Annotated in this window: 110 protein-coding genes, 1 tRNA gene, 1 other RNA gene and 1 pseudogene (1 of these 113 only partly in view); 77 read left to right on the top strand and 36 right to left on the bottom strand. The window is 71.4% G+C overall.

The genetic code is table 11. The features are described from left to right. From mtrA to hpf, 5 genes are all read left to right on the top strand, one after another. Positions 1 to 440, top strand: the 3' portion of a protein-coding gene (gene mtrA / locus ACLJN9_RS04100) for an MtrAB system response regulator MtrA (protein ID WP_030331519.1). The gene continues 250 nt to the left of window position 1, outside the view; 440 of the gene's 690 nt are visible here — the last part of the coding sequence; its start codon lies beyond the left edge, outside the window; the stop codon is at positions 438 to 440. 12 nt (positions 441 to 452) lie between these two features. Beyond that, positions 453 to 2,210, top strand: coding sequence for an MtrAB system histidine kinase MtrB (gene mtrB, locus ACLJN9_RS04095; RefSeq protein ID WP_410809656.1), 1,758 nt, complete (start codon positions 453 to 455; stop codon positions 2,208 to 2,210). After that, positions 2,207 to 4,018: an LpqB family beta-propeller domain-containing protein gene (locus ACLJN9_RS04090; protein ID WP_410809655.1), complete on the top strand. Its 1,812-nt coding sequence runs from the start codon at positions 2,207 to 2,209 to the stop codon at positions 4,016 to 4,018. The genes mtrB and ACLJN9_RS04090 overlap by 4 nt, the downstream gene beginning before the upstream one ends. Positions 4,019 to 4,022: 4 nt before the next feature. Beyond that, on the top strand, positions 4,023 to 4,718 hold the full coding sequence (locus ACLJN9_RS04085) for a ComF family protein (protein ID WP_410809654.1): 696 nt from the start codon (positions 4,023 to 4,025) through the stop codon (positions 4,716 to 4,718). 244 nt (positions 4,719 to 4,962) lie between these two features. Then, entirely contained in the window at positions 4,963 to 5,598 is a 636-nt protein-coding gene (gene hpf / locus ACLJN9_RS04080; RefSeq protein WP_410809653.1) for a ribosome hibernation-promoting factor, HPF/YfiA family, read from the top strand. Between the two features lie 82 nt (positions 5,599 to 5,680). Here the strand turns inward: hpf and ACLJN9_RS04075 are convergent, their stop codons facing one another. After that, entirely contained in the window at positions 5,681 to 6,811 is a 1,131-nt protein-coding gene (locus tag ACLJN9_RS04075; RefSeq protein WP_410809652.1) for a GNAT family N-acetyltransferase, read from the bottom strand. Then, positions 6,808 to 7,959, bottom strand: a complete 1,152-nt coding sequence (locus tag ACLJN9_RS04070; protein WP_410809651.1) for a GNAT family N-acetyltransferase — start codon at positions 7,957 to 7,959, stop codon at positions 6,808 to 6,810. The genes ACLJN9_RS04075 and ACLJN9_RS04070 overlap by 4 nt, the downstream gene beginning before the upstream one ends. A gap of 168 nt (positions 7,960 to 8,127) precedes the next feature. On the opposite strand from ACLJN9_RS04070, the gene secA reads away from it, so the two are divergent. Further along, a complete protein-coding gene (gene secA, locus ACLJN9_RS04065; protein ID WP_410809650.1) occupies positions 8,128 to 11,049 on the top strand; it encodes a preprotein translocase subunit SecA in 2,922 nt (973 codons plus the stop codon). 125 nt (positions 11,050 to 11,174) lie between these two features. On the opposite strand, the gene ACLJN9_RS04060 is transcribed toward secA, so the two are convergent. Both ACLJN9_RS04060 and ACLJN9_RS04055 read right to left on the bottom strand, forming a co-directional pair. Next, positions 11,175 to 11,765: an Rv3235 family protein gene (locus tag ACLJN9_RS04060; protein WP_410809649.1), complete on the bottom strand. Its 591-nt coding sequence runs from the start codon at positions 11,763 to 11,765 to the stop codon at positions 11,175 to 11,177. 107 nt (positions 11,766 to 11,872) lie between these two features. After that, on the bottom strand, positions 11,873 to 12,130 hold the full coding sequence (locus tag ACLJN9_RS04055) for a helix-turn-helix domain-containing protein (protein WP_410809648.1): 258 nt from the start codon (positions 12,128 to 12,130) through the stop codon (positions 11,873 to 11,875). A 200-nt stretch (positions 12,131 to 12,330) separates the two neighbouring features. Between ACLJN9_RS04055 and ACLJN9_RS04050 the strand changes: the two genes are divergently transcribed. Further along, entirely contained in the window at positions 12,331 to 12,840 is a 510-nt protein-coding gene (locus ACLJN9_RS04050; RefSeq protein WP_410809647.1) for a DUF6912 family protein, read from the top strand. A gap of 12 nt (positions 12,841 to 12,852) precedes the next feature. Here the strand turns inward: ACLJN9_RS04050 and ACLJN9_RS04045 are convergent, their stop codons facing one another. Next, on the bottom strand, positions 12,853 to 13,998 hold the full coding sequence (locus tag ACLJN9_RS04045) for a hypothetical protein (protein WP_410809646.1): 1,146 nt from the start codon (positions 13,996 to 13,998) through the stop codon (positions 12,853 to 12,855). A 350-nt stretch (positions 13,999 to 14,348) separates the two neighbouring features. Here ACLJN9_RS04045 and pruA point away from each other — a divergent pair, with 350 nt between their 5' ends. The 10 genes from pruA to ACLJN9_RS03995 all read left to right on the top strand — a co-directional run bounded on the left by pruA (position 14,349) and on the right by ACLJN9_RS03995 (position 23,006). Next, entirely contained in the window at positions 14,349 to 15,977 is a 1,629-nt protein-coding gene (gene pruA, locus ACLJN9_RS04040) for an L-glutamate gamma-semialdehyde dehydrogenase (protein ID WP_410809644.1), read from the top strand. A 175-nt stretch (positions 15,978 to 16,152) separates the two neighbouring features. Further along, complete coding sequence (locus ACLJN9_RS04035; protein WP_410809643.1) at positions 16,153 to 16,668, top strand: PadR family transcriptional regulator; 516 nt, start codon at positions 16,153 to 16,155, stop codon at positions 16,666 to 16,668. 70 nt (positions 16,669 to 16,738) lie between these two features. Continuing rightward, the gene (gene prfB / locus ACLJN9_RS04030) at positions 16,739 to 17,860 is read left to right on the top strand and encodes a peptide chain release factor 2 (protein WP_410809641.1); all 1,122 of its coding nucleotides are present in this window, start codon (positions 16,739 to 16,741) and stop codon (positions 17,858 to 17,860) included. A gap of 118 nt (positions 17,861 to 17,978) precedes the next feature. Further along, positions 17,979 to 18,659, top strand: a complete 681-nt coding sequence (gene ftsE, locus ACLJN9_RS04025) for a cell division ATP-binding protein FtsE (protein ID WP_030331491.1) — start codon at positions 17,979 to 17,981, stop codon at positions 18,657 to 18,659. A gap of 67 nt (positions 18,660 to 18,726) precedes the next feature. Then, positions 18,727 to 19,602, top strand: a complete 876-nt coding sequence (ftsX, locus tag ACLJN9_RS04020; protein WP_410809640.1) for a permease-like cell division protein FtsX — start codon at positions 18,727 to 18,729, stop codon at positions 19,600 to 19,602. Between the two features lie 151 nt (positions 19,603 to 19,753). Next, entirely contained in the window at positions 19,754 to 20,233 is a 480-nt protein-coding gene (gene smpB, locus ACLJN9_RS04015; RefSeq protein WP_410810186.1) for an SsrA-binding protein SmpB, read from the top strand. 104 nt (positions 20,234 to 20,337) lie between these two features. Next, positions 20,338 to 20,713, top strand: a transfer-messenger RNA (tmRNA) gene (gene ssrA, locus ACLJN9_RS04010). 101 nt (positions 20,714 to 20,814) lie between these two features. Beyond that, positions 20,815 to 21,498 carry a hypothetical protein gene (locus ACLJN9_RS04005; protein WP_410809639.1) on the top strand — a complete coding sequence of 228 codons (684 nt, stop codon included), beginning with the start codon at positions 20,815 to 20,817 and terminating at the stop codon, positions 21,496 to 21,498. 142 nt (positions 21,499 to 21,640) lie between these two features. Next, the gene (locus ACLJN9_RS04000; RefSeq protein WP_410809638.1) at positions 21,641 to 21,988 is read left to right on the top strand and encodes a hypothetical protein; all 348 of its coding nucleotides are present in this window, start codon (positions 21,641 to 21,643) and stop codon (positions 21,986 to 21,988) included. A gap of 61 nt (positions 21,989 to 22,049) precedes the next feature. Further along, on the top strand, positions 22,050 to 23,006 hold the full coding sequence (locus ACLJN9_RS03995) for a hypothetical protein (protein WP_410809637.1): 957 nt from the start codon (positions 22,050 to 22,052) through the stop codon (positions 23,004 to 23,006). A gap of 28 nt (positions 23,007 to 23,034) precedes the next feature. Here ACLJN9_RS03995 and mdlC read toward each other — a convergent pair whose 3' ends face one another. Together mdlC and ACLJN9_RS03985 are read right to left on the bottom strand one after the other, a co-directional pair. After that, positions 23,035 to 24,630: a benzoylformate decarboxylase gene (gene mdlC / locus ACLJN9_RS03990; protein ID WP_410809636.1), complete on the bottom strand. Its 1,596-nt coding sequence runs from the start codon at positions 24,628 to 24,630 to the stop codon at positions 23,035 to 23,037. 143 nt (positions 24,631 to 24,773) lie between these two features. Next, on the bottom strand, positions 24,774 to 25,574 hold the full coding sequence (locus ACLJN9_RS03985; RefSeq protein WP_410809635.1) for an S-methyl-5'-thioadenosine phosphorylase: 801 nt from the start codon (positions 25,572 to 25,574) through the stop codon (positions 24,774 to 24,776). A 172-nt stretch (positions 25,575 to 25,746) separates the two neighbouring features. On the opposite strand from ACLJN9_RS03985, the gene ACLJN9_RS03980 reads away from it, so the two are divergent. Beyond that, positions 25,747 to 26,337, top strand: a complete 591-nt coding sequence (locus ACLJN9_RS03980) for a YqgE/AlgH family protein (protein ID WP_410809634.1) — start codon at positions 25,747 to 25,749, stop codon at positions 26,335 to 26,337. Between the two features lie 87 nt (positions 26,338 to 26,424). Next, a tRNA-Ala gene (locus ACLJN9_RS03975) sits at positions 26,425 to 26,497 on the top strand. Between the two features lie 118 nt (positions 26,498 to 26,615). Here ACLJN9_RS03975 and ACLJN9_RS03970 read toward each other — a convergent pair. Both ACLJN9_RS03970 and ACLJN9_RS03965 read right to left on the bottom strand, forming a co-directional pair. Continuing rightward, a complete protein-coding gene (locus ACLJN9_RS03970) occupies positions 26,616 to 27,032 on the bottom strand; it encodes a hypothetical protein (RefSeq protein ID WP_410809633.1) in 417 nt (138 codons plus the stop codon). A gap of 319 nt (positions 27,033 to 27,351) precedes the next feature. Next, positions 27,352 to 28,266, bottom strand: a complete 915-nt coding sequence (locus tag ACLJN9_RS03965) for a DNA-processing protein DprA (RefSeq protein WP_410809632.1) — start codon at positions 28,264 to 28,266, stop codon at positions 27,352 to 27,354. A 290-nt stretch (positions 28,267 to 28,556) separates the two neighbouring features. Here ACLJN9_RS03965 and ACLJN9_RS03960 point away from each other — a divergent pair, with 290 nt between their 5' ends. From ACLJN9_RS03960 to ACLJN9_RS03940, 5 genes are all read left to right on the top strand, one after another. Continuing rightward, on the top strand, positions 28,557 to 29,054 hold the full coding sequence (locus tag ACLJN9_RS03960; protein ID WP_410809631.1) for a SigE family RNA polymerase sigma factor: 498 nt from the start codon (positions 28,557 to 28,559) through the stop codon (positions 29,052 to 29,054). After that, a complete protein-coding gene (locus tag ACLJN9_RS03955) occupies positions 29,051 to 30,100 on the top strand; it encodes a hypothetical protein (protein ID WP_410809630.1) in 1,050 nt (349 codons plus the stop codon). The genes ACLJN9_RS03960 and ACLJN9_RS03955 overlap by 4 nt, the downstream gene beginning before the upstream one ends. A 127-nt stretch (positions 30,101 to 30,227) precedes the next feature. Then, the gene (locus ACLJN9_RS03950) at positions 30,228 to 30,962 is read left to right on the top strand and encodes an SDR family oxidoreductase (protein ID WP_410809629.1); all 735 of its coding nucleotides are present in this window, start codon (positions 30,228 to 30,230) and stop codon (positions 30,960 to 30,962) included. Between the two features lie 48 nt (positions 30,963 to 31,010). Next, a complete protein-coding gene (locus ACLJN9_RS03945) occupies positions 31,011 to 31,907 on the top strand; it encodes a LysR family transcriptional regulator (RefSeq protein WP_410809628.1) in 897 nt (298 codons plus the stop codon). A 75-nt stretch (positions 31,908 to 31,982) separates the two neighbouring features. Further along, a complete protein-coding gene (locus tag ACLJN9_RS03940; RefSeq protein WP_410809627.1) occupies positions 31,983 to 32,909 on the top strand; it encodes a lytic polysaccharide monooxygenase in 927 nt (308 codons plus the stop codon). A 27-nt stretch (positions 32,910 to 32,936) separates the two neighbouring features. Here the strand turns inward: ACLJN9_RS03940 and mgrA are convergent, their stop codons facing one another. Continuing rightward, the gene (mgrA, locus tag ACLJN9_RS03935) at positions 32,937 to 33,932 is read right to left on the bottom strand and encodes an L-glyceraldehyde 3-phosphate reductase (protein ID WP_410809626.1); all 996 of its coding nucleotides are present in this window, start codon (positions 33,930 to 33,932) and stop codon (positions 32,937 to 32,939) included. 70 nt (positions 33,933 to 34,002) lie between these two features. Here mgrA and ACLJN9_RS03930 point away from each other — a divergent pair, with 70 nt between their 5' ends. From ACLJN9_RS03930 to ACLJN9_RS03895, 8 genes are all read left to right on the top strand, one after another. Next, positions 34,003 to 34,983 carry an aldo/keto reductase gene (locus ACLJN9_RS03930; protein WP_410809625.1) on the top strand — a complete coding sequence of 327 codons (981 nt, stop codon included), beginning with the start codon at positions 34,003 to 34,005 and terminating at the stop codon, positions 34,981 to 34,983. Positions 34,984 to 34,988: 5 nt separating this feature from the next. Next, positions 34,989 to 35,486: a hemerythrin domain-containing protein gene (locus tag ACLJN9_RS03925; protein ID WP_410809624.1), complete on the top strand. Its 498-nt coding sequence runs from the start codon at positions 34,989 to 34,991 to the stop codon at positions 35,484 to 35,486. Positions 35,487 to 35,541: 55 nt separating this feature from the next. Next, a complete protein-coding gene (locus ACLJN9_RS03920) occupies positions 35,542 to 36,783 on the top strand; it encodes a sensor histidine kinase (RefSeq protein ID WP_410809623.1) in 1,242 nt (413 codons plus the stop codon). Beyond that, positions 36,780 to 37,430, top strand: a complete 651-nt coding sequence (locus tag ACLJN9_RS03915; protein ID WP_410809622.1) for a response regulator transcription factor — start codon at positions 36,780 to 36,782, stop codon at positions 37,428 to 37,430. The genes ACLJN9_RS03920 and ACLJN9_RS03915 overlap by 4 nt, the downstream gene beginning before the upstream one ends. A gap of 72 nt (positions 37,431 to 37,502) precedes the next feature. After that, positions 37,503 to 38,579, top strand: a complete 1,077-nt coding sequence (locus tag ACLJN9_RS03910; RefSeq protein WP_410809621.1) for a hypothetical protein — start codon at positions 37,503 to 37,505, stop codon at positions 38,577 to 38,579. 59 nt (positions 38,580 to 38,638) lie between these two features. Continuing rightward, complete coding sequence (locus ACLJN9_RS03905; RefSeq protein ID WP_410809620.1) at positions 38,639 to 40,096, top strand: magnesium chelatase; 1,458 nt, start codon at positions 38,639 to 38,641, stop codon at positions 40,094 to 40,096. A 2-nt stretch (positions 40,097 to 40,098) separates the two neighbouring features. Next, positions 40,099 to 42,051 (top strand): VWA domain-containing protein, encoded by a 1,953-nt coding sequence (locus tag ACLJN9_RS03900; RefSeq protein ID WP_410809619.1) that lies wholly within the window; start codon positions 40,099 to 40,101, stop codon positions 42,049 to 42,051. Between the two features lie 81 nt (positions 42,052 to 42,132). Next, positions 42,133 to 42,594 (top strand): hypothetical protein, encoded by a 462-nt coding sequence (locus ACLJN9_RS03895; protein ID WP_410809618.1) that lies wholly within the window; start codon positions 42,133 to 42,135, stop codon positions 42,592 to 42,594. A gap of 178 nt (positions 42,595 to 42,772) precedes the next feature. Here the strand turns inward: ACLJN9_RS03895 and ACLJN9_RS03890 are convergent, their stop codons facing one another. Beyond that, positions 42,773 to 43,780, bottom strand: a complete 1,008-nt coding sequence (locus ACLJN9_RS03890; RefSeq protein WP_410809617.1) for a GlxA family transcriptional regulator — start codon at positions 43,778 to 43,780, stop codon at positions 42,773 to 42,775. Between the two features lie 54 nt (positions 43,781 to 43,834). Between ACLJN9_RS03890 and ACLJN9_RS03885 the strand changes: the two genes are divergently transcribed. After that, positions 43,835 to 45,139 (top strand): MFS transporter, encoded by a 1,305-nt coding sequence (locus tag ACLJN9_RS03885; protein ID WP_410809616.1) that lies wholly within the window; start codon positions 43,835 to 43,837, stop codon positions 45,137 to 45,139. 2 nt (positions 45,140 to 45,141) lie between these two features. Here the strand turns inward: ACLJN9_RS03885 and ACLJN9_RS03880 are convergent, their stop codons facing one another. From ACLJN9_RS03880 to ACLJN9_RS03870, 3 genes are all read right to left on the bottom strand, one after another. Continuing rightward, the gene (locus tag ACLJN9_RS03880; RefSeq protein ID WP_410809615.1) at positions 45,142 to 45,870 is read right to left on the bottom strand and encodes an RICIN domain-containing protein; all 729 of its coding nucleotides are present in this window, start codon (positions 45,868 to 45,870) and stop codon (positions 45,142 to 45,144) included. A 71-nt stretch (positions 45,871 to 45,941) separates the two neighbouring features. Beyond that, entirely contained in the window at positions 45,942 to 46,226 is a 285-nt protein-coding gene (locus tag ACLJN9_RS03875; protein ID WP_410809614.1) for a DUF427 domain-containing protein, read from the bottom strand. Between the two features lie 55 nt (positions 46,227 to 46,281). After that, positions 46,282 to 46,752: an aminoacyl-tRNA deacylase gene (locus ACLJN9_RS03870; RefSeq protein ID WP_410809613.1), complete on the bottom strand. Its 471-nt coding sequence runs from the start codon at positions 46,750 to 46,752 to the stop codon at positions 46,282 to 46,284. Between the two features lie 94 nt (positions 46,753 to 46,846). Between ACLJN9_RS03870 and ACLJN9_RS03865 the strand changes: the two genes are divergently transcribed. The 8 genes from ACLJN9_RS03865 to ACLJN9_RS03830 all read left to right on the top strand — a co-directional run bounded on the left by ACLJN9_RS03865 (position 46,847) and on the right by ACLJN9_RS03830 (position 55,932). After that, positions 46,847 to 48,244: an FAD-binding oxidoreductase gene (locus ACLJN9_RS03865; protein WP_410809612.1), complete on the top strand. Its 1,398-nt coding sequence runs from the start codon at positions 46,847 to 46,849 to the stop codon at positions 48,242 to 48,244. Next, a complete protein-coding gene (locus tag ACLJN9_RS03860; RefSeq protein ID WP_410809611.1) occupies positions 48,241 to 49,584 on the top strand; it encodes a class I SAM-dependent methyltransferase in 1,344 nt (447 codons plus the stop codon). Before ACLJN9_RS03865 ends, ACLJN9_RS03860 begins: the two co-directional genes overlap by 4 nt. 108 nt (positions 49,585 to 49,692) lie before the next feature. After that, positions 49,693 to 50,250: a helix-turn-helix domain-containing protein gene (locus ACLJN9_RS03855; RefSeq protein WP_410809610.1), complete on the top strand. Its 558-nt coding sequence runs from the start codon at positions 49,693 to 49,695 to the stop codon at positions 50,248 to 50,250. Then, on the top strand, positions 50,243 to 51,121 hold the full coding sequence (locus tag ACLJN9_RS03850) for an SRPBCC family protein (protein WP_410809609.1): 879 nt from the start codon (positions 50,243 to 50,245) through the stop codon (positions 51,119 to 51,121). The genes ACLJN9_RS03855 and ACLJN9_RS03850 overlap by 8 nt, the downstream gene beginning before the upstream one ends. 163 nt (positions 51,122 to 51,284) lie before the next feature. Continuing rightward, positions 51,285 to 51,518 (top strand): zinc-ribbon domain-containing protein, encoded by a 234-nt coding sequence (locus ACLJN9_RS03845; protein ID WP_410809607.1) that lies wholly within the window; start codon positions 51,285 to 51,287, stop codon positions 51,516 to 51,518. A 425-nt stretch (positions 51,519 to 51,943) separates the two neighbouring features. Next, positions 51,944 to 54,220 (top strand): putative bifunctional diguanylate cyclase/phosphodiesterase, encoded by a 2,277-nt coding sequence (locus tag ACLJN9_RS03840; protein WP_410809606.1) that lies wholly within the window; start codon positions 51,944 to 51,946, stop codon positions 54,218 to 54,220. Positions 54,221 to 54,294: 74 nt separating this feature from the next. Then, the gene (locus tag ACLJN9_RS03835; protein WP_410809605.1) at positions 54,295 to 55,053 is read left to right on the top strand and encodes a MerR family transcriptional regulator; all 759 of its coding nucleotides are present in this window, start codon (positions 54,295 to 54,297) and stop codon (positions 55,051 to 55,053) included. Between the two features lie 93 nt (positions 55,054 to 55,146). Beyond that, a complete protein-coding gene (locus tag ACLJN9_RS03830; protein WP_410809604.1) occupies positions 55,147 to 55,932 on the top strand; it encodes a hypothetical protein in 786 nt (261 codons plus the stop codon). Positions 55,933 to 55,939: 7 nt separating this feature from the next. Here the strand turns inward: ACLJN9_RS03830 and ACLJN9_RS03825 are convergent, their stop codons facing one another. Both ACLJN9_RS03825 and ACLJN9_RS03820 read right to left on the bottom strand, forming a co-directional pair. Then, positions 55,940 to 57,310, bottom strand: a complete 1,371-nt coding sequence (locus ACLJN9_RS03825; RefSeq protein WP_410809603.1) for a serine hydrolase — start codon at positions 57,308 to 57,310, stop codon at positions 55,940 to 55,942. Positions 57,311 to 57,394: 84 nt separating this feature from the next. Continuing rightward, complete coding sequence (locus ACLJN9_RS03820; RefSeq protein WP_410809602.1) at positions 57,395 to 58,945, bottom strand: gluconokinase; 1,551 nt, start codon at positions 58,943 to 58,945, stop codon at positions 57,395 to 57,397. Between the two features lie 233 nt (positions 58,946 to 59,178). On the opposite strand from ACLJN9_RS03820, the gene ACLJN9_RS03815 reads away from it, so the two are divergent. The 9 genes from ACLJN9_RS03815 (at position 59,179) to ACLJN9_RS03775 (ending at position 68,263) form a co-directional block, all read left to right on the top strand. Continuing rightward, positions 59,179 to 60,357, top strand: a complete 1,179-nt coding sequence (locus tag ACLJN9_RS03815) for a hypothetical protein (RefSeq protein WP_410809601.1) — start codon at positions 59,179 to 59,181, stop codon at positions 60,355 to 60,357. 47 nt (positions 60,358 to 60,404) lie between these two features. Beyond that, positions 60,405 to 60,950 (top strand): hypothetical protein, encoded by a 546-nt coding sequence (locus ACLJN9_RS03810; protein WP_410809600.1) that lies wholly within the window; start codon positions 60,405 to 60,407, stop codon positions 60,948 to 60,950. A 128-nt stretch (positions 60,951 to 61,078) separates the two neighbouring features. Continuing rightward, a complete protein-coding gene (locus ACLJN9_RS03805; RefSeq protein ID WP_410809599.1) occupies positions 61,079 to 62,254 on the top strand; it encodes an FUSC family protein in 1,176 nt (391 codons plus the stop codon). 82 nt (positions 62,255 to 62,336) lie between these two features. Then, on the top strand, positions 62,337 to 63,611 hold the full coding sequence (locus ACLJN9_RS03800; protein WP_410809598.1) for an RNA polymerase sigma factor: 1,275 nt from the start codon (positions 62,337 to 62,339) through the stop codon (positions 63,609 to 63,611). 126 nt (positions 63,612 to 63,737) lie between these two features. Continuing rightward, on the top strand, positions 63,738 to 64,406 hold the full coding sequence (locus tag ACLJN9_RS03795) for a DUF998 domain-containing protein (RefSeq protein ID WP_410809597.1): 669 nt from the start codon (positions 63,738 to 63,740) through the stop codon (positions 64,404 to 64,406). 32 nt (positions 64,407 to 64,438) lie between these two features. Continuing rightward, the gene (locus ACLJN9_RS03790) at positions 64,439 to 64,819 is read left to right on the top strand and encodes a YciI family protein (RefSeq protein ID WP_410809596.1); all 381 of its coding nucleotides are present in this window, start codon (positions 64,439 to 64,441) and stop codon (positions 64,817 to 64,819) included. Between the two features lie 80 nt (positions 64,820 to 64,899). After that, on the top strand, positions 64,900 to 65,634 hold the full coding sequence (locus ACLJN9_RS03785; protein ID WP_410809595.1) for an alpha/beta fold hydrolase: 735 nt from the start codon (positions 64,900 to 64,902) through the stop codon (positions 65,632 to 65,634). A 134-nt stretch (positions 65,635 to 65,768) separates the two neighbouring features. Further along, positions 65,769 to 66,890 (top strand): epoxide hydrolase family protein, encoded by a 1,122-nt coding sequence (locus tag ACLJN9_RS03780; RefSeq protein WP_410809594.1) that lies wholly within the window; start codon positions 65,769 to 65,771, stop codon positions 66,888 to 66,890. A gap of 146 nt (positions 66,891 to 67,036) precedes the next feature. Further along, positions 67,037 to 68,263 (top strand): hypothetical protein, encoded by a 1,227-nt coding sequence (locus tag ACLJN9_RS03775; protein ID WP_410809593.1) that lies wholly within the window; start codon positions 67,037 to 67,039, stop codon positions 68,261 to 68,263. 22 nt (positions 68,264 to 68,285) lie between these two features. Here the strand turns inward: ACLJN9_RS03775 and ACLJN9_RS03770 are convergent, their stop codons facing one another. Next, positions 68,286 to 68,723, bottom strand: a complete 438-nt coding sequence (locus ACLJN9_RS03770; RefSeq protein ID WP_410809592.1) for a VOC family protein — start codon at positions 68,721 to 68,723, stop codon at positions 68,286 to 68,288. 20 nt (positions 68,724 to 68,743) lie between these two features. Continuing rightward, positions 68,744 to 69,112, bottom strand: a complete 369-nt coding sequence (locus ACLJN9_RS03765; RefSeq protein ID WP_410809591.1) for a VOC family protein — start codon at positions 69,110 to 69,112, stop codon at positions 68,744 to 68,746. Between the two features lie 359 nt (positions 69,113 to 69,471). Here ACLJN9_RS03765 and ACLJN9_RS03760 point away from each other — a divergent pair, with 359 nt between their 5' ends. Then, positions 69,472 to 69,771, top strand: coding sequence for a helix-turn-helix domain-containing protein (locus tag ACLJN9_RS03760; protein WP_410809590.1), 300 nt, complete (start codon positions 69,472 to 69,474; stop codon positions 69,769 to 69,771). Positions 69,772 to 70,154: 383 nt separating this feature from the next. On the opposite strand, the gene ACLJN9_RS03755 is transcribed toward ACLJN9_RS03760, so the two are convergent. Beyond that, complete coding sequence (locus ACLJN9_RS03755) at positions 70,155 to 70,673, bottom strand: flavoprotein (RefSeq protein ID WP_410809589.1); 519 nt, start codon at positions 70,671 to 70,673, stop codon at positions 70,155 to 70,157. A 344-nt stretch (positions 70,674 to 71,017) separates the two neighbouring features. Between ACLJN9_RS03755 and ACLJN9_RS03750 the strand changes: the two genes are divergently transcribed. Beyond that, positions 71,018 to 71,551 carry a hypothetical protein gene (locus tag ACLJN9_RS03750; protein ID WP_410809588.1) on the top strand — a complete coding sequence of 178 codons (534 nt, stop codon included), beginning with the start codon at positions 71,018 to 71,020 and terminating at the stop codon, positions 71,549 to 71,551. 189 nt (positions 71,552 to 71,740) lie between these two features. Here ACLJN9_RS03750 and ACLJN9_RS03745 read toward each other — a convergent pair whose 3' ends face one another. Then, on the bottom strand, positions 71,741 to 73,363 hold the full coding sequence (locus ACLJN9_RS03745) for a glycoside hydrolase family 27 protein (protein WP_410809587.1): 1,623 nt from the start codon (positions 73,361 to 73,363) through the stop codon (positions 71,741 to 71,743). A gap of 304 nt (positions 73,364 to 73,667) precedes the next feature. On the opposite strand from ACLJN9_RS03745, the gene ACLJN9_RS03740 reads away from it, so the two are divergent. Beyond that, entirely contained in the window at positions 73,668 to 74,573 is a 906-nt protein-coding gene (locus ACLJN9_RS03740) for a hypothetical protein (protein WP_410809586.1), read from the top strand. Positions 74,574 to 74,767: 194 nt separating this feature from the next. Continuing rightward, positions 74,768 to 75,157 (top strand): annotated as a pseudogene (locus tag ACLJN9_RS03735) (hypothetical protein); the annotation flags it as partial. A 55-nt stretch (positions 75,158 to 75,212) separates the two neighbouring features. Here the strand turns inward: ACLJN9_RS03735 and ACLJN9_RS03730 are convergent. The 5 genes from ACLJN9_RS03730 to ACLJN9_RS03710 form a co-directional block, all read right to left on the bottom strand. Further along, positions 75,213 to 75,581, bottom strand: coding sequence for a DUF4180 domain-containing protein (locus tag ACLJN9_RS03730; RefSeq protein WP_410809585.1), 369 nt, complete (start codon positions 75,579 to 75,581; stop codon positions 75,213 to 75,215). Beyond that, positions 75,574 to 76,026: a helix-turn-helix domain-containing protein gene (locus ACLJN9_RS03725; protein WP_410809584.1), complete on the bottom strand. Its 453-nt coding sequence runs from the start codon at positions 76,024 to 76,026 to the stop codon at positions 75,574 to 75,576. Before ACLJN9_RS03725 ends, ACLJN9_RS03730 begins: the two co-directional genes overlap by 8 nt. Before the next feature lie 142 nt (positions 76,027 to 76,168). Beyond that, entirely contained in the window at positions 76,169 to 77,155 is a 987-nt protein-coding gene (locus ACLJN9_RS03720; RefSeq protein WP_410809583.1) for an aldo/keto reductase, read from the bottom strand. A gap of 198 nt (positions 77,156 to 77,353) precedes the next feature. Beyond that, complete coding sequence (locus ACLJN9_RS03715) at positions 77,354 to 78,205, bottom strand: aldo/keto reductase (RefSeq protein WP_410809582.1); 852 nt, start codon at positions 78,203 to 78,205, stop codon at positions 77,354 to 77,356. 100 nt (positions 78,206 to 78,305) lie between these two features. Further along, on the bottom strand, positions 78,306 to 79,271 hold the full coding sequence (locus tag ACLJN9_RS03710) for a LysR family transcriptional regulator (protein ID WP_410809581.1): 966 nt from the start codon (positions 79,269 to 79,271) through the stop codon (positions 78,306 to 78,308). Between the two features lie 51 nt (positions 79,272 to 79,322). Here ACLJN9_RS03710 and ACLJN9_RS03705 point away from each other — a divergent pair, with 51 nt between their 5' ends. After that, positions 79,323 to 80,252 carry a serine hydrolase gene (locus tag ACLJN9_RS03705; protein WP_410809580.1) on the top strand — a complete coding sequence of 310 codons (930 nt, stop codon included), beginning with the start codon at positions 79,323 to 79,325 and terminating at the stop codon, positions 80,250 to 80,252. Between the two features lie 153 nt (positions 80,253 to 80,405). Beyond that, a complete protein-coding gene (locus tag ACLJN9_RS03700) occupies positions 80,406 to 81,383 on the top strand; it encodes an MBL fold metallo-hydrolase (RefSeq protein WP_410809578.1) in 978 nt (325 codons plus the stop codon). A gap of 43 nt (positions 81,384 to 81,426) precedes the next feature. On the opposite strand, the gene ACLJN9_RS03695 is transcribed toward ACLJN9_RS03700, so the two are convergent. From ACLJN9_RS03695 to ACLJN9_RS03675, 5 genes are all read right to left on the bottom strand, one after another. Continuing rightward, positions 81,427 to 81,966: a DUF1697 domain-containing protein gene (locus ACLJN9_RS03695; protein WP_410809576.1), complete on the bottom strand. Its 540-nt coding sequence runs from the start codon at positions 81,964 to 81,966 to the stop codon at positions 81,427 to 81,429. A 63-nt stretch (positions 81,967 to 82,029) separates the two neighbouring features. Then, entirely contained in the window at positions 82,030 to 82,593 is a 564-nt protein-coding gene (locus ACLJN9_RS03690; protein ID WP_410809575.1) for an SOUL family heme-binding protein, read from the bottom strand. Positions 82,594 to 82,625: 32 nt separating this feature from the next. Next, positions 82,626 to 83,363: a hypothetical protein gene (locus ACLJN9_RS03685; RefSeq protein ID WP_410809574.1), complete on the bottom strand. Its 738-nt coding sequence runs from the start codon at positions 83,361 to 83,363 to the stop codon at positions 82,626 to 82,628. A gap of 2 nt (positions 83,364 to 83,365) precedes the next feature. Beyond that, positions 83,366 to 84,163: an ABC transporter permease gene (locus ACLJN9_RS03680; protein ID WP_410809573.1), complete on the bottom strand. Its 798-nt coding sequence runs from the start codon at positions 84,161 to 84,163 to the stop codon at positions 83,366 to 83,368. Continuing rightward, a complete protein-coding gene (locus ACLJN9_RS03675; protein WP_410809572.1) occupies positions 84,160 to 85,056 on the bottom strand; it encodes an ABC transporter ATP-binding protein in 897 nt (298 codons plus the stop codon). Before ACLJN9_RS03675 ends, ACLJN9_RS03680 begins: the two co-directional genes overlap by 4 nt. 133 nt (positions 85,057 to 85,189) lie before the next feature. Between ACLJN9_RS03675 and ACLJN9_RS03670 the strand changes: the two genes are divergently transcribed. From ACLJN9_RS03670 to ACLJN9_RS03660, 3 genes are all read left to right on the top strand, one after another. Continuing rightward, positions 85,190 to 86,437, top strand: a complete 1,248-nt coding sequence (locus tag ACLJN9_RS03670; protein ID WP_410809571.1) for a sensor histidine kinase — start codon at positions 85,190 to 85,192, stop codon at positions 86,435 to 86,437. Beyond that, the gene (locus ACLJN9_RS03665) at positions 86,416 to 87,174 is read left to right on the top strand and encodes a response regulator transcription factor (RefSeq protein WP_410810185.1); all 759 of its coding nucleotides are present in this window, start codon (positions 86,416 to 86,418) and stop codon (positions 87,172 to 87,174) included. The genes ACLJN9_RS03670 and ACLJN9_RS03665 overlap by 22 nt, the downstream gene beginning before the upstream one ends. 247 nt (positions 87,175 to 87,421) lie before the next feature. Beyond that, complete coding sequence (locus ACLJN9_RS03660) at positions 87,422 to 87,832, top strand: hypothetical protein (RefSeq protein ID WP_410809570.1); 411 nt, start codon at positions 87,422 to 87,424, stop codon at positions 87,830 to 87,832. Positions 87,833 to 87,930: 98 nt separating this feature from the next. On the opposite strand, the gene ACLJN9_RS03655 is transcribed toward ACLJN9_RS03660, so the two are convergent. Further along, on the bottom strand, positions 87,931 to 88,719 hold the full coding sequence (locus ACLJN9_RS03655; RefSeq protein ID WP_410809569.1) for a D-Ala-D-Ala carboxypeptidase family metallohydrolase: 789 nt from the start codon (positions 88,717 to 88,719) through the stop codon (positions 87,931 to 87,933). 304 nt (positions 88,720 to 89,023) lie between these two features. Between ACLJN9_RS03655 and ACLJN9_RS03650 the strand changes: the two genes are divergently transcribed. The 3 genes from ACLJN9_RS03650 to ACLJN9_RS03640 all read left to right on the top strand — a co-directional run bounded on the left by ACLJN9_RS03650 (position 89,024) and on the right by ACLJN9_RS03640 (position 91,293). Continuing rightward, the gene (locus tag ACLJN9_RS03650) at positions 89,024 to 89,662 is read left to right on the top strand and encodes a DUF6642 family protein (protein WP_410809568.1); all 639 of its coding nucleotides are present in this window, start codon (positions 89,024 to 89,026) and stop codon (positions 89,660 to 89,662) included. 28 nt (positions 89,663 to 89,690) lie between these two features. Beyond that, positions 89,691 to 90,155 (top strand): PPOX class F420-dependent oxidoreductase, encoded by a 465-nt coding sequence (locus ACLJN9_RS03645; protein ID WP_410809567.1) that lies wholly within the window; start codon positions 89,691 to 89,693, stop codon positions 90,153 to 90,155. Positions 90,156 to 90,237: 82 nt separating this feature from the next. After that, complete coding sequence (locus ACLJN9_RS03640) at positions 90,238 to 91,293, top strand: hypothetical protein (protein WP_410809566.1); 1,056 nt, start codon at positions 90,238 to 90,240, stop codon at positions 91,291 to 91,293. 50 nt (positions 91,294 to 91,343) lie between these two features. On the opposite strand, the gene ACLJN9_RS03635 is transcribed toward ACLJN9_RS03640, so the two are convergent. Next, a complete protein-coding gene (locus ACLJN9_RS03635) occupies positions 91,344 to 92,576 on the bottom strand; it encodes a serine hydrolase domain-containing protein (protein WP_410809565.1) in 1,233 nt (410 codons plus the stop codon). Positions 92,577 to 92,668: 92 nt separating this feature from the next. Between ACLJN9_RS03635 and ACLJN9_RS03630 the strand changes: the two genes are divergently transcribed. From ACLJN9_RS03630 to ACLJN9_RS03615, 4 genes are all read left to right on the top strand, one after another. Next, complete coding sequence (locus ACLJN9_RS03630) at positions 92,669 to 93,274, top strand: pentapeptide repeat-containing protein (protein WP_410809564.1); 606 nt, start codon at positions 92,669 to 92,671, stop codon at positions 93,272 to 93,274. A 145-nt stretch (positions 93,275 to 93,419) separates the two neighbouring features. Next, positions 93,420 to 94,298 carry a hypothetical protein gene (locus tag ACLJN9_RS03625; protein WP_410809563.1) on the top strand — a complete coding sequence of 293 codons (879 nt, stop codon included), beginning with the start codon at positions 93,420 to 93,422 and terminating at the stop codon, positions 94,296 to 94,298. 80 nt (positions 94,299 to 94,378) lie between these two features. Next, on the top strand, positions 94,379 to 94,816 hold the full coding sequence (locus ACLJN9_RS03620) for a nitroreductase family deazaflavin-dependent oxidoreductase (protein ID WP_410809562.1): 438 nt from the start codon (positions 94,379 to 94,381) through the stop codon (positions 94,814 to 94,816). A 116-nt stretch (positions 94,817 to 94,932) separates the two neighbouring features. Beyond that, positions 94,933 to 95,262 (top strand): hypothetical protein, encoded by a 330-nt coding sequence (locus ACLJN9_RS03615; protein ID WP_410809560.1) that lies wholly within the window; start codon positions 94,933 to 94,935, stop codon positions 95,260 to 95,262. A gap of 4 nt (positions 95,263 to 95,266) precedes the next feature. On the opposite strand, the gene ACLJN9_RS03610 is transcribed toward ACLJN9_RS03615, so the two are convergent. After that, positions 95,267 to 95,983: an MIP/aquaporin family protein gene (locus ACLJN9_RS03610; RefSeq protein ID WP_410809559.1), complete on the bottom strand. Its 717-nt coding sequence runs from the start codon at positions 95,981 to 95,983 to the stop codon at positions 95,267 to 95,269. Between the two features lie 298 nt (positions 95,984 to 96,281). On the opposite strand from ACLJN9_RS03610, the gene ACLJN9_RS03605 reads away from it, so the two are divergent. From ACLJN9_RS03605 to ACLJN9_RS03590, 4 genes are all read left to right on the top strand, one after another. Next, a complete protein-coding gene (locus tag ACLJN9_RS03605) occupies positions 96,282 to 96,560 on the top strand; it encodes an adhesin (protein ID WP_410809558.1) in 279 nt (92 codons plus the stop codon). A gap of 533 nt (positions 96,561 to 97,093) precedes the next feature. Next, positions 97,094 to 97,486 carry a cupin domain-containing protein gene (locus ACLJN9_RS03600; RefSeq protein ID WP_410809557.1) on the top strand — a complete coding sequence of 131 codons (393 nt, stop codon included), beginning with the start codon at positions 97,094 to 97,096 and terminating at the stop codon, positions 97,484 to 97,486. Between the two features lie 48 nt (positions 97,487 to 97,534). After that, positions 97,535 to 99,334 (top strand): glycoside hydrolase family 15 protein, encoded by a 1,800-nt coding sequence (locus ACLJN9_RS03595; RefSeq protein WP_410809556.1) that lies wholly within the window; start codon positions 97,535 to 97,537, stop codon positions 99,332 to 99,334. A gap of 302 nt (positions 99,335 to 99,636) precedes the next feature. Further along, the gene (locus ACLJN9_RS03590; protein WP_410809555.1) at positions 99,637 to 101,004 is read left to right on the top strand and encodes a pectate lyase; all 1,368 of its coding nucleotides are present in this window, start codon (positions 99,637 to 99,639) and stop codon (positions 101,002 to 101,004) included. Positions 101,005 to 101,058: 54 nt separating this feature from the next. On the opposite strand, the gene ACLJN9_RS03585 is transcribed toward ACLJN9_RS03590, so the two are convergent. Further along, positions 101,059 to 102,249 (bottom strand): threonine synthase, encoded by a 1,191-nt coding sequence (locus tag ACLJN9_RS03585; protein ID WP_410809554.1) that lies wholly within the window; start codon positions 102,247 to 102,249, stop codon positions 101,059 to 101,061. A gap of 14 nt (positions 102,250 to 102,263) precedes the next feature. Further along, a complete protein-coding gene (locus tag ACLJN9_RS03580; RefSeq protein ID WP_410809553.1) occupies positions 102,264 to 103,310 on the bottom strand; it encodes a DNA polymerase ligase N-terminal domain-containing protein in 1,047 nt (348 codons plus the stop codon). Between the two features lie 94 nt (positions 103,311 to 103,404). On the opposite strand from ACLJN9_RS03580, the gene ACLJN9_RS03575 reads away from it, so the two are divergent. From ACLJN9_RS03575 to ACLJN9_RS03555, 5 genes are all read left to right on the top strand, one after another. Further along, positions 103,405 to 104,190, top strand: a complete 786-nt coding sequence (locus ACLJN9_RS03575; protein WP_410809552.1) for an aldo/keto reductase — start codon at positions 103,405 to 103,407, stop codon at positions 104,188 to 104,190. A 123-nt stretch (positions 104,191 to 104,313) separates the two neighbouring features. After that, positions 104,314 to 104,466 carry a hypothetical protein gene (locus ACLJN9_RS03570; protein WP_410809551.1) on the top strand — a complete coding sequence of 51 codons (153 nt, stop codon included), beginning with the start codon at positions 104,314 to 104,316 and terminating at the stop codon, positions 104,464 to 104,466. Then, positions 104,466 to 105,431, top strand: coding sequence for an N-acetylmuramoyl-L-alanine amidase (locus ACLJN9_RS03565; protein WP_410809549.1), 966 nt, complete (start codon positions 104,466 to 104,468; stop codon positions 105,429 to 105,431). The genes ACLJN9_RS03570 and ACLJN9_RS03565 overlap by 1 nt, the downstream gene beginning before the upstream one ends. 53 nt (positions 105,432 to 105,484) lie before the next feature. Beyond that, positions 105,485 to 106,312 (top strand): peptidoglycan-binding domain-containing protein, encoded by an 828-nt coding sequence (locus ACLJN9_RS03560; RefSeq protein ID WP_410809548.1) that lies wholly within the window; start codon positions 105,485 to 105,487, stop codon positions 106,310 to 106,312. A 320-nt stretch (positions 106,313 to 106,632) separates the two neighbouring features. Then, positions 106,633 to 107,007, top strand: a complete 375-nt coding sequence (locus tag ACLJN9_RS03555) for a ribonuclease E inhibitor RraB (RefSeq protein WP_410809547.1) — start codon at positions 106,633 to 106,635, stop codon at positions 107,005 to 107,007. Positions 107,008 to 107,112: 105 nt separating this feature from the next. Here ACLJN9_RS03555 and ACLJN9_RS03550 read toward each other — a convergent pair whose 3' ends face one another. Continuing rightward, entirely contained in the window at positions 107,113 to 108,264 is a 1,152-nt protein-coding gene (locus ACLJN9_RS03550) for a GH12 family glycosyl hydrolase domain-containing protein (RefSeq protein ID WP_410809546.1), read from the bottom strand. A gap of 303 nt (positions 108,265 to 108,567) precedes the next feature. Between ACLJN9_RS03550 and ACLJN9_RS03545 the strand changes: the two genes are divergently transcribed. After that, positions 108,568 to 109,674 carry an FAD-dependent monooxygenase gene (locus ACLJN9_RS03545; RefSeq protein ID WP_410809545.1) on the top strand — a complete coding sequence of 369 codons (1,107 nt, stop codon included), beginning with the start codon at positions 108,568 to 108,570 and terminating at the stop codon, positions 109,672 to 109,674. Between the two features lie 117 nt (positions 109,675 to 109,791). Beyond that, positions 109,792 to 111,552: a cytochrome c oxidase subunit I gene (gene ctaD, locus ACLJN9_RS03540; RefSeq protein ID WP_410809544.1), complete on the top strand. Its 1,761-nt coding sequence runs from the start codon at positions 109,792 to 109,794 to the stop codon at positions 111,550 to 111,552. Positions 111,553 to 112,350: the final 798 nt, after the last annotated feature.

Here is a 112,350-nt window from a genome sequence, read left to right as displayed (position 1 = left end):
ACACCGTCGACGTGGTGCTCGGCCTCGAGTCCGGCGCCGACGACTACGTGGTCAAGCCGTTCAAGCCCAAGGAGTTGGTGGCCCGGATGCGGGCCCGGCTGCGTCGTGGCGAGGACGTGGCACCGGAGATGCTGACCATCGGGCCGCCCGACAACCAGATCACCATCGACGTGCCCGCGCACACGGTCAGCCGCAACGACGAGGAAGTGAAACTGACCCCGCTGGAGTTCGACCTGCTGGTCGCGCTCGCCCGTAAGCCGCGTCAGGTCTTCACTCGCGAGGTGCTGTTGGAGCAGGTCTGGGGCTATCGGCACGCGGCCGACACCCGGCTGGTCAACGTGCACGTGCAGCGGCTACGCGCCAAGATCGAGCCGGACCCGGAGCGGCCGGAAATCATCCTGACCGTGCGGGGCGTGGGCTACAAGGCGGGGACCGGATAGCCTGGTCACACTGTGTCGACCTTCCCGCCCCCACACCCCCCGACCACGGCGTCCCGCCGGCCCGGCGCCGGCTGGGAGCTGTGGCGTGCGCTGAGCGGGAGGGCCACCCGGACGGTGGCGCGGGTGCACCAGACCTGGCGCCGCTCGCTGCAGGTTCGGGTGGTGACCATCACGCTTGTCGCATCCAGCCTGCTGGTCGGCGGTTTCGCATACCTGATCGCTGACAAGATCACGACCATCCTGCTCGACAGCGCCCGCGCCGACGTCCGGCAGCGGGTGAACGGCGGCGCCAGCTACGCGGCCAAGCAGGTCTCCCTCTACGGCCAGCCGCAGGAGGCGCAGCTCCAGGAGACCATCGAGGGCACGGTCAACTATCTGGCCGGCGGCGACCCCCAGCAGACCAGTGGCGTGGTCGTGGCGATCACCGCCGACGGTTACCCCAACACCATCCAGACCCGCACGGCGCCCGCGGCGAACGTGCAGCCGTTGATCAGCCCGGAGCTGCGGGCCGCGGTCGCCGGCGGCAAGGTGGCCAGCCAGATCCGCACCGGGCGACTCACCGGGCAGTCCACCAAATACCTGGTCTACGGCTCGCCGGTGCCCACCCGCTTCGGCCAGATCGAGCTGTACTACCTGGTGCCGTTGACCAGGCAGGACGTCACCGCCGGCGACGCACGAGCCACCGTGGTGGCCACCGGGGTCGCTCTGGTCATCCTGCTCGGGCTGCTCGCGGCCCTCGTCACCCGGTTGGTGGTCAACCCGGTCCGGGTGGCCGCGCGCACCGCGCAGCGGCTCTCGGCCGGTCTGCTCGACCAGCGGATGGTGGTCAACGGCGAGGACGACCTCGCCCTGCTCGCCGCCTCGTTCAACCAGATGGCCACCAACCTGCAACGGCAGATCCTGCGCCTGGAGGAGATGTCCCGTTTGCAGCGCCGATTCACCTCCGACGTCTCCCACGAGCTGCGTACCCCGTTGACCACCGTCCGGATGGCCGCCGACCTGATCTTCGCCGAGCGCGACGAGTTCGATCCGGCGGTGGCCCGCAGCGCCGAGTTGCTCCAGGCCGAACTGGACCGGTTCGAGGAACTGCTCACCGACCTGTTGGAGATCAGCCGCTTCGACGCGGGTTTCGCCATGCTGGACGCCGAGCCGACCGATCTGGTGCCCGTGGTGCACCGGGTGGTCGACCGGTTGGCAGGCCTGGCCGAGCGGGTGGGTGTACCGATCGAACTCGACCTGCCGGGCACGCCGGTGATCGCCGAGGTCGACCCACGCCGGGTCGAGCGCGTGCTGCGTAACCTGGTCGGCAATGCCGTCGAGCACGGTGAGGCCCGTCCGGTGCTGATCACCCTCGGGATCGACGACACCGCCGTGGCGATCACCGTCCGGGACCACGGGGTGGGGCTCAAGGTGGGCGAGGAGAAGCTGGTGTTCAACCGGTTCTGGCGGGCGGACCCGTCCCGGGCCCGGCAGACCGGGGGCACCGGGCTGGGCCTGTCGATCAGCCTGGAGGACGCCCGCCTGCACGGCGGCTGGCTGGAGGCGTGGGGTGCGCCCGGGCAGGGCGCACAGTTCCGGCTCACCCTGCCGGCCCGCGCCGGTGACCGGTTGACCACCTCGCCGCTGCGTCTGGTGCCTGCCGACGCCGCGCTGCCGTTCGGCGGCCCACGCGACGGTGGTCCGCTGGCCATCGGGCCCGGCACCGACGGGGCGCTGGCGATCAGCCCGGCGGCCGCCGGGGACGGGCGGCGGGCGGAGGTGCGCTCGTGAGGGGTCAGCGTCTGCTCGGTGCGCTCGGCGTGGTGCTGCTGCTGGGTGCCGGGTGTGGCATCCCGGCGGCGTCCGACGTGCGGGTGGACGGCAAGGGTGGGACCGCGTCGGGGGCTGGCTCGGTCAACGGTCAGGGCAGCGAGCCGCCGACGCGTCCGGCCAGCGGCAGCGCCAACGACACCTTCGTGCGTAATTTCCTGTCCGCCGCCGCCGGCGAGCCGGACCGGGCCTACGAGCGTGTCAAGCAGTTCATCGCACCGGAGCACCGGTTCCAGTTGCAGGAGAAGAAGGGCAGCGAGATCGCGCTGACCGTGGTCCGTCTGCGAGAGGCGGTCTTCACCCTCAACAGCGACTCGACCACCACCGTGAAGATCACGGTGCAGCAGATCGGCGTTCTGCGGACCAACGGCACCCTGGCACCGCCGGTGGCGACCGAGACGGAGTACGAGTTCGGGCTGCGCAGCGGGGCGCTCGGGGGCAGCGGCAAGGACGAGCTCGCCGGCCTGTACGTCCTCGACCCACCGAACGTGCTGCTGCTCAGCGACGTCGCCCTGCAGCAGTACTACCGGGACGCGTCGATCTACTTCTGGAACTCCGACCGCAGTCGACTGGTGCCCGACCAGCGGTACCTGCCGGACGCGGTGCCGGAGGAACGCCGGGTCAACGAGGTGGTGAAGTGGCTGGTCGGCGGCCCGTCCGACTGGCTGCGCCCGGGTGTCGTGGGGCTGCCCGACCGCACCGAGCTGATCAACAATGCCACCGGTGCGAACAACCGGTGGGAGGTCAACCTGGACATGTCCGTTGACGACCAGACCCGGATCGACCAGCTGATCACGCAGCTCGCGTGGTCGCTGGGCAACCTGGCGGGCGAGTTGGAGTTGAAGATCCGCAACAACGCGCAGCCCGTGCAGGATCTCAACGAGCGCCGGTTGTCCAAGAAGCTCTACCCGATCACGGTCGGCCCGCAGCGGTTCGGCGTGTACGAGGGCGCGATCCGCCCGCTCGACTTTGCCGGCGAGCCCAGCGGCACCGTGCCGTTGGCGGCGGCGGTCAACCGCAACATCGTCTCGGCCGGTCTCGCACGCGACGACGACACGATCCTCGCCGCGATGGTGGTGAGCAGCGGCAAGGGTCGGGAGCGACTGGCCGTGGGCACCGGCCGTGCTCCGGTCAGCGTGCTCAACCGGAGCGCTTCCGAGTACGCCTCGATCAGCCGCCCGGTCTGGCTGCGCACCATGAACGCCCGCCCCGCCCGGGGCCTGGTGGTGGCCGACGGCCGGCTCTACCGCTTCGACGAGGCCGCCCGGATGTACCAGGTGCCACTCAACCTGCCCTCCGCCGAGGTCACCGCCGTGGCCGCCGCGCTGGACGGTCAGCGGGTCGCGTTGATCGCCGGCGGCCGCCTCTACGTGGCCGCGGTCGACCTGGACGGCGGCGGGGTCTCCATCGGCCCGCCCCGGCCGTTGGTCACGTCGCTGACCGGCCTCAGCGCGGTGGACTGGGGCAGCGAGGACAGGCTGATGGTGGCGGGGTCGGCCGGCCAGCCGGCGATCTACGAGATCAGCCTGGACGGCGCCCTGGAGACGCCGCTGCGGACCGACGTGGGCGCCAAGGTCAACCACCTGACGTCGTACCCGACCAATCGCACCGTGCCGCTGCCCACCGGGGCCTTCATGTACGAGGCGAACGGGGTGGCGTACCGCAACAGCCCTTTCGAACGGATCGGACCCGAGCGGGTGCGCGACATCGCCCCGCCCCCGGCAGGGGTCCGGGCCAGCAACCCGTCGGCCCCGTTCTTCCTCTACTGACCTCGTGCGGGGGGTGTGGGCGGATCTCGCCGATCTGGTCCTGCCCGCCGACTGCGCGGGCTGTCGGGAGCGCCGGTCCGGCCTCCGGCACGGGGTGTGCCCGGTCTGCGTGACGGCGCTGGACGCGCTGCGCCCCCGGCCGGTCCGTCCCACTCCCGCCCCACCGGGCCTCCCGCCCTGCGTCGCTCTCGGCTCGTACGCCGGCCCGCTGCGCGAGGCTCTGCTGGCGTACAAGGAGCACGGCCGGCACGGGTTGGCCCGGCCGCTCGGCGCGCTCCTCGCCGAGGTCGTGGCGGCGGCGGTCGGCGGGGCGCGTCCGGTGGCGCTGGTGCCGGTGCCGGACACCGCGGCGGCGGCCCGGGCCCGCTACGGCGACCACCTCGATCGGCTGGCCCGGCACTGCGCGGCCCGGTTGACGCGGGGCGGCTGGCCGGTCCGGGTGGACCGGCCGCTTCGCGCGCTGCCCCGACCCGACTCGGTGACGCTGGACAGCGCCGGCCGGGCGGCGGCGGCCGAGGCGGCGTTCCGGCCCCGTCCTGGTGCCTCCCGCGGGGGTGGTGGGCCGGTCGTGGTGCTGCTCGACGACATCATCACCACCGGGGTCACGCTGGCGGCGGCGTCCCGAGTGCTGGCCGCGACCGGGCGGGCACCGACTGTGGCCGTGGTGCTCGCGGCGACCGAGAAAAGACTCCGTTCGTAACCGACCGTGTTTCCGTTTCACCCGATGGTGTACGAGCTGCGAAAAATCCTGGACGGTCTCGCAACATGGGGTGACTGCCGGGCGAACAGGAGTTAGCGTTTCGCTGTCGGGGGTGGGAGGTCGTTTAATCCGCCTCCGATGGTGAAAGGAGGCGTAGCCGCACCGACCGGTCGACGCCAGCGGAGCTCCCCAGGGCGCGCGGCCGGGTAACCGGATCGAAGGCCGTCCGAACAAGGGAGGTCACGTGGACATCGTGGTCAAGGGCCGAAACGTCGAAGTACCGGACCATTACCGGGTGCACGTAGCCGAAAAACTCGCAAAGGTCGAACGCTACGACCACAAACTGATTCGTGTCGATGTCGAGCTGTTTCACGAGCGCAATCCGCGCCAGGCCGACCACTGCCAACGGGTGGAGATCACCTGCGTTTCCCGGGGTCCGGTGATCCGGGCCGAGGCGTGCACGAACGACTTCTACAGCGCGCTCGACGCGGCGATCGCGAAGCTCGACACCCGGCTGCGCCGCGCGGCCGACCGTCGCCGCGTACACCGTGGTCGGCACGCGCCGATCTCCGTTGCCGCCGCCACCGCCGGCCTGCCGGTCGCGGACCTGGTGGCCGCGCCGCTGGGCGCGCCCGGTGACGGTGCCCGTGCCGGCACCGCCGTCGCGGAGCGGATCGAGGACGAGCACGACCAGCAGCCGTGGCACATCGCCCGGGAGAAGGTGCACCCGGCGGAACCGATGACCGTCGACGACGCGCTGTTCGAGATGGAACTCGTCGGCCACGACTTCTACCTGTTCCAGGACAAGGAGTCCGGTCGCCCGAGCGTCGTCTACCGCCGCCGCGCCTACGACTACGGCATCATCTCTCTCGCCACCTGACCTGGCCCAACCCACGCGTGTCGATCATGAGGTTGTGGTGGGGTGCAGCGGGCTGTGACACCCACCACAACCTCATGATCAATCAGCGGGGAGCGGCCGGTTGGACGAGGTCGGTCGGGAGTAACGCGAAGGTCAGGTCGTCCACGCGGGTGCCGGCCAGGCCGGGGAGGCGCCCACGCTGCAGTGCCTCGCGCTGAAAGCCGACCCGCTCCAGCACGCGGTGCGACGCGCTGTTCTCCGGCACGGTGCCGGCGGTCAGCCGGGCCATCCCCGCCGTCGCGAACGCCCAGCCGGCGAGCAGCCGGACCGCCCGCGTGGCATACCCGCGGCCCCGCCAGTGAGGCAGCAACGCATACCCGATCGATCCCTCACCGCTGGCCACGTCGGTGTACGACAACCCGCAGCTGCCCACCGGCTCGCCGCTGACCACGTCGGTGATCAGCAACCGGGCGAGGTCGCCGGTCAACCACAGGCTCTCCGCGAGCCGGCAGCGCCGTTCGAACGCGGCCCACTCCGGCGGCACCGGCGGCGCCTGGTTCGCCACCACCTCGGGCAGGCTGTGCAGCCGGAACATCAGCTCCGCGTCGCCGGGGACAAGCCTGCGCAGCGCCACCACCTGATCGGTGAGCACCCCGCCGGGCAGATCGGGCAGCAGGCGGGCGGCCGGGCCGGGCGGGTCGTCGGCCAGACGTACCCAGGCCAGCAGGTCGTGCCGGCCCGCATCCCGGTTCGCACCGGCCGAGCGGCGTACCCCCTCGTAGCGGAAGCCGGCAGCCAGCGCGACCCGCTGGCTGGGCCCGTTCTCCGGCTCGGTCAGCAGCTCCAGCCGGGCGGTGCCGGTGGCGAACGCGTGCTCGCTCAGCGCGCGGGTGGCCGCGGCGGCCACCCCCCGCCCGCGCGCCGCCGGTCGCAACCAGTAGCCGATCTCGGCCTGGCCCCGTGCGGGCACCGGACAGTTCAGCCCCACCGCGCCGAGCAGACGATCGGTGGCGGGGTCCGCGATGGCGTACGCCGCGCCGCCGCCGGTCCAGGCCGCCGGAGCGCCGGCGTCGATCCAGCAACGGGCGTCGATCTCGGTGTACGGCGTCGGCACGCCCGAAACGAACCGTTGGGTCAACGGGTCCGCGCAGCCGTCGAGCACGTCGGCGGTGTCCTCGGCGCGGAACGGCCGCAGCCGCACCCCGTGCGCCTCGACGACCTGCCGGGGCGTCATGTCAGATCCTCGGCGAGGAGCGCGGCCACCCACACGTCGGCCCGCTCACCCCGGTGCTGTACGCCACCCCGGGCGGTCCCCTCGAACGCGAAGCCCGCCTTCTCCGCCACCCGCCGGGAGGCCGTGTTGCCCACGTTGGACTTCCACTCGACTCGGGCCAGGCCCAGCGTGGTGATGCCCCAGACGCTGAGGGCCGCAAGCGCGGCGGTCATGAAGCCGTGGCCGCGGGCAGCCGGCGCGGTCATGAAGCCCACGTCGGCGAGTAGCGGATCGGCGGGGGAGAGCCGCAGGTCGATCGAGCCGGCGTACCTGTCATCGGGGTCGGCGAGCACGAAGCAGCCAGCCTCGCCCCGCGCCCAGGCTTCCGTGCCGAAGCCTCGGTACCACTGGGCGTCGGCGCGCTCGTAAGGGTCCGGCACGGTGGTCCAGCGGATGCTCTCCGGGTCCCGGCAGGTTTCCACCACGGCGTCCAGGTCCCGCTCCTCCATCGGCCGCAGCCGCAACTCGCCGGCTGCGGCGGTGGCGAAGAGGGTGGGTTGCGGGCGGCCGAAGACGGCGGCCCGCCGGGCGGCCAGAGTGCCCGGACCGGCCGGCCCGGTCGAGCCGGGCTCGGGCACCTCGCCGGGCAGTAGCGACCCGATCCAGCCGTCCGCGCTGCCGTCCGGCGCCGGATCGGCCTGCCGCAGCCGGCCGTCGATCCGGAACCCGGCCCGGAGCGCGACCAGCCGGGAGGCGTGATTGCCCACCTCGGCCTGCCAGATCAGCCGGCGCAGCCCGAGGGTGTCGAAGGACCAGCGGGCCACCGCCCGCGCGGCCCGGACGGTCACCCCCCGGCCCCGCGCCCACGGGGCCGTCCAGTAGCCGATCTCGCCGGTACCGGTGTCGCTGACGGAGATCAAACCGCAGGAGCCGAGCAGTTCGCCGGTGCTCGGGTCGCAGACCGCGAACGGTGCTCCGGTCCCCTGCGCCCAGGCCCGCCCGCTCAGCGTCGTGACGAATCCGTGCGCGTGTTCGGTCAGGTACGGGCGCGGTACGGTGGTCCAGCGCTGGATGTCCGGGTCCTGGCAGGCTCGGTGCACCGCGTCGGCGTCGGCCTCCCGCCAGGGTCGCAGTTGCACGCCGTCCTCGTTGATCTCCACTGGCTCCACTCGTGCATCGTGCCGGAACGTTCGCCGACGGCGTAACCGGATAACCAGCGACGCGCAGACCGTGTGTACGTTATGTCGGGTTCGGTGGGGTGGACCGCCGCCACCAGTGACCATCGCGCCGATGGAGCGCCTACGATGGTTCGAGACTGTCTAGGGGAGCGTTGATCCGTGTCGATTCTGGAAAAGGTCCTTAACGCGGGCGAGGGCCGTATGGTGCGCCGGCTCAAGGCCGTCGCCGCCGCCGTCAGCTCGATCGAGGACGACTACGTCAACCTCACCGACGAGGAGCTGCGCGGCATGACCGAGCAGTTCCGGGAGCGGCTCGCCGACGGCGAGACCCTCGACGATTTGCTGCCGGAGGCGTTCGCGGTGGCCCGCGAGGCGGCCGCCCGGGTGCTCGGCCAGCGGCCGTACGACGTCCAGGTGATGGGCGGCGCGGCGCTGCACTTCGGCAACATCGCCGAGATGAAGACCGGTGAGGGCAAGACGCTGACCTCGGTCATGGCCGTCTACCTCAACGCGCTCTCCGGCGACGGCGTGCACGTGGTCACCGTCAATGACTACCTCGCCCAGCGCGACGCGGCCTGGATGGGTCAGGTGCACGAGTTCCTCGGGCTGACCGTCGGCGTGGTGCTGCCCAACCGGCCGGCCACCGAGCACAAGGCCGCCTACGAGTGCGACATCACGTACGGCACCAACAACGAGTTCGGCTTCGACTACCTGCGCGACAACATGGCCTGGTCGAGGGAAGAGCTCGTCCAGCGGGGCCACAACTTCGCGGTGGTCGACGAGGTCGACTCGATCCTGATCGACGAGGCACGCACCCCGCTGATCATCTCGGGGCCGGCCGAGCACTCGGCCCGCTGGTACGGCGAGTTCGCCGGCGTGGTGGCCCGCCTCCAGGCCGGCACCGACGGCGAGGGCGACTACGAGGTCGACCACTCCAAGCGCACCATCGCGGTCACCGAGCGCGGCGTCGCCAAGGTCGAGGACCGGATCGGCATCGACAACCTGTACGAGTCGGTGAACACTCCGCTGGTCGGCTACCTCAACAACGCGATCAAGGCCAAGGAGCTCTACAAGCGCGACAAGGACTACATCGTCAGCGACGGTGAGGTCCTGATCGTCGACGAGTTCACCGGTCGCATCCTGCACGGCCGTCGCTACAACGAGGGCATGCACCAGGCGATCGAGGCCAAGGAGGGGGTGGAGATCAAGCAGGAGAACCAGACCCTGGCCACCATCACCCTCCAGAACTACTTCCGCCTCTACGGCAAGCTGTCCGGGATGACCGGTACGGCCCAGACCGAGGCGAGCGAGTTCAACAAGGTCTACAAGGTCGGCGTCGTGACCATCCCGACCCACCGTCCGATGGTCCGCGCGGACCGGCCCGACGTCATCTACAAGACCGAGAAGGCCAAGTTCAACGCGGTCATCGAGGACATCGCCGAGCGCCACCAGTTGGGCCAGCCGGTGCTCGTCGGCACCGTGTCGGTGGAAAACTCCGAGATTCTCTCTCAGCTGCTGCGTCGGCGGGGCATCCCGCACAACGTGCTGAACGCCAAGTTCCACGCGCGGGAAGCCGAGATCGTCGCGCAGGCCGGGCGTAAGGGCGCGGTCACCGTGGCAACCAACATGGCCGGCCGTGGCACCGACATCCTGCTCGGCGGCAACGCCGAGTTCCTCGCCGCGAACGAGCTGCGCCAGCGTGGTCTCGACCCGCTGGAGAACGAGGAAGAGTACGCCAAGGCGATGGAGGAGGTCCTGCCCACGTGGAAGCAGGCCTGCGACACCGAGGCGGACGAGGTTTCCGCCGCCGGTGGCCTGTACGTGCTGGGCACCGAGCGACACGAGTCCCGCCGGATCGACAACCAGCTGCGCGGTCGTGCCGGCCGGCAGGGTGACCCGGGCGAGTCCCGCTTCTACCTGTCGCTCCAGGACGAGCTGATGCGGCGCTTCCGCGCCGGTGCGGTCGAGGCGGTGATGGAGCGCTTCAACATCCCGGAGGACGTGCCCATCGAGTCGAAGATGGTCACCCGGCAGATCAAGAGCGCCCAGGCCCAGATCGAGGGTCAGAACGCCGAGATTCGTAAGAACGTGCTCAAGTACGACGAGGTGCTCAACAAGCAGCGCCAGGTCGTGTACGCCGAGCGTCTCCGGGTGCTCAACGGCGAAGACCTCTCCGACCAGGTCCGCAACATGATCGACGACGTGACCGAGGCGTACGTGCGGGGTGCCACCTCGGACGGCTACGGCGAGGACTGGGACCTTGAGCAGCTCTGGTCCAGCCTCAAGCAGCTCTACCCGGTCGGCGTGACGATCGAGGAGTTGGAAGAGGAGGCCGGCGGCTCCCGGGCCGGCATGGACGCCGACTTCCTGGTCGCCCGGCTCAAGGAGGACGCGAACGCCGCGTACGACCGCCGCGAGGAGCAGGTCGGCGAGGAGGGGGTGCGTCAGCTCGAGCGGATGGTGCTGCTCCAGGTCATCGACCGCAAGTGGCGCGAGCACCTCTACGAGATGGACTATCTCCAGGAGGGCATCAACCTCCGGGCGTACGCCCAGCGTGACCCGGTGGTGGAATACCAGCGCGAGGGCTTCGACATGTTCGCCACCATGATGGACGGCATCAAGGAGGAGACGGTCGGCTTCCTCTACAACGTCGACGTCCAGGTGACCGAACCGGAGCCGGACGCGGAGGAGGTCGCGCTGCTCGACAAGCCGGTGGAGATCCGTGCCAAGGGTCTCAACCGCGCGCCACAGCGGCAGGGCCTGCAATATTCCGCGCCCACCATCGACGGTGAGGCCAGCCCCGGCGCGGTGGCCATCGAGCAGGCCGAGCAGCAGGCTCCGGCGCTGGGTGTGGGTCGACCGGCTCCGGGTGGCCCGGCGGCACCGGGGTCAACCGCTCCGTCCGCTCCGCAGCGGCCGACCTCCGGCCTGCGTGGTCCGGCGATCCCGTCGGCCGCCTCCCGTCGGCCGGCAGCCAACCAGACGGAGGCCAGCAACGGGCCGTCGCGCAACGCGCCGTGCCCGTGTGGCTCGGGCCGCAAGTACAAGCGTTGCCACGGCGCCCCCAACGGCGGCAACTGACCGACAGCAGCTGACCGACGGGTCCCGGCCGATCTGGCTGGGGCCCGTCGGCGTTTTCAGCCCTCCGCCCGACCGGACCCGCGGCCCGAGCCGGATGATCACCTCGGTGTCGCGGGCGGTCGAGGTCAGATCACGTGCAGGGCGGTGCAGAGCCAGCGGCCGCGGCGATGCTCCAGGCGGAGCGCCATCGCCCAACTTCGGTTGCCCGCGCCGGCCAGCACGGCGGCTGCCTCCACCGCGGCCGCGCGGGGTTCGCAGACCCGCAGGCGGAGCAGCCGGACCACCGGCCGCTCGGCACGGCGGCGCGGCGAAGCGGATCGCCCGGTCGCGCGGGCCAGCTCGGTCAGCAGATCGCCCGCCCGGGCCGGGTCGAGCAGGGGTCGCACCTGCGCCGGAGATCGGTAGCCGTTGACCACCTCCAGGCAGGTGCCGACGAAGCGGTGCGCGACGCGGGTCGCCTCCGAGACGGTCGCCGGCGGAAGCGGCGCGCCCGGGTGGGTGGTGGGCCGGGTCGGCACCCGGCGGAGGGCGGTGCGACGTGCCGGTGGCCGGACCGCGTCAGGGCGGGTCGAGGCGAACAGATCGAGCGCGAGCTGACCGTGGGTCGGCGCCGGCCAGTATGGCCCGTCGGTGTCGTCCGCATAGGGCGGGTCGATGGGCGGGACGGGGCGCAGCCGCACGGGTGGCCGGGACGGAGTGGATCGCGGCTCGCTCATCGTTCCCCCTCGATCTTGCGTTTGCCTTCGTTTGCCTCCGACAGCATCGATTCTGGGCGACAGAGCGGCCCGGGTCAATGGCTGGGCCATGCCGGGTGGCGTCGTTACTACTCCGGGTCGCGGTCGACGAGCGGGTTGCCCTGGACCCAGTCGGCGGTCTCGGCGTACTTGCGGGTGATGTACTCCTCGAGCCGGGCGCGCTCGACCCGCCACTGGCCGCGTCCGCCGATCTTTATCGCCGGCAGTTCTCCGCTGCGCACCATGTGGTAGACCTGCGAGTCCGACACGTTCAGCTCGGTGGCGACGTCGGAGAGAAGCAGGAAACGCGGCTCCACGGAAACTCCCGGGGTTGGTGTCGTTTGCATCAGTTTGCCATCGACAGCCCCGACAGCCCAACACCAGGCCAACCCGGTGCCGAACCAACCGTGCGCGCCAATCGCACGGCGGACACACCGGCGGGGAACTTCCACCTGCCCGAGGCGGGGTGTATGACGGTCACGGCGTGCGGCATGATCTGCGCCCGTGCCGGCGGCCGCCGGTGGAGGACTGAGCGGGGAGACGACTGGTGACCGACGAGCTTGTCCGGGTGTACGTGCCGGCGACCGTACCGATGCTGACCCGGCTGCGCGAGCAGGGTCTGACCGCCGACCACGGGCACGCGGTGACCCCGGCGCTGCGCGAGTGGTATGCCGAGGGCGACGAGGAGGAGTTGGAGTACGTCGCGTTCACCCGCGCCGCCCAGGACGCGCTGCACCTGCTCCGGGCCGACCCGACCGCGCCCCGCCGCCGGGTCGTCGTCTCGGTCGACCTGCCTCCGGGCGCGATCGGCCGGGGTGACGACGAGCTGGGTTCCAGCACGGTGCCGGTGGCCGAGGCCGTGCCGGTGGGCTCCGTCGCGGCGATCCACGTGGACGGCGCGGACGCCGTGGAGGAGGTCGCCGCCGCGGCGGACGTGGTTGCCGAGGCCGCCGCAGGCGACCCGGACGCCCAGTTCACGGTCGACGGCGCCGAGGACCACGAGCTGGAGTGGTACGACGTGACCGAGCTGGACCTGCTGCTGCGCGCCGCCGGCTGAGCCCGGGCGCGGTCAGCGGGCCTGGCCCGCGTCGGCCGGGTTCGCGTCGGCCGGGTTCGCGTCGGCCGGGTTCGCGTCGGCCGGGTTCGCGTCGGCCGGGTCCGTGTCGGCCGGGTCCGTGTCTGTCGGCTCCGAGCTGGACGGGTGCGCCTCGGCCGTGTCCGGGGTGCTCGTTCTTGCGGGTTCGTCGTCGTCGGAGGAGGTCGGACCCAGCGTGCGGCCGAACGCGACGAGCGCGGTCAGCGCCCCCACGAAGAGAACCCAGATGCCGTTGTCGACCCGGGAGGTGCCCAGCGAGGTCTGTGCCACCGCGTCCGCTTCGCTCAGCGCGCTGGCCAGGTCGAGCAGCGACCGGCCACCGATCCGGATGATCACCTCGGCGAGCAGCAGGAGCAGGCCCGGCCCGGCTCCGGCCAGCAGGTACGCCGGCCAGCGCAGCGCCGGCGTCTCGGGGTCGCGGCGCAGGGCCCGCCGTCGCGCCCAGGTCAGGTAGCCGAAGGCGAGCAGCCCGGCGAGCAGCCCGGCGAGGAGCGACTCGGTGCGCGACACCCACTTCGCGGCGTCGACCAGCGATTCCTGGCTGTCACCCGCGCCGAAGAGGTTGAAGAGCGGGTCCCGGGCGCGGCTGAACGCGACCACGAAGACCAGCGCGCCCAGCGCGGCGGCGGACACCGCACCGACCGCCGGGGCTGTCCGCGCGCCGGCCAGCGCGCCACCGATGATCGCGGCGGCAGCGGTGGTGCCGGCGATCACGTTCGTGGTCGACGTGTCGAAGTAGGTGAGGTTGATCGCCAGCGCGGCGGCCAGCCCGACCAGCATTCCCGCTCCGATCGCCCCGACGAAGCGCAGGGTGGTCCAGTCGCCGTACCGGCGGGTCAGCAGGTTGCCGCAGGCCAGGGCGACGGCGGCCCCGGCCACGAGCGCGGCGGAGATCACGCCGGGCAGGGCGAACGCGGACAGGCTGATGGCCGTGACCCCGGCCGCCGACGAGGTGATGGCCTCCCTGGTCGACCAGAGCATGGCGGCCAGCCAGCCGAGCGCCAGCACCGCGAGTACCGCGGCTCCGGGGGCGGGAACCGGCCCGCCGTCGGGGGTGGTCGCGTCGACCGCCGGCTCGTCCGACTCCGCGGCCGGGACGCGGCCGGGCTGCTTGGTCATCGTCTCCCCTTCGAGGCGGCAGGTCACCGACCATTCAGGGTACGCGGGCCCGCTGGGCCTCCCGCCGCCCCTGGATGACCGCGACAGGCGCGGCCGGGCCGGCCGCCGCGGACCGGGTGCCCGGTGTCCGGGAGGGTCACCCGCCCGCACCGCATCGGTAAGGGGAGAAGGGGTGGTGCGGTCCTTGGCGGGAGGGGACGGTGGAGGTGAGGCGGCCACCCCGACGTGGAACAATCGCCGGAGGTCCCGCCGCTGCTCGGCCCTGCCGCGCGGGCGTCCGGTGCCCGGCCGTCCGGTCGGTCCCCGCGGGTCCGGTTTCGCCACCGTAGTCGAGATCGCCAGGAGCTTTGATGGATGCCGTGTTCTCCGTACCCGAGCCGCGCAACGAGCCGGTTCGCAACTACGAGCCTGGCAGCAGCGACCGGGAGCGGCTCCAGCGGCGGCTGACCGAGCTGGCCGCCGAGCGCATCGACCTGCCGATGACCATCGGCGGCGAGCAGCGGATGGCCGCTGGCGACTCGATCGACGTGGTGCAGCCGCACCGGCACGCGCACGTGCTGGGTATCACCGCGCACGCCACCCACGACGACGCCCGCGCCGCGATCAAGGCGGCCAAGGACGCCGCTCCGATGTGGCGGGCGCTGCCGTTCGAGGAGCGCGCCGCGATCTTCCTGCGTGCCGCCGAGCTGCTCGCCGGCCCCTGGCGGGACACGCTCAACGGCGCCACCATGCTCGGCCAGTCGAAGACCGCGATCCAGGCGGAGATCGACGCGGCCTGCGAGTTCATCGACTTCCTCCGGTTCAACGTGCACTTCGCCCGCCGCCTGCTCGAGGAGCAGCCCGCCTCCTCCGCCGGGGTCTGGAACCGCTTCGACCACCGCCCGTTGGAGGGCTTCGTCTACGCGGTGACGCCGTTCAACTTCACGGCCATCGCCGGCAACCTCCCGTCGGCGCCGGCACTGCTGGGCAACACGGTGATCTGGAAGCCGGGCCCGACCCAGCAGTTCGCCGCGCACTTCACCATGCGGCTGTTCGAGGCCGCCGGCCTGCCGCCCGGCGTGATCAACATGGTCACCGGGCGAGGCGAGGAGGTCTCCGACGTCGTACTCGCCGATCCGGACCTGGCCGGCATCCACTTCACCGGTTCGACCAAGGTCTTCCAGCAGCTGTGGCGGACCGTCGGCGACAACATCTCCCGCTACCGGGGCTACCCGCGGCTGGTCGGCGAGACCGGCGGCAAGGACTTCGTGGTGGCGCACACCAGCGCCGACGTGGACGCGCTGCACACCGCGCTGATCCGGGGCGCCTACGAGTACCAGGGCCAGAAGTGCTCGGCGGCCTCGCGGGCGTACGTGCCGCGCTCGCTCTGGGAGGGCGGGCTGCGCGACCGGCTGGCCGCCACCGCCGACTCGCTGACCTACGGCGACGTGGCCGACTTCGGCAACTTCGGCGGCGCGGTGATCGACGACAAGGCGTTCGCCCGGCACACGGCGGCACTGGAGCTGATCGCCGGCGACGACTCGTGCCGGGTGCTGGCCGGTGGCACCGCCGACGACTCGGTGGGCTACTTCGTCCGGCCGACGCTCTTCGAGTGCGGCGACGCCGCACACGAGACCTTCACCACCGAGTACTTCGGGCCGATCCTGGGCGTGCACGTGTTCGACGACGCCCGCTTCGACGACGTGGTCGCGCAGGCCGAGTCGATCGCGCCCTACGCGCTGACCGGGTCGGTGTTCGCGACCGACCGCCGGGTGATCGACACGGTCGGCGAGCGCATGCGGTACGCGGCCGGCAACTTCTACATCAACGACAAGCCGACCGGCGCGGTGGTCGGGCAGCAGCCCTTCGGCGGCGCCCGGGCCAGCGGCACCAACGACAAGGCGGGCAGCTGGCTCAACCTCGTCCGCTGGGTGTCGCCGCGGACGATCAAGGAGACCTTCGTGCCGCCGACCGATCACACGTACCCCCACATGGGCTGACCGGCGACGGCCCTCGGCGGCGCGCGTGGCGCCGCCGGGGGGTCTGCCGGCGCGACCAACCCATCGATAGTCCTCAACGGACAGTCTGTCGCCGACAGTGCACATAGGAAGACCTGTCGGGTGGCAAACCGCCAAATCCTGGACGCCACGGGCGCAAAGTGGCAGCGTGGTGGGCATGGCGGATTCTGGAGTCAACCCTACGGCGGCGGCCCTTCTCGGGCTGCTCCATGAGGGCCCGATGACAGGCGGTCAGCTGATGGCCGCCGCGGAGCGCCGGTTGGCGCCGTACTGGTCGATGACCCGCAGCCAGGTCTACCGCGAGTTGCCGGTGCTGGCCGAGCGAGGGTTCGTGCGGCTCGGCAAGCCGGGGCCGCGGATGAGCCAGCCCTACTCGCTCACCGCCAGCGGAAAACGGACGTTCTCCCGCTGGTTGACGGAGAACCCGGGTCGGGACACCATCCGCAACCCGATAGCGCTGCGGATGGCCTTCGGCGAGCTGCACTCCGCCAGCCAGCTGAAGGGCCTGTACGCCTCCGCCAACGAATACCACACCGAGGCCCTGGCTCAGGTGCGGGAGCAGGTCAAGAACGCCAAACGGGACGGCGAGACGTACGACGCCAGCGCGCTGGAGTTCGCCGTGGCCTACCACAAGGCGGCGCTGACGTGGCTGAAGAGCGCTCCCGTCGGGTGACGGTGCCGGTTCGGCGCGACCTGCGGGGCTCGCAAGCTCACTCCCCGCTCACGCAGTACGCTTACCTGTCGTGACCGCTGCCGATTACGCCGAACAGCTCAAGGAACTCGACGCGACCCTGCGAAACATCGAGGCCGTCCTCAACCTTGACCGTCTGCACGAGGACAAGGCCCGGCTCGAGCAGGAGGCGTCCGCCCCCGATCTGTGGGACGACCAGGCCAAGGCCCAGCAGGTGACCTCACAGCTGTCGTACGTCAACGGCGAGATCAGCAAGCTGGGCAGCCTGCGGTCCCGGCTCGACGACGCCCAGGTGCTGCTGGAACTGGCCGAGGCCGAATCCGACCCGGGCGTGCTTACCGAGGTCGAAGCGGAGATCACCGGGCTGACCAAGGCCATCCAGGAGATGGAGGTCCGCACCCTGCTCTCCGGTGAGTACGACTCGCGGGAGGCGCTGGTCGCCATCCGGGCCGGTGCGGGTGGCGTGGACGCGGCGGACTTCGCCGAGATGCTGTTGCGGATGTACCTGCGCTGGGCGGAGCGGCACGGCTACCCGACGGAGGTCTACGAGACCTCGTACGCCGAGGAGGCGGGCCTGAAGTCGGCCACCTTCGCGGTGAAGGTGCCCTACGCGTACGGCACGTTGAGCGTCGAGTCGGGCACCCACCGGCTGGTACGGATCAGCCCGTTCGACAACCAGGGCCGCCGGCAGACCAGCTTCGCGGGCGTGGAGGTGCTGCCGGTCACCGAGCAGACCGACCACATCGACATTCCGGAGAACGAGGTGCGGGTCGACGTGTACCGCTCCTCCGGCCCGGGCGGGCAGAGCGTCAACACCACCGACTCGGCGGTGCGGCTCACCCACATCCCGACCGGCATCGTGGTGACCTGCCAGAACGAGAAGTCCCAGCTGCAGAACAAGGCGTCCGCGCTGCGGGTGCTCCAGGCCCGGCTGCTGGAGCGCAAGCGCCAGGAGGAGCAGGCCAAGCTGGAGGGCCTGAAGGAGAACGCCGCCGGCTCGTGGGGGGACCAGATGCGGTCCTACGTCCTGCACCCCTATCAGATGGTGAAGGATCTCCGAACCGAGCAGGAGACCGGCAATCCGACCTCGGTCTTCGACGGCGAGTTGGACAGCTTCATCGAAGCCGGTATCCGGTGGCGCAAGCAGCGCCAGCTCGCCGGCGACGGTGCGTGACGACACGCGGGCGGAGCGCGTCATCGATCTCCAGGTAGAAGCCTGATTGGACGACGCGCGCCGGTTCTACGGGGCGTGGGGCTTGGCTCAGTTGTTACACCGCGTAGACTCACCACCCGTGATTCAGCTTGAGCAAGTGACGAAGACGTACCCGAAGGCGTCCCGGCCTTCGCTCGACAACGTGTCCGTCTCGATCGAGAAGGGCGAGTTCGTCTTCTTCATCGGTCCATCCGGCTCCGGCAAGTCCACGATCATCAAAATGCTGCTGCACGAGGTCGCCCCCAACAAGGGGCGCGTCGTGGTCAACGGCAAGGACGTCACCTCGATGCGTTCCTGGAAGCGACCCCACTTCCGGCGTTCGATCGGCTGCGTCTTCCAGGACTTCCGGCTGCTTCCGAACCGCACCGCGTACGAGAACGTGGCGTTCGCCCTCGAGGTGATCGGCAAGACCAAGGCGGTTGCCCGTCGGGTCGTGCCCGAGGTGCTGGAGTTGGTCGGGCTCGGCGGCAAGGAGCACCGCTACCCGCACGAGCTCTCCGGTGGTGAGCAGCAGCGGGTCGCCGTCGCCCGGGCATTCGTGAACCGTCCACTGATCCTGCTGGCCGACGAGCCGACCGGAAACCTGGACCCGGACACCTCGATCGAGATCATGCGCCTGCTGGACCGGATCAACCGCACCGGCACGACCGTCGTGATGGTCACCCACGACTCCAACATCGTGAACCAGATGCGCCGCCGCGTCGTCGAGATCGAGAGCGGTCGCATCGTCCGTGACCAGGCCCGCGGCGTCTACGGGTGAGCCGGCGCTCCACCCCTGCGCAGCCTGACGACGAACACCTCATGCCGGAGACCCGGAGGAAATCCCGATGCGCGTGAAATACGTCCTGTCCGAGGTACTGGTCGGACTGTGGCGCAACGTGACCATGTCCATCGCGATGATCATCACGATGGCGGTCTCGTTGACCATGTTGGGCGCCAGCGGCCTGATGTATCTCAAGGTCGACGACATGAAGGACCTGTACTACAAGAACATTCAGGTCTCGATCTTCCTGAAGACGGACGTCACGGACGAGCAGCGCACCCAGGTGAACGCGAAGCTCGACTCCGACCCGCTCGTCAAGGATGTCGTCTACGTCGACAAGGCCGAGGCGTACAAGCGCTTCCAGGAGATGTTCCAGGACGCTCCGGATCTGATCAGCGCGGTCAAGGCCGACAGCCTTCCACCGTCGTTCCGGGTGACGCTGAACGATCCCCAGCAGTACAAGAACATCTACGACCAGTACAAGGAAACCGAGGGTGTCGACGAGATCGTCGACCAGAGCCGACTACTGGACAAGATCTTCAACATCCTCACCTCGATCCAGAACATCGCGTTGGCCGCCGCCATCGTGATGGCGATCGCCGCCCTGCTGCTGGTCGCGAACACCATCCAGGTCGCCGCCTACAGCAAGCGACGCGAGGTGGCGGTGATGAAGCTGGTCGGCGCGTCCAACTGGTTCATCCAGGCGCCGTTCGTGCTGGAGGCGGTGGTCGCCGGCCTGATCGGTTCACTGCTGGGCCTCGTCGCGTTGATCGGCGCGAAGTATCTGCTCTTCGACGGGTCGCTCAAGGCTCTGGAGGGTCTGCTCTCGCCGATCAGTTGGGGCGACATCCTGTTCGTCTTCCCGCTGATGGCCGGCGTCGGTGGTCTGATCAGCGCGGGCACCGCCTGGATCACCCTGCGCTTCTACCTGCGGGTCTAGGCACCGTACGGGCCGTCCCGTCCTTCCTGGGGACCCTCCCGCACGCCGGAAATAAACGGCGCGGGAGGGTCCTTGTCATTCGGGTAGCATGATCGGTTGTCCGACCGGGGTGACCCCGGCACCGGACGTCGGAGGAGAGGGGGTGGCACCGATGCCACGGGAGAAGGGGCGCAAGGTGGTCGCCTCCAACAAGAAGGCGCGCCACGACTACGCGATCCTCGACACGTACGAGGCGGGCATGGCGTTGACCGGCACCGAGGTCAAGTCGCTGCGGGCCGGGCGCGCGTCGCTGGTGGACGCGTTCGCCCAGGAGCGCAACGGCGAGTTGTACCTGCACGCGATGCACATCCCGGAGTACACCCAGGGCACCTGGACCAACCACGAGCCCCGGCGTACGCGCAAGCTGTTGCTCAATCGGGGCGAGATCGACCGGCTGCTCGGCAAGACCCGCGAGGGCGGTCTGACCATCGTTCCGTTGCAGGTCTACTTCTCCGACGGCTGGGCCAAGGTGGAGATCGCCCTGGCCAAGGGCAAGAAGTCGTACGACAAGCGCCAGGACCTCGCCAAGCGGGATGCGGACCGGGAGATCGCCCGGGTCTCGGGCCGGCGTGGCAAGGGCATGGACGACTGAGAAATCCTGTTTGTCCCGGTCGGCGCGCCGGCCCGGGCCTCGGGATGAAACCTGTTGCGGCAGGCGTTAGTCTTGTCAGTGTCGCCACATCGGCGGCCCGTCGAGGGGGTGACTGGTTTCGACTTCGTACGCAGCGACAGGGGAAGCGAGCCGAGGAAGCCGACGTCGTCTCGAGAATCGGTCGTCGGAAACTTATAAGCGCCAAGAGCAATCGCGCTGACTTCGCTCTCGCCGCCTGAGGCGAGTAGCTAAGTCTGTCGGCCTGGGAACGCCTTCGTCCCAGTAGCCGGCATCAGTTAGAGGGCTGGCCAATCGGACCCGGTCGCGGGGTCCGTGCGGCGAGATAAATCAGCGACTGGGCCCGTCACACCAACTTGCTCGCGTGAGCGGTGGGGCCGAGTAGAGGCACAGCGAGCTGCGCTCGGAGAAGCCCTGACAAACCGGCGAAGGACCCGGGTTCGATTCCCGGCACCTCCACCACCTCGAACAGCGATGCGCCCCGGCCCACCGGCCGGGGCGCATCGTCGTATCCGGCTCGACCAGTGGCCCGCCTCCGACCGAGGCTCCTCTACGCTGCCGCTGTGACGAACGAGGAACTGCGCCTGTCGGTCGGCGCGTCGCCGGGTCAGCGCATCTTCTCGGTGGTCGTCGGCGTCCTGTTCGCGGCCGTTGGCGTGGCGTTCGTGGCGCTGCCCCTGGTCGCCGACGGGCTGCTGCGCCGGCTGACCGGGCCGGGCGACGCGTTCACCACCTACGAGGGGGCACGGGACCTGCCGCCGGGAATGCTGCCGCCCGGGCTGCAGGATTCCGGCAGCAGCAGCTGGGACCAGGGCGGGCCCGGCCGGCTCGTGGGCCTGTGCGGGCTGCCGTTCGCCGTGCTCAGTGTCTATCTGGTGCTGAGAGTGCTCCGCACGGCGGCCTGGCTGGACGGCAGCCGCCTGCGGGTGCGTGGCGCGTTCGGCAGCCGCACGGTCGACCTTGCCACCGCACGGGTCGACGCCGCGACGATGCCGTACCGGGAGGCGGGTGACGACGGGCGGGCGGACGGGCACCGTACTCCGGCCATCGTGGCCGTCGCCCCCGACAGCGGGCGGCGGATCACCCTCCCCCTGGGCGGCATGGGCCTGGCGACCCTGCCCCCGTCCGAGCTGCGGGCGCTCGCGGCCGCGATCACCACTGGCCGACCGCTGCACGGACGGGACGGCGACGCCCACGCCGTCGCCGCCGGCCTGTGCCGTCTGGCGGAGCACCCCTTGGGGCGCTGAACAGGCGCTGCCGGGCAGCTGGTGGGGCAGGGGTGACGATTGCGAACGCTGGGGCAGATGAGGCGTCCCGGGGCCCTGGACAGGGCGGACCGGCCGGTTCACCATCGCGGTATGCGGTAGCAACGCAGCGCGGGAGGTGCCCATGGTCACCGGTCCGGTCCAGCAGCCGTTTCTCGTCGTCCGGCGGTCCGCCGCGCTACCGCGTCCGGCCGGTCTCCCCGCCGGCCAGCACCCCACCGGGCTGCCCGGTGACCCCCGCCCGGCCGGGCTCGCCGGTGACCTGCACGCGCTCGCAAGGGTCGTCGCCGTGGCGTCGACCGCGCCCCGTTGGCGCGGGCGCGTGCTGGTCCGGCTGGGCCCGGTCGGGCAGGGCTTCGCCGGGGGCCGCCCGAATGAGCTGCGCGGCCGGGCCGGGCACCTGCTGCGTACGCTGGCGCGGCAGCGGCGCCGACCTGCTGTGGCAGGCGTACCAGACGGATCTGGGTGGTGAGACCTGAGCGGGCTGCCGGTGGCCCGGGGAACCGGGGCGTCGGTGAGCGCGTCGAAGGAGCATGCGCCGACCGGTTCCGCTGCTCGTCCTGCCCCTGCTGGTGCTCGCCGCCGGCTGTGCCGTGACCGGCTCCGGCCCGGCTGACGGCTTCACCGCCCCGGACCACCGCCGAGAGGCGTTCGATCAGCGGGCCGCCGAGGTCGCCGAGGCGTGGCGGCCCGGCCCCGACTGGCGCACCGGGTACGTCCCGTTGCAGGGGCCGACCATCCTCGCCGGTGACCCGGGCTTCACGGCGGAAACGGAGGCCGCCTTCTCGGCCGGCTGGTACCGCGAGCAGGTCGCGATCCCGCCCACCCGCGTCGGCGGGGAGATCCGGTTTCCGGACGGACGGCTGACCCTGCCGCTGGTCAGCGCGGCCGAGGCGTACCGGCAGCTCGACCAGGGCGATCCGCTGCCCTGCCCGGGACGGCCGAAACGACCCGGACCGCCGACCGCCGGCCCCAGCGTCGAGCCCGGGCCGGACGGCTGGGCCAGCAGCGGCGCCACCGAGACCGGCTGCCGTGCGCTGACCGTCACCGGGGTCACGCTCGGCGCGGTGCCGGTACGGACTAGCCGGGGCGAGGCGCAGGTCCCGGCCTGGCTGTTCACCATCGAGGAGTTGACCACGCCGGTGGCCAGGCTCGCCGTCGCGCCGACGGCGGTCACGCCGGTCCCCGAGCCCACCGCGCCGGCCCGGCCGTTGGCGGACGGGCTGGTGGCCGCCCAGGATCTGGCGGCGGTCGACGGCGCGCGGCTGACCGTCCGGCTCGGTGTCGGTGCCTGCGACACCGGGATCACCCCGTTGGTCGTGGAACGGCCGGACGTGGTGGTGGTCGGCGGCGCGGTCACCCGGCCCACCGGCGACTGCATAGCCCTGCTCAAACTGGAGCCGGTCACCGTCACCCTGGCCGCGCCACTGGGCGCCCGGCCGGTGCTGGACGTCTCGACCGGTGCGCCGCTGTCGATCGCCCCGCGCTGAACGAGGTACGTACCCCCGTGGCCGCGGGTCAGAGGATGCTGGGCACCTCGGTGCTGATCGGCACCGGCAGCACGGTGGGACGGTCGGCGCTCAGCCCGGCGGCGAGCGCCGCGGCGAGCTGGTCGGGGGTCTCCACCACCTCGGTGGCGCAGCCGTAGCCGGTCGCGATCGCGGTGATGTCGAGCCCCGGCAGATCCAGACCGGGCACCCCGGGCGTCTCCTTCAGCGCGGCGAACGCCTTGAGGATCGCGTACTGCCGGTTGACCGGGACGATCACCACGACGGGCAGGGACAGGCGTGCGGCCGTCCACAGGGCCTGCACCGAGTAGTGGAACGAGCCGTCGCCGACCACCGCCACCACCGGCCTGCCGCGCCCGGTGTCCCGCTCGGCCAGCGCCACGCCGATCGCGGCCGGTAGGCCGTAGCCGAGACCACCGCTGGCCATCGTGAAGTACGACGCCGGCCGGTTGAGGCGCAACCGGCGGCGCAGCGCGGACAGGTTGGACGGTGACTCCTGGACCAGCACGCCGTCCGCCGGCCAGTGTTCGGCCAGCGCGGCGAACAGGGCGTCGGCGCTCAGCGGCGCGGTGACCTCCGGCGGGGTCATCCGGTCCCGGGGCGGCGGTGCGGGCCGGTCGGCCCGCGGCACCCGCTCGACCAGTGCGACCAGGGTCAGTCCGGGGTCGCCGAGCAGACTGTCCCCGACCGGTGCGCGGGCGGCCTCGTCCGGGTCGTCCGTGACGTGCAGCAGCCGGGCGCCGGCGGGCAGGTGCTCGCCCGGCACGTACGGGTAGTAGCGGAACACCGGCGCGCCGATCACCAGGATGGTGTCGTGCCCGCTCAGCGCCTCGGCCAGCGGTCCGATCGCGAACGGCAACACGCCACGGAAGGACGGGTGGTCCTCCGGGAACACGCCCCGTTCCGGAGCGGGGGCGGACCACACCGGTGCCGCCAGCCGCTCGGCCAGCGTGACCGCCTCCGCCCAACTCCCGGACCGGTCCACGCCCGGCCCGAACACCAGGGCCGGGTTGCGGCTGCCAGTCAGCACCCGGACGAACTCGTCCAACCGCTCTGGGTCCGGCGCGAACCGGGTGGCCACCGAGCGCTGCGCGGGTGGCGGGTCGGCCGGCTGCGCCCAGTCGTCCATCGGCAGGGAGAGAAAGACCGGCCCGGCCGGCGGTTGCACCGCCGTCGCGTACGCGCGCATCAGCGCCGCCGGGATGTCCTGCGCGCGGACCGGCTCGTAGCCCCACTTGACGTACGGCTGGGGGAGTTCGGCGGCCCGACGACTGGTCAGCCGAGGTTCGAGCAGCAGCATCTCCCGGGTCTGCTGACCGGCGGTGACAATGAGTGGAGTCTTGTTGTGCCAGGCGGTGACCAGGTTGCCCATGCCGTTGCCGGTGCCCGGGGCGGTGTGCAGGTTGACGTGCGCGGGAGCGCCGCTGGCCTGGGCGTACCCGTCCGCCATCGCGACCGCCGTCGCCTCGTGCAGTGCGTGGACGTAGTGGAAGTCGGCCGGGAAGTCCCGCAGGAACGGCTCCTCGGTGGAGCCGGGGTTGCCGAAGATGGTGGTCATGCCGAGGGTGCGGAGCACGTCGTACGTCGCGTCCCGGACCGTTGCCATCGCCGCCTGCCTCGGTGTCGCGGGCAGGAGCGACCGTGGTCGCCCTCCCGATCAACCGAATCTATCGGGATGTCACGGGCGTTTCGGGCGTTTCCTGGGCGTCGGTGGCCTGGCCCGCCACGGCAGACCGCGCCCGCGCCCACTCAGGGCAGCGCAAAGGGCAGGTTGATGCCGTCCAGCGCCCGGGCGCACCCGCAGTCCCGGGTGGTGGGCAGCGCGGCCACCGCGTCCAGCAGCACGTCTCGCAACCTGTCGGTATTGGCCGCGAAAACCCGGAACACCTCGTCCTGGGTCACCGACTCGCCGGCCCGCAACCCGGCGTCCAGGTCGGTGATCAACGCGATCGACGAGTAACACAGGGCCAGCTCGCGGGCGAGCACCGCCTCGGGGTGGCCGGTCATGTTGACCACCATGCCGCCGATCGAGGCGAACCAGCGGGACTCCGCGCGGGTGGAGAAGCGTGGACCCTCCACCACCACCACCGTCCCGCCGTCGACGGCGGTGACGTCCCGGCGTGCGGCGGCGGTGAGCAGCGCCCGCCGCCCGCTGGGGCAGTACGGGTCGGCGAACGGCACGTGCACCGCACCGCGGTCGTAGTAGGTCTGCGCCCGCCCACTGGTCCGGTCGATCAACTGGTCCGGCACCACGAACGTGCCGGGGCCCAGCTCAGGGCGGAGCCCACCGACCGCGCACGGGGCGAACACCTGGCGTACGCCGAGGGAGCGCAGCGCCCAGAGATTGGCCCGGTACGGGATCAGGTGTGGCGGGTATCGGTGGTCGCGGCCGTGCCGGGGCAGGAAGGCCACCCGCCGCCCGGCCACCTCGGCGATGGTTACCGCATCCGACGGCGGTCCGTACGGGGTGTCCAGCTCATGAGCCGTGCCGTCGAGGAGGGCGTACAGGCCCGATCCGCCGATCACTGCGAGCTCCGCCGTCGGTGCCATCGACCCTCCGTCTTAACTGTCCGATCACCCGCCGGTCAGACCTTAGCCAGCACCGGGAGCGCAGGCTATGGTGCCAGACATGGCGTTGACAGCGCGGCTGAACCCGGTGCACCGTGCGGATCCGGTGAATGACGGATCCCCGGCGTGGGCTCACGGTTGACGGGTGTGTGGGATGCAGGGAGAGGGCCAGGCGATCGGCGGACGCGCGATGGAGTCGATGACCGGGCGACTGCTGGTCGCGACTCCGTCGCTCAAGGATCCGAACTTCGACCGTACGGTGGTGCTGCTGGTTGCCCACGAGCCGGGCGGCGCGCTCGGCGTGGTGCTGAACCGGGCCACCGAGGTGCCGGTCGCCGAAGTGCTCGGCGACTGGAGCGACCTGGCCCGCCACCCGGCGGTGCTCTTCGAGGGCGGCCCGGTGCAGCCCGACTCGGCCATCTGCCTGGCCCGGATGCGGCACCCGCTGCGCCGGCTCAAGGGCTTCCACCAGGTCTCCGGGGCGGTCGGCACGATCGACCTCTCGGTCGACCCGGAGCGGCTGCGGGAGAGCATCGGCGGCATCCGGGTCTTCGCCGGCTACTCCGGCTGGGGCAGCGGGCAGCTGGAGCAGGAGATCGCCGACGGCTCATGGTTCCTGCTGGATGCGCTGCCCGGTGACGCCTTCGTCGACCGGCCGGACGATCTGTGGCCGATGGTGCTGCGTCGGCAGGGCGGGATGATGGCCGCCGTGGCCCACTTCCCGCCGGACGTGGCGCTCAACTGAGCCCGGCCGGGCGGCGACCCCCGCGAGATGACCATGCCGGCCGGGATGTGTATAGTTTCCCAGTGCCCGGGCGACCGGGTAAGGCAAGGGGCCGTGGCGCAGCTGGTAGCGCACCACACTGGCAGTGTGGGGGTCAGGGGTTCGAGTCCCCTCGGCTCCACCCTTGTGATGCGAGGTCAGCGGCCTGGTCGAGTCATCGACCGGGTCGCTGATTCGTTCTCTGGAGCGTGCACTCCAAGCCCCGCATCTGGGGCACCGGTTGGCGGATGTGATCCTGATTAGCCCTCAGCTGTGCAGCGACTGGTGTCGAAGAGCGGGTCGGCAATCGCAGTGAGCAGTTGCCTGGCCGGCGCATAGGTTGGATCCACGTGGCGGCCGAGGACGACGGCGGCCACGGTGGTGGCACCGGCGACCTTCAGCGCGTGCGCCAGGGACTGGGTCCGGGCCCCCGTCGTCCAGGTGTCTTCCAGGACCAGCACATGGACGGGGAGGCGGGACGTGGGCATGAATGGTGTGAACCAGTCAGCATGGAAGTCGTGATCGTCAGGGCCGTAGCTCGGGTTGACCGCGCTGGTGATCCAGGGCAGCCCGAGCCGCTCGCCGACGAGGTCGGCGAGCGGATGGGCACCGGCCCGGCTCCGGGTGCTCGGGACGGTGATGGCGTGCGTCGGCGGCGCACCGGTGCGGACCGCCACACAGGAGAGATGGTCGCGCAGGAAGAGCAGCAGGAGGGCGAGCAGGCTCCGCTGGGCCTGCTCGGACCTGGTAGTGCCCTTGTATGTCCGGAGGTTGTAGTGGTGTTGCGACGTGCGCGGCGAGTAGGAGATCGGTAGTACGAGGTCAGCGAGGAAGCCCTCGGACCGGGTGAAATGGGACTGACAGCGAAAGCAGAGCGAGTAGCCGTCGCTTCGTACGCCTCGGCAGGTGGGGCAGACCCACGGGTACGCCGAGAGTGGGTTGCGTAGGTAGCCGCGCTGGACCTCGACGTACCGGCGGATGATGTTCCAGCGGTGGTCAGCGGAGGGCGAAGTCAGGGAAGTTCTCCAGGCCGGGTTCGGTGGGCTGGTAGCTCAGGATGTCGTCGACGGCCTCCAGCAGCTGTGCGGTGCCATGAACGACGTAGACCCCGGGGTTTTCGGCGAACGTCTTGGCCCAGTCGCACTGCATCACCTGGCTCGTGAGGACGACCGGCCGGCCGTGCTGGAGGGCGAGCCGAGCCTGGATCCGCGCTCCGCTGGTCTCGCCTGCTTCAACGACGACCGTCGCGACTGCGTATCCGCTCATCACGGCATTGCGCATCGGGAAGCTCTGTCGGCTCGGTGGCGCATCAGGCCAGAACTGGGAGATAACGAGCCCGACCTCGGCGATGTGGTCCTGTAGGTGCTGGTTCGCCGGCGGGTAGTAGCGGCGGATCCCGGTGCCGATGACGGCGACAGTACGCCCGCCGGCCGTCAGCGCGGCCGAGTGTGCGGCGGTGTCGATGCCGGCGGCGAGCCCGCTGACCACGGTCACCCCGCGTACGGCCAGCGTGGTGGCGACGGCTCGGGCGATCCGTAGCCCCTCGTCGCTTGCCCTGCGGCTGCCAACGACGGCCACACCCCGGTCGTGAACCCGTAGATCACCTCTGCTGAACAGGAGTGGCGGCATCTCCCGGATGCCGAGCAGCTGGGCTGGGTATGCGTCGTCGAAGAAGGCATGGACACCGATTCCATCCGCCTTCCAGCCGGCGATCTCGGTGGCGGCAGCGCTGACCAACGCCGTGGCTGAATCCGCGTCCGCGAAGAGCGTGTCGGAATGGCCGATCGTACGGCCGAGGACCGCCCTGGCGCTGCCGTTCTCCTGGATCTCGAGGGCGGACTCCGACCAGCGGGCCTGCGGGCGGCGAAGCAGCGCGACCAGGGAGGCCCGCTCAATAGTCGCCGTGTCCATGGGCACGATCGTAGGCCCTGACCTGCCTTCCCGGCTCGACCATCCCGGCCGGTCTTGAGGACGGCAACTCTGAGCGGGCGTCATCACCCGAACATATGTTCGATGATGGCCGAATTCAAGGTCCAGGTCGCACAGTTGCCCTGCCTCCGACCGTCCGCCGAGCTGCACCGGCAGGGCACGCGCCGGCGTGCGGCGGGGAGTCGGAAAGCCGTCGAGGTGCACGGCGGCAGGCAACCTATCCACGTTTCAGCCGGTACTACTGTGCGACGGACTGGGCGAAGGGGCTGCACATGGTCGTACCGGAGGGCTTCGACGACTTCGTCGTGACCCGCTCCCGGCGGTTGCTGCGCACCGCGTTCCTGCTCACCGGTGACTGGGCATCGGCCGAGGACCTCCTGCAGACCGCTCTGGCGCGGGCGTGGGAGGCGTGGCGACGCATCGACGGTGACCCGGAGCCGTACGTGCGGCGAATCCTCGTGAACGCGTACGCCTCGTCCTGGCGGCGCAGGTGGCGAGGTGAGCTGCCCACCGCCGACCTTCCCGAGGCAGCCGCCGTTGCCGACCCGCAGACCAGCATCGACGACCGGGACCGGCTCTGGCGGGCGCTGGGCCGCCTGCCCCGCCGACAGCGCGCCGTGCTGGTGCTGCGCTACTTCGAGGACCTCTCGGAAGCCGAGATCTCCGAAACCCTCGGCTGCTCGGTCGGCACCGTCAAGAGTCAGGCCAGCCGGGCACTGGCCAGGCTCCGCCTCGACGAGACGCTGGCGCCGGAAGGGATGCTGCGATGAATCTGGTCGACCTCCAGCGGGTGCTCGAGGAACGTTCCGACGACTCGGCGGAGCACGTCATGCACCACCTGCGGCTGCACGGCGTACAGGCCAAGGTGCTCGCGCGTCGGCGCCGGCGGATCGCGACCTGGGCCACCTGCGCGGTGGTCGCCCTGGCCGGTATCGCCGCGACCGCCGTCGTGTCCGGGCTCCGCGCGGACCTCGCGCCCGCCCCGGTGGACACCCCGCCGCGGGTACGCACCATCGAGGGTTTCCCGGAGTACGCCAACGGCGCCCGCGTCGTGGCCGCGAAGTCGGCGGCGCTGCCGGAGCGCCGCGTCGAGGTGACGGTCGTGCCCACCACGCTCGATCTCGTCGTCTTCTCACGCTGCGACAGCGCCGGAGAAGAGGTGGTGCTGGAGATGGCGCTCACCGTCAACGGACATGACTTCTCCGGAGGAACCTGCGCCGGGGCGCTCCGGCCGCGGGGCTGGAAGGACATGGACGTCGCGGTCGGTAGGCCCGCCACGTTCGTCATGACGATCACGAGGGCGAAGCGCGCCGGCTCGGCGGAGGCGGGTGACGTCCAGGTGCCGATCCCGGCCGTCGGCGCGTTCGGGCTCGCGATCGGTGAGCGGGTCCCGTTCGACCGGTACCCACTGCCTCCCCGACCAGCGGCACTCGGTCCGCTGGACCAGGCCTTTCCCGCCGGTTGCACCGAGGCGGCGTGCCCGCAGGCCGTCATTCTCCGATCGGACCCGGCCGATCCGACGCGACCCGTTCGGCAGACGGTGACCTGGAAGACGATGGGCTCGATCGACATGGTCGCCCAGACGCCCGGCCTGCTCCACCTCAGCGTGAACGGAGTGCAGATCACGACCGCCGAGTGGTGGGACTACACGAGAGGCGGTAACGGGATGTACGGGGATCGGGACGGCGGGTGGAAGCGCGAGTTCGGCCTCGACCTGCGCGCCGGCGACCCGGTGACCGTCGAGGCGGTTCCCGAACACCTCACCGGTGCCTGGCAGGTCGTCCTCACCCCGGAAGGAGTACGCGGGGGCGGCTGATCCGCGGCTGGCCGTTGACCATCAACGGCACTGATGGTGGCCATCTCCATGATTCGTTGTCGCCGATGTGGCTCCCGGGCCAGGCTGAAATCCGACGGGCTACAGGCAGATCAGGGAGCGAACTGCGATGACCAGTGCACAGCGTGTGGCAATTGTGACCGGCGGTTCCCGCGGCATGGGACGCGAGATCGTCGAGCGTCTGGCGGCGGACGGCCACGCGGTCGTCGTGAACTACGCGAGCAACACGGTCGAGGCGGACGCCGCGGTCGCGGCGGTCACCGCAGCCGGCGGCAGGGCGGTCGCCTATCAGGGCGACGTTGCCGACGAGAACGCCGTCGCGGAGTTGTTCGACGTCGCCGAGCGCGAGTTCGGCGGGGTGGACGTCGTCGTGAACGTGGCCGGCGTCATGCCGGTGAAGCCCGTGGTCGACTTCGATCTCGCGGCGCTGGACCGGGTCCTGCGGGTGAATCTGCGCGGCACCTTCGTCGTCAACCAGCAGGCCGCCCGCCGGGTACGCTCCGGCGGCTCGATCGTCAACATCTCCAGCTCGATCACCCGGTTCGCCCGGCCCGGATACGCCGCCTACGCCGCGACCAAGGGCGGCGTGGAGGCGATCACCCTGATCCTGGCCCGTGAGCTGCGGGGACGCGACGTCACCGTGAACACGGTGGCGCCCGGCCCGATCGCCACCGACCTGTTCTTCGAGGGTAAGGACGAGCAGCTCGTCGCCCGGATCGCCGCCGAACCGCCAATGGAGCGGCTGGGCACGCCGGCCGACATCGCCGAGGTGGTCGCCTTCCTGGCGGGTCCGGCACGATGGATCAACGGTCAGGTGCTGTTCGCCAACGGCGGCGCCATCTGAGCCACCGGCTGAGCGCGGTACGGGACCGGGCCGTGGCATCTTTGGCGGGTGGAGCTCAGGCATCTGCAGTATTTCGTCGCCGTCGCGGGCGAGCGCAGCTTCACCCGGGCGGCGACCCGACTGCACGTCGTCCAGTCGGCGGTGTCGGCGGCGATCGCCGCGCTGGAACGTGAGCTGCGGGTGGTGCTCTTCGAGCGCAGCGCGCAACGGGTCGTTCTGACCGCTGCCGGGGAGGCGCTCCTGCCACGGGCCCGGGCCACCCTCGACGCGGCACAGGCGGCCCGGGACGCGGTCCACGAGGTGGGCGACGAGCTGATCGGAACGCTGGCGGTCGGTTCGCTCACCGGAGTCGGCGGGATCGACTTCGCGGGACTGCTGGGCCACTTCCACGCCGCCCATCCGCGGGTCATCCTGCGTCTGCGGGCTGCCACCTGGGACGGCTCCGCCGGGCTGGCCCGCTCACTTGTCGATGGTGAACTGGACGTCGCCTTCCTCGGGGTCGGGGGCCGTCCCTTTCCGCAGCTGAGTACCCGTGAACTGGTCCGGTTGCCGCAGGTGCTGGTCGTGCCCGCCGGTCACCGGCTGGCCCGGCAGGACACCGTCACCCTGGCGGAGCTGACCGGCGAGAGCTTCATCGACTACCCGGTCGGCTACGCGAACCGGGCGGCCACCGATCGGGCCTTTCTCGCGGCCGGCGTGGAACGGACGATCGCCATGGAGGTGACCGACGTGACGGTGGCGGCGACCTTCGCCCTGCACGGTCTGGGGGTCACGATCCTGCCGACCCGGGCGGTGCCGAACAGCCCGCACTGCAAGGCCCTTCCCGTCACCGACCAGTCACTGGAGTGGTCACTGCACGTGGCAACGGCGACGCACCGGACCATCAGCGCCGCCACCAGCGCTCTGCTGCAGATGGTGGACGAGCACCTGGAAGTCGAGCCCTGACCGACCTGCCGGCGCCGGGCCGCGCATCGAACCTTTGGCGAACCGCGCACGTACCACTGCGCGGGAGGTCACGCCATGATCGTGCGCCGAGTGTTCGCCGCCGTGCTGGTCGCCGTGGCGACCGTGCCGGTGGCCGCCACGCCCGCCGCCGCGCACGGCGCACCGACCGACCCGGTCAGCAGAGCGGCGGCCTGCGGACCCGAGGGCCGGTACGCGGCCACCAGCGCCTGCCGGGCAGCCGTCGAGGTGGGTGCCGCGGTCCGCGAATGGGACAACGTCCGGGTGTCGGCGGTCAACGGTCGGGACCGGGAGCGGATTCCGGACGGGGAACTGTGCAGCGGTGGGCTGTCCGCGTACCGGGGGCTGGACCTGCCCCGCACCGACTGGCCGGCCACGGAGCTGACCGCCGGGGCCCGGTTCACCTTCCGGTACCGGACCACCATCGAGCACCGAGGCACGTTCCGGCTCTACGTCACCCGGCCGGGCTACGACCCTCGCAAGCCGCTGACCTGGGCAGATCTGGACGCCCGCCCATTCTTGACGCTGACCGACCCGCAGGTGCGGGCCGGGGCGTACCAGTTGCCGGGTCGGCTGCCGGCGGGCCGGGACGGCCGCCACCTGATCTATACGATCTGGCAGAACTCGAGCACGCCGGACACCTACTACTCCTGCTCGGACGTGGTGTTCGGTTCGGCGTCGCGCTCCGGCGCCGGTGCCTCGGGCCGAGCCGCACCGACGAAGGGTGGCAGCGCTGCTCCGCGTACCCCTGCGGTGGGGAAGGCGAGCGCGCGGCCGGCGGTGGAGGCGGCGGCCGACCCGGGCGTGCCGGTGGCGTCGGTGACCGACCTCGGCGGCCGGTGGCCGGTGCTGGCCGGCGCCGCCGTCGTGCTGATCCTGGCACTGCTGGTCGGCGCGAGCCGGCGGCGGCGCAGCACCGGCCCGCCGGTCGGCCGGCCGTGCGGGGTGCGCAACCACCGGGCCGGGCGGCGCCGGATCTGGTGACCCGGGCCGCCGGCGGCCCGACGGCGCTCAACCCAGAAGTCGGTCGATCTCGGCCAACTCCTCGGTGCTGAAGTCGAGGTTGGACAGAGCGCCGATGTTGGTCTCCAACTGCTCGACGCTGCTCGCGCCGATGATCAGGCTGGTCATCCGCGGATCGCGCAGCGCCCAGGCCAGCGCGAGCTGTGCGAGGGACTGGTCGCGCCGCTCGGCGACCGCGCCGAGCCCACGAATGGTGGCCAACTTCTCCTCGCTGAGGTCGCTCTCGTTGAGGAAGACGCTGGTGCGTACCCGCGAGTCGGCCGGAATGCCGCCCAGGTAACGGTCGGTCAGCAGGCCCTGGGCCAACGGGCTGAACGCGATGCAGCCGGCGCCGACCTCTTCGAGCGTGTCGAGCAGACCGTTGGCCTCGGTCCACCGGTTGAGCATCGAGTAGGACGGCTGGTTGATCAGCAGCGGCGTGCCCAGCTCGCGGAGGATCGCGGCGGCCTGGGCGGTCTGCGCGGAGTCGTAGTTGGAGATCCCGACGTAGAGCGCCTTGCCGGAGCGGACGATGGCGTCCAGCGCGCCCATCGTCTCCTCCAGCGGGGTCTCCGGGTCGAACCGGTGGGAGTAGAAGATGTCGACGTAGTCCAGGCCCAACCGGCCCAGCGACTGGTCCAGTGACGAGATCAGGTTCTTGCGCGAGCCCCACTCGCCGTACGGGCCGGGCCACATGAGGTAGCCGGCCTTGCTGGAGATGACCAGCTCGTCCCGGTGCGACCTGAGGTCGGTGGCGAGCAGCCGGCCGAAGTTCTCCTCCGCGGCGCCGGGCGGCGGGCCGTAGTTGTTGGCCAGGTCGAAGTGGGTGACGCCCAGGTCGAAGGCGCGCCGGATGATGTCGCGCTGCCGTTCGAACGGACGGTCCGGGCCGAAGTTGTGCCACAGGCCGAGGGAGACGGCGGGCAGCCGAAGGCCGCTGCGGCCGCTGCGCCGGTAGGTCATGGTGTCGTAGCGGTCATCCGAGGCAAGGTAGGTCACGATCATGAGCCTAACTCCGGCCTGTGACAGGCGGGATCTGGCTTGCGAACCTGGACGACGGGGTAGTTTCGACGCCATGCGTTTCCTCCCGCTCGACACCCCCAAACCGCTGTCCAAGATCGGCTTGGGCACCTGGCAGTTCGGCTCCCGCGAGTGGGGTTACGGGCCGGACTTCGAGCAGCGGGCGGCGCAGATCGTGCGCCGGGCCGTCGAACTGGGTGTGACCGTCTTCGACACCGCCGAGATCTACGGCTTCGGCCGCAGCGAGCGGATCCTCGGCGCGGCACTCGGCGACGACCGGCCGAAGGTGGTGGTCGCCACCAAGATCTTCCCGATCCTGCCGGTGGCCGCCGTGGTGCACCAGCGTGCCGTCGCCTCGGCGGCCCGGCTCGGCGTCAGCGGCATCGACCTCTACCAGGTACACCAGCCCAACCCGCTGGTCGCCGACCACACCACCATGCGCGGCATGCGCGCCCTGCAGGACGTCGGCCTCGTCGGCGAGGTCGGGGTCAGCAACTACGGGCTGCGCCGCTGGCAGGTCGCCGAGGCGGCGCTCGGCCGGCGGGTGCTCAGCAACCAGGTCCGCTACAGCATGCTGGACCGGGCACCCGAGCAAGACCTGCTGCCGTACGCGCGGCAGGCCGGGCGGGTCGTCATCGCGTACAGCCCGCTGGCACAGGGCTTCCTCTCCGGCCGGTACGACGCGAAGAACCCGCCGACCGGCGCGATCCGGAGAGCCAACCCGTACTTCCTGCCGGAGAACCTCGAACGGGGCGCCACCCTGATCGACACGCTGCGCCAGGTCGCCGACGCGCACGATGCCACCCCCAGCCAGATCGCGCTGGCCTACCTGCTGCGCCACCCGAACGTGCTGGCCATTCCCGGCGCGTCCGGGGTCGAGCAGATGGAACGCAACGCCGCCGCCGCCGACATCGACCTCGCCGACGACGAGTACGCGGCACTCGCCGAGAGCGCCAAACGATTCCGCCCGGTCACCGGCCTCGCCGCGATGCCCCGCATGCTGCGCGCCCGGTTCGCCGGGCCGACGGGAAAGTGAGCACAGTGGACGACATCACCGCACTGATCCTCGACGACCACCACTCGTTCCGGGTCGGCTTCGCCCGCCTCGACGACGCCCGCGACGAGCAGGAGCTGCTGGCCATCTGGGACGCGCTCGCCCTGCACCTGGACATCCACGCCGAGGCGGAGGAGGCGATCCTCTACCCGCACCTGGTCAAGCACGGCGACGACGGCGAGGACGAGACCGCTGACGCGATCGGCGACCACAACAAGATCCGTGACGCCATCGCCGAGTCCAAGCTGCACCCGGTCGGTTCGGACCGCTGGTGGGCGGCGGTCGGCACGGCCCGCCGGGAGAACAGCGAGCACCTGGCCGAGGAGGAGGACGAGGCGCTGCCCGACTTCCGCCGCCACGCCGGCACCGAACTGCGAGCCGAGCTGGGCCACCGTTGGCTGACCTTCTACGGCGAGCACAAGAACGGACGCAATTTGCCGTTCCGCGACAAGGACCCGCAGGAGTACGTGGCCGACCACCGCTGAGATCTCCCCGGCTCGGGGGAGTCGCCGGGACCGATCCCGACAGCAGAATGACCAGGTGACCCTCCGAACGGTGCTGGCACCGCTGGTTGCCGGCACCACCTGGCGACGCGGCGTGTTCCTGCTGCTCGGCGGCGTGCTGGCGCTGCCGTATGCGCTGCTCGGGGTGACCTTCACGTCGCTGCTCGCCGGCTCGGAGATCCCCCGCCCGCTGGTGTACGCCCTGCTGGTGATCGCGGCGCTGATCGCCGTGGTGCCGCTGCTCCTGGACGGCAGCCGTGCCCTGGAGATCGCCGCCGCGCGGGCGCTGCTCGGTGTGGACCTGCCCGACCCGGCACCCGGGCACCGTACCGACCGGGAGACCCGGCTGCGCAGCGCACTGTGGATCGCCACCCACCTGGCCGTCGGCGGTCTGGTGATGGTCGCGCTGATCACCGCCGTACCGATGGCCCTGGCCTTCATCGCCCAGCAGTTCGGTATCGGCGACGAGGTGACCAGCCGGGAACGGTTCGGGCCGCTGAACGGGCGGGACAGCGGCTGGCTCACCCTGAGCGGGGTGGCCCTGCTGGTCGGCCTCGGCTATGCCGTCGCCGGGCTCGGCGCGCTCGCCGTCTCGATGGCACCGGTGCTGCTCGGCCCGGCCCAGGCCGAACGGATCGCCGCGCTGGAGGCACGGGCCACCCGGCTCGCCGAACGCAACCGCCTGGCCCGGGAGCTGCACGACTCGGTCGGCCACGCGCTGACCGTGGCCACCCTGCAGGCCGGGGCCGCCCGCGAGGTGCTCGACAACGATCCGGAATTCGTCCGGCGGGCGCTCACCGCCATCGAGAACGCCGGGCGGACCGCCATGGACGAGCTCGACCACGTGCTCGGCCTGCTCCGCGAGACCGGCGGCGGCCGGAGCGCGGCGCCGCAGCGTACCCTCGCCGACCTGGAGCGGCTGGTCACCGACGCCCGCGCGACCGGGCTGGCGGTGCACGCGCAACGCGCCGGAGACCCGGCGCGGGTGCCTCCGGCGGTCTCCCGGGAGGGCTACCGGATCGTCCAGGAGGGGCTGACCAACGCCGCCCGGTACGGGCGCGGGCCGGTGACGCTTCGGCTCGACCTGCACCCGGACGCCCTGGAGCTGGAACTGGTCAACGAGATGGGTCGCGCCGCCCGCGTCGACCCGGGCCGGAGCGGTCGGGGCCTGGACGGCATGCGGGAGCGGGTGCTGCTGCTCGGCGGCCGGCTCACCGTGGGCCCGGACGGCGACCGGTGGCTCATCCGGGCCCGCCTGCCGTACGAGGGGACGCCATGACCACCGGGGTGCTGATCGTCGACGACGACGAGCTGATCCGGATCGGGCTGCGGGCCATCATCGACGCGCAGCCCGACCTGACGGTGCTCGCCGAGGCCGCCGACGGCGCCGAGGTGCCCCCGCTGGTCGCCCGACACCGGCCGGCGGTGGTGCTGATGGACGTGCGGATGCCCGGCATCGACGGCATCCAGGCCACCCGTCACCTGCTGGCCACCTCCGCCAACCCGCCGCGGGTGCTGGTCGTCACCACCTTCGCCAACGACGAGTACGTCTACGAGGCGCTGCGCGCCGGCGCGTCCGGCTTCCTGCTCAAACGGGCCCGGCCGGCCGAGGTCGTGGAGGCGGTCCGGGTGGTCGCCGCGGGGGAGTCCCTGCTCTTCCCGGCCGCCATCCGCCAGCTGTTCGGGGCGTATGGGCCACCGGGGGGCGATCGGTTGGCCGCCGCCCGGCTCACCGAGCGGGAGGCCGAGGTGCTGCGCCTGATGACCACCGGCCGATCCAACCCGGAGATCGCCGCGCACCTCGTGGTCGGGGTGGAGACGGTGAAGACGCACGTCGGCAACGTGCTGGCCAAGCTGGGGGTACGCGACCGCACCCAGGCGGTGATCGCCGCCTACGAGTCGGGCTTCGTGGTCCCCACCGGCTGATCCCCCCGGTGGGGGAGCGGGCTGGCCGCCGCGCGGGAGGTCTCCCGCCGGCCGGCGGTCGAGGCTGAGAACATGACAACGATCACTGCTTCCCGACCCCGATCCGACTCACGCTGGCCGGACCGACTCGCCCCACTGGCCGCCGGTTGGCTCGGCCTGTGGGGCGTGCTCGCCCTGCTCGGCACACTCACCGGCGCCGGCTACCCGTTCGGTGCCAACGACACGCACGGCGGCGAGGTCAGCCTGCTGCGCCTGGTACCGGTCGAGCTGGCCACCCCGCTCTTCGCCGGCGTGCTGCTGAGCGCCGCGGTGGCGGCCCTGGCCATGAGTCGCCCGGCGGTACGCCCACCCGGCCCGCTGCGGGCGCTGCTCGCCGGCTACGGATGGGCGGTGGCCTTCGTCCTCACCGTGGTCGTGCCGGATGTCCGGGTGCTGCTCATGCTCGGCTACCTGCCGATCCTGATCGTCGGGGCGCCGTTCGGCTGGCCGCCGGTCGACTACTCCGACCTGTTCAACTGGGCGCTGTTCGCCCGGTTCGCCGCACTGGCCGGCGGGCTGCTGCTGGCCGGGGCGGTGCTCGCCTGGCAGCGCCGCACCGCCGCGGCCTGCGTCGGCTGCGGCCGCGGTGACACCGACCGGGAGTGGACCACCCCGGCCGCCGCCTCGCGCTGGGGGCGGTGGGCCGTCGGCATCGCCGCGGCCATCCCGTTGACGTACGCGCTGACCCGGTTCGCCTGGGCGGCCGGAATCCCGCTGGGTATCTCCCGGGAGTTCCTGACCGAGATGCAGGAGACCGGGCTGGTGTGGGCCGGGTTCGGGCTGGGCGCGTTCGCCACCGTCGGTGCGATCCTCACCCTCGGACTGGTGCAGCGGTGGGGCGAGCGGTTCCCGCGCTGGATGGTCGGCCTCGCCGGTCGCCGGGTGCCGGTGAAGCTGGCCGTGGTGCCGGCCACCCTGGTCGCCGTCGCGGTGACCGCGGCCTCGTTCGGACTGCTCAGCAACCCCGAGTTCTGGCGGCTCACCGGCGGGCTCAGCCTGACCGGGGCGCCGATGCTGCTCTGGCCGTTCTGGGGGATCGCGCTCGGCGCCGCCGCGTACGCGTACCACCTGCGCCGTCGCGGAACGTGCCGGCGCTGCGGCCGGGGCTGAGGGGTGGGAGCGGGGGTGCCCCACCGATGCCGGGGGCACCCTCGCAAACGTGAGCTAGCGTGGGTCGGGTGACTGCGCCCTTTCCGGCAATTCCGGTTCCACCGGCCGACCTGCCCGCCACGCTCGGCGCGCTGCGGGCCGCCGGTCACCAGTACCGCACCGTCAAGCAGGAACTCCGCGCCAACCTCCTCGCCCGCATGCGCAACGGCGAGGCCCGCTTCCCCGGCATCGTCGGCTACGACGACAGCGTGCTGCCCGAGGTGGAGCGGGCGCTGCTCGCCGGGCACGACATGGTGCTGCTCGGCGAGCGCGGCCAGGGCAAGACCCGCCTCATCCGCTCCCTCGGCGCGCTGCTCGACGAGTGGACCCCCGTTCTCCCGGGTTCGGTGCTCAACGAGCACCCGATGCACCCGCTCACCCCGGCGTCCGTCGCCCAGGTCGCCGAGGCCGGCGACGACCAGCCGGTCGGCTGGCTGCACCGCTCGATGCGGTACGGCGAGAAGCTGGCCACCCCGGACACCAGCGTCGGCGACCTGATCGGCGACGTCGACCCGATCCGGATCGCCCAGGGTCGCACCCTCGGCGACCCGGAGACCATCCACTTCGGGTTGGTACCCCGCACCAACCGGGGCATCTTCGCCGTCAACGAGCTGCCCGACCTTGCCGAGCGGATCCAGGTGGCGCTGCTCAACGTGCTCGAGGAGCGTGACATCCAGGTGCGCGGCTACCAGCTGCGGCTGCCACTGGACCTGCTCCTGGTGGCCAGCGCCAACCCGGAGGACTACACCAACCGGGGTCGGATCATCACCCCGCTCAAGGACCGGTTCGGCGCGGAGATCCGTACCCACTACCCGCTCGACCTGGAACTGGAGCTGGATCTGATCCGGCAGGAGGCCGACCTGGTCGCCGAGGTGCCGGAGCACGTCCTGGAGGTCCTGGCCCGCTTCGCCCGTGCGGTGCGCGAGTCGCCGTCGGTCGACCCACGCTCCGGCGTCTCCGCCCGGTTCGCCATCGCCGCCGCCGAGACGGTCGCCGGTGCCGCGCTGCGTCGCGCCGGCCTGCTCGCCGCGGGCAACCCGCAGGGTCGACCGGAGGCCGCCGTGGCCCGGGTCGGCGACGCGGAGTCGGTGACCAGCACGTTGCGCGGCAAGGTGGAGTTCGAGAGCGGCGAGGAGGGGCGCGAGATCGAGATTCTCGCCCACCTGCTGCGGACCGCGACCGCCGAGACGTTCCGGGCCCACCTCGTGGGGCTGGACCTGTCCGGCTTCACCGGGCTGGTCGAGGACGGCGCGGCGATCGAGACGGGTGAGCTGGTCGGCGCCGGCGAGCTACTGCGTCAGGTGGGCACCGTGCCCGGGCTGGCCAAGGTGCTGGACCGGCTCGGCCTGGGCGACGCGCCCAGCCCGGAGGAGGCCGCCGCCGGCGTCGAGTTCGTGCTGGAGGGTCTGCACCTGACCCGTCGACTCGGCAAGGACATCAGCGACTCGGGGCGCACCGTCTACGGCGGCCGGGGCTGACCATGGCCGGCAACCGATTCCGGTACGGGCAGTGGCGCGGCGGGCCCGACCCGCTCGCGCCTCCGTACGACGTGCGCGAGGCGGTGGACGCGGTCGGCACCGAGGTGCTGGCCGGCGGCAGTCTGCGGGAGGCGCTGCGCGACCTGTTGCGCCGTGGCCCGCAGGGGCGTGGGGGGCTCGACGAGCTGGCTGCCCGTGCCCGGCGGTTGCGTCGGGAGGCGCTTCGCAGGGGTGATCTGGACGGCGCGGTGACCCGGGCACAGGCCCTGCTCGACCAGGCCCTCGCCGCCGAGCGGGACGAGCTGCGGGGCCGCGACGACGACGGCGCGCGGTTCGCCGAGTCGGTGCTGGACAATCTGCCCCGCTCCACCGCGCGGGCCGTGGAGGAGTTGGCCGGCTACCAGTGGGCCAGCGACGACGCCCGCCGCTCGTACCAGCAGATCCTCGACCAACTCCGGAACGACGTGCTCGGTCAGCGGTTCGCCGGGCTGCGCGACGCCGTGCGCGCGTCCGCCGACCCGGCCGCCCAGCAGCGGCTCGCCGAGATGATGCGGGACCTGAACGACCTGCTGGCCCGGCACGGCCGCGCGGAGGACACCACCGACGCGTTCGCCGAGTTCATGCGCCGGCACGGCGACTTCTTTCCGGAGAAGCCGGAGACCGTCGACGAGCTGATCGACGTGTTGGCCCGCCGTTCCGCTGCCGGTGAGCGGCTGATGAACTCGCTCTCCGATCGGCAGCGCGCCGAGCTGGCCGGGCTGATGCAGCAGTCACTCGGTGACCGGCTCGCCGGGGAGCTCTCCGCGCTGGACGCTAACCTGCGGGCGCTGCGGCCGGATCTGCGGTGGGGGCGCGGCGAGCGGGTCCGGGGCGAGCAGCCGTTGGGCTACGGGGACGCGGCCGGCGCGCTGGGTGAGATCGGCGAGCTGGACGAGCTACTGGACCAGCTCGAGCAGGACCACCCGGGGGCCACCCTGGACGACGTGGACGTCGACGCGGTGGCCCGGACGCTGGGTCGCGACGCCGCCGACGAGGTCCGCCGGCTGCGCGAGTTGGAGCGGGAGCTTCGCCGGCAGGGCTGGGTGGCTCGGGACGCCGACGGGCTCACGCTGAGCCCGAAGGCGTTGCGCCGGCTTGGCGGGACCGCGCTGCGACGGGTCTTCGCCGAGCTGACCGCCGGGCCGCGCGGCCAGCACGACCTGCGGTCGGCGGGCGCCGCCGGCGAGGTCAGCGGGGCGTCCAGGCCGTGGCAGTACGGCGACGAGCAGCCGTTGGACGTGGTCCGCACGCTGACCCGGGCGGTCAGCCGGGGTGGACCGGGTGTGCCGGTGCAGCTGGCGGTGGACGACTTCGAGGTGGTGGAGACCGAGAAGCGGGCCTCCGCCGCCGTGGTGCTCTGCGTCGACCTCTCGTACTCGATGATCTCTCAGGGTCGTTGGGGGCCGATGAAGCAGACGGCGCTGGCGCTGGCGCACCTGATGGAGACCCGGTTTCCGCAGGACGCCCTGCAGATCGTGGGCTTCGGCCGGGAGGCGAGAACGCTCAGTCAGCAGGAGTTGGCCGCCGTGGAGCCGGACATGGAACAGGGCACCAACCTGCAGCACGCGCTGCGGTTGGCCGGCCGGCACCTGCGCCGGCACCCGGACGCGGAGCCGGTGGTGCTCGTGGTCACCGACGGTGAGCCGACCGCCCACCTGGACCCGGACGACGGGGAGGCGTTGTTCCACTGGCCGCCGCTGCCGGAGACGATCGAGGCGACCGTCCAGGAGGTGGATCGGCTCAGCCGCTACGGAGCAACGCTCAACCTGTTCATGCTGGGCGACGATCCGGGCCTGCGCCGCTTCGTCGACGCGGTGGCCCGCCGCAGCCGGGGCCGCATGTTCACCCCGGACACCGACGACCTGGGCGAGTACGTCGTCTCCGACTACCTCCGCTCCCGCCAGTCCCGCCGCTGACTCCCTGCCCTCGCTCTCGTCCGGGTGAACCGGGCACCACAACGTCACGATCGACGGGGTGGGGCGGGGTTGACTGGAAGGGTGGAGAGCGGGGGGCTGCGGCGGGCGTACGACGCGGTGTTCGCGGAGCTTGACGGGACCGAGTTCGGGTCACCGCCGGAGGGGCAGCTCAGCGCCGAGCAGACCGTCGCGCATCTGGTGGCCAACGACGAGCTGATGATCCAGGCCACCGAGGCGTTGCTGGCCGGGTCACCGTTCGCCTACTACGACCTGGATGACATGCACCGCCCGCAGCTCGACGCGTTGGTCGCCGAGCAGGGCGGTCTGCGTGGTCTGACCGCACTGCTGCACGACACCAGCGATCGCCTGTGCGGGCTGGTCGACCAACTCGGCCTGGCGGCGGAGACCCCGGTCGAGACCCACCTGCGGGAGGGGTTCGACCTCGTCGTCGACGAGCCCCTGCCCTGGTCACGCACGCTCGACCTGCACGCCCGGGTCCACCTACCCAAGCACCAGGCCCGCCTCCACCTCCTGCGTCCCTAGCGGCACGGGCAGCGTCAGATCCACGGTCCCGGTGGCGCCGATCGCACGCCCGGCGTGGCACACGAGGGGCCCGGTCGGTCTGTCGAGCGTGATGCCCCTCAGTCATCTTTATGCCTCAGAGGCATCACGCTCAGCGCAGTGCCATGCCCGGCGCGTGGTCGCGGCGGCCTGTGGCGGATCAGCCGCCGACGAGTTCGGGGCGGGGGTGGAAGGTGCGGCGGTAGGTGGAGGGGGCGACGCCCACGCGCTGGTGGAGTTGTTGGCGCAGGGCGGCCGTGGTGCCGAAGCCGCAGCGGTGGGCGATCTGGTCGACGGTGAGGTCGGTCGTCTCCAGCAGCAGACGGGCGCGGTCGGTGCGCTGCTGGAGCAGCCACTGCGCCGGGCTCAGCCCGGTTTCCGAGCGGAAACGCCGGGTGAAGGTGCGCACGCTCATCCGGGCCTGTTCGGCGAGGTCGCGCAGCGCGATCGGCTCGGACAGCCGCTGCCGGGCCCACTCCCGGGCGCCGGCGGTGCTGGTGTCGCTGGCCTTCGGCACCGGTTGCTCGATGTACTGCGCCTGGCCGCCGTCCCGCCAGGGCGGCATCACGCAGCGGCGCGCGGCCCGGTTGGCCACCTCGCTGCCGTGGTCGAGGCGGATGACGTGCAGGCAGAGGTCGATGCCCGCAGCCACCCCGGCCGAGGTCAGCACCCGGTCGTCGGCGATGAAGAGCACACCGGGGTCGAGGTCCACCTCCTCGTGCAGTCGGCGGAACTGTTCCGCGTACGCCCAGTGGGTGGTGGCTCGACGGCCGTCGAGCAGCCCGGCGGCGGCCAGCACGAACGCTCCCGTGCAGATCGACATCATCCGGGCGCCCCGCTCGTACGCCGAGCGCAGCGCCTCGGCCACCGCCGGCTCGATGGTGCCCGCGGTCAGTGCGCTCCCGTCGTGAACGCCCGGGACGATCACCGTGTCGGCGGTCTCGAGCAGTTCCAGCCCGTGGTCCGGCACCACCTGGAAGCCGGCGGTGCTGCGGACGGCCCGGCCACCGGGGGTGCACACCCGCACGTCGTAGTGCAACGCCCGGTCGGCGGCCCGGGCGGTGCCGAAGACCTGGGACGGGGTGCCGAGGTCGAGGCCGACCACGTGGTCGAGGGCGAGGACGGCGATCCGGTGCGGGCGTGAGCTCATGGCCCGATTATTGCGCATGATGGCTTTCCGGCCACTCGTCGGTGACCCACGCGCCGAAGCAGACTGACCGGCGTGAGAAAGAACCGTCGTCTGCATCCCGCCTGGCTGGTAGCCGCCGTCGCCTTCGTGGCGCTGGTCGGAGCGGCCGGCTTCCGCGCCACCCCGTCGGTGCTGCTGCACCCACTGCACGAGGAGTTCGGCTGGCCGCTGGCCACCATCTCCGCGGCCGTCTCGGTCAACCTGCTGCTCTACGGGCTCACGGCACCGTTCGCCGCCGCGCTGATGGACCGGTTCGGCATCCGCCGGGTGGTCTCGGTGGCGCTGCTGCTGGTCGCCGCCGGCAGCGGGCTGACCGTCTTCATGACCGCCAGCTGGCAGCTGCTGCTCTGCTGGGGCGTGCTGGTCGGGCTGGGCACCGGTTCGATGGCGCTCGCCTTCGTGGCCACCGTCACCGGGCGCTGGTTCGTCCACCGGCGGGGCCTGGTCACCGGGGTGCTGACCGCCGGCGGGGCAGCCGGGCAGCTGGTCTTCCTGCCGCTGGTCGCGGTGCTGGTGCGCGACCACGGGTGGCGCGTGGCAGCGCTCGTCGTGGCCGGAGCCGCACTGGCGGTCGTACCCCTGGTGGTGTGGTTGCTGCGCGAGCACCCGGCGGATCTCGACCTGCCCGCCTACGGCGCGACGGAGGTTGTCGCGGCGCAGCCGCCGGCCGGCGGCGCGGCGACCCGGGCGCTGGGCGCGCTGAGCGCCGCGGCCCGGACCCGGCCGTTCTGGCTCCTGGCCGCAGGGTTCGCGATCTGTGGCGCGACCACCAACGGCCTCGTCGGTACGCACTTCGTGCCGGCCGCGCACGACCACGGCATGACCGAGACCACCGCCGCCGGGCTGCTCGCCCTGGTCGGGCTCTTCGACATCGTGGGCACGATCGCCTCCGGCTGGCTGACCGACCGGGTGGACAGCCGGTTGCTCCTCGGCGCCTACTACGCGCTGCGCGGAGCGTCCCTGCTGGTGCTGCCGAGCCTGTTCGCCGGCACCGCGAAACCGAGCATGCTGGTGTTCATCATCTTCTACGGCCTGGACTGGGTGGCCACCGTGCCGCCGACCGTGGCGCTGTGCCGGGAATACTTCGGCAGCGCGGGCGCGGTGGTGTTCGGCTGGGTGTTCGCCGCGCACCAGTTCGGCGCGGCGCTCGCCGCGACCGCCGCGGGGCTGGTCCGGGACCGGCTCGGCGACTACGCGATGGCCTGGTACGTGGCCGGCGCCCTGTCGATCGGCGCGGCCGGGCTGTCGTTACTGCTGCGCCGACGCCCGGGCAGGCCGGTGCCGGAGGCCGTGCTGGTGGCCGCGACCGTACCCCGGGCGTGGAGCTTCCGGGGTTGAGATCAGCCGAGGGTCCACTGCTGGGCGGGTCGACCGTCGCACGGCCGCTGCCGCACCTCGTCCCCGGCCTCGGCGCCGTCGTCGTCGGCCTGCCCGCACTTGCCGCTGTGCACCGCCACCAGCAGCACCGGGCCAGTGCCGGTGGCGGTCAGCCGCCACTGCTGGTTGGCCTGGCCGTGGCAGGGAAACTGCTGCATCCGCGCGCCGTCGTCCCCGCTGCCGCCCTCGACGTCGAGGCACTGCCGGTAGGCGGCGTTGGTCAGCGTCACCACGTCCGCGCCGGCCGGCTCGACCACCCACTGCTGCTCCGCGCCGCCGGTGCAGGCGGCCAACTCGGCCCCGGCCTTCTCGCCGTCGCCGTCGAGCCCGAGGCAGAGCCCGGAGGCGGCCCGCAGCACCCGGGGACCGGTGGGCGGGCCGGCCGGGGTGGTGGCCGGCGGGGTCGGCGACGGTTCGGCCGGGGTGGTCGGGCTCGGCTCGGCCGCCGGGGCGGTGGACGCCGCCGGCCCGGACGGCGCGCCGACCGTCGCCGGCACCACCGGCTCGTCGTTTCCGTCGAGCAGACCGGTGGCGAAGACCACCCCGAGGAGTACGCCGACCAGCCCGACCGCCAGCGCCACCCGCAGCAGCGGGTCGGCCAGCGGGCCGGGGCGGCGTGCCGACCGGCGACCGCCGTAGACGGTGCCGGCGGGGTCGGGGCGTTGGTCGGGGCGTTGACCGGGCGCGGACATACGGGCCATCCTCACCCACCACCGCGGGCCGGGGCCAGTCGGGAAACCATGCCGGCCCCGAGCCCGGTTGGTCAGTCGACGACCCGGACGTCCTTCCAGAACGCCACCCGGTCGCGCACCATCTCGGCGTCCGGCTTCGGGTCCGGGTAGTACCAGACCGCGTCCTCGCTGGTGCTGCCCTCGTGGTCGAGGGTGTAGTACGAGGCGGTGCCCTTCCACGGGCAGACGGAGTGCGTCGCGGACTCGCGGATCAGGTCGTCGCGCAGGGCCGAGCGGGGGAAGTAGTGGTTGCCCTCCACCAGCACGGTGTCGTCGCTCTCGGCGACGATCAGGTCGTTCCACACGGCTTTTGGCATGGGACCAACACTATGCCGTCCCGGCGCGCACGACAGTGTTCGGCGCGGCGGCCGCTCAGCGGGTCGGCTGCGGGTCGGTGACGTCGGCCACAATGGCCGCGAGAGCGTCGATCGTGGCGTCGGCGTCGACCGCGACAGCGAGGCCGCGCTCGCCGGCGCCCAGGGTGATCTGCCGGCCGCGCAGCCGCTCGTCGGCGATCACCGGCCAGGCGGTGCTCGCACCGAAGGGGGTGATGGTGCCGCGCTCGTAGCCGGTGGCGGCGAGGGCGCCGGCCGCGTCCGGCATGGAGAGCCGGTGCACCCCGAGCAGGGCGCGCAGCCTGGGCCAGGAGATGACCCGGTCGCCGGGGGTGAGCACGAAGAGGTGGTCGTCGGCCCCCCGACGCACCACGATCGTCTTGACCACGTCCGGGATGGCCACGCCCCGGGCGGCGGCGGCCTCCGCCAGGCTGCCGACCGCGCCGTGGCTGACCAGCCGGTACGGCAGGCCGGCGGCGTCCAGGGCGGCGATGGCGGGCGACGGCATGCCCGCCACGGTAACCGCCGGACCTGCCGTCGGACGGGAAATGGCGCTCGTCGACATCCCACCGATTCCTGACGTCCGGGCGTAAGGTGATCACATGCGCGCTGAGCGTGTGGATCACTCGATTGACCATGATCAAGCGGTGGACACGTTGCGGCAGTCGTACGCCGCGGTGCCCACTGGTGAGCCTGTCCGGCTCGCCAAACGGACCTCCAACCTGTTCCGCCCCCGGTCCGCTCCCCGGACCCCGGGGCTCGACGTGAGCGGCCTCGGCCGGGTGCTGTCGGTCGACCCGACCGGGCGCACCGCCGAGGTGCAGGGCATGTGCACCTACGAGAACCTGGTCGACGCGACGCTGCGGCACGGCCTGATGCCGCTGGTGGTGCCGCAGCTGCGCACCATCACGTTGGGCGGTGCGGTGACCGGCCTGGGGATCGAGTCGACCTCCTTCCGCAATGGTCTGCCGCACGAGTCGGTGCGCGAGCTGGACATCCTCACCGGCTCGGGCGAGATCGTCACCGCCCGGCCGGACGGTGAGCACGCCGACCTGTTCGCCGCGTTCCCCAACTCGCTGGGCAGCCTCGGCTACGCCACCCGGCTGCGCATCGAGCTGCAGCCGGTCGGCCGGTACGTGGCGTTGCGCAACATCCGGTTCACCCGGCTGGAGGCGCTCACCGACGCGATCGCCGAGATCACCGCCAGCCGTTCCTGGGCCGGCGAGCCCGTCGACGCGATGGACGGGGTGATGTTCAGCCCCGGCGAGGCGTACCTGGTGCTGGCCACGTTCACCGACGTTGCCGAGCCACCCAGCGACTACACCGGCCAGGCGATCTACTACCGGTCGTTGCGCCAGCGCACCCGTGACGTGCTCACCGCGTACGACTATCTCTGGCGCTGGGACACCGACTGGTTCTGGTGCTCGGCGGCGTTCGGCGCGCAGCATCCGGTGGTGCGCCGGTTCTGGCCGGCCCGTTACCGGCGCAGCGACGTCTACCACCGGCTGGTCCGGCTCGAGCACCGGCACCAGGTGGCGGCCCGGCTCGACCGGCTGCGCGGCCAGCCGGCCCGGGAACGGGTCGTGCAGGACGTGGAGATCCCGCTGGAACAGACGGCTGACTTCCTGCGCTGGTTCGCAGGCGAGGTGGGAATGAACCCGGTGTGGCTCTGCCCGTTGCGGTTGCGCGAGCCGGCGGGTCCCGGCTCGGCGCGGTCCTGGCCGCTGTATCCGCTCGGGGCGGGGCAGGACTACGTCAACATCGGGTTCTGGGGGAGCGTGTCGATCGCGCCGGGCGCCGCCGACGGCGACGTCAACCGCACGATCGAACGCAGGGTGTCGGAGTCGGGCGGCCACAAGTCGCTCTACTCCGACGCGTACTACGACCGGGACGCCTTCGACCGCCTCTACGGCGGCGAGACGTGGCGTGCGGTGAAGGACCGCTACGACCCGGACCACCGGCTGACGGGACTGTACGAAAAGGCGGTAGCACGAGCATGAGCCTGACCGATCGTGACCAGGGGGCGGCGAGCGTTCCCGCCACCCCGCCGGCGGGGGGCCGGCAAGCGGGACCGACCGTGGCGGATGTGATCCGCGCGGTCACCTCCGGGCCGCTCCCGGTGCGCATCACCGGGTACGACGGCAGCGCGGTCGGCCCCTCCGACGCCGGCATCACCCTGGCCATCCGCTCCGAGCGGGGCCTGTCGTACCTGCTCACCGCTCCCGGTGACCTGGGAATGGCCCGGGCCTACGTGAGTGGTGACCTGGCGTTGCAGGGGGTGCACCCGGGCGATCCCTACGAGGCGCTGCGGGTGCTCAAGGACGAGCTGCGACTGCGCCCACCGTCGCTGGCCGACGGGCTGGCCCTGGTGCGTGGGCTGGGCTGGGAGCGGCTCCTGCCGCCGCCGGCTCCGCCGCAGGAGGCGCAGCCGCGCTGGAAGCGGGTGGTGAACGGGCTGCGGCACTCGCGCGTACGGGACAGCACGGCCATCTCGCACCACTACGACGTCTCCAACGCCTTCTACGAGAGGGTGCTCGGCCCGTCGATGACGTACACGTGTGCGGTCTACCGGTCTCCGGACGACACGCTGGAGCAGGCGCAGGCGGCGAAGTACGACCTGGTCGCCGGCAAGTTGGCGCTCAGGCAGGGGATGCGGCTGCTGGATGTGGGCTGCGGCTGGGGTGGCATGGTCCGGCACGCGGCGCGCGAGTACGGCGTCAAGGCGCTCGGGGTGACCCTGTCGAAGGCGCAGGCCCAGTGGGCGCAGGCGGCGATCGAGCGGGAGGGGCTGACCGGGCTGGCCGAGGTGCGGTACCTGGACTACCGGGACGCGCCGGCGGAGCAGTTCGACGCCGTCTCCTCGATCGGGTTGACCGAGCACATCGGGGTGCGCAACTACCCGGCCTACTTCGGGGCGCTGCGATACCGGCTGCGGCCGGGAGGTCGGCTGCTCAACCACTGCATCACCCGGGCGGACAATCGGGCGCCGCACCGGTCCGGTGCGTTCATCGACCGGTACGTCTTTCCCGACGGTGAGCTGGCCGGCCCGGGTCGGCTGGTCAGCGAGGTGCACGACGCCGGGTTCGAGGTGCACCACGAGGAGAACCTGCGCCAGCACTACGCGCTGACGCTGGCCGCCTGGTGCCGCAACCTGGTCGAGAACTGGGATTTCTGCGTCTCCGAGGTGGGTGCGGGCACCGCCCGGGTGTGGGGTCTCTACATGGCCGGGTCGCGGATGGCCTTCGAGCGCAACGGCATCCAGTTGCACCAGGTGCTGGCCACCCGCACCGGCCCGGAGGGCAGGAGCAGCTATCCGCTGCGACCCGACTGGCTGCCCTGACCCGTCGCTGCCTGAAAGCCGCCGTCCGAAAGCCGCGCCGAAAAAGTCGGCGCGGCTTTCGACGAACCGATTGACAAACAAGTTTTGTACGTACAAACTGATTTTGCCATGAGAGACGTCCTGTACCTGGAGCAGATCGAGCAGGCCGAAGTCCTGCTCAAGCCGCAGCGCGTCGAGGTGCTGCGGCAACTGGCCGAGCCGCGCACCTGCACCGAGGTCGCGGCCCGACTCGACCAGACGCCGCAACGCGTCTACTACCACGTCAAGCAGCTCGTCGGCGCCGGCCTGGTCGAGCTGGTCAACGAGCGCAAGGTCCGCGGCATCACCGAAGGCATCTACCAGGCCGCGGCCCGGTCCTACTGGCTGTCCCCCCGGCTCGTCGGCCGTATCGGCCTACGCCGGGCCCGCGACGAGCTGAGCCTTGGCTACCTGCTCGACCTGATGGAGGAGGTCCAGGCCGACATCGCCGGCCTGGACCGGGCGGCACCCGAGCTGCCCTCGATCGGGGTGTCCGGCGAGATCCGGGTGCCCGCCGACCAGCGCCAGGAGTTCCTGCACGACCTGCAAACCGCACTTCAGGACCTGTTCACCCGCTACGGCGGCAGCGAAGGAGATGCCTTCAAGCTCGCCGTGGCCTGCTATCCGAAAGGGAATGACCATGAGTGAACCGTTGAAGGTGCAGGCCCGCCTCTCCGCGTCCGTCGGGCGCGTCCGCCAGGCACTGACCGACCCGGCCGAGCTGCGACTCTGGCTCGCCGAGCACGCCGAGGTCGAGCTGCCCCAGCGGTACGAGTTCTGGGGCCGCTACACGCCCGAGGGCGACGCCGCACACCAGCGACTGCTGCACGCCGACGACGACACCGTGCGCTTCGGCTGGCTGCTCGACGGGGTGGAGACCACCAGCGAGTTCCAGCTGACCGCCGAGAGCCCCGACAGCACCGTGCTGACGCTGACGCAGAGCCACTTCGACTTCGCCGAGGCGATGAGCGGCTCCAGCATCCGTGGCGTGCTGCAGACGTACTGGGCGCTGGCCATCGCCAACCTGGCCGCACACCTGGAGGGTCAGCCGCTGCTGCCGAAGACCGACTACACCTCCGCCGACCTGCGCGGCGAGCTGGTCATCGCGGCCCCCGCCGACAAGGTGTGGGAGTCGCTGATCGACTCCGAGCAGGCCAGCGCCTGGTTCGGCTACCCGATCGGCATCGAGCCCTGGGTCGGTGGCCGGTACGCCATGGGCGGCTTCGACTCCGGGTACGCCGCCAAGGTGGTCGACCTGGAGCCGGGCCGGAAGATGAGCGTCGACTGGGGACCCGTCGGCGTGACCAGCTGGGAGCTGGCCGAGTCCGGTGGCCGGACGACGCTGACCTTCGTGCAGAGCGGCTTCGACGAGAGCAACCCCCCGTACGCGGCGTGGAACGGGTCGGTGGCCGGGCTGTTCGAGCTGCGCCGCTTCCACGAGGTGCCGGCCTGGCAGCCGATCTGGCTTCCCGCCGAGGTTCCGGGCCTGGAGCCCGAGCCGACCGGTGCCGCCAGCTGACGGTCTCGTCATGATCGTGCTCGATCAAGGATGCAGTGGCCTCATTCGCTCCCGAGGGCACTACATCCTGGATCGAGCACGATCTCGAGCCGGGCGGCCATGCTCTGCTGATTCGCAGGCTGTATTCGGTGACTTTTCGGGGTGGAGTGGGTACTGCCGGGCGATGTTCTTCATCTTTGGTCTGCGTACCAAGGTCGATCGGTCCGGTGTCGTGCAGCAGGTCTGCCGCCACTGCGGCAACCACGCCGCCCAGGTGATCACCCGCCGATCGACGAAATTCACCCTCTTCTTCATCCCCCTCATTCCGATCCGCACCCGGTTCGCGCAGCAGTGCACGTTCTGCGGGGCGGAGTACGAGATCTCCAGGTCCGACGCCGAGCGCCTCCCGGTCGGTTGAGCCGTCGATGGAGCGCTTCCTCTGCTGGCTGATCCGTCGGCCACCGCCTGACAGCACCGCGATGCACACCGCCGCGCGCCCGCCCTGCACCCCCGGCCGGCGCAGGCACCGCCGTGCCCGGCGTCCGCTGGCCGGTACCGGGCTGCCGCGCTCACCCTGGAACCGCTCCGCCGGACGCTGAACGCGGTCATCCGTCCTGGGGTGATGCCACCACCTGAGTCCTGTCGAGCTGCCCCAGATGTGGGGCAGGCGACACGGGCGTTGCGTCCACCAGGCATACCCGTCAAGGCTGGACGGCCGGTCGTGGTCTGGCCGGCGTGCACGTTTGGCTCTGGCGGCGTACCTGAGCGCTGACTAGGCTTTCGGGGGTTTGCCGTGGACCGGTCCTCCCGAGGGTGCACGCACGACGAAGAGCCGGAGCGGCCGTGTCCCACCAGGACGGAAAGCAGGCCGCGGGGACGCTCAACCCCGCGAGTGTGTCCGTCGCGGCCGCTGCCGCGGTCGTGTCCGTGGAGGCGTTCTGGCTGGTCGTCGCGCTGCCGGGCGCCGCGCTGGTCAGTGACCTCGGCGGGATGCTGGTGGCCGGTTGGGCCGCCGTCGCCTGCGCCGGGGTGGCCCGCCGTCATCCGGCACCGCTGCGCCGGTTCTGGACTCTGCTCGCCGCCACCATGGCGCTCGCCGCGCTCGGCAGGGCGATCTGGACGGCACAGCGGCTCGGCGGAGGCGACCTGCCGCACACGCCGCTGGTCGGGGCGGTCTTCGTCGCCGGGATCCTCACCGGCACCGCCGCACTGCTCAGCTCGCCGTCGGCACCGCGGACAGCTGTCGGGCAGGCGCGGACGCTGCTGGACGGAGTGATCGTCGCGCTGGCCCTGGTGCCGATCGGCTGGGTGCTGGTCTTCCGTGGTGTCGCCGCCGCCCAGCTGGCCGACCCGGCACGAACGCTGGGGCTGCTCTATCCGATGTTCGACCTGATGCAGTTGACCATCCTGGTCGCGGTCTCCGGCCCGGCCCGGTCGGTGTGGCGGCCGATGAGCGTGCTCGCGGCGAGCCTGAGCATCCGGGTGGTCGCCGACGTCTGGTACGTGTCGCTGGTCGCGCGGGGCGACTACGCCGCCGGTCACCCGATCGACCTCTGCTGGCCGTTGAGTTACCTGCTGATCGGCCTCGCCACCCGGCACCCACCGCCGCCGGTCTGCGACGGCACCGACGACACCGCCGAGGCGCCGCCGCCTCCGTGGTGGCGGGTGGCGCTGCCGTACCTGCCGGTGGGCGGGGCCATCATCGCGGTGGTGCTGGCCCGCCGGCCCACCGGCCAGTCTCCGCAACTCGTCTTCGTGACCATGATGGTGCTGCTGGCCGCCCTCGCCCTGCGTCAGGGCCTGGCCGCCAACGAGAACCTGCGCCTGGTGGCGCGGCTGCGCAAACTCGCGTACGGCGACCAGCTCACCGGTCTGCCCAACCGGCTGTCGTTCAACCGGCGGCTGCGGCTGGCCCTGCGCGACGGCCGGCCGGTGGCCGTGCTGCTGCTCGACCTGGACGGGTTCAAGCAGGTCAACGACCGGTTCGGGCATGCCACCGGTGACACCCTGCTGACCGGCTTGGCGGCCCGGATGCGGGCCGCGGTCGACGGTGACGGCACCATCGTCCGGCTGGGTGGGGACGAGTTCGCGGTGCTGGTCGACGGCGACCGGCCGGTACCCCCCGAGCGTCTGGCCGAACGGCTGCTGGACGCGCTGCAGCCCTCCGACTCCGACGACGATGTCGGCGTGCACCCCTCGGCCAGCATCGGCATCGCCGAGTACGGCCCGCAGCACGCCTCCCACACCGACCTCCTGCGCGACGCCGACATCGCCATGTACGCGGCCAAGGCAGCCGGGAAGTCCGCGTACCGGACGTGCACGCCGGCGCTGCGCGAGTCGGCCGTCTCCCGGGCCGAGTTGATCGCCGACCTGCGTCGGGCGGTCGACGAGGGGCAACTGCACCTGGAGTTCCAACCCATCGTCGACCTGGCCACCGGCGCGGTACGCAGCGCCGAGGCGCTGGTGCGGTGGCGGCACCCCCGACTGGGGATGCTGCCGCCGGCGAGGTTCCTGCCGCTGGCCGAGGAGACCGGGCTGATCCTGCCGATCGACCGCTGGGTGATCCACGAGGCGTGCCGCGCCGCGGCGACCTGGCGGGGCCGCGCGCCGGAGGCGACCGTCGCGGTGAACATCGCCGCGGCACATCTGCGCCGCCCGGACCTGATCGCCACGGTCACCGCGGCCACCAGCGCGGCCGGGCTGGTGCCGCGGGCGTTGACCCTGGAGCTGACCGAGTCGGCGCTCATCGAGGGCACCGACGCGGTGCTGGAGCGGCTGCACCAGCTCCGGGAACTGGGCATCAGGATCGCCATCGACGACTTCGGTACGGGTTACTCGTCGCTGAGCTACCTGCACCGCATCCCGGCCACCGAGCTAAAGATCGACCGCTCGTTCGTGGCCCGACTCGGCACCGACGACGACCGGGCGTACGCCACGGTCGAGATGGTCACCCGACTGGCCGGCGCGTTCGACCTGGCGGTGGTCGCCGAGGGGGTGGAGACCGAGCGGCAGCACCGGGCGGTCGCCGCGATCGGCTGTGTCTACGGTCAGGGTTACCGCTTCGGTCGGCCGGGAGGGCTGGTGCAGCTCCACGACGCGCTTCCCCCGGTCGCGCGCTGACACAGGGGGCAGAATCGGCCTTGACCCTGACGTAGCGGCAGGCGGGAGCCTGGTTTCCGGAAGGGAGGGAGACCATGGCGTACACGGTGGGTCAGGTGGCGAGCCTCGCTGGCGTGACGGTGCGGACGCTGCACCACTACGACCAGATCGGGCTGCTCTCGCCGAGCGGGCGGACCCTCGCGGGTTACCGCCGCTACGACGACGCGGACCTGCAACGGCTGCAGCTCGTCCTGTACTACCGGGAGCTGGGTCTCCCGCTTGAGGAGATCGCCGCGATTCTCGACGACCCGGCGGCCGACCTAGCCGCGCACCTGCGTCGCCAGCACGAGCTGCTGACGGTACGGATGAAACGGTTGCAGGAGATGGTGACGGCGATCGAGTTCGCGATGGAGGCGAGCAAGATGAACATCCACCTCACCCCGCAGGAGCGGTTCGAGGTCTTCGGGGACGTCAAACCGGAGGAGCACGTTGCCGAGGCCGAGCAGCGGTGGGGCGACACCGACGCGTACCGGGAGTCGAACCGCCGGACCTCCCGTTACTCGAAGGACGACTGGCTGCGGTTGAAGGCGGAGAACGAGGACTGGGGTCGACGGATCGTCGCGCTGCTGGCCTCGGGCGCGCCTGCGGACAGCCCGGAGGCGATGGACCTCGCCGAGGAGCACCGACAGATCATCAGCCGCTGGTTCTACGAGTGCTCGTACGAGATCCACACCGGTCTGGCCGACATGTACCTGGCCGACGAGCGGTTCACCGCGCACTACGAGGCCATCGCGCCTGGGCTGACGGCGTACGTGAGCGAGGCGATCCACGTCAACGCGATCAGCCGCGCGTGAACGAGGTGCGGTCCGGCTACTCTGGCCGGACCGCACCGCGGTGATCGTCGATCGGCCACCGGCCGGCGGGCGTACCGCTCGGGGGGGATGACCGTGGAGAAGCCGAAGCTGATCGCCGCCGGCGGCGTCCTCGCCGTGGCGGTCGCCGTCGGGGTGTGGGCGCTGGCGGCCAACGGCGACGAGCCGGACGCGGGCCGTCCGGCGGCTGGCGCGTCACCCTCGCCGGCCGCGACCGACCCGGTCGGTGTGCTGGTCGCCGCCGCCACCAAACTGGACCAGCAGACCTACCGGCTGACCCTGGGCGCCGGCGCGCAGGCGGGCGGCGACGGCACGGTGGTGCTCTGGGACCCCAAGGCGCGGCGTGGTGTGGAGACCACCTCGCTCAAGGTGCCCAACGGTGAGGTGAAGATCGAGCGGCTGACCACCGGACCGGACGTCTACGTGCGGATCACCGCCCCGGACCGCCGGGTTCCGGCCTGGGACGGCCGCACCTGGTGGCACGTCGGCGCCCCGGGCGCGCCGGCCGCGAAGCAGGGCCTGGACAACACCCGGCTGGCCGCCACGCTGACCGCGCCGGCCCAGGTCCGGCAGACCGGCGCCCGGGAGTACGCCGGCACCCTGGACCTGCGCGAGAGCGGCGCGGTGCTGGGCAGCGGCGTCGGCAAGGTGCTCGGTGAGCGGGCCGGAGCGGTGCCGTTCACCGCCACCGTCGACGAGCAGGGGCGGCTGGTCCACTACCGGATCCAGTTGGCCAGCGAGCAGTCGCAGACCGCGCAGTTGGACCTGACGTACTCGGACTTCGGGCTGCCGGTGGCGTCCGACCCGCCGGCGGCCGACCTCGTCGGCGAGGATCCGCCGGCGAACATTCCCGGCGCCTGAGCCGGGCTCACTCCTCGTACGCCCCGTCCACCGGGGAGACCAGGAAGTCGTAGACGGTACGGGCCAGCCGGCGGACCGTCTCGTCGCCGGTGTCCATCGGCCCGGCGGTGAGGAACGCCACGGCGGTCTCGGTGCCGGGGATCAGGTAGTAGCCGACGTCGTGTGAGGCGTCCGGCAGGTCACCGGTCTTGTGGGCCACCGGCACGCCCGGTGGCAGCGCCGCCGGGATCTTGGTGTTCAGGGTCTGTTCCCGCATGAAACCGATCATCAGGTCGCGGGAGGTGGGGCTGAGGATCTCGTCGTCCCAGACCGCGCCGAGCAGCGAGACAACGTCGTCCGGACTGGTGTGGTTCTCCTCGCCGCGCTGCGCCGCCGCGCTGTCGAGCATCCGGCGGGCCAGGATGGTCGAGCGCTGGTTCATCGAGTCGATCAGCGCGTTGACCGGGGCGAAGCCGCCCAGATAGGTGATCAGCACGTTCGCGGCGATGTTGTCGCTGTATGTGATCAGGTATCGGGCGAGCCGGTGCAGCGTGACCACCTGCGGGAATGTCTCGAACTGCAGCTGGCCGGTGCCGCCGACCACGTCGGCCGGGGTGACCAGCACACCATCGTCGAGAGAGACCTTTCCACAGTCGACTCTGCGCAGCAGCTCGACCAGGATCCACAGCTTGATGACGCTGGCCGCCTTGGGGCGCAGCGCGCCGTTGACCGCGATCTGCTGGTCTCCGTACCGGCCGGACAGGTCCCGCACCGTGACCCCGGCCGGGTTGAGGTTGGCGTCGGCGACCACCCGGGCGAGCTGCCCGCTGAGCGGAAACAGCCGGGCCCCCGCGACGGGGTCGGTGGGCGGCTGCGGGCTGGTGACCACCACGCCGGTCAGCTCGGTCGGCGGCCGGTGCCGGCGGATCACCCGGAGCGTGCCCTCGCTCCGCCCGACCAGCGGCACCCGGTAGCGGTAACCCGTCCCCTCGACGGTGACCTCACCGCTGGCCACCCCGGCGGCGACCCGCATGCCCGGGTCGGCGACGCGTCCCGTGTCGCCGTCGCAGGCGCGGTAGCGCACCGTGTGCCCGAGCGAATCCACCGCGAACACCCCACCGGGAAACGACAACCAGGACACCTCGCTGGTCGGTGCCCGATCCGGCGTCGGGTCCACACCGGGCTCGTGGCTCTGCCGGTCGGAGGTGCCCGGCTCGACCCCGTACCCCGGCTCGGCCTGAGGTGCCGGCTCCGCGACGGGCCCGCGGCCCGGGCCGTCGGCGGTGGCCGGCCCGGTCGTCGCGACCACGGCGAGCACGAGCGCCGCCGCCAGCCACCGCAGGGGTACGCGGACACGGCGACGGAGGAAAGATGAGGGTTTGTTGTCGCTTTTCTTCACGTTTGCACGATATGGAGCGCGGGAGGCGGGTGGGGTCGACGGGACTGGCGTCACCCGTCCGGGCGGCCCATGTCTGCGCGATGGTTACGCCGACGGTCCCGCCGGCACGGGGTCGGTGGGCAGGCCGGGTGCCAGCCGGCGCATCAGGGTGAAGGCGGGCGCCAGCGCGTCGTACAGCTCGGCGAAGAGCGGCAGAAGCGACGCGTACGTGGCGGCGGCGGCCGGATCCGGGCGGACCGTCTCCTCGATCCGCACGAGGTCGGAGGCCACATCGATGCTGGGGATCAGTCCCAACGCCTGCATGCCGAGCAGGGCCGCACCGAAGCTCGACCCCTCCGGCCCGGCCGGAAAGCTCACCGGCAGGCCGAGCACGTCGGCGAGCATCTGCCGCCACAGGCCGCTGCGGGCGAACCCGCCGCCCGCGCGGACCTCGCGCACCTCGTTGCCGGCCGCGCGCACCGAGCTGAGCACGAGCGCGAGCTGCTGACAGACCCCCTCCAGCGCGGCCCGTACCAGATGCTCGCGGCGGTGCCCGTGGGTCAGCCCCACGTACGCGCCACGGGGCAGCGCGCTCCAGTGCGGCGCCCGCTCGCTGTGCAGGTACGGCAGCATGATGAGCCCACCCGAGCCGACCGGCGCCCTCGCCGCCAACGCGACCAGCGCCTCCTCGGAGTGCTCACCCAGGTCCGGGGCGAGCGCCTTGGCGGCCCAGTGCAGCACGATGCCGCCATTGTTGATCGCGCCTCCGACCGCCCACCGGTCCTCGGTCAGCGCGTAGCAGAACACACCGCCGAGCGGGTCCACGCCGGGCCGCTCGACCATCACCCGCATCGCGCCGCTGGTGCCGATCGAGCAGGCCACCATGCCGGGGTGCACCGCGCCCAGGCCCAGGTTCGCCAGCGGCCCGTCGCCGGCGCCGACCACCACCGGGGTGCGCTGCGGCAGGCCGGTGGCCACCGCGGCCTGCGGGGTGAGCCCGGGCAGCACGGCGGTGGTGGAGACCAGTTGGGGGAGCTGTTCCTCGGTGATGCCGGCGATGGCCAGCGCCTCGCTGTCCCACTCCAGCCGGTGGATGTCCATCAGGCCGGTGGACGAGGCGATGGAGTGGTCGGTGACGAGCAGGCCGCAGAGCCGCAGCAGCACCCAGTCCTTGATGCCGACCCAGTGCACGACCTGTTCGAAGAGCTTCGGCTCCTGCTCGGCGTACCAGAGCAGCTTGGGCAGCGGTGCCATCGGGTGGATCGGCGTTCCGGTCCGCCGGTGCAGGGCCAGGCCGGACGGGACCGCCCGCAGGCGTTCCGCCTGCCGAGTGGATCGCGAGTCGGCCCAGGTCACCGAGGGCGTCAGCGGAGTGCCGTCCCGGTCCAGCCCGATGAGGCTGTGCATGGCGGAGCCGAACGACAGCCCGGCCACCGGTGCGGCCAGCCCGGTCACCACCGCGCGGATCGACTCCAGCACCGCGTCAAGAATGAGCGGAGGGTCCTGCTCGGCGTACCCGGGCTGGGGGTTGTCCAGCGGATAGCCGATGGAGTGGCTGGCGAGCTGCCGACCACCGGTGTCGTACGCGACGACCTTGGTGCTGGTGGTGCCGATGTCGACCCCGATCACCACTCCGGGCCGGGTGTCCTGCGGCACGACCCTCACCCCTCCCGTACGGCGATGCGGCGGCATCGCCACCGGAGATGCGGCTGACGTTACCGAGGCGGCGACCGTCGCGTTAGGCAGAACGTCGGCAGCAGTATCGCCCTATCGTCCGAAATGCTCCGCCGATCGGGCACTTCGCCCCGTTTGGCGTGTCCGGGCGACGCGCCGCCGCTGTTAACACGAGTGACACCCCGGTTGGTGGCCTGCGCGACGGAGGAGTCGGCGTGGCAAAGACTGATTCGACGGGTTCCACATGGCGGTACCGATGGGCGCGCCGGCAGAACGTTCTGCGGGTCAGCACGTTCCGCGGCGCCGAGGCGACATGGCAGCGGCGTGACGACGAGTTGCGGCGACTGCGCATACTGGCCGCCGACTTCCACGGCTCCGCCGCGGCCGGTGCCGGTCTGCCGCTCGAGCTGGCCGCCGACGAGGTGGTGCTCTGGGCGCTGCCCGCCGCGCAACTGGTCGAGGTGCGGCACACCGCGGTTCTGCCCGCGCCGGACCTCACGGTGGCCCCGCCGACCGGGCCGCTGCGCCCGCGTCGCCCCGATGGCGTCCGGGTCACCGACGCGGGGATGGCGGTGATCACCAGCCGTCGGTTGGTGCTGCTCGGCGGACGCGGCCGGCGCGACTGGGCGTACGGCCGGATCACCGGCCTGGGCCACGACCCGGCGGCGCCGGTGACCCTGATCCAGGTGCTGGACCGGCGGCGTACCTCCGGACTGATGCTGCCCACCGACGCGGCGGCGGGCTTCCGGTTCAAGCTCACCCTGGCCTTCGCCGACGCGATCGAGCAGCGACCCGCGGTCCTCGCCCAGCTCGACGAGTTGATCGCCGAGCACGCCCAGCTCAAGCCGTTCCGGCCGGCGGTGGCCACTCCCGCGCAGGCCCGGCTCTCGGCCCGGGTGCCGGGCGGCCGGCGAACCGTCGCGGTGGCGGCGGCCATCGCGCTGCTGGTGCCGGCGGCGCTGATCGAGTCGAACCCGTCCGACCCGACCGGCGGCGCGGAGTTCGCCGTAGCCGCCACTCCCGAGGCCAGTGCAAGCGCGTTCCCCGCGCTGATCCGCCCGGCGTCGCCGGCGCACGCCATGTCGGCGAAGCCGACGCGGTCCCCGAAGCCGGCGCAGTCCCCGAAGCCGACGACATCGCCACGCCCGTCGGCCACCGCGACCCGGGAGCCGCGCTGCGGGGCGCCGGAAAACCCGCTGGGGTACGACTTCTGCGGCGGCACCCGGATCCGCCGGCCGGCCGCCGAGGTCTGCGACTGGTTCAGCTGTGTGCCGCAGTTCTGGGCCGGTCGGGGCTACCTGGTGCAGTGCCACGACGGCTCGGTCAGTCTGGCCGGCGGCCGCCCGAACGCCTGCGCCGAGCACAGTGGCGTACGTCGCACTGTGACCGTTTAATACCAGTTCGGCCTTCTGCGTCGGCTTCGGTCGCGCAGACTTGCCGAGTGGAGATCCGGTCCGACGACGGTGCCCGGGTGCGGATCCGCCCGGTCGGCTACCAGCCCGGCATCGACCCGCCCGACGACCCCGATCGGGCCGAGCCCGGCTGGCACGACTGGCTGCTCATCGAGGTCGACGCCCGCACCGCCGACGGTCAGACGTGGTCGCACCACTACCCGAGCCTCATGGTCGAGGAGGCCCGCGCGCTGGGTGGGTGGCTGCGCGGGCAGGCCGAGGCGGCCCTCGGGTCGAACCCGCCGGCGGCGGTGGTCCGCTTCACCGAACCCAACCTGACCCTGCGCACCCGGGTGATCCGCCGCCGCCGGCTGGAGCTGACCGTCGAGTTCTCGGCCGAGTCCCTGCCGCCCTGGATGCGCCGCCCGACCAGCGCGATCTATCCGCTGGTCCTCACCGTCTCGGCCGATGCGCTGGCGCTCGCCGCCGAGCAGTGGGCGGGACACTGCGAGGCGTACCCGCCGCGTGCGCCGTCGCGGTTTCCGGCCCGAGGTCCGCTGCCCGGGCCGGCGACGCGTCCTCGGCGCGCCGGCTGACCGGCCGGTCCGCGAGCGCTGGTGCCGGCGTGCAGCCGCGGGATCGGCGGCGTCGGTGGTACCAGCATGATCGCCAGATTCGGCAGGGCCTTGGGATTCGTGTCCGCTGTCGGGGGGATGCCCCTGCCATGCGCTGGCTGCGACGATCGCGTGGGGAGTCTGCGGCGGGGTCGCCGCCCAACCTCAACCCGCGGGTCGAGGAGGTGCTCGACACCTGGCGGCAGCGGACCCGCAGCACCGAACGGAACCGGAGGCGACAACTCGCCATCTACGCGGTGGTGGCCGTTCAGGCCGGACTCGCAGCCGGCCTGGCCTGGACCGTGGCGCGCAGGATCGGAGTCAGTACGCACAATCCGATCTTCGCGCCCATCGCCGCCGTCGGCACCGTGGCGGCCGCGGTGGGTCAGCGGCTGCGCCGGGTCGTCGAACTCATCCTCGGTGTGGCGCTCGGCATCGCGATCGCCAACGCCTTCCTCGCGCTCATCGGACGCGGAGCGGCGCAGATCGGCCTGATCGTCACCGCCACGATCCTGATCGCGGTCGTGCTGACCGGCCGAGGAGGTCTGATCACACAGGCTGGCGGAACGGCGGTGCTCGCCTCGGCGAGTATGAAGGCCGCGTCGGGAGTGGAGGTGACGCAGTTGGTGAACGCCGTGACCGGCGGCACGATCGGGCTGCTGGTCGTGATCGCACTCCTGCCGTTGAACCCGCTGCGGGTGGTGCACAAGGCCGCCGCTCCCGTCATGAACCGGCTGGCCGCGCAACTGACCACCACCGGACGAGCGCTGGCCGACCACGACGCGCCGAGCATTCAGAAAGCGCTCGATGAGCTGCGGAACATGGGGGACGAGCTGACGCGGTTCTCCGACGCGCTGGAGGGGGCCCGCGAGGTGGTGCAGTTGTCACCGGAACGACGTCACTGGCGCAATGCGCTTCAGCAGTACCGCGACGGTGCGGAGCATCTCGACCGGGTGTTGCTGGCCAGCCGTGGTCTCACCCGCAAGTCGGTCGCCCTCATCGTCGACGGCGAGACGGTTCCGCCGCTGCTGCCCGAGGCCATAACCAGCCTCGGCCTGGCGGTCCGCGATCTGGACCGGGACTTCATCGCCGGACGAGAACCGCACCGGACACGCCGCCTGTCCCTGACCGCCGTCTGCCACGCCAGCAGGGCAGGTCGGTCCGACCCTGGATTGTCCGGTACGGCGGTCGTCGCACTCGTCAGCACCATCGCCGGTGAACTCCTGCAGGCCACCATGATCGGACGCGCCGACGCCACGCGGATGATCCGCCAGGCCGCGGACTGACCCGCCGATCCGTCCGACGCACACGTCGCGGGGAGGTCGTCGGCCTTGCCCCGACAGGACGCGCCTGCTCTGATGGGCGTTCGTGGGGGACGAGCAGGTGCACCGCACGGTCGAGGCGGTGTGGCGGATCGAAGCCGGGCGGGTGATCGCCGCTCTGGCGGGCCTGGTGCGCGACGTCGGCTGGGCCGAGGAACTGGCCCAGGACGCCCTGGTCGCCGCGCTGGAACAGTGGCCGCGTGACGGCGTACCCGCCAACCCGGGCGCCTGGTTGACCACGGTCGGCAAGCGACGGGCGATCGACGCGCTGCGCCGCCGGAGGCTGCTGGAACGCCGGGTCGCCGACCTCGGGCGTGACCTCGACAACGAGCAGTTCACCCCCGACTTCGACGCCGCCTTCGAGGAACGGATCGACGACGACCTGCTCCGCCTCGTCTTCACCGCCTGCCACCCGGTGCTCTCGCCGCAGGCGCGGGCCGCGCTGACCCTCCGCATGCTCGGTGGTCTGAAGGCCGAGGAGATCGCCCACGCGTTCCTGGTGCCGGAGACGACCGTCGCGCAACGGATCACCCGGGCCAAGAAGACCCTGGCCGAGGCGGGAGTGCCGTTCGAGGTGCCCGGTGTGGCCGAGCGTGGCGAACGGCTCGCCTCCGTCCTGGAGGTGATCTATCTGATCTTCAACGAGGGCTACTCGGCGACCACCGGCGACGACTGGATGCGCCCGGCCCTGTGCGCGGACGCGTTGCGCCTGGCCCGGGTCCTGCAGGGGCTGATGCCCGAGGAACCGGAGGTGCACGGGCTCGCCGCCCTGCTGGAGATCCAGGCCTCCCGCACCGCGGCCAGGGTCGACCCCACCGGCGAGCCGATCCTGCTGATGGACCAGGACCGGCAACGCTGGGACGGGATGCTGATCCGTCGAGGCCTGACCGCCCTGGACCGCGCCCGGGCCGCCCACGGACCACCCGGCCCGTACACCCTGCAGGCCGAGATCGCGGCCTGCCACGCGCGGGCGCGTACCCCGCAGGAGACGGACTGGACGCGGATCGCGGCCGGCTACGCGCAGCTGGCCCGGGTCGTACCGTCGCCGGTCGTGGAGCTGAACCGGGCCGTCGCGGTCTCCTTCGCCGCGGGCCCGGCCGCCGGCCTGAACCTGGCCCGGGCGCTGGCCGACGAGCCGGCGCTGGCCGAGTATCACCTGCTGCCCAGCGTGCTCGGCGACCTGCTCGCCAAGCTGGGCCGCTACGAGGAGGCGCGGGCCGAATTCGAACGCGCCGCCCATCTGGCCGGCAACGAACGCGAGCGCGCGCTGCTGCTCACCCGCGCGGCCGACTGCGCCCGGGGCGTCGCACCGACCCGCTGAAGAATCTCCCGGAAAAACCGTGGCCGCCATGTCGTATCCCGGCCGGACCGCTCGACGCGTCAGTGAAAGCCGGCTCGCACCGGCACGCGGGACCGGCGACCGGCCGGCAGAGACGAGGAGATCGACATGACGACGATGGCGAACGCGACAGGCGCAGGGGCCGCGGTGGCGGGCGTCGACTCCCGGCGTACGACGACCAGGGCGCTGCTGGCCTGCGGAGCCCTCGCCGGCCCGCTCTTCGCGGTGGTGGCGACGGCCCAGATCCTCACCCGCGACGGGTTCGACCTGGCCCGGCAGCCGCTCAGCCTGCTGGCCCTCGGCGACTTCGGCTGGATACAGACCGCCAACTTCCTCCTCACCGGGCTGCTCGCCCTGACCGGCGCGGTCGGGCTGCGCCGGACGCTGCGCGGCGAGCCGGGCGGAACGTGGGGGCCGGCGCTGATCGCCGTGCACGGCGTGGGGCTGATCGTCGCCGGGGTCCTCGTCTCCGATCCCAGCATGGGCTGGCCGACCGGTGCGCCGGAGGGCGCGCCCGCGACGTTGAGCTGGCACGCCGTCGGCCACGGCGTCGGCGCGATGCTGGCGTTCGGATCGCTGCCCGTCGCCTGCGTGGTCTTCGCCCGCGCCTGGTCGCGCGCCGGGCAGCGCGGCTGGGCGGCCTACTCCCTCGGCAGCGCGCTGGCCGTCGTCACGGTGCTGGCCTGGCCCGACCAGGGCACCATCAGCATCCGGATGGCGCTCGCCAGCGTCGTCGTCTTCGGCTGGCTCACCGGGCTCTTCGCCCGGTCGCTCTGACGCTCACCTCTCGATCAGAAAGGACCACACCGATGCGCTACATGCTCATGCACAAGCTCGACGAGAACCTGCCCGAGGCGTTCCACCCGAGCCCGGAGTTTCTGGCCCGGATGGAAGGCTTCATGAAGGAGGTGGCGCAGTCCGGCGTACTGCTCGCCGCCGAGGGGCTCTGCGAAACCTCCAAGGGCGCCACCCGGATCACCGTCACCGGCGGCAAGACCACCGTCACCGACGGGCCGTTCACCGAGACCAAGGAGCTGATCGCCGGGTTCGCCCTGGTGGACGTGCGTTCCCACGAGGAGGCGGTGGAGTGGGGTCGGCGGTTCACCGAGGTCTTCGCCGAGACGATCGGCGAGGTCGAGGTGGACGTCCGCCGCGTCTACGAGGCACCGGAGGGCGCTCACCCGGCCTGATGAGTGTGCTGCCCCTGGGGTATATCAATACCTCAGGGGCATCGCGCTCGGCGGCACCTCAGCTCGGGAGGGAACCAGGGATGTCCGGCTACGTGCAGCTCGGCGAGGTCAACACGTTCTACGAGCGCGACGGCGCGGGGGAGCCGCTGGTGCTGCTCCATCCCGGTCTCGCGGACTCCCGGGCCCTTGGGCAGAACGTGCCGGGGCTGGCGGAGCGGTTCACCGTCTACCGACCGGATCGGCGCGGGCACGGCCGTACTCCCGATGTGGACGGACCGATCAGCTACCAGCTGATGGCCGAGGACACCATCGCGTTCCTGGAGCAGGTCGTCGGTGAGCCGGCGTACCTCGTCGGGCACAGCGACGGCGCCCCGGTGGCGCTGCTGGTGGCGCTGCGCCGTCCCGACCTGGTCCGCCGGCTGGTGCTCGCCGCCGGGGTGTTCCACCACGACGGGTGGATCGACGGAGCGATCGACCTGGACGACGAGGCGGTCGAGTTCTTCACGGAGTACCACGGCGAGGTGTCACCGGACGGGCCGCAGCAGTTCCTGATCGTCAAGGACAAGCTGGACCGGATGCACCGCGAGGAGCCGACGCTGACCGTTGCCGACCTGGCCGGCTACCCCGGCCCGGCGCTGGTGATGGTCGCCGACGACGACGAGGTACGCGTCGAGCACACCTGGGCGCTGCGCGCCGGACTGCCGTGGGCGCAGCTCGCCGTGGTGCCGGGCACCAGCCACGGTCTGCTCGCCGACAAACCCGACCTGTGCAACCGCCTCATCATCGACTTCCTCACCGAGCCGTTGGCCGGGTAGGGTGATCTTCGTCAGCCACGAGAAGGAGGTGAGCCCGGTGACCACCCACTGTCACGTTTGGGCGCTCCCCTCGGCGGTCCCCCTCAGCTGACCTTTCCGCGTCGGGGAGTGCGCCCTCCTTGTTCGGAGGACACATGTCTGTCTCCCCCTTCCGCATCGACGTATCCGATGCGGTTCTCGACGACCTGCGGGCCCGACTGGCCCGTACCCGATTTACCGACCGCAGCAGCCACCAGCCGTGGCAGGGCGGCGTCGACCCCGACTACCTGCGGGACCTGGTGTCCTACTGGCGCGACGGGTTCGACTGGCGGGCCCGCGAAGCGGCGCTCAACGCGTACCCCCAGCACCTCGCCGTCGTCGGCGGCCGGAAGCTGCACTTCCTGCACGTCCGCGCCGCGCGCCCGGCGGGCACGTTGCTCCTCAGCCACGGCTGGCCCAGCAGCTTCGTCGAGATGCTGCCGCTGGTCGACCGGCTGACCGACCCCACCCGGCCCGGCGGCGCGTTCGACGTGGTGGTGCCCTCGCTGCCCGGATTCGGCTTCTCGGAGGTACCGGACGAGCCGATGACCCGGGCGCTCCTCGCCCGGACGCTGCACGAGCTGATGACCGACGTGCTCGGCTACGAGCGCTACGGCGCCTTCGGCGGCGACGTCGGGGGAGTGGTCACCGGCTGGCTCGGTGCGCTCTACCCGGAGCAGGTGGTCGGCATCCACATGATCCACCCGCCGTTCCCGGCCAGCTTCGACGCCCGTCCGCTGTCGGCGGCCGAGCACGCGTTCCTGGGCGCCGAAGCCGCGTACGACGAGACCGACGGCGGCTACAGCGCCATCATGGGCACCCGGCCGGACACCCTCGCGGCGGCGCTCGCCGACTCACCGGCCGGGCTGGCCGCCTGGCTCGTCGACAAGTACCGGGACTGGAGCGACAACCACGGCGACCTGGCGAACAGCTTCGACCGGGACACCCTGCTCACCATCATCACGCTCTACTGGGCGACCGGCACGATCGGGTCGTCGTTCCGGCAGTACGCGGACTTCGACCACAACACGCCGCGACCCGACATCCGGGTGCCGGCGGCGTTCACGGTGAGCACGGAACCCTCGCAGGCGAACTTCCCGCGCTCGATCGCCGAGCGGGCCTGCACCGACATCCGGCACTGGAGTGAGCCGGGGCGCGGCGGGCATTTTCTGCCGCTGGAGGAGCCGGACCTGCTGGCCGGTGAGATGCGGCAGTTCTTCACCTCGCTGCGTCCCTAGCGGCGAGCGGCGGAGCCGGGTCGGTCGGCGGTCCGGCTCCGCCGCTTCCCCATGTCCCGCAATTCTCTCCTTTCTGGAACAAAGGGAAGCATCGATCGCGACCGCGTTCCCTGTCCCGTACGTGAGCGGTTGTACCGCGTGTGACCGTGACCTCACGCCCCACCACGACCCCGTCCGCCCCGGCTTCCTCCTGGCGGATCACCTGGGCCGATCGCGAGAACGAGCGGCGTCGGCGCGCGTACCGCAGCGATGTCGACGTCTGGCTCCGACACGACGACCACCTGACCCGGCTGCGGATCGAGGCTGTCGGGTTCCTCGGGTGCACCCGGCCACGTACCGGCCTGCCGGTGGACCTCGACGACGACGAACTCGTCTTCCGGGTGCTGCCCGCCGCCGAACTGGTCGAGGCCGAGGCGCGGCACGTCGCCGGCCTGCCCACGCCGGGCGCCCTCACCTGCGTCGACGCGCCCGGCGACACCCTGCCCGACGGCCTACGGGCCGTCGACGCCGGCATGGCCGTCGTGACCAGCCACCGGGTGGCGTTCGCCGGACGTCACCTCCGTCGCGAATGGAGGTACGCGAACCTGTCGGGCTTCGCGCACCACCCCGACGTCGCGCTCACCCTGCTGCACACCACCGACCGAGGCCCGCTCGCCGGGCTGCTGGTGCCGGTCACCGCCGCGGTGAACGCGCGCTTCTACCTCACCCTCGCCGCCGCCGTCTCTGCCGGGGAACGCGCGGCCGTCGTCGCACAGCTCGACGTACTGCTGTCCGACCATCGGAATGCGCGGCCGACGCCGTTGCCATTGGTCGAGCCGGACGAGGCGCCGCTGACGGCGGTGCGGCCCGATCGTCGGGCGACCGCCATCACGGCCCTCGCGGGGGTCATGTTCGCGACGCTGACCGCCGGGGCCCTCGGACCGGAGCGGGCCGGCCTTCCGCACCGCGCGGAAGCAGGCACCATCGCCACCAGCGCCGGTGTCCCGGGCCTTCCCGGCGACCCGGTGGCACCACACCGGGGTACGTCCACAGCGGGCGGCGCCGCGGTAAGGATCGCGGCCGACGTACCGTCGCGCGGCTCGTCCGGCCGGCCGGTGATTCCGGCGGCGGCGTCGGGTTCGTCGGACGCCACGGTCCCGCCCACCGCTCCGGTACGGACTGTCGCCCTTCCCCCACCTGCCAGCGCGACGCCTGGTCCGGCTCCGACCTCGGGTCCCCCTCTGCCCAGCGCGTCGGCCTCGCCCACCGTGTCGGCCTCACCGACCGCCCCCGCCTCACCCTCGGTCTCGCCCAGTGCGTCGCCGTCGCCGAGCCTTCACCCGCTCACGCTGTGCCTGGACGCCTTTCAGCGGCCGGTGCCGTGCGTCTCGTGACGGCGGCCCCTGATCGACCGGCTCAGTCGGCGGCGCCGAAGTCGGGGACGGTGAGGGTGCCGTCCGAGGCAAGGGGAAAGCCGGGGTTCCAGGCAATCTCCCACACGTGGCCGTCCGGGTCGGTGAAGAAACCGGCGTAGCCGCCGTAGAACGTCTCCCGAGCCGGTGTGGTCACCTCGGCCCCGGCGGCTGCCGCCACAGCCATCAGCTCGTCGACCTCTGCCCTGGAGCGGACGTTCTGCGCCAGGGTCATCCCGCCGAAGCCGCCGGTGCCGGAGTCGTCGATGCCCGCGTCCTCGGCCACCTTGTCCCGCCTCCACAGCACCATCGCCAGACCGCCGACCTGGAAGAAGACCGTCTCCTCAACCTCCTGGCCGCGCCAGCCCAGCCGCTCGTAGAACGCCGTGGACCTGCCGAGGTCTGACACGCCGAGGGTGACCAGGCTGATTCGCTGCTCCATCCCCGCAACCTAACGCGTGGTCACTCGGGGGCGTGGCAGACGGCCTCGACGTTGTTGCCGTCCGGGTCGCGGACGAACGCGGCAAAGTAGGTCGGGTGGTATTCCGGCCAGACGCGGGGCGCGTGCAGCACCTCCGCGCCGGCCCGCACTGCGGCATCGTGAAAAGCCTGGACGGTGGCTCGGTCGTCGGCCGTGAAGGCCAGGTGCAGCTCGCGGGCTTCGCCGGGGCCGTCGGTCGGGCCCAACCAGAAGTCGGGGTTCTCCCGGCCGTAGCCGATCACGTCGGGGAACTCCAGTCGCCGGCTGCCGCCGAGCGGGGCGAGCACGGCGTCGTAGAAGGCGGCGCTGGCGGTCACGTCGCGGACCTGTAGCGACAGGTGGTCGATCATCGTGGACTCCTCCGAGAGTGTCGATGCCTGGGTGAGGTCACGCTAGCGGCGAGGTGTGACGCGAAGCCCGCGTTGACGCACCATCGCTTGGGAACCGAAGTCATTGACGACACGCGCTGGGATGAAAGTCGAGCACAACCACTAATCGATAGCATCAATGCTATGGGTTGGGGTAGCGTGGAGTTGGAACCAGAGGTTCGAGACTGGCTGGAGGAACTACCAACCGCCGACTTCGCCCGAGCGGCGTTATACATCGATCTCCTGGCCAGGATGCGGGAGGACCGGGAAGTCGAGCGGGCGCGCCGGGCATTCGAGCGGTGCGTGGCGGAGCGGCACATCGTGAACGAGGGGGCAGAGCGATGAGTGATCGCCTGGACTGGAATGACCTGCGTGACCGCCGAATGGCGGAACCGGGAGCGGCCGAGACTTACGAGGCCACCCGGATCGCCTTCGAGCTTGGTCAGGAGGTGCGCCACCTGCGGGAGGGGCACGGCTGGAGTCAGAGCCAGTTGGCGCGAGCCGCCGGCATGACCCAGTCCGCGGTGGCCCGCTTCGAGGCGGGTGGCACCGTGCCAACCCTGCCGGTTCTGGAGCGACTCGCTCGCGCGTTGGACCGGAGGCTGGACGTCCGGTTCGCACTTAACGCGGACGCCGCCTGACCGGGTCTGGTTAGGCGGCGATTGTTCGAGCGGTGGCGTACACGTCGGCAGGTAGGGCGTAGCGGAGCTTCCACAGGACGCGCATGGGTCGGTCGCCGGTGTGGAATGGCTGGCTCGACGATGCGCAGGCCGTACCACTTGATGAACGCGCAGAGCAGATCGACGCTCTCGGCGGAGGCCATTTCGTGGTTGACCTCGTGGTGTGGCTTCGGCGTCCCACCGCGCGATGCATGAGTCTGCTGTCGGATCGATGACAGCTTGCCAATGCCTCGTTTTTGAACGTTGAAGAGCTCCTTAATCGCGCAGGCGTCGTCGTCCTTCAAGACGTCGAAGGCGCCCGCTATTCACGATGAAAATTGCGCCATGGAACGGTTGGGCGCAGCTCAGGACGGCCAAGCCAGCCGCAGCGCTTCGATGACCAGACCCCAACGCCCCGGCCCGAGCGCCGGGGTCAGCGGGTTCCCGTCGGCCAGCACAACGCCAGCAGCGCGCAACACCGCCAGGTGACCGTCGTACGCTGGATGAGCGGCCAGTTCCGCTTTGACGTGCGGAAATGCCACGATCGGTAGGCCTGCGCCCATCGACTCGTTGAGGACACCGAGCGCCAGGGTGTCGTTGATGCCCAGCGCCCACTTCGCCATCGTGTTGAACGTGACAGGCGCGGCCACCACCACATCCGCCGGCGGGTGCGGCTCCGGGTCGCCGGGCATCCGCCACTCCACGCGTACCAGATAGCCGGTCTTGTCTTGCAACGCCGCCCGATCGAGCCACCGTGCGGCGGTCGGGCTGACGATCACGCAAACCCGCCAACCTTCGGCGATCAGCAGGTCGACAAGCTCGTCGATGTGTTCCGCCGGACCCGCGGCGCAGACGACCAGATGCAGCACCGGACGTTCCGTCATGTCCGCAGTCTGCCCGACTCCTACGTCGAGCAGTCGAGCGCCTACGGCCCGCCCAGCGTCGCCGCATCAGAATCTGACGCTCACGCCGTTGTCGCCTCGCGCATCATGCAATGCTGCGCCGTCTCCTGTGCCCTGGCGGTCGTCAATCGTGAGTGGGCGGCACGGAGGAAGCGCCAGCCTAACTCGGGCGGCATTCCCGTCCGTCTCCGACCTGGCGCTGGATGTGGCGGCAGCGGCTCGTACGACCTGCGCGGAAGCTCCCCCAACCACCCGAGATGTCCGACTAGGTTGACCGGGAGAGCACCGCTGCTTCGAGTTGGCGGCCCATAAGGAGCTTGATCGAAATGCGGGAAGTAGACGAGCAGTTCCTGATCGGCCTCGCAGAGATCGCGGCGACGCTTGTCGGGACGTTTCTCGTGGGCGTGTTCTTCTATCTGGACTCGGAGCAGCGCCGCGTCCGCCGAGCCGGGGCAGGCGCTGACCGTTACATCCGTGCGGGAGTGCGGGGCGTTTTCCTGATCACCGCCCTTCCGCTCATCGTGCCGCTCGCACTCGCCAATCTCGATCCGATCTGGGGTGCCCTGGCGTTCGTTGTGCTCGGCGCCATGTTGTTGGTCGCGTCGGTCGACTCGTCATTCCGGATTGTGCGGTACCGCCACGAGGGCATTTCGGTCACCCTCGCCGCCAACGAAATCGTGTCGTGGCTGGTCATCCTCATCATCATCGCCATACCCTGGGTCCTCGGTGGATGGGTACCGCCGCCACGTGCGTTCGTACCCTCGCTGGTGCTGGCGCTGGGGGCCGGATTCCTCAGCACGGTTGCGCTCGTCATGCATCTCTTCGATCCACCGCCGAAAGAAGTCGCCTCAACTCAGTGACCGGCCCACCTCGGGTGTGGCCGCGCGATGTTCTCCGGGCGCTGGATCCGCCCCGAACCCGCCTCGGCCGTCGGGGCGAAATGGTTGATGCCTGTGAGTCATCAATATGACTCACAGGCATCACGCTTGTCAGCACAAGGCCGACCGACCGGGAACGTGCGGTCGCTTACCCGCGTCTCGCAACCTGGCTCACTGGATGCGCAGGAAGTTGCCGGTGTAGCGGGTGCCGTCCCAGCTGCCACCGTTTCCGTCGAGCTGCCAGTTCGTGGTCCCGGACAGCGGGCTGAGCTCCTCGAAGTCGTAGTGCGGCTGACCACCGACCTTGAAGGTGACATGGACCCGGATGCCGTAGATGAACCGCGGGTCGGTCTTGGTGATGGTGACGACGGACGGCCCGGCCGCACTGCTTCCGGTGGTGAGCAGGTCGCCGACCCAGGCCGTACCGTTCCAGGTCGCGCCGTTGCCGTTGAGGTTCAGCGTGACCGAGTGGTCGAGGGTGCCGGCGTCCTGGTAGTCGTCGTGCCACTCGTCGTTGATCAGGAACTCGGTGCGTACCTGCAGGTCGGTGATGGTCCGGGTGTCTGTTCTGGTGATCCGGATCGCGTCCGGGGTCTCGCTGCCCACCACCCGCAGGAGAGCGACGCCGTGGGCGGGAACGGTGGTGGTGTAGCCGCCGGTGAACGTGCCCCGGTCGGCCCTGGCGACGACGTCGCGGACAGTCGCCGAGCCGGTGCCCAGCCCGATGTCACGCCAGTCGACGTGGATCGACGCCGCGGAACCGGCGCGGTTCCACAGTGCCACGACGCGTACGCCGGAGCCCTGGACCTTCTTCGACCAGACCTCCTGGTCGCCGAGGTCGCGCACCCGGCGGCCCTGCACGCCGAGGGGGTCCTGGTCGACCGCGATCACCTCGGGGTTGGTGAGGATGTTCTTCGTCGCGGCGTTCATGGAGGTCAGGTCGTTGCCCGCGATGAGCGGCGCCGCCATCAGCGCCCACATGCTGAAGTGCGTCTGGTACTCGGTGTCGGTCATGCCCCGGCCGCCGACGCTGCCGGTGCCGTAGTTGCCGACCTGCAGCATGTCCGGGTCGTTGAAGAACCCGGGGTGCGCGTACATGCCGAAGTTGTTGTTCCGGTCGATGATCTCGTCGACCGGGTTGCCGCCGGTGGAGGGGTTGCGGGTGTAGTCGTCGACGATGTCGCCGGTGCTGCGCGCCTGGTTACCCGTCTTGGGTCCCCAGGGCTTGAAGTCCCAGGCGCAGATGCTGTAGACGATCTGTCGGCCGGACGCCGCGAGGGCGTTGCGCATCGTCTCGTACTGCGTCTTCTGGTCGAGGCTGGCGTTGCAGTTGTCGTACTTGAGCAGGTCGACGCCCCACGACGCGTACGACCGGGCGTCCTGGGTCTCGTAACCCTGCGAGCCAGGTCGGCCGGCGCAGGTTCTCGTCCCACGGTCGGAGTAGACGCCGAACTTCAGCCCCCGCGCGTGCAGGTAGTCGCCGAGGGCCTTCATGCCGCTGGGAAACCGGGCCGGGTCGGCGACGATGTTGCCGGCGGCGTCCCGGCTCGTCTGCCAACAGTCGTCCAAATTGACGTACCGGTATCCCGCGTCGCGCATGCCGGTGCTGACCATGGCGTCGGCCTGGCGGTGGATCAGGGTCTCGTCGATGTTGCAGGCGTAGCGGTTCCAGCTGTTCCAACCCATGACCGGCGTACGTTCGAGACCGTTCTCCAGCGCGGAGGCGCGTTCGGCCGGGATGTTGACCACGGCGGTGCTGATCAGCAGCAACGCCAGTAGCACAGCTCCGGTCATCGTCCGCGATCGACGGTGGTGAACGCCTGAATATGACATCGAGGTCTCCTTCGGCGAGTCCACCCTCACCGTAATGGACGCTGTGCCATTTACCTAAGTCGATCTAACGTTGATTTCCGGCACATCATCGTCGATCGCCCTAAGCAACGTCCGTCCGCTACGCGACGTAGTCGGCTTGGGGATAATGCCTGGTCAGGTTGCTACCTACCGTGAACCCCGTCATCACGAGCGGCCTCGGCGCCGGCGGCCCTTCCTTGGCGCCGGACAGCCTCAGGGGCGCTCAGGCCTCAGACGGGAGAAACACATGCGTGCCAACAAGGAATCCCGACGGTTCGGTGCCCGCGCATCCGTACTCGTTCTCGGTCTCGTCGCGGCCGGGGCGGTGATCGCCCCCGCGAGCCCTGCGTCCGCCGCGGTCCCCGGCCTGGTGCGGGTCGCCGTGACCAGCGTCAGCAACTCGGCCGACTTCCACAGCGCCACGGCGACGTGCCCGGTCGGCAAGGTGTTGACCGGTACGGGTTACGAACTGAACGGCGTCACCGGCGAGGGCATCGTCGACGACCTGCGCCCCAACGGCGGCCCCGCCATCGCGCCGACGGCCGTCACCGTGGGCGCCTACGAGGCGGAGGCGTTCGCGGGCAACTGGTCGGTGACGGCGTACGCCGTCTGCGCGAACCCGCTGCCCGGCCTGGTGCGGGTCTCGACGGTCAGCGTCAGCGACTCGGCCGACTTCCACTCGACCACGGCCACCTGCCCGGTCGGCAAGGTGCTGACCGGTACGGGTTACGAACTGAACGGCGTCACCGGCGAGGGTGTCGTCGACGACTTCCGCCCCAACGGCGGCGTCGCCGCGACACCGACCGCGGTGACCGTCGGCGCGTACGAGTCGGACGCCACGGCCCTGAGCTGGTCGGCGACCGCGTACGCCATCTGCGCCAATCCGTTGCCCGGCCTGGTGCGGGCGTCCGCAGTGGGTGCCAGCAACTCACTGGACTTCCGCAGCGTCGTCGCGGGCTGCCCGGTCGGGAAGGTGCTGACCGGGGCCGGTTACGAGCTGAACGGCGTGACCGGCGAGGGCATCGTGGACGACTTCCGCCCCAACGGCGGCCCCGCGATCGCCCCGACGACCGTGGACTCGGGTGCCTACGAGGAGGACGCGTTCGCCGGCAACTGGTCTGAGACGTCGTACGCCATCTGCGCCACGGCGTAGCAACCGCCCGTCAGGTGGCCGTCCCGCAGTCGTGCGGGGCGGCCACAGTGTGGCTCACGGTGCGAGATCTGTCTCGTCGCGTGTCGGTAGGTCTTCCAGGACTGTTGATACCGCGATATGGCGTCAGCGGACGGTCGGCGGGAGGGCCTCGGCCCTAACGTCCGAGCGGAAGGCGGGATCCGAGGGGGGCGACCATGCAGACGGCCGAGGGGGTGGTGTTACCGGGCGAGCAGAGGCCGGTCACTGTGACCATGGATCGCTGGCGGGCAGGGCTGCCGCCGGACGCGTGGCCCGACGACCTCCCGGCGAGCGGTGAGATCTGGCGGCGAGACGTCTTCGCGGTGGCCGACGCGTACAGGGCTGGCGCCGCGACTGCGCGGCACCTGCTGACCGCCGCGCTGATCTGGGCTTACGGACCGATCGGGTACGGCCCGTGGCGCACCGCCAGGTCGCTCGCCGCCGATCCGGACGGCAAGCGTCTGGCGTACGCGCTTGCGGAGGTGTCCTCGTCGGCACCCGACGAGGACATGCTGCGCACGGCCTACCACCGCTTCCGCGACACCGGCCATGCACGCCTGCCGTGGTTGGGGTCGAGCCGGACGCGGTGGAGATGGCGGTCGTCCACGACCGGTGAGGCGGCTACGCCGCCGCTCGCAGGCGGGTGTCGAGGGCGTCGAGGTCGGGGACGAACCAGATGTGCCCGCCCTGGTTCGACTCGTACACCAGGGCGCGCAGCGCCGAGCTGGCCGCGAGGTGCGCCGAGATGTCACCCACGACGGCCAGCCGCAGCCGGTAGTTGACGAACTTCTGCATCACCTCGCCGGCGAAGCGGGTGCCCAGCGCGAAGAAGCGTTCGTCGAGTCGGCTGGCCGGCACGGCGACCACCTGGGCGCCCAGGAACGCCGCGCCGATGAGGTCCAGTGCGTCCTGCTCGGTGGCTAGCAGCGGGCCAACCGGGTCGCACACCAGCACCGGCACCCCGGCGCGTTCCCGGATCTCGTCAGGCATCGTGGACCTCCCGGTTGAGCAGGCCGTTGTCGGCGTGCAGGACGGCGTCGAGCAGGTGCAGCAGTTCGGCGGTGGAGGCGGGGTCACCCAGGATGATGATCTTCATGCGCTGGCGTTGCTCGTCGTGCACGGTCTGCACCCGCAGCGGGTTGGCCTGGTCGTGGCCCGTGTTGGCACTGGCGAGCATCAGCGTGCCGAGCCGGTCGGCGGCGGCCCGGTCGACGCCGTCGAGCTGCACGATGCTCGACACCTCCGCCTGCCCGCCGGCGCGGGTGGCGGCCGGGGCCTGGCCGGTCAGCGCGTCGAGATCGCTGGCGGCGATCCGGTACTGCTTGCCGATCCGCACCGCCCTCAGCCGGCCGGAACGGATGTAACCACGCACCGTGCGCACGTGCAGCCCCAGCCGGTCAGCGACCTGCTCTACCGAGTACATGTCCTTACTCATCGTTCTCTGAGCATACTAGATACGGAAGTTTACGGAAGGATGGCGTCTGATTCGTTGACGGCATCAGCTCCAAAGGGCACCAGACCCACCCGCCCCACCACCGCGAGGCGTCGAGGTTCAGCTCGGCGACGCTGACGGCAGGTCACCAGGTGGTGTCGAGGCGGTGCCGCTGCTCGGCGGTCAACTCCAGGTCCACCGCCCCCAGGCTCTCCTCCAGTTGTGCCACCGAGGAGGCGCCCACCAGCGGGATCGACGGGAGCTCGCCGCCCAGCAACCAGGCCAGCACCACCTGGTTGGCGGTCGCACCGGTCTGCCCGGCCACGTCCTGCAGCGCGGCCAGCCGCCGCGGCGCGCTCGGCAGGTCGTACGCCGCGCCGAGCGGCTTGTCCGCCCGGGTGAACGCCCCCTTGAGCAGCGGCGAGTACGCCACCAGGGTCAACTCCGGCTCGGCACGCAGGTAGCTGAGCAGGTCACCGCTGACGCCGCCCGGCTCGCCGTCCGGGTCCAGCCCGTTGGCCAGGTCGGTGCGGTTCGGCAGGTAACTGCGGTGGTACTGGAGCACCTCGTGCCCGGGCAGGCCGGCGGCGGCGGCCAGCGCACGGGCCCGCTCCACCCGCCAGGCCCGGTGGTTACTCGCGCCCAGCAGGCCCACCGTGCCCTCGGCCACCAGTTCGGCGAAGCCCTCCACGGTCTCCTGGAGCGGCACAGTGCGGTCCTCGATGTGCGCGTAGAGCAGGTCCAGCCGCTCCACGCCGAGCCGGTCCCGGCTGCGCTCCGCCGACTCGCGGATCACCTTGGCCGACAGTCCTTCGGCGTTGTCCAGGTAGCTGGTGCCCGCCGCCAACGGGCGGGCGCCCAGCTTGGTGGCGATGACGATCTCGGCGCCGACACCCCGGCTGCGCCGCCACCGGCCGAGCAGTTCCTCACTCTGCCCGCCCTGCCCGCCGTCCACCCAGAACGCGTAGTTGTCCGACGTGTCGACGAACGTGCCGCCGGCCTCGACGTACCGGTCGAGGATCGCGTACGAGGTGGCCTCGTCGGTGGCGCTGCCGAAGAGCATCGCGCCGAGGCTGAGCACGCTGACCTCGCGCCGGGTCGCCGGATCGGTGCCGATCGTGCGGTACCGCATGGGGGTCTCCTCTCGTGCGCCCTACCGGTGGGCGCACAGGTCACCCTGCCGGCTGGAGCGCACTCCAGGTCAAGCCCTCCTCACCGGGGCGAGCCGGGCGGCGGTAATGGAAACGAGCGTGATGCCACAGAGTCATTTTGATGACTGTGTGGCATCACGCTCGTTGGGGACAGGCCCCGCCGGATAGGCGGGTTCAGGTCAGTTGGGCAGGTAGGCGAACGTGTCCGGGTCCGGGCCCTGCCGGCCGGCCCCGCCCTTGTCCAGCGTGGTGATCCGCTCCATCGCGGCGTCGTCCAGCTCGAAGTCGAAGATCTGGGCGTTCTCCTCGATCCGCTTCGGAGTGGTCGACTTCGGGAAGATGATGTCGCCGCGCTGCACGTGCCAGCGGAGCACCACCTGTGCCGGGGTCCGGCCGAGCTGCTCGGCGAGGTCGACCACCGTCGGGTCGCCCAGCACCTTGCCCTGTGCGATCGGCGACCACGCTTCGGTGAGGATGTTGTGCTCGCGGCCGTAGGCGCGAACATCCTCGTTGCCGAAGTACGGGTGCGCCTCGATCTGGTTGACCGCCGGCACCACGTCCGCCTCGGCGGCCAGCCGCTGCAGGTGCGACACCTGGAAGTTCGACACGCCGATCGAGCGGGCACGGCCGTCGCGCTGGAACTCCTGCAGCACCTTCCAGGTGGAGACGAAGTCGCCGTCGTACAGGGTCGGCAGCGGCCAGTGGATCAGGAACAGGTCGATGTGGTCCATCTTCAGCGCCGCCAGCGTCGAGTCGAACGCCTTGCGGGCGTCGTCCGGGCGGTGGAAGACGTTGTTCAGTTTGCTCGTCACGTACACCGCGTCCCGGTCGAGGCCGGACACGCGTACCGCCTCGCCGACCTCGGCCTCGTTGCCGTACATCTCGGCGGTGTCGATGTGCCGGTAGCCCACCTCGAACGCCTTGGTCACCGCCGTGACGGTGTCCTTCGGCTCGATCTGGAACACCCCGAAGCCGAGCTGCGGAATGGTGGTGCCGTCGTTCAGGCTGATGTCGGGAATCGTGTTGGCCACTGCGGCTCCTTCGCGTCATCTTCGTTGCCTGTCATCCATACCCGAGCCGAAGGTCGATTCACCGCCCAAGCCGGGGTGACGAGCGCAACGTCGGGTCCGTTCACCCGGTCGTGTCGAACAGCACCGGCCAGGGCCGTACCGCCGGCACCGACATCTCGGCCGGCGCGGGCACAACGGGCTCGGCGTCGGCCAGCACCTCGGCGGCGAGCTGCCCGAACATCGACGCCGCCGGGTGCGCCGAGCGTTCCGGCCAGGCCGCCGAGGTGCGCCTGGCCAGTGGTGCGCCGGCTATCGGCCGCCAGGCGATCCGGGGTTCGCGGCGAGCCACCATTGCTGGTTCCACGGCCACCGCGCCACCGGCCAGCACCAGCCCGAAGAGGAACTCCGGGTTACGCGCGGGCCGAACCCGGGCCGGCCGGTAGCCCTGCTGTCGGCACACCGCCAGCAGACGGTCGTGCCAGCCCGGTGCGGTGGCCCGGGGCGCGGCCACCAGGTCCAGGCCGGCCAGCGCGCCGAGCGTCACCTCGCGGCCGCGGGCCAGCGGCGAGGTCCGCGGCAGCAACACCCCCAGGGGTACGTCGACCGGGGTGCCGAAGCGCAGCCCGTCCGCCGTCACCGGGTGGTGCACCAGCCCCACGTCGAGGGCTCGCTCGCCGAGCATCCGTACCTGCTCGCCGGTGGTCAGCTCGTGCAACTCCACGTCCAGGCCGGGGGCCCGGGTGGCGAGTGAGGCCAGCAGAGCGCGCAGCGTCGCCGCAGGTGTCTCCGGCGGAACCCCGGCCCGAAGGACACCCAGTTCACCCGCGCGGACCTGCACCATCAGGTTGCGCAGCCGACCCTCGCCGGCGAGCAACTCCTCCGCCTCGCCGAGCAGCAGCTCACCGGCGGTGGTGAGCCGCACCTGGCGACGTGACCGGTCGAACAGCTCGACCGTCAACTCCCGTTCCAGCCGTTGGACCGACTGGCTCAGCGGAGGCTGCGCCATGCCCAGCACTTCCGCCGCCCGCCCGAAGTGCAACTCGTGGGCGACCACCACGAAGTGCCGTAGGTGCCGGAGCAGGTCCACGGCCGGACCCTACGCCAGCGCCGGCATCGTGCTGCTGGATACCGTGCCAGGGTGGACGTGGGGGAGCGCATCGAGGCCATCTTCGCCGGCGCGGGGGTGACCGCCAGCCTGCACGCCGTCGACCTGGACGCCGTGGACCTGACAGCCGGGGTCACCGGCGACCCGGTCGACGGCTCGATCGGGTGGCAGGTGGGGGTGCGCGCCGACGAGCAGGTCGTGATCGCCTCGATCTTCAAGATCCTGCTGGTGTTGGAGTTCGCCCGGCAGGTCGTCGCCGGCCAGTTGGATCCGACCGAACGGATCCTGGTCACCGCCGACGACCGGCTCGGTGGGTGGGGGCTGGCCGGCTGCGCCGACGACGCCGAGGTGTCGCTGCGTGACCTGGCGTACTTCGCCATGTCGGTCAGCGACAACACCGCCGCCGACCTCCTGCTGCGCAGGGTCGGCCCGGATCTGCTGCCGATGCTCGCCGCCGAGCTGGGGCTGACCCGGACCCGAGTCGTGGGCGGCCCTCGGGAGATGGTCGAGGTGATGCTCGCCGACGTGGGTGCGCGGACCGAGGAGGACTTCGCCCGGATCTTCCCGACGCTGCCGGCGGACCGGGTCTGGGCCATGCGGGTGTTCGACCCGTCGCGCACCACGTCCAGCACCGCTCGGGAGATCACCCGGCTGCTCACCCTCGTCTGGCGGGACGAGGCGGGACCGGCGGAGGCCTGTGCGATGGTCCGCGCCTGGATGGCCCGGCAGGTCTTCTGGACCCGACTCGCCGCCGGTTTCCCGCCCGGCGTCCGCGTCTCCGGTAAGACCGGCACCCTGCCCGGGCTGCACCTGGAGGCCGGGGTCGCCGAGTATCCCGACGGCGGCCGGTACGCCATCGCCGTCTTCGCCCGTGCCGACCAGCTGACCCCGCGCCGGATCGACGTGGACACCGCGATGGGGAACGCCGCCCGAACGGCCGTCGAGGCGTTGCGCGGGAACTGATTTCGCACCGGCCCGAGCGTCGGCGCATCGGCGCTGAACAGGCCCGATATGCGGCGGCGTATCGGAGTCGACTGCGTTCGATCTTGGACCTGGGCCCGACGGTGCTGGTTGGCTCGTGTCGACCGATCGCCCGACCACGGGGAGTGGATCCGCATGCCCAGTCTCGACCGCCGACGCTTCCTGCGCGACGCTGCCGCCACCACCGCCCTGGTCTCCGCCGGTGGCCTCGCCGCCGGCGCCGCCACCCCGGCCCAGGCCGCGCCGCCGACCGCCGCACCCGCGCCGACCGCCCGTCGCAGGGGAGCGGTCAGCTTTCGCTGGTGGGGTACGGCCGGCTGGCGCGTCGACATCGGAGAGCGGACCGTGCTGGTCGACCCGTACCTCAGCCGGATCGACACCGGGCTGTTCACCGGCACGTTCAGGGCTGCCACCCCGTTGACCGTGCGCACCGACGTGATCGACCCGCGCGTCGACCGGGCCACGACGGTGCTCGTCACGCACACCCACTGGGACCACTTCATGGACGTGCCGTACATCGCCGGGCGGACCGGCGCGCGGGTGTTCGGCACGCTGACCGCGTACCACCTGGGGTTGGCCTACGGGGTGCCGTCGGCGCAGCTCAGCCCGGTGAAGGGTGGCGAGGTGCTGGACTTCGGCGACCACACCGTCGAGGTGGTGGGCTCGCTGCACAGCCGTAACGCCTCGTACTCCCTGGCCTTTCCGGGGGTGCGGGTGAGTCAGCCGGCGCGGCCGGCGACGATCGCGGACCTGCCGGAGGGCGACACGCTGGGCTACCTGCTGCGGGTCGACGGCGGCCCGTCGGTGTACTTCACCGGGGCCAGCGACGTCGCCGAGCGGAATCTCACCGGCCTGGCGCCCGACGTGGCGATGGTCGCCCTGCAGAACGCCACCACCACCGGCGACTACCTGCCCCGGCTGCTGGCCGGCCTCGACTACCCGAAGGTCGTGGTGCCGGTGCACTACGACAACTTCGAGACGCGCTTGGAGAACCCGCCGCCGGTCGCCCCGACCGACCGCACCCGGTTGAACGACATGATCGCGGCGGTGCGTCGGATCTCGCCGCGCAGTCGGGTGCTGGTGCCGGAGTACGAGACCGCGTACCACTTCTGACCAGCGCCGGTGGGGGGTCGCAGCGCCGCGACCTCCACCGGGGTCAGGCGCCGGTCATTCCCGCCAGGGCACGCACCGACTTCCAGTTCCGCGTGGTGGCCACCACGTCGAGCTTCTTCTCCAGGTACGCGTTGGTGAACTTCGACCGCCCGTAACCGCCGTCGACGTAGTGCAGGAAGATCTCCCGACCGGTCACCGTGAACGACACGTTCTCACCACCGGGCACGGTCAGCGCATCCATGCTGGACTGCTTCGGCGCGGTCGCGAGGAAGGCCACCAGCAACCTCGTCGGGTCGCCCTCCCGGTCGGCGTACGGGTTGCCGCCGGCCACCGCCGCCAACTCCCGGCCGCTGCGCACCAGCACCGGCACGGTCAACGCCAGCTCGTCGGCGAGCGCCCGCTCGATCCCGGCGGCCAGCTTCTCCGCGTCGCGCACGGTGCTGCCGAAGGCCACGTTGCCGCTCTGCAGGTACGTCGTGACGTCGTCGTGCCCGAGGTCGCTGACGATCCGGCGCAGGTCGGCCATCGCCAGTCGGGTGGTGCCGACGTTGACCCCGCGCAGCAGGGCGACGTACCGGGTCATGAGCTTCTCCACGGGTGCGGGGCCGACCCGCTCAGCGTAGGTCGGCCGACCTCGAGCCGCCTCTCACTCGACGACCGGCAGCACGACCTCGTTGCGGCGCAGGAACCCCGGCTTCCACGGCGGGTCGAAGCGCGCGTACCGGATGGCGCCGGTGGGTTGCAGCCCGGCGGCGGTGACCGACCGGCCGAGCATGGTGGCCCGCTGGCTGAATGCCTTCTCCGTCCATCGCCCGGAGAACCGCATCGCCGCCGCGAGCTGCGCCGGAACCTCGCGGATGCGCACCCGGGTGTCCACCGCCTCGGGAAGGGTGGCGGCGGTGAAGGTGGCCGGCATGACGAACTGGACCAGGTACGCGCCCGGCCGCTCACCCTCCACCTGCACCACCGGCACGGTCATCGCGATCTTGGCCGAGCCGCCGGCCGCGGACATCGCCGGCGTGGCCGCACCGATCGGCTGCCGAGCCCGGTTGGCACCCCCGATGTACGCGGCCAGCGGCCGGAACGCCTCCATCGGCGCCCGGGTGAACGACGCCTGGACCTGCATCTCGGCCACCAGGTGGGCCGGATAACGGCGCAGCTCGAAGCCGGGGTGTCGGGACACCACCCGGTACGGCTGCTGTTCGGTCATCGCGCGGCTCCCAGGATCTCCTGGAACAGACGCTACCGCCCGTCCGGCTCCCGGTCGGCCGAAGTCGACTCGTCCAACCGTCCAGCGACGGCCCGCCAGTACTGCCGTTTGCCCTCGTCGCGCAGCACCACCCCGAGCAGGCCCAGCTCGCGGCGCAGTTCGCGGGCGTCGTCGCGGCGATCCTTCCGGACGGCCCGCTCGCGGGCGCGCAGCAACGCGTCCGCACCGGCGGGCAGCCCGGGCAGGTCGGGCACCCACAGCCGGTACGCCGACCGGTGCGGGTCGTCGTCCGACCAGCCCCAGCCGTGCGTGCGAAACGCGCCCGCCAACTGGGTGACCGGCAGGTCCGTCGACTCCCGGGCCAGCTCCGCGCCGTCGCCGTCGAGCAGCACGAGGTGTCCGTCGGCGAGGAAGACCACCCGGGTGTCGACGCGTGCGACGGTCCGGTCCTGGTCGGAGCGGCGCAGCCGGACCTGCGCCGCGTCGACGGTGACGATCAGCCGTTCGGCGGTGCCGATCCCGGCGAGAACCAGGCCGGCCAGGACGCCCACGGCGATCGGGCCAGCGGTGGCCTGCGGCTCGGGCAGCTGGTCCAGCCACTCGAGCAGGCCCTGGAACGGCACCCAGGGCAGCCGGGCGAGCCAGCCCGTCGCCGCCGCGAGGAGCCAGCCGGCGCCCGCGCCGAGTAGCGGGAAACCACCCCACAGGACCGCCAGCTCCAGCGGGCCGCCGCTGACGACGGTGTGTGGTCGGTAGCCGGCCGTGTCCATGGTCAGGACACTTCGCGGCGAAGCGTCCGGAACAGGCCGGCGGCCAGCGGCAGGACCAACCAGACGAGCAGGGACACCGCCATCCGCCCCCACTGTTCGCCGGTGATGGCGTCGCTGCTGTAGAGCGGTTCCATGGTCCTGCTGGTGTCCAGCCAGCCGGACGGGCCGCGCAGGGGCCGGACCATCTCGCCGAGCACCCCCCAGAGGGTGGGCAGCAGCAGGTAGCCGACGATCGCCAGCGGCGGGTTGAGCAGCAGCAGACCGAAGGCGGCGCCCATCAGCACGGCGGTGACCTGGAGGATCACCGCGTTCAGCAGCAGCGACCAGTCGATCTGCCAGGTGCCCGCGCCGCCGGTGGCGGACGCCACCAGCGTCCCGGCGGCGGCAACGGCGAGGCTGGCCAGCACCGAGGCGAGTGCGGTCAGCATCACGGCGATCAACTTGGCGGCGATCACCCGTTCCCGGCGGGGCACCAGGGCGTACGTGGTGAGGGCGGTCCGCTGCGACCACTCGCTGGTGATCGACAGGATGCCGAGCACCGGCAGCAGCACCCCGACCGGCAGCAGCGAGGGCGTGAAGAAGTTGAGGAAGGTCTGGTCGGCGTCCTTCGCGTAGATCAACTGAAGGGTGACGATCGCGGCGGTGATCAACCCGATGGTGATCAGCAGCCAGCGGCCGGCCCGGGTGTCGACGAGCTTGCGCAGCTCCACAACGGTGAGCCGGAGCAGCGACGGGCGGCGTACCGGGTAGTGCTGCCGGGGCGCGACGGCGCCGGCGGCGGGCGCGGTGGTGGTGGTCATCGGACGGCCTCCTTGGTGGATTCGCCGGCGGTCAGGCTGAGGAAGAGTTGTTCGAGGCCGCCGCCGCTGGCGGGGCGCAGCTCGGCGAGCGCGACGCCGGCATCGGCGGCGGCCTGGCCGACCGCCTCGGCGTCGGCCTGCACGAGCAGCCCTTCGGAGCTGTCGGCGGCGCCCAGCCCGGCCACCTCCAGCGCCCGGCGCAGCGCCGCGCCGTCGCGGGCCCGGACCAGCGTGCCGCCGCCAGCCAGCAGCTCGTTCTTGTCGCCCTGGGCCACGATCCGGCCGCCCCCGATCACCACCAGCCGGTCCGCGACCGCCTCCACCTCGCGCAGCAGGTGGGAGGAGAGCAGCACGGTGCCGCCCCGGTCGGCGAAGTCGCGCAGCAGGCCGCGCATCCAGAAGATCCCCTCCGGGTCCAGACCGTTCGCCGGCTCGTCGAGGATCAGCACCCGGGGGTCACCGAGCAGCGCCTGCGCCAGGCCGAGCCGCTGGCGCATGCCCAGCGAGTACGCCCGGACCCGCCGCTTGGCGGCCACCGCGTTCAACCCGACCAGGTCGAGCTTCGCGGCGACCTCACGCCGGTCCAAACCCATGGTGTACGCGGACAGCGTCAACGCCTCGCGACCGGTCCGCCCGGCGTGCTGGGCGGAGGCGTCCAGCAGCACCCCGACCTCCCGACCCGGGTTGGGCAGTTCCCGGTAGGGGCGCCCGGCGACGGTGGCGCGCCCGGCGGTCGGCGGGGTGAGTCCGCAGATCATCCGCATGGTGGTGGACTTGCCGGCGCCGTTGGGGCCGAGGAACCCGGTGACGGTGCCCGGTTCGCACTGGAACGACACGTCGTCCACCGCCGGGTGCGGTCCGTACCGCTTGGTGAGGTTCTCTACGCTGATCATGTCGTCGAGCCTGCCCGGGCCGCCCGGCCAACCGCTGCGGCCACCGGTAGATGCCGCGCCGACCTTGGTCGACCGGCGGGTCTCGACTTTGGTAGCTGGTCGTGTCGCCGGTCGGCTGCCTAGCATTGCGTTCGTGACCAGCCCCGCCGTGCCGGAACACCCCTGGCTGTTGCCAGGGGAGCTGGCCGTCCCGGCTGACCGTGACCGCAGGCATCCGCGCCGCACCACCCGCGACTGGATCGTGGACAGCGTCGCGTTCCTGATCGCCCTGGTCTGGGTGCTGCTCGCCACCGCGGACGCCCTGTCGCCCGACCCGACGATGACCATCCCGCCGCCGCACGGCTGGATCACCGGTGCGGATGCGGTGCTCGGTCTGGTCTGCTCCGGGCTGCTATGGCTGCGTCGGCGATGGCCGCTCGGGCTGGTGCTGGGCACGCTGCCGCTGACGTTGTTCTCGTTCGCCGCATCCGTTCCCCTGCTGATCCTCTACTTCACCGTGGTGGTGCACCGACGGACGGCCGTCGCGGTGGCGGTGACGGCCGTCGGTCTCGTCACCAACCTGGTCTACGCGTGGCTGCGTCCGGACCCGGGCATGCCGTACTGGGTCGCGGTGTCATGGGGCGTGGTGATCAGTTTCGGCGTGCTGGCCTGGGGGATGTTCGTGCGGGCGCGCCGGCAGTTGATCGTGTCGTTGCGGGATCGGGCCGAGCGGGCCGAGGCGGAGCAGCAGCTCCGGGTGGCCCAGGCTCGCCACCTCGAGCGCACCAGGATCGCCCGGGAGATGCACGACGTGCTGGCCCACCGGATCTCGCTGCTCAGCCTCCACGCGGGCGCGCTGGAGTTCCGCCCGGACGCGCCCGCCGACGAGGTGGCCCGCGCCGCCGGGGTGATCCGGGGCAGCGCGCACGCCGCCCTGCAGGACCTGCGTGAGGTGATCGGGGTGCTCCGGGCCGAGGGCAACGGCGACGCCCCGGAGCCCCCGCAGCCCACCCTCGCCGACCTGCCGGCCCTGATCGCCGAGTCCCGGGCGGCCGGGGTCCGGGTGAACGCCAGCGACACCGTCGTCGCGCCGGCGGAGGCGCCGACGGCGCTGGGCCGTGCCGCGTACCGGATCGTGCAGGAGGGGCTGACCAACGCCCGCAAACACGCCACCGGCGCGGCGGTCACCGTGGACCTGACCGGCGGGCCGGGCACCGGGCTGACCGTGGCGATCCGCAACCGGTGGCCGGTGGGCGCCCCGGCCGGCGGCGGGCTGCCCGGCGCGGGCACCGGCCTGGTCGGCATCTCCGAACGGGTCACCCTGGCCGGCGGTCGACTGGCGTACGGCCGGGACGACGCCGGCGACTTCCGGCTGGCCGCCTGGCTGCCGTGGCCGGCGTGACGGGCCCGGGCGGCGGGGCCGTGCCGCCCGGCGGGGTCGGCCCGGGCGGTGGCACCCGTGCGGGCGTGTCGCCGGTGCGGGTTCTGATCGTGGACGACGACGCGTTGGTCCGGGCCGGGCTCTCGATGATCCTCGGCGGCCTGCCGGACGTGACGGTGGTGGGCGAGGCCGCCGACGGGAGCGAGGTGCCGGCCGCGGTCGCCGCGTACTCCCCGGACGTGGTGCTGATGGACATCCGGATGCCCCGGGTGGACGGGCTGACCGCCACCGAGGCGCTGCGTGCCCAGCCGCAGCCGCCGGAGGTGCTGGTGCTGACCACCTTCGACGCCGACGAGCAGGTGCTGCGGGCGCTGCGCGCCGGGGCCGCCGGCTTCCTGCTCAAGGACACCCCGCCGGCGGAGATCGTGCACGCGGTGCGCCGGGTGGCGGCCGGCGAGGCGACCCTCTCTCCGACGGTGACCCGGACGCTGATCGCCCACGTGACCGCCGTCGCCCCGGGCCCGACCGGCTCGGATCTGCGTCGGGAGCGGGCGCTGCGGCAGCTCACCGGGCTCAGTGAGCGGGAGCGGCAGGTGGCGGTCGCGCTGGGCCAGGGCCGCACCAACGCGGAGATCGCGGGGGAGCTGTACATGAGCGTGGCGACGGTCAAGGCGTACGTCTCCCGGCTGCTCACCCGGCTCGACCTCAACAACCGGGTTCAGGTGGCCCTGCTGGTGCACGACGCCGGCCTGGTCTGAGTGCCTCCACGTCCAACCCGGAGGTCGACGTGGTCGGCGCCGATCGTGGGCCGGTCGCACGAGGCGGTGCCGGTGGTGGCCGTGTCGCGCGGCGGCGCAGTCGTCGACGGATCACGCGTGCTGTCCCCGGAGGATCTGCTCGCCGCGTACCAGGATTGAACTGTCGTCCGGTTCCGGCCGTACCACTGGCCGAGGATGTCGATACGGCTGGTCCGCCGTATCGCTGCCGAACTGCGGGAGGCCTGCCGTGCGAGTTGGTGAGCAGTCGACGGATCCCATCGACCAGGTGCTGGGTGAGGTGCCCATGCCGGCGCCGCTGACCCCCGAGGATGTCCGGCTCGCGGTCCGGGCGGTGGTCGTGCACACCGCCGAGGAGTGGCCCAACGGGCCGCTGTGCCGCAACGACGGCGCCTCCTACCCGTGCCGGCTGCACCGCTGGGGGCGACGGGTCCTGGAGACACACGGGCTCAACGATCGGCAGATCGAGGCGTTGATCCGGCACGGCAACCCGTTCGTGCACGTGCCCTTCCCGTTCACGGCGACCGGGCCGACGCGGCACCAGGCCGGACGGGTCGTTCCTCCCGGGGTACGCCCCACCGCTGCCGGCCGGCCGGTGACTCCCCCCGTCGCCGCGCCGCGCTGGCCCCGGGCGAGCTGACCGGAGCATCCCCCGCCCGCCGACCCGGGGCGAGACGACGCCGGCCCGACGCGGTATGTCCCCACCGCGCCGGGCCGACGTCGCGCTGTGCGTACGCCTCAGTCGTTGGTGGTCCCGACCCCGCAGTCCGGCGCGGACCAGCTCGTCGTGTTCGAGCTGTCGTCGCTGTTGTTCTCCCGTCGCGAGTCGACGTGCACGTGGTCGTCGTGGTCCGGGTAGCCGGGTCCGTAGATGCCGCTGAAGCCGTTGTTGCGGGCGCCGCGGGCGACCTGGCACAGCGATGACGTCCGTGAGGTGATGTCGGCGGCGTTGCCGTACAGGTGTTGGCTGTCCGACGCGCCGCCGACCTGGTCGTTGCAGGCCCGGCTGCGGAACCCGCTCGACACGTCGAGCGGCTTGTCGCCGAGGCTCTTGCGCAGCGCCTCCAGCTTCCACATGGTGCGCAGCGCGTTCTGGCGGGTCTGGGCCGGAGACAGCGGGCCGCCGTTCCACCCGCCCCGACCGCACCCGTCGTCCAGCTCGCCGTAGGTGAAGTGCGCGGGCGTGCAGTCGTTGTCCTGCAGCTGGTACAGCTTGCTGTAGGTCTGCTGGCCGGCGATCCCGTCGGCCCGCAGTCCGTACGCCTGCTGGAACCGCTTGACCGCGGCGGCGGTCTTGGGGCCGTAGCGGCCGTCGTTCTCCACGATGTCCCGGTAGCCGGCCCAGCCGGCGATCCGGATCTGCAACTGGCGGACATCGTTGCCCGAGCGTCCCTGGGTCAACGTCCGGTTCCAGGTGTAGCAGCCGTCCGCCTGCGCCGCCGGCGCGGCGACCACCGCGGCGATCGCTGCCCCGGGCAGCGCCAGGGCGAATGCGACGGCAGCCCGCTTCAAGGTGTGTACGCGCACAGAAGTCCTCCCGACAGGAGAGCGAATGGGGTGGGCTCCGGGACATCGACCGGGACGTCCCGTGATTTCCACCCTCGCACTGATCGGTGCGGTTGGCGGCGATTAACGGGAATTGTCCTCATGATTCACGTTGCCTGGGTTCTACCTGTGAATTCGACTGATTTGCGAAACAGCCATTTCGCTCCGATCACCCCGGGCGCGGGCAACCACACCGAACGTCGCAATCGACCACACCCTGGGTGATGTTCGTGGCCGATGGCTGACCGGTAACGTCAGCCCCGGTGGCGGAATGGCGGAGGTGCACGTGGCACGCGGTGGCGTCTTCTGTGTCGAGGGTCAGTGGCACCGCGACCTCAACGAGCGGGGCTCCGTCCTGCCCACCCTCGAGCTTCTGGAGCGGCTGGGCAAGATCCGCTTCATCCACAAGGACGCGGCGACCCGCGACGAGCTGTTCTACTTCCTGGACCGCTGGCTGCTCAAGCAGTACGCCGACCACCGGGTCGGCTTCTTCGCCATGCACGGCGAGCCGAGCCGGCTCTGCCTCACCGACTGGCAGTCGGTGGAGTTGAACGAGGTGGCCGAGCTGATGGCCGGCCGCTGCGAGGGACGCCGACTCTATTTCGGCAGCTGTTCGGTGCTGCGCGCCTCGGATGCCGTGCTGCGCGAGTTCCTGGAGGTCACCGGAGCCGCTCTGATCTGCGGTTTCACCCGGGAAGTCGACTGGGTCGAATCGGCGGCCTTCGAAACCGTACTACTCGACGTGCTGGCCAACGGCCAGCGGCACAATGCCGCCGAGCTGCGGATGGGCTCGGCGCACTGGGCGCCGCTCGCCTCGTACCTCGGCTTCCGGGTGATCTACGCCAACGGCCGGGCCTGGCGCCCGGCCGGCCGGGCCCGGGTGCCCGCCCAGGCGGCGCACCGCGCCAGCACCCGACCCAACTGACCCGCCGCCGCCCTGGTAGGAACGAGTCATGGCACGCAGCATCGCGAGAAACACCCGGGTCGACCGGGACACTCTGCTCGACTTCCTCCGACCGCGGCACCGCGTCGTGCTGATGACCACCCGGGCCGACGGCCGCCCGCAGTCCTCCCCGGTCTCCGCCGGAGTCGACGGCCAGGGCCGGCTCGTCGTCTCCACCTACCCCGAGCGGGCCAAGGCGACGAACATCCGCCGCGACCCCCGGGTGTCGGCCTGCGTGCTCTCCGACGACTGGGACGGGCCCTGGGTGCAGCTCGACGGCACCGCCGAGGTACTGGACCTGCCCGAGGCGCTGGAGCCACTCGTGGAGTATTTCCGGAGCATCTCCGGCGAGCACCCCGACTGGGACGACTACCGGGCGGCCATGGTGCGCCAGGGCAAGTCGCTGATCCGGGTCACCATCGACGGGTGGGGTCCGATCGCCACCGGCGGCTTCCCGGCCCGCCTCGCCGACTGACTGTTCGTTCGGTGGATCACCGGGTTGGCATTCATCGAATACGGTGAGCCAGGCAAGATCCACTGAATCGAACGGGGAACCCATGAGCAATCTCAGCGCCCGCCGTCGGCTGCTCGCCTGGGCGGTGCCGGCCGCCCTGGCGGTCACCGTCGTCGCGCCGGGCCTGCCGGCCCGGGCCGCCCCGGCCGGCACTCCGACCCCGGCCGTGGTCGGCCCGATCGACAAGGACCTCGACGGCGACGGCGTACCGGACCTGGTGACCGTCGGCGGCACCGCCGGTCTCGACTCCGGCGTCTGGACGGCACGCGGCCGGGTCAGTGCCGCAGGCGTCGGCACCGGCCGGGTGAAGGTCCCGGCCGTGAACATCGGCGGGTACGGCAACGGGATTTACGGCAGCGAGAACCCGCCTGCGGAGTTCGACGGCGCGCAGGTGATCACCGGCCGCTTCTTCGGCACCGCGAACCAGGACTTCCTGGCCTACTACCCGAGTGGCGTCAACACCGGTGGCGGCAGCTTCATCGCGGGTGCCGGGGACGGCACGATGGTCAATCCCTATGGCGGCAGCGGTCAGGTCAGCCTCGTGTCCGACTATTTTCTCGACGAGTACGGCAACTCCCCGGTCCAGCTCGTCAACGGGTACACGGCAGACGGTGTAGACACTGCCATCGCGGATCTGCTGGGCATCGTCGGCGACGTCACCAACGGCTACCGCCTCACCTACTACCCGAACATCGGCGCGCCCGGCCTCTACCTCCCCCGCCTGCCGCTGAGCAACGCCACCCCGACCGGCGGCAGCGACTGGCAGAACTGGACCCTGGCCAGCACCGAGCTGGCCTCCGGCGCGGCACTGGTGTTGCGTAACGCCACCACCGGCGACCTCTTCCTCTGGCAGGGCGTCACGATGACCGACAATGGCGACGGGACCGGCACGTTCGGCTACACCCAGTACCGACTCGCCTCCGGCTGGAACACCGGCGTCACGATCAGCAGCCTCACCGCCGCCGACCTGAACGCCGACGGCGTGACCGACCTGTGGTCCGTGTTCCCCGACGGCAGCGTTCGCGCCTACCTGATCTCGACACTCTCCGCCACGAAGCCGGCGAAGATCCGGGCGACCCAGGCACAGCAGCTCGGCTGAGCCGCGGTGCCGGGTCCGTCGTCTGCAATCGGCGGCGGACCCGGCACCGGTCAGTCGACCAGGGCGGAGTAGACGAGCTGGCGCAGCTGGGAGCGCAGCGGATACGTGCTGGACGGCATGAGCTGGGTGAACAGAAGCGCGGTGATCTCCTCGGACGGATCCACCCAGAACGCGGTGCTGGCCACCCCACCCCAGTAGTACTCGCCGACGCTGCTCGGCACCCGGCTGGGAATCGGGTCGTCGACCACCGCGAAGCCGAGGCCGAAGCCGATCCCGTCCAGGGTGGTCTCGGCGAAGCCGCCGGTGGACAGGGTGCCCAGGTCCTGGCCCCCGGGCAGGTGGTTGCGGGTCATGAAACGCACCGTGCGTGGCCCGAGCAGGCGTACGCCGCCCAGCTCGCCGCCACGCAGCAGCATCTGGGTGAAGCGGTGGTAGTCGGCGGCGCTGGAGATCAGGCCGCCTCCGCCGGAGAGCAGGGCCGGCTTCGTGTGCGCGAGCGAGCCGAGCCGGTCGTGGCGGACCGCCCGGCCACTGCGCGGATCCGGAACGTGGAGCGCGGCCAGCCGCTCGGCTTCGTCGCCCTCGACCCACCACCGCGTGTCGGTCATGCCCAGCGGGCCGAAGATCCGGTCGGCGAAGAACGCGTCGAGGCTCTGCCCGGAGACGACCTCGACCAGCCGGCCGAGCACGTCGGTGGCGACCGAGTAGCCCCAGGCGGTGCCGGGCTGGAACAGCAGCGGCAGCTCGCCGAAGGCGGCGCAGGCGCTGGCCAGGTCGACGTCCGCCGGTGGGTACAGGTCGTAGCCGGCCGCCCGGTAGAGCCCGTCGACCACGGAGGTCTGCATGAAGCCGTACGTCAGGCCGGCGGTGTGGGTCAGCAGGTGCCACACCCTGATCGGCTCGATCGCCGGCACCGTGTACGGCTTGAGCGTCGAGCCCTTCGAATAGACCCGCAGGTCGGCGAACTCCGGCAGCCAGCGGCTGATCTCGTCGGTCAGCTCGAACCGGCCCTCCTCCCACAGCATCATCGCCGCGACCGAGGTGACCGGTTTGGTCATCGAGTAGATCCGCCAGAGCGTGTCGGACTCGACCGGAGCTCCCGACTCCCGGTCCCGCAGCCCGTACGTCGAGGAGTGCGCCACCTCGCCACGGCGGGTGACCACCACCTGCCAGCCGGCCAGCCGGCCGTCGTCGACGTACCTGCCGAGGTGTTCGTCGATCCGCGCCAGCCGCGCCGGGTCGAAGCCGATCTGATCGGGGTCCTTGCTCCGCGCCACACTCACGCCGCCGAAGGTACTCGTCGGTACGGCGGTACCGGAAGGGGCTGCCGTCGACCGGCCGCCCGGTTGTCGGGGGCCGGCGTTAGCCTGGCCGGATGCCGGAGTTGACCGAGGACGTGACCTTCCGCCATGAGGACTGGTACGGCGAGGAGTTGACCGACCGGCACTTCGTGGGCTGCGAGTTCTTCCACGTGGACCTGACCGAGGCGGTGAGCCGGGGCGCGGTCTTCACCGGCTGCACGTTCGGCAACGTGCTGTTCAACTCCTCCCGGCACGTCGACTCCGCCTTCACCCGCTGCGTCTTCAAGCGGTGCAACTTCTTCGAGGCCGAGTTCACCGGCTGCAAGCTGGTCGGCAGCGCCTTCACCCAGTGCGACCTGCGGCCGTTGGCGGTGGCCGGTGGCGACTGGTCCTTCGTGGCGCTGCCCGGTGCCGACCTGCGCGGCGTCCGCCTGGCCGACGTACGGATGCGCGAGGTCGACCTGACCGCAGCGAACCTCACCGGTGCCACCGTGACCGGCGTCGACCTCTCCGGCTCGCAGTTGCACGGCGCCCGGCTCGGCGGTGCCGACCTGCGGGGCAGCGACCTGACCGCGCTCGACCCGACGGTCGTGGAGCGGGCCGGAGCGATCGTCGACGCCGAACAGGCCGTGGTCATCGCGCAGGCGCTCGGCTTCCAGATCGGTGCCCCGCTGGGGTGATGCCGCTCGGCAACCGGGACTGGACACGCCCGCCTTTCTGGATCTAGCGTGTCGACCACCTCTGGGCAAACGTGTGTGACGCCCACAGTGGATGGTGCGTTCCGCGGCGGTCGGTGGCCGCCTCGCGGCGGAGTTGGAGGGGTCGGTGACGGACGAGGATCGCACCACCGGGCAGACTCGCAGCACTTTGCGCCGGCTCGCCCGCACCCGACAGCGGCGGCGCTGGGCGGTGCAGGGGCTCGCCGTCCTCGCCTGCCTGGTGGGGCTGCTGTCGTACCTCGGCACGCGGTCTGGGTCTGCACCCGGCGACGGCCAGGCGGGTGGCGTGGGCGGCGTGCCCGCCCGCCCAACCGGCTTTCCGGGCGCGGAGGGGCGCACCACCGAGACCGGGCCGGCGGCGCCCGGACTGCGTCCGCGGCAGCGTCCGCCCACGCCCGACCCGACGTCGTCGGTCAGCGTGCCCGCTGCGCCGCCGGAGGGGCCGGTGTTGTCGGTGAGTCAGGGGGAGGTGCCGGCCGAGGTCGACCTCGGGGCGGTGGGCACCCGGGACTGGATGCACTGGGGGTTGCGCGGCGGCACGTCGACGGTCCGCAAGCGCGCCGGCTCCGGTGAGATCGTCGACGGTGGCGGCAACGGCACCCGGGTCGGCTGGGACGGTAACCAGGAGGTCTTCAGTTGGCGGGACGGCACGCCGGAGCGGTCGCTGAGCGGCACCCCGAACGGTGTCTACACCTGCGACGTCGGCAGCGGGTTCACCGTCACGGTCGCCGGCAGCGGTGAGCTGCGCACGGTCCAGCTCTACGCGGAGACCTGGATGGCCCGTGGCCGGCTCGAGGCGCGGCTGTCCACCGGCGGGCCGACCAGCACGCTGCGGTTGGAAGATCCGTACACCAGCAGGAGCGCCCAGTTCACCGTGCGGTTCCGGCTGCCGAAGGACGCCCGACTGGTGCTGACCTGGACCGTCGAGAAGGTCTTCACCGAACACTGTGGCAACGTCGGCCTCCAGGCCGTCGCGGTGCGCTGACCAGTCTCCGGTACCACGCCGCGACCGGGGGTCGGCGCAGTAACCTGGGCGCGACAACCCCAACCCCACCAGGAGCCCCGATGACGGCCAGCGAGCAGGTGACCGACAGCCCCGAGGGCTGGGTCGCCGAGCACATCCAGCGGTATGTCGAGACAGACGGCGCCGAGGGTCACGAGTGGCGGCCCGGCGTCTTCACGCTGCTGCTGACCACCCGGGGTCGGCACAGCGGCAAGCTGCGGCGCACCGCGCTGATCTACGGCCGGTTCGGCGAGGACTACCTGGTGGTCGGGTCGCAGGGAGGTGCTCCGAAGCACCCGGCCTGGGTCCTCAACCTCCTGGCCGAGCCGCAGGTCGAGGTGCAGGTCGCCGGCGAGACGTTCCGGGCGAGGGCCCGCACCGCGACCTCCGAGGAGCGACCGCGGGTGTGGTCCACGATGACGAAGATCTGGCCGGCGTACGACGACTACCAGACCAAGACCGACCGGGAGATCCCGGTGCTGGTGCTGGAACGGGTCTGACCTGCGGCTGCCTCGATGCGCGAGCGACGCCGGGACAGTTTGTCCGTCGCACACGGTCGGACGGGACGTAGCTTTCTGCTGTCCCCGTCCGACCATCCAGTGTGGAGGCAGCGCAGATGAGCACCAGTACCGCCCACCGCGTCCGTTCCGGCGCCTCGTCCGGTGCCGGTGACATGTCCGGGGAGGTGCTCCGCGACATCCCCCTGCCGCCCTACGTGACGGGCGAGGACACCCAGTTCGCGGTACGCGCGGTGGTCGTGCACGCGCCCCGGCGGTGGTCCGGTGGAGTGGTCTGCCGCAACGACGCCAGCCCACATCCGTGCCGGCTGCACCGCTGGGGTGCCCAGGTGCTGGCGCTGCGCGGCCTGCGGGCCGCCGAGATCGCCGCGCTCATCGAGCGCGGTGACCCGACGGCGGTGGTCCCTCCGCCCGACCGTCCGGCCTGACCGGCTAGGTCGGTCGGCCGACCGACCTGTCGTGCCCACCCCAGTAGTGCCGCTGCGCCCCCATGATCAGTGGTGCCACCAGCGCGGCGAGTGCGCCGCCGAGCAGCGGGAAGACGAGAAACACCCAGAGTTGGCGCAGCGCGGTGCCGCCCTCGAAGACCGCCGGGCCGAAGGCGCGGGCCGGGTTGACCGCGGCGCCGGTCAGCGTCACGCCGACCAGTTGAGTCGCGGCGAGGGCCAGACCGATCGCCACTCCGGCGACCCCGGGGTCCTCGCTGCGACTGGTCACCACCAGGACGACAAGCACGAAGAGGAAGGTCAATATGACCTCCAGTACGGCCGCACCACCCCGGTTGATGTGTGCGCCGTACCCGTTCGTGCCGAGCGCCCCGGTCTGGTCCGCCACGTCACCCCAGCGGGTCAGTGCCCACAGTGCGAAGGCGGCCACCGTCCCGCCGGCGAACTGCGCGATCCAGTAGGCCACCGCGCCGATCGCCGAGATCTTCCCGGAGAGCAGCACGCCGAGCGTCACCGCCGGATTGACGTGGCTGCCGGACAGCGGGCCGATCGTGTAGACGAGCGCGAGCATGACGAACCCGAAGGCCAGCGCGACCACCACCACGCCGCCCTGGACCCGGGCCGCGACGGCACTGCCCACGCCGAAGAAGACCAGCAACAGGGTGCCGAGGAACTCGGCGGCGGCTCGGCGAGCATCTTCCATTCGCCCAGCCTATGGACAATCGGGGCAACTCGGCGTTGGAACGGCGGTCTGCGACCGGCGCGACGGCCGGGCTGGCCGGGTCGGGGGTCGACCGCCGCTCTCGACTGATCCGGCTCTATTTGACGGATCGCTTGGTAGCGGGCACGGTGGGTAATGAAGGGGCTTGTCAGCTGCCCCGACGCGACGGCGACGATCGTTCGCCCCACCTGTCGCCTCCCACGTGTGCTCGTACGCGGACCGGCTGTCCGGTCTGCGCGGTAACCGACCGCGAGCCGAGAATCCACGAGGAGTTCCGCCAATGCTCACCATGACCGACAACGCCGTGCTCGTCATTCGTGACCTTGCCAACCAGCAGGACGTGGCCGAGGACGGCGGGGTGCGGATCGCCGCCGACGCCGAGGCCGGGTCGCTCACCGTCGAGCTGGTGCCCGAGCCGGTGCAGGGCGACCGTGTGGTCGACAACCAGGGCGCCCGGATCTTCCTCGACGAGGACGCCGCCGAGCTGCTCGGTGATGCCTCGGTGGATGCCACCGTCGACGACGAGGGCATCATCCAGTTCGGTTTCACCGAGAAGTAGCAACCTGGTCCCAGCCGGTTCGGCGGGTCTCGCCACCGCGCGGCCGCCGCAGCGAGCGCCCGCGCTGCGGCTGGTCCGGCCTGGACTGCCACGTGCGGGTCGACCGCCGTGCCTTCTTCCGTGCCGGTGGCTCGGGGCAGGGGCGGGCTCTGCTGGATCGGCTGCGCAGGCGCGCTACCGAACGCGGACGGCGGCCCTCGTGCCGCCCGACCTGCTGGCCTGGCTGCACAGCGACGACTGACCGCGCGCGTCGACTGCCCGTGCGTACACCCACCGGGAGTGGCGGGCGCCGGGTGCACAAACGAGCGCACGGCGCCGCTTCGACCGGTGGTCGGAACGTCGCCGCGCTCTGGCCGTCTCCCACCACCGCAGCCGTTCGGCGGTACGCCGGCGGGGACCTGGCTCGACCGGCCGTGTTCGCCGGTCAGCCTCTCGATCCCCGGCCAGGGAGAATCCAAACCTTTTCGACGTGGGGAATTCCACCATTTGTGTGTCTCGGCGTGGCCGGTCGCCGAAGCGGGTATGAGGCCGGCATGGAGCACTTCACTATCGCAACCGTCGCCGAGAAGAGCCCGGACTTCCGGCGGGTGCTGTGGACCGGGGAGCACACCCAACTGGTCATCATGACCATTCCGCCGGGTGGCGAGATCGGCGAGGAGGTACACGACGGCATCGACCAGATCCTGACCTTCGTCAGCGGCACCGGCGAGGCGCGGGTGGCCGGTGCGAAGCGCGAGGTCGTCGCGGGTGACCTCGTCGTGGTGCCGTCCGGCACGAAGCACAACTTCGTCAACACCGGGCCCAACCCGCTGGTGCTGTACACCGTCTACGGTCCTCCCGAGCACGCCGACCAGGCCGTACACCGGACCAAGGAGGAGGCCGACGCCGCCGAGGAGGCCGGCGAGGACGAGCCGCCGACCGCGTGACGGGGCCGGCCGCGGCCTGATCCGGGCCGATCCGGGTACCCGCGGCCGGTGGAGCAGCAGCCGGCGATCTCCGACTACGGATTCCTCTCGGACTCCCGCTCCGGTGCACTCGTCGGCAGGGACGGTTCGATCGACTGGTGGTGCCCGGCCCGGTTCGACGGCGCGTCCGTGTTCGGGCGGTTGCTCGACCCGGACGCCGGGCACTTCCGGGTGGCGCCGGTGGACGTCGGCCGACCGGGACACCGGGTGGAGCGCGCGTACCGGCCGGACACGCTGGTGCTGCGCACGGTGCACCACACGCCGCACGGCAGTGTGGCGGTCACCGACGCGCTCGCCGCCGAGAGCGGTGCCCGCGCCCACGAGCTGGGCATGAACTCGCCGGCAGTGCTGATCCGCGTGGTCGAGGGCCTGTCCGGGCGGGTCCGGATGGCACTGGACTTCGCGCCCCGGCCGGAGTACGGGCTGCTCACCCCGTACCTGCACGAGCAGGCGGACGGCACCGTGCTGGCCACCGCCGGTCCGGTGGTGCTGGCGCTGCGCGCCGGTGACATGACGCTGCACGCCGACCGGGACCGGGTAACCCACGAGTTCGAGGTCTCCGCCGGCCAGGTCGTCGGGATCGACGTGGCCTTCGGCGAGGCGTACGGCGACCCGCCCGCCCGGCTGGATCCGGTCACCGCGCTCGGGGAGACGACGCAGTCGTGGGAGGCGTACCGGGAGACGCACGGCTACCAGGGCCGCTACCCCGATCTGGTCCGGCACAGCGCGACAGTGCTGACCGGCCTGACGTACGCCCGCAGTGGCGCGGTCGCCGCGGCGTTGACCACGTCGCTGCCGGAGCGGCCCGGCGGGGACCGCAACTACGACTACCGGTACTCCTGGCTGCGCGACTTCTCGATGACCATGCGCGCCCTCTGGGTGGCGGCCTGCCCCGCCGAGGCGAACCGGCTGTTCGCCTGGGTGGCCCGCTCGATCGGCCGGATCGGCGACGAGCCGGTGCCGGTGCTGTTCGGTTTGCAGGGGGAGCGCGACATCAGCGAGCACAACTGCACACACCTGCGCGGCTACGCCGGCAGTGGGCCGGTCCGGATCGGCAACGACGCCTGGCGGCAGCGGCAGCTCGACGTACCGGGGGAGGTGATCTCGGCGGTCTGGGGGCTGCGCCACTATCTCGGCGCGACGTTCGACGTGGAGTTGCGGGAGATGGTGCTCGGCCTGACCGAGCAGGTGGCGACGACCTGGCACCTGCCCGACCGGGGCATGTGGGAGACCCGGGACAGGGAACGGCACTACCTCTCCTCGAAGATGCTCTGCTGGTTGACGATGGACCGGGCGGTGCGCATGGCCGACCGGCTCGGGGAGCGGGCCGATCCGCACCGGTGGGCTGCGATCCGCGACGAGATCCACGGTGAGGTGCTCCGGCAGGGCTGGAACGATCGGATCGGGGCGTTCACCGGCGCCTTCGGCTCCGCCGAGCTGGATGCCTCGGCCCTCCTTCTGCCGGTGGCGCACTTCCTGCCGGCCACCGACCCTCGGATGCGCTCCACCATCACGGCGATCGAGCGGGAACTCGGCACCGAGAACGGGCTGGTCCGGCGCTGGACGACAGACCCCGCAGGGTTCGTGCTCTGCTCGTTCTGGCTGGTGGAGTGCCTGGTGATGATGGGTGAGCAGCAGCGCGCCGAGGCGTTGTTCGAGCGGGTGGCCGGGCACGCCAACGATGTGGGCCTGTTCAGCGAGCAGATCGACCTGGTGACCGGCGCGCAGCTCGGCAACACTCCGCAGGCGCTGTCGCACATCGGCCTGATCAACGCGGCCTGGCGGATCACGAATCCCGACAGCTACTGACCGGTTGCCCGAGGCGGAGACCCTCTGCGGCGTGCCGCCGGTCGGCTGGCCACTGGTCGTCCCGGCGGGGAAATCCTGCAACAGACCTGCAAGCGCCAGGCATTGACGGTGGCGGTTGCGCGGTCCTAGCCTCGAAGAGACGGGAAAGCCCTTTCCCAAGGCTTTGATCCCGCTTCACCCCCTCCGGATCCCGGGCAATCCGACGGGGCACACCGATCCCAGGTCGCGGCAACAGGCCATATCCGCACGTCCCCGTACGGACGGCCGTGGGATCGCCACCACATGTGTCAAGGAGGACAACCGTGCAAGAAAGACGAAACCCCGGCCGACGACCACTGCTGCTGGCGGTGGGTGCCGCGGCCACCGTGGCGGCCCTCGCGGCTGGCATCGGCTCGGCCTCCGCGGCCACCGTCTTCACCGACAACTTCAACGACGGCAACTCCTCCGGCTGGTCCAAGTCCGGCGGCACCTGGTCGGTCGTCACGGACGGCTCGGGCGTGCTCAACCAGTCCAACGTCGGCAGTGAGCTGGCCCGGAACTTCGCCGGTCAGACCAGCTGGACCAACTACTCGGTGCAGGCCCGCGTCAAGCCGGTGAGCTTCGGCTCGTCCAGCGCGCTGGTCGCGCTCGCGGCGCGTTCCATCAGCAGCACGAAGATGTACCGGTTGGCCCTGCTCGGCTCCGGCCGGGCCGAACTGCAGGCCGTCAACGGCAGCAGCATCACCGCGATCGGTTCCGCGTCGGTGGGCGCCAGCGCTGGCACCTGGTACAACCTGCGCATCGAGACCAGCGGCAGCACCATCCGGGGCTTCGTCAACGGCACCCAGATCGCCGCCGGCACCAACAGCCTGGCCGGCGCCGGACGGATCGGCCTGGTCACCGCGCACGCCAGCGGCAGCTTCGACGACGTGGCGGTCGACTCGTCCGGCGGCGGCACCCCCACCACTCCGCCGACGACCACCCCACCCCCGACCACTCCGCCGCCGCCCACCACGCCTCCGGCGGGTTGGCCGACCCCCACCGGTAACCAGAAGGTGGACGCGACGATCCCGGTCTCCGGGAGCTTCGACGGCGGGCTCAAGCGCTACTACGGCATCGGCGACGGCGGGCAGAGCGAGAGCCAGGACCCGATGTTCGAGCTGGCCGCCGGAGCCACCCTGCGCAACGTGATCATCGGTGCGCCGGCCGGTGACGGCGTGCACTGCGAGGGCAACTGCACCCTGATCAACGTCTGGTGGGAGGACGTGGGCGAGGACGCCGCCACCTTCCGCGGCGGCACCACGTACACCGTCGACGGCGGCGGTGCCCGCTCCGCCAGCGACAAGGTCTTCCAGCACAACGGCTCGGGCACCGTCTACATCAAGAACTTCCGGGTGGAGAATGCCGGGAAGCTCTACCGGGCCTGCGGCAACTGCTCCACCTCGTACCAGCGGCACGTGGTGATCGACAACGTGATCGTCCGGGACACCGACGCGATCGCCGGCATCAACACCAACTGGGGCGACACCGCCCGCTTCAGCCGGATCACCATCGTCGGCGACCCGGACCGGGAGACCTCGATCTGCGTCAAGTTCAGGGGCGTGCCGAAGGGCAGCGAGCCGACCGAGATCGGCGAGGGTGCCGACGGCGTCAACTGCTTCTACGCACCGTCCGACATCACCTACCAGTAGGGCCGCAGCAGGGGCGTTCCGCGGACCGGATGGTCCGCGGAACGCCAGCGCGTCTCACACCATGACGGGTACGCCGGAGACGTCGACGGTCTCCGGATACTTCAGCCCGGCGCCGGTGTTGAGCACCACCACCCGCTCACCGGCCCGGATCCACCCGCCGGCGCGCAGTTGCCGCGCCGCGGTCAGGCAGGCCGCGCCCTCCGGGCAGAGCAGCAGCCCCTCCCTGGTGGCGAAGTCCCGCAGGTCGGCCAGGATGTCCGCGTCGTCGACGGCGATCGCGGTGCCGGCGGACGCCCGCAGCGCGGCCAGGATCAGCTCGTCGCCCAGCGGCGACGGAACGGTGATGCCGAACGCCACGGTGTGCGCGTCGGCCCACGGCTCGGCCCGCTCCTCGCCTGCGGCGAAGGCCCGCACGATGGGCGCGCAGCCCGTCGACTGCACCGCCACCAGCCGGGGCAGCTTGTCGCCGATCCAGCCCAGCTCGCGCATCTCGTGCAGCGCCTTGTGGATGCCGATCAGGCCGACCCCGCCGCCCGTCGGGTAGATGATCACGTCGGGCGCCTGCCAGCCGAGCTGCTCGACGATCTCGTACCCCATCGTCTTCTTGCCCTCCAGCCGGTAGGGCTCGCGCAGCGTGCCGGCGTCGAAGATCGCCCCGTCGGACTCCGCGACCAACTCGGCCACCCGCCGGCCGGCGTCGCTGATCAGCCCGTCGATCAGCCGCAGGTCGGCCCCGGCGGCCACGCACTCGTTGCGGCAGATCGTCGGCGCCGCGAGCGGCATGACGATGGTGGCGCCCATTCCGGCCCGTGCCGCGTACGTCGCCCAGGCCGATCCGGCGTTGCCGTTGGTGGGCATCGCGATCCGCTTGACGCCCAGCTCGCGGGCCCGACTCACACCGACCGCCGCGCCGCGTGCCTTGAACGAGCCGGTCGGGATCAGCCCCTCGTCCTTGACCATCAGATCCGTGATGCCGATCTCGGCACCGTACGCGGGGGCGCGCAGCAGCGGCGTCCAGCCCTCGCCGAGCGTCGTGACGTGCCGAGGGTCGGCGACCGGCAGCAGCTCCCGGTAGCGCCACAGGTCGGCCGGGCGCAGCCCGAAGCGCTCCGGGGTGACCGCCTTCGCCACCGCCGGCAGGTCGTAGCGGGCCAGCAGCGGGGAGCCGCACTCACAGAGGTTCTGCAACTGGTCAGCGGCGTACTCCCGGCCGCAGCGCGGGCAGTCCAGGTGGGTCAGGTACACGTCGCTCCTCGCTGTCAGACCGCGTCGATGCTCAGCCAGTGCCGGCTGCGCCCGCCCGGTTCGTAGACCGAGTCCAGCCGCTTGGCGACAACGCCCGGCAGACCCTGCTCCCGACCGGTGCGCAGCGCCTCGTCGCCGGCGCCGGGAAACCACGGCGGAGTCTGCCAGTGCGCACCGGTCAACGCCAGCCCGTCGAGCAGCTCCCGGCGTTGCGCGTAGGGCACGTTCACGCTGCTCACACCCTCCAGCCACAACAGGTCGACGAGCAGGTACTGGGCACCGGCGGGGACCCGGCCGCCGCTGGCCGGTCCCGCCGGGCGGACCCGACCGGCGCCGTCGATGCGGACCAGCACGCCGTCCACCACCGCCTCGGTCGGCGCCAGTGTCTCGGCCAGCGCCCGCAGCCACGGGTACCCGCCGGTGATGTCCTCGTCGGTCTCGGAGAGCAGCCGGAGCCGCCCGCCGGAGACGTACGCCATCGCCCGGACCCCGTCCCACCGCAGCTCGTACCCCCAGTCGGCGCGGTTTCGGGGGAGCCCGGCGGCGGGTGTGGCGTGCATCGGGCGTACCAGCTCGGGCATCGGCGTCCAGCCCGGCGGGGCAGGGTCGGTGCGCCGGATCATCCAGTCCCGTCCGCCGGTGGCGAAGAGCGCGTACCGGCCGTTGGTCCGGTCGCCGGAGAGCGTCACGATCACCTCGTCGTCGCGCCACTTCTCGAGGAGGTAGGTGCCGCGGTCGTGGATGACCATCCGGCCCCCGCCGTACTCGCCGGCGGGAATCTCACCGGAGAAGTCGAGGTATTCCATCGGGTGGTCCTCGGTGTGCACCGCGAGATGGTTGCGGCCGGGATCGCGGGGCAGGCCGCGCGGCACCGCCCAGGAGGCCAGCACCCCCTCGTGCTCCAGGCGCAGGTCCCAGTGCAGGCTGCGGGCGTGGTGCTGCTGGATGACGAAGCGGCCGCCGCCGTCGGCGCCGGCAGCCGTCGGGCTCCGCTCCGGAACCGGCTCCGGCGTACGGGCCGCGTCCCGTCGGCGCCGATACTCGTCCAGCCGATCGGTCACATCCCGCATTCTCCGGCAAAGCGGATCAGCGCGCTGGACGCCGAGTGTCCGATTCGCTCGCCGGCCGGGCTCGCGGCGGGGTAGAACGGTCCTCATGGACCTCAGCGACCAGCCCGCCGCCGTGCTCCCCGGGGACGTGCGGATGCCTCTGCTCGGCTTCGGCACCTGGCAGGCCACCGGCCAGGCGGGCTACGACGCCGTGCTGGCCGCGCTCGACACCGGCTACCGGCACCTCGACACGGCCACCCTGTACGGCAACGAGCGGGAGGTCGGCCGCGCGGTGAAGGAGAGTGGGCTACGTCGGGAGGACATCTTCCTCACGACCAAGATCCCGCCGGACCGGGTGGGCCGGGAGCGGGAGACGCTGGAGGCCAGCCTGGCGGCGCTCGGCGTCGAGCAGGTGGACCTGTGGCTGATCCACTGGCCGCCGTCCGCCGCCGACAGCATCCCCATGTGGCGGGAGCTGCTGGCCGCCCGCGGCGAGAACCTCACCCGTGCGATCGGGGTGAGCAACTACAGCACCGGCCAGATCGACGAGCTGATCCAGTCGACCGAGGAGAACCCGGCGGTCAACCAGATCCGGTGGGGTCCGAGGCTGTACGACCGGCAGCGGCACGCCGAGCACCAGGACCGGGGCGTGGTGCTGGAGGGGTACAGCCCGTTCAAGACCACCGACCTGAGCGACCCGGTGCTGACCCGGATCGCCGGCGCACACGACGTATCGCCCGCGCAGGTGGTGCTTCGCTGGCACATCGACCACGAGATCGTGGTGATCCCGAAGTCGGTGACCCCGGAGCGGATCTCGGCCAACTTCGACGTCTTCCACTTCTCGTTGACGGCGGAGGAGATGCGCGACATCGACGCGCTCGGCGAGGTCTGACACGGCGGTTTCCTTCAGCACGAGACTCGGCAATGAAGGGTATCGACATTGACGTACGTGACGGTATAACGTGCCCGTCATCACGTACGTCGATGCGTTTCCCGCCGTTGCTGGAGGATCGCCATGGCCCGGTCACCATCCATCCGTCTGCGCCGCCGCGGGGTGCTCGGCATCCCCGCCCTGGTGGCCGCCGCACTGACCACCGTCGTCCGGCCCACCCCGGCCAACGCCGCGCCGAAGGCCGAGTGCCTGGCCGACCTGCTCGGACAATCCTGATGGCCACCGTCGGATGGCTGGTGGACGTCCTGCGCGCCGCCGGGGTCCAGGTCGTCGTCGAGGGCGACTGGCTCAACCGGATGCGGCCGGGCTCCTTCGACCCGATCGGTGTGCTCTGGCACCACACCGCCTCGACCTCCAGCGCCAGCAACCCGCACCCGGCGCTCGGCATCTGCATCAACGGCCGCTCCGACCTGGCCGGACCGCTGTGTCAGGCGCTCGTCGACTACAACGGCGTCTTCCACGTCATCTCCGCCGGCCGGTGCAACCACGCCGGTGCCAGCGGCGGCAGCGGACCCATACCGGCCGGGGACGGCAACACCCTGATGATCGGGTGGGAGATCGACTACAACGGTGTCAACCAGGAGATGACCGCCGCGCAGTACGACGCCTCGATCGCCGCCACCGCCGCTGTGCTCACCCGACTCGGGCGGGACAGCAGCTACGCCCGCGGGCACCGGGAGACCAGCACCACCGGCAAGATCGACCCGTCCTTCATCGACCTGAACGTGATGCGCGCCGACGTGGCGGCGAAGATGGCCGGCGGCGGCACGGCATGGTCCTCCACGGTGGACAACACCACCGCCGGCCGCTTCACCGCCAGCGCCAACTGGGGCGTGTCGTCGTTCTCCAGTCAGCGGTACGGGGCCGACTACCGGTACGCGGACCCGGTCGCGGCCAGCGACCCCGCGTGGTACAGGTTCAACGTCCCGGCCACCGCCAACTACCGCGTCGAAGCCTGGTGGCCGACGAACTCCGGCTACAACAGCGCCACCCCGTACATCGTCGCCACCAGCAGCGGCAACCGGACGGTGACGGTCGACCAGCGGGTGACCGGTGGGCAGTGGCGGATCCTCGGCACGTTCGCGCTGCCGGCCGGGGACGCCAACCGGGTCGCCGTGAGCCGATGGAGCAACGCCACCGGGCTCGTCATCGCCGACGCCGTCCGGCTCACCCGCGTCTGACCGGGCGGGCCAGCGCTCCCAGGCACCCCTCATCACCCCCGCATGGAGGAACATTGCTCAGCAGGAGACGGTTGCTGATCACCGCGTCGGCAGCGATCGCCGGCTCGACCCTCGTCGGCCAGAACGCCCGCGCGGCTCTTCCCGTGGTCGACATGGAAGCGCTCATCAAGGCCGCACAGATCGACCCGCGCCGCGCGGACACGGCCATCACCTCGGGCAGCAAGGACAGCGTCCTGCAGGTGGAGCGCGCGCTACAGGCACGAGGCCTCCTCGCGGCCGGCTACGTCGACGGGCACTTCGGCACCAGCACCGTCGCGGCGTACGCCACCTACCAGCGATCCCTCGGATACTCCGGCCTCGACGCCAGCGGCCTGCCCGGGCCGACCTCGCTGCGTCAGCTCGGTGAGCAGCGGTTCACGCTCACCCGAGTGCTGTCCCCGGGCAGCATCCTCACCTTCCGCGGCGCGCAGGTGAACACGCGCACCCGGAGCATGCTGCTCGAGGCCGAACGACTGCTCGGCGCCCAGTTGACGATCACCCAGGGCTCCTACAGTTCCAGCACACCGGCGTCGGCCGGCACCCACGACGGCGGCGGTGCGCTGGACCTCTCGGTGAGCGGCATGACCACCACCTACCGGACCACCGTCGTCAGGCAGCTGCGCCGGGTGGGCTTCGCGGCATGGCTGCGTAACCCGTCGCAGGGCGACTGGCCGTACCACATCCACGCCATCGCCCTGGCCGACACCGACCAGTCGAGTGGCGCTCAGCATCAGGCAGGCGACTTCTACCTCGGCCTCAACGGCCTTGCCAACCGTGGCACCGACGACGGCCCGGCCGTCACGCCCAAGCTGACCTGGGAGGAGTACCTGCGTACGGCGTGACTGGCCGGATCTGTCGCGGAACGTCCGGATCGGGCCGAATAGATGCGCGACGCCGATAGTCTGATCTTCGATCTCGAGGCTGCGGCCACGCCAGCAATGTTCTCGACCGTTCGGGCCTTTTCGGTGGCGTGGAGCATCGAAACGAGGTCGAAAATCCTGGTGGGTGCGGACGATGAGCCTGCAGACCGTGCGCAGGAGGTGGAAATTCTCACCGAGTCCACCCTGATCGACGTGTCGGTGTGCTGGCCGAGCCTGGACATACAGAATGCTCCAGGTGGCGACGCTCTGGTGCCGCCACCTCGACTGTGGAGAAGTGAAGGATGTCAGAGAGCTACCTGGAAGTCGGAGGGTTCGGAAACGCCGACGTCGACGATCCGCACGGGGATCGAGAAACTCTCCACCAGCTTGCGGCGGCAGGGGCGGATATGGCCGTTGTCACCACCTTCGTTCACTACCTGACATTCGATGCGGAAGCGCGCATGGTGGCCGCCGGCCGTGCGATCCGCCAGAGCCTCGGTTATTCGGTGGAGGGCTTTCCTCCCGAGGGTTCGGACGATGGCTGGTCTCTGCGAGTCACAATCGAGCGCCTGCCATCGCTTGAGAGCGTCCAGCGGATGCGCGAAGTCATGGAGGTTGCCGCGAGGCGTTTCGACGGAAGCTATGACGGGTGGGAGGCCGCCGTCCGTGAGGGTTGACCGGTGCCGGCTCTCTGCGCTGATCTCGCTTGACTCTGCAATGAACAGACACTCCGCGGGGGCGCCGCCGATGGAGCGGCGACCCCCGCGGCGGTCGAGCGACCCTCAAGCTGCTCTGCAGGCCACGCCGTTGAGCGTGAAGCTGGTCGGTGACGAGTACGCCCCGCTCAGCGTCCCCTGGTAGCCGAAGCTGGCCGTGCCGCCCGGCGCGAGCGTGCCGTTCCAGCTCACGTTCCGGGCCGTCACCGTGGACCCGCTCTGGCTCACCGTGGCGTTCCACGCGCTGGTCACCCGTTGCCCGCCGGGCAGGTTGTAGGTCAACGTCCAACCGTTGACCGGGCTGGACCCGGTGTTGGTGATCTGCACGTCGGCCGTGAAGCCGCTGTTCCACGAGTTCGGCGTGTACTTCACGGCGCAGCCCGCGCCACCCGGTGGCGGGGTGGTCGGCGGCGGAGTCGTCGGGGGCGGAGTCGTCGGGGGCGGCGTGGTGGGCGGTGCGCCGCCACCGTTGACAGCGGCCGAGAATGACGTCACCGCCAGGCCGACGCCGCCCTGCCACGGCTCGAAGCCGGCCTGGATGCTGGTCAGGTACCAACTGTTGGTGATCGCGCCCCGGTTGCGGACGTCGTTGACGAACTCCAGCACGCTGAAGTTCAGGCTGCTGATCGGCGACGGCGCGACGTACGAGATGACGTTGTTCGAACCGTTGCTGCCCCGCCAGACCTCCCACGTCCGGCCGGCCAGGGTGGTCGTACCGACCGGCGAGCCGATGGGCTGGATCGGCCCCTGTCGGTTGAGCCAGATCATGATCTCCATCTGGTTCACCCCGTCCCGCTTGGGCGTGGGGTCGAGCCAGATGTCGTACGAGGCGTTGTAGGTGCCGCCGACGTACCGGTAGCTGATGCTGCTGGTGGCGCTGCTGATCTGGCTCACCTGGATCGGCAGGTTCGTGCCGGGGGAGCAGTTGGTGTAGTGACAACCGAAGAACACCGAGGGGTACGCGGTGGGCGCGCCGTTGGTGGGGTTGCTGCCGTTCAGGGTGGTGATCTCGAAGCCGGTGCCGGTGACGTTGATGCACTGCTGGGCGGTGGTGCCCCAACGGTTGTTCTGCACCACGTACCGGCCCTGGATGACCGTCGAGCCGTACTGCTCGCAGATCTGGGTGTCGGCGGAGGCGTTGCCGCCGAGTGCCACGGCGACGATCGAGCCGCCGAGCAGCAGGCCGGCGGCCACCAGTGCCCGAAGTGGACGTTTCATGACGCTCCTTGACTGTGGCGCGTGCCGGGCGCCGATCGGGTCGGGGCGGATGCGGGAGCGCTCCCACGCTCAATGACACATTTACATGCCTGAAACTCCGGCGCAACCGGACGCGTCAAACTGGTGAAATGTGAGGATTGCCACGCCCGCGACTCGCGGCTGCCGGAGGACGTCCAGGTACGCGAGGCGCGCCGCCGACGAGCGACGTCCGGCGGGCCGATCGGACTCTGGCGTGCACCGATAGCGCCGAGTAGCGTGTTGCCTCCAACGCGTGCCGCATCCCCTCCGGAGGCGTACACCACCATGGGTGGCTCCCCCCTGCGCATCCTCGTCGTCGGCGCGGGCATTGCCGGCCTGGCCGTGGCCCGGGCGCTACGCCTGGCGGGCTTCCGGCCGGACGTGACCGACAAACTGCCGCCGGGGGAGTCCACCGAGACCGGCCTCTACCTGCCGGGTAACGCCGCCCGCGCGCTGCGTCGGCTGGACCTGCACGACCCGGTCCGTCCGCTCGGGCAGGTCATCCGCCGGCAGCGCTTCTTCGACGCCGCGGGCGTGCAGCTCTGCGAGGTCGACCTCGACACCCTCTGGTCCGGAGTCGGCGAATGCCGGGCACTGCCACGGTCGGACCTGCACCGGGTGCTGCTCAGCGGTGCCGGCGGCGCCGTCCGGCACGGCGCCGAGGTCCGCACCCTGGACCTGCTTCCGGGCGGCGTCGGGGTCACCTTCACCGACGGCACCAGCACCGAGTACGACCTGGTCGTCGGCGCCGACGGGCCGCGCTCCCCGGTGCGCGCGCTGGCCTCCCTCGGCGGGCCGCCCCGGCCCGTCGGGCAGGTGGTCTACCGGGCCGTGCTGCGCGACGGCCCGCCGGTCACCGAGTGGACCGCCCTGCTCGGCCAGCGCTCCGGCTTCCTGATGGTGCCGATCGGCGCCGGTCGGCTGCACTGTTACGCCGACGAGGCCGGCACCGAGGCACCTGCCGACCCCCTGGCGCGACTGCGCGACCTGTTCGCCGACTACGGCGGCCCGGTGCCCGAGGTGCTCGCCGCGCTCGACCGGGTACACGTCGGGATCACCGACGAGGTCGAGTTGGGCCGTTGGCACCGCGGCCGGGTGCTGCTGGTCGGCGACGCGGCGCACGCCACCGCACCGACGCTGTCCCAGGGCGCGGCCATGGCGCTGGAGGACGCGGTGGTGCTGGCCGAATCGCTACGCGCCGCCGGCACCGTCGAGGCGGCCCTGGTCGCGTACGAGAGTCGCCGCCGTCCGCGTACCCGATGGGTGGCCGACCGGACCCGCGACCGCAACCGGACCAGGGACGTACCGCCGGCGTTGCGCGACCCGTTGCTGCGCGGGCGCGGCGGCCGGATCTTCGGAGAGCACTACCGGTTGCTGGTCGGCCCGCTCTAGATCGGCCCCGACACCCCACGCGGCACTGTCACCTGCCGGGGACTATCCTCCTTGCGGATGACGGCCCGCAGATACCAGCGTGTGCCGAGCGGGACAAACGAGAACCGGAGGCCACTCGTGACCACCGTCGCACCCAAGCCGGTCGTGACCCGGCCCTGGCCGGTCCGGGAGCCGGTCAAGGGGTCGGCCCTCGCGCGGCTGCTGCGTACCACGGACGCGAAGCAGATCGGGATCATGTACATGGTCACCGCGTTCGCGTTCTTCATGATCGGTGGCCTGATGGCCCTGATCATGCGGGCCGAACTGGCCCGGCCCGGGCTGCAGTTCCTGTCGCCGGAGCAGTACAACCAGCTCTTCACCATGCACGGCACGATCATGCTGCTGTTCTTCGCGACGCCGATCGTCTTCGCCTTCGCGAACTACATCGTGCCGATCCAGATCGGCGCGCCCGACGTCTCCTTTCCGCGGCTGAACAGCTTCGCCTACTGGCTGTTCCTCTTCGGCGGGTCGATCGCGATCGCCGGCTTCATGACCCCCGGCGGTGCGGCCGACTTCGGCTGGACCGCCTACACCCCGTTGAGCACCGCCGAGCACTCGCCCGGCGTCGGCGGGAACATGTGGGTGGTGGGTCTGGCCGTGTCCGGCCTCGGCACCATCCTCGGTGCGGTGAACATGATCACCACTATCCTGACGCTGCGCGCGCCCGGCATGACCATGTTCCGGATGCCGATCTTCACCTGGAACATCCTGGTCACCAGCCTGCTGGCGATCCTGGTCTTCCCGCTGCTGGCCGCCGCGCTCTTCGCGCTCGCCGCCGACCGCATCATCGGGGCCCACGTGTACGACCCGGCTACCGGTGGGCCGTTGCTCTGGCAGCACCTGTTCTGGTTCTTCGGGCACCCCGAGGTGTACATCGTCGCGCTGCCGTTCTTCGGCATCATCTCCGAGATCATCCCGGTCTTCTCCCGCAAGCCGATCTTCGGTTACAAGGGTCTGGTCGGCGCGACTCTCGCGATCGCCGCGCTGTCCATGAGCGTCTGGGCGCACCACATGTTCGCCACCGGCCAGGTGCTGCTGCCGTTCTTCAGCTTCCTGAGCTACCTGATCGCCGTGCCGACCGGAATGAAGTTCTTCAACTGGATCGGCACCATGTGGCGGGGTCAGATCAGCTTCGAGACGCCCATGCTCTGGGCGGTCGGCTTCCTGGTCACCTTCCTCTTCGGTGGTCTCACCGGTGTGCTGCTGGCCAGCCCGCCGATCGACTTCCACGTGTCCGACTCGTACTTCGTGGTGGCGCACTTCCACTACGTGCTCTTCGGCACCATCGTGTTCGCCGTCTTCGGTGGCATCTACTTCTGGTTCCCGAAGATGTTCGGCCGAATGCTCGACGAGCGGCTGGGCAAGGTGCACTTCTGGCTGACCATGATCGGCTTCCACACCACCTTCCTGGTCCAGCACTGGCTCGGCGCCGAGGGCATGCCCCGCCGGTACGCCGACTACCTGCCCAGCGACGGCTTCACCACGCTGAACACGATCTCCACGATCGGCGCGTTCATCACCGGTATCTCCACGCTGCCGTTCATCTACAACTGCTGGAAGTCGTACAAGACCGGCCCGGTGGTCGAGGTGAACGACCCCTGGGGTCACGGCAACTCGCTGGAGTGGGCGACCAGCAGCCCGCCGCCGCTGCGCAACTTCGACCGGATGCCCCGGATCCGCTCGGAGCGGCCGGCGTTCGACGCGAAGTTCCCGGAGCTGGCCGCGGGTGGCCAGAGCGTGGCCGGCCCGCCGGAGGGTGGCGCGAAGCCGCTCAGCAGCGAGTCCGACGGCGGGGCCAGCTACCGCGAGGACACCGCCAGCGACATCGACAGGCACTGACGCTCAGCACAGCAGCAGTACGACGGGCGCCGCCCCCGGACCACCCGGGAGCGGCGCCCGTCGCCATGTCCGGCTACCGGCGCAGAACCCCGCCCGTTGCCCGACCCGCCAAAGCCGCCGCCACGGCCTCTTCGGCTCGGCCCCGGCTCGGTCCCGGCGCGCCTTGTGTCCTGCTCCTGCTGCGGCTCCGGTCCGGCTCGGTCCGGCTCCGGTCCGGCTCGGTCCGGCTCCGGTCCGGCTCGGTCCGGCTCCGGTCCGGCTCGGTCCGGCTCGGTCCGGCTCGGTCCGGCTCGGTCCGGCTCGGTCCGGCTCGGTCCGGTTTCGGCCCCGGCTCGGTCCGGCTCCGGCTCCGGTCCGGCTCCGGCTCGGTCCGGCTCGGTCCGGTTTCGACTCCGGCTCGGTCCGACTCGCTCTCCCGCCACGTGGAGTCCACCCCGCCGTGCCCGGCACCTGTTCCTGTTGAGCCTGATGCCTCTGAGGCATATTTATGCCTCAGAGGCATCAGCCACCTTCGTGCATGTGGTCCCGGACGGTCGCGCAACGCCGCCAATGGGCCACCTAGGAACAGCGCCGCCCTCTCGCAAACCGCCTGCTGTCGGGGCGCCGGGTGTCGGGGTGTCGGGCCGTCCAGGTGTCGGGCTGCCGGGGTGTTGGGGCGCCGGGTGTCGGGTTGCCGGGGTGTTGGGGCGCCGGGTGTCGGGTTGCCGGGGTGTTGGGGCGCCGGGTGTCGGGTTGCCGGGGTGTTGGGGCGCCGGGTGTCGGGTTGCCGGGGTGTTGGGGCGCCGGGTGTCGGGTTGC

The organism is Micromonospora sp. 067-2 (genome assembly GCF_046549295.1).
Classification (GTDB): Bacteria; Actinomycetota; Actinomycetes; order Mycobacteriales; family Micromonosporaceae; genus Micromonospora.
This window is presented reverse-complemented; position numbering and strand designations above follow the sequence as displayed.

What these genes read in the sequence shown, in the direction of transcription:
- ACLJN9_RS04075 (WP_410809652.1), bottom strand. Translation starts at nt 6,811, where the DNA reads ATGACGCCCCGGCAGGTCGTCGAGGCGCACGGGGTGCGGCTGCGGCCG.
- ACLJN9_RS04060 (WP_410809649.1), bottom strand. Translation starts at nt 11,765, where the DNA reads ATGAGCGAGCCGCGATCCACTCCGTCCCGGCCACCCGTGCGGCTGCGC.
- ACLJN9_RS04055 (WP_410809648.1), bottom strand. Translation starts at nt 12,130, where the DNA reads ATGCAAACGACACCAACCCCGGGAGTTTCCGTGGAGCCGCGTTTCCTG.
- ACLJN9_RS04045 (WP_410809646.1), bottom strand. Translation starts at nt 13,998, where the DNA reads ATGACCAAGCAGCCCGGCCGCGTCCCGGCCGCGGAGTCGGACGAGCCG.
- pruA (WP_410809644.1), top strand. Translation starts at nt 14,349, where the DNA reads ATGGATGCCGTGTTCTCCGTACCCGAGCCGCGCAACGAGCCGGTTCGC.
- ACLJN9_RS04035 (WP_410809643.1), top strand. Translation starts at nt 16,153, where the DNA reads ATGGCGGATTCTGGAGTCAACCCTACGGCGGCGGCCCTTCTCGGGCTG.
- ftsX (WP_410809640.1), top strand. Translation starts at nt 18,727, where the DNA reads ATGCGCGTGAAATACGTCCTGTCCGAGGTACTGGTCGGACTGTGGCGC.
- smpB (WP_410810186.1), top strand. Translation starts at nt 19,754, where the DNA reads ATGCCACGGGAGAAGGGGCGCAAGGTGGTCGCCTCCAACAAGAAGGCG.
- ACLJN9_RS04000 (WP_410809638.1), top strand. Translation starts at nt 21,641, where the DNA reads ATGGTCACCGGTCCGGTCCAGCAGCCGTTTCTCGTCGTCCGGCGGTCC.
- ACLJN9_RS03995 (WP_410809637.1), top strand. Translation starts at nt 22,050, where the DNA reads ATGCGCCGACCGGTTCCGCTGCTCGTCCTGCCCCTGCTGGTGCTCGCC.
- mdlC (WP_410809636.1), bottom strand. Translation starts at nt 24,630, where the DNA reads ATGGCAACGGTCCGGGACGCGACGTACGACGTGCTCCGCACCCTCGGC.
- ACLJN9_RS03985 (WP_410809635.1), bottom strand. Translation starts at nt 25,574, where the DNA reads ATGGCACCGACGGCGGAGCTCGCAGTGATCGGCGGATCGGGCCTGTAC.
- ACLJN9_RS03980 (WP_410809634.1), top strand. Translation starts at nt 25,747, where the DNA reads ATGCAGGGAGAGGGCCAGGCGATCGGCGGACGCGCGATGGAGTCGATG.
- ACLJN9_RS03965 (WP_410809632.1), bottom strand. Translation starts at nt 28,266, where the DNA reads ATGGACACGGCGACTATTGAGCGGGCCTCCCTGGTCGCGCTGCTTCGC.
- ACLJN9_RS03960 (WP_410809631.1), top strand. Translation starts at nt 28,557, where the DNA reads ATGGTCGTACCGGAGGGCTTCGACGACTTCGTCGTGACCCGCTCCCGG.
- ACLJN9_RS03955 (WP_410809630.1), top strand. Translation starts at nt 29,051, where the DNA reads ATGAATCTGGTCGACCTCCAGCGGGTGCTCGAGGAACGTTCCGACGAC.
- ACLJN9_RS03950 (WP_410809629.1), top strand. Translation starts at nt 30,228, where the DNA reads ATGACCAGTGCACAGCGTGTGGCAATTGTGACCGGCGGTTCCCGCGGC.
- ACLJN9_RS03940 (WP_410809627.1), top strand. Translation starts at nt 31,983, where the DNA reads ATGATCGTGCGCCGAGTGTTCGCCGCCGTGCTGGTCGCCGTGGCGACC.
- mgrA (WP_410809626.1), bottom strand. Translation starts at nt 33,932, where the DNA reads ATGATCGTGACCTACCTTGCCTCGGATGACCGCTACGACACCATGACC.
- ACLJN9_RS03930 (WP_410809625.1), top strand. Translation starts at nt 34,003, where the DNA reads ATGCGTTTCCTCCCGCTCGACACCCCCAAACCGCTGTCCAAGATCGGC.
- ACLJN9_RS03915 (WP_410809622.1), top strand. Translation starts at nt 36,780, where the DNA reads ATGACCACCGGGGTGCTGATCGTCGACGACGACGAGCTGATCCGGATC.
- ACLJN9_RS03910 (WP_410809621.1), top strand. Translation starts at nt 37,503, where the DNA reads ATGACAACGATCACTGCTTCCCGACCCCGATCCGACTCACGCTGGCCG.
- ACLJN9_RS03900 (WP_410809619.1), top strand. Translation starts at nt 40,099, where the DNA reads ATGGCCGGCAACCGATTCCGGTACGGGCAGTGGCGCGGCGGGCCCGAC.
- ACLJN9_RS03890 (WP_410809617.1), bottom strand. Translation starts at nt 43,780, where the DNA reads ATGCGCAATAATCGGGCCATGAGCTCACGCCCGCACCGGATCGCCGTC.
- ACLJN9_RS03880 (WP_410809615.1), bottom strand. Translation starts at nt 45,870, where the DNA reads ATGTCCGCGCCCGGTCAACGCCCCGACCAACGCCCCGACCCCGCCGGC.
- ACLJN9_RS03875 (WP_410809614.1), bottom strand. Translation starts at nt 46,226, where the DNA reads ATGCCAAAAGCCGTGTGGAACGACCTGATCGTCGCCGAGAGCGACGAC.
- ACLJN9_RS03870 (WP_410809613.1), bottom strand. Translation starts at nt 46,752, where the DNA reads ATGCCGTCGCCCGCCATCGCCGCCCTGGACGCCGCCGGCCTGCCGTAC.
- ACLJN9_RS03865 (WP_410809612.1), top strand. Translation starts at nt 46,847, where the DNA reads ATGCGCGCTGAGCGTGTGGATCACTCGATTGACCATGATCAAGCGGTG.
- ACLJN9_RS03860 (WP_410809611.1), top strand. Translation starts at nt 48,241, where the DNA reads ATGAGCCTGACCGATCGTGACCAGGGGGCGGCGAGCGTTCCCGCCACC.
- ACLJN9_RS03855 (WP_410809610.1), top strand. Translation starts at nt 49,693, where the DNA reads ATGAGAGACGTCCTGTACCTGGAGCAGATCGAGCAGGCCGAAGTCCTG.
- ACLJN9_RS03850 (WP_410809609.1), top strand. Translation starts at nt 50,243, where the DNA reads ATGAGTGAACCGTTGAAGGTGCAGGCCCGCCTCTCCGCGTCCGTCGGG.
- ACLJN9_RS03845 (WP_410809607.1), top strand. Translation starts at nt 51,285, where the DNA reads ATGTTCTTCATCTTTGGTCTGCGTACCAAGGTCGATCGGTCCGGTGTC.
- ACLJN9_RS03835 (WP_410809605.1), top strand. Translation starts at nt 54,295, where the DNA reads ATGGCGTACACGGTGGGTCAGGTGGCGAGCCTCGCTGGCGTGACGGTG.
- ACLJN9_RS03805 (WP_410809599.1), top strand. Translation starts at nt 61,079, where the DNA reads ATGCGCTGGCTGCGACGATCGCGTGGGGAGTCTGCGGCGGGGTCGCCG.
- ACLJN9_RS03795 (WP_410809597.1), top strand. Translation starts at nt 63,738, where the DNA reads ATGACGACGATGGCGAACGCGACAGGCGCAGGGGCCGCGGTGGCGGGC.
- ACLJN9_RS03790 (WP_410809596.1), top strand. Translation starts at nt 64,439, where the DNA reads ATGCGCTACATGCTCATGCACAAGCTCGACGAGAACCTGCCCGAGGCG.
- ACLJN9_RS03785 (WP_410809595.1), top strand. Translation starts at nt 64,900, where the DNA reads ATGTCCGGCTACGTGCAGCTCGGCGAGGTCAACACGTTCTACGAGCGC.
- ACLJN9_RS03780 (WP_410809594.1), top strand. Translation starts at nt 65,769, where the DNA reads ATGTCTGTCTCCCCCTTCCGCATCGACGTATCCGATGCGGTTCTCGAC.
- ACLJN9_RS03770 (WP_410809592.1), bottom strand. Translation starts at nt 68,723, where the DNA reads ATGGAGCAGCGAATCAGCCTGGTCACCCTCGGCGTGTCAGACCTCGGC.
- ACLJN9_RS03765 (WP_410809591.1), bottom strand. Translation starts at nt 69,112, where the DNA reads ATGATCGACCACCTGTCGCTACAGGTCCGCGACGTGACCGCCAGCGCC.
- ACLJN9_RS03760 (WP_410809590.1), top strand. Translation starts at nt 69,472, where the DNA reads ATGAGTGATCGCCTGGACTGGAATGACCTGCGTGACCGCCGAATGGCG.
- ACLJN9_RS03755 (WP_410809589.1), bottom strand. Translation starts at nt 70,673, where the DNA reads ATGACGGAACGTCCGGTGCTGCATCTGGTCGTCTGCGCCGCGGGTCCG.
- ACLJN9_RS03750 (WP_410809588.1), top strand. Translation starts at nt 71,018, where the DNA reads ATGCGGGAAGTAGACGAGCAGTTCCTGATCGGCCTCGCAGAGATCGCG.
- ACLJN9_RS03745 (WP_410809587.1), bottom strand. Translation starts at nt 73,363, where the DNA reads ATGACCGGAGCTGTGCTACTGGCGTTGCTGCTGATCAGCACCGCCGTG.
- ACLJN9_RS03740 (WP_410809586.1), top strand. Translation starts at nt 73,668, where the DNA reads ATGCGTGCCAACAAGGAATCCCGACGGTTCGGTGCCCGCGCATCCGTA.
- ACLJN9_RS03730 (WP_410809585.1), bottom strand. Translation starts at nt 75,581, where the DNA reads ATGCCTGACGAGATCCGGGAACGCGCCGGGGTGCCGGTGCTGGTGTGC.
- ACLJN9_RS03725 (WP_410809584.1), bottom strand. Translation starts at nt 76,026, where the DNA reads ATGAGTAAGGACATGTACTCGGTAGAGCAGGTCGCTGACCGGCTGGGG.
- ACLJN9_RS03720 (WP_410809583.1), bottom strand. Translation starts at nt 77,155, where the DNA reads ATGCGGTACCGCACGATCGGCACCGATCCGGCGACCCGGCGCGAGGTC.
- ACLJN9_RS03700 (WP_410809578.1), top strand. Translation starts at nt 80,406, where the DNA reads ATGCCCAGTCTCGACCGCCGACGCTTCCTGCGCGACGCTGCCGCCACC.
- ACLJN9_RS03695 (WP_410809576.1), bottom strand. Translation starts at nt 81,966, where the DNA reads ATGACCCGGTACGTCGCCCTGCTGCGCGGGGTCAACGTCGGCACCACC.
- ACLJN9_RS03690 (WP_410809575.1), bottom strand. Translation starts at nt 82,593, where the DNA reads ATGACCGAACAGCAGCCGTACCGGGTGGTGTCCCGACACCCCGGCTTC.
- ACLJN9_RS03685 (WP_410809574.1), bottom strand. Translation starts at nt 83,363, where the DNA reads ATGGACACGGCCGGCTACCGACCACACACCGTCGTCAGCGGCGGCCCG.
- ACLJN9_RS03680 (WP_410809573.1), bottom strand. Translation starts at nt 84,163, where the DNA reads ATGACCACCACCACCGCGCCCGCCGCCGGCGCCGTCGCGCCCCGGCAG.
- ACLJN9_RS03675 (WP_410809572.1), bottom strand. Translation starts at nt 85,056, where the DNA reads ATGATCAGCGTAGAGAACCTCACCAAGCGGTACGGACCGCACCCGGCG.
- ACLJN9_RS03645 (WP_410809567.1), top strand. Translation starts at nt 89,691, where the DNA reads ATGGCACGCAGCATCGCGAGAAACACCCGGGTCGACCGGGACACTCTG.
- ACLJN9_RS03640 (WP_410809566.1), top strand. Translation starts at nt 90,238, where the DNA reads ATGAGCAATCTCAGCGCCCGCCGTCGGCTGCTCGCCTGGGCGGTGCCG.
- ACLJN9_RS03630 (WP_410809564.1), top strand. Translation starts at nt 92,669, where the DNA reads ATGCCGGAGTTGACCGAGGACGTGACCTTCCGCCATGAGGACTGGTAC.
- ACLJN9_RS03620 (WP_410809562.1), top strand. Translation starts at nt 94,379, where the DNA reads ATGACGGCCAGCGAGCAGGTGACCGACAGCCCCGAGGGCTGGGTCGCC.
- ACLJN9_RS03615 (WP_410809560.1), top strand. Translation starts at nt 94,933, where the DNA reads ATGAGCACCAGTACCGCCCACCGCGTCCGTTCCGGCGCCTCGTCCGGT.
- ACLJN9_RS03610 (WP_410809559.1), bottom strand. Translation starts at nt 95,983, where the DNA reads ATGGAAGATGCTCGCCGAGCCGCCGCCGAGTTCCTCGGCACCCTGTTG.
- ACLJN9_RS03605 (WP_410809558.1), top strand. Translation starts at nt 96,282, where the DNA reads ATGCTCACCATGACCGACAACGCCGTGCTCGTCATTCGTGACCTTGCC.
- ACLJN9_RS03600 (WP_410809557.1), top strand. Translation starts at nt 97,094, where the DNA reads ATGGAGCACTTCACTATCGCAACCGTCGCCGAGAAGAGCCCGGACTTC.
- ACLJN9_RS03575 (WP_410809552.1), top strand. Translation starts at nt 103,405, where the DNA reads ATGGACCTCAGCGACCAGCCCGCCGCCGTGCTCCCCGGGGACGTGCGG.
- ACLJN9_RS03570 (WP_410809551.1), top strand. Translation starts at nt 104,314, where the DNA reads ATGGCCCGGTCACCATCCATCCGTCTGCGCCGCCGCGGGGTGCTCGGC.
- ACLJN9_RS03565 (WP_410809549.1), top strand. Translation starts at nt 104,466, where the DNA reads ATGGCCACCGTCGGATGGCTGGTGGACGTCCTGCGCGCCGCCGGGGTC.
- ACLJN9_RS03555 (WP_410809547.1), top strand. Translation starts at nt 106,633, where the DNA reads ATGTCAGAGAGCTACCTGGAAGTCGGAGGGTTCGGAAACGCCGACGTC.
- ACLJN9_RS03550 (WP_410809546.1), bottom strand. Translation starts at nt 108,264, where the DNA reads ATGAAACGTCCACTTCGGGCACTGGTGGCCGCCGGCCTGCTGCTCGGC.
- ACLJN9_RS03545 (WP_410809545.1), top strand. Translation starts at nt 108,568, where the DNA reads ATGGGTGGCTCCCCCCTGCGCATCCTCGTCGTCGGCGCGGGCATTGCC.